A 115,343-nucleotide genomic window follows, 5' to 3' on the forward strand; every position below is an offset into this window, starting at 1 on the left:
GCTCACCCTCAAGCGCGGCGGCGCGACGGTGGAGGTGAAGGCGTCGCTACCCGAATGACCCGATCCGCCCGCGCGTTCCCTCCTCCGGCACCGGATCGCTATAACCCCTATGCCAACTCAGGAGGGTCGCAGATGAAGTTCCGCAACGTGTCCCTGGCGATCGCGCTGGCCGGGGGCTTAAGCGCCCCGCTCGCGCGCGGGGACGACTGGCCGCAGTGGATGGGGCCGAAGCGCGACAACGTGTGGCGCGAGACCGGCGTCCTGGAGAAGTTCCCGGCCGGCGGGCCGAAGGTGGTTTGGCGCGCGCCGGTGGCCGCTGGGTACAGCGGGCCGGCGATCGCCGACGGCAAGGTGTACGTGACCGACCGCGTGCTCGCGAAGGGGGCCGCGAACCCGGACGACCCGTTCGACACCAAGAACAAGGTCGCCAGCACCGAACGGGTGCTCTGCCTCGACCAGAAGACCGGCCAGGAGCTGTGGAAAAAAGAGTACCCGTGCGCGTACCAGATCAGCTACCCGGCCGGGCCGCGCTGCACGCCGCTGGTGAGCGACGGGAAGGTGTACACGCTCGGCGCGATGGGCGACCTGTATTGTTTCGAGGCCGGTTCCGGTAAGGTCGTCTGGAACCTCGACTTTAAGGAGACGTACAAGGCCAAGCCCGCGATCTGGGGCTACGCCGCGCACCCGATCATTGACGGGAAGAAGCTCATCACCCTGGTGGGTGGCGATGGGGCGCACGTCGTCGCGTTCGACAAGGACACCGGCAAAGAATTGTGGAAGGCCGGGGACGATAAGGAGATCGGGTACGCCCCGCCGCTGTTCACCGAGGCCGGCGGGGTGCGGCAGATGATCGTCGCAGCCCCCAAGTCGGTGTACGCGGTTGACCCCGACACCGGGAAGCGGCTCTGGACCACGCCGTACAACGCGGACAACACGTCCATCATCATGACCCCGGTGCGGAGCGGGGATTATCTGTTCGTCGGGGGCTACCGGACCAAGAACCTGATGCTCAAGCTGACCGCCGACAAGCCCGGGGTCGAGGTCGTGTTCAAGGACAAGAAGGGCGCGGGGCTGTCGCCGGTGAACGTGCAACCGTTCGTGCAGGACGGCGTGATCTACGGGCACGACGAGGGCGGGGCGCTGATGGCCGTCGCGGTGCCCAGCGGGAAGCGGCTGTGGGACTCGCCCGGCCCGCTGACCGGCGACCCGCGGGGATCGGACACGTCGTTCATCGTGAAAAACGGGGACCGGTTCTTCTTCTTCGCCGAGAGCGGCGAGCTGGTGATCGGAAAGCTCACCGAGAAAGGGTACGAAGAGGTGGACCGCGCGAAGGTGATCGAGCAAACGGGGGCGGCGTTCGGTCGCAAGGTCGTGTGGTGCGCCCCGGCGTTTGCGGACAAGAAAATGTACGTCCGCAACGACAAGGAACTCATCTGCATCGATTTGGCGAAGTAGTCGAAAGTCGTTCTTCGGATCGTAACGTCAGACGGTCCGAAAGTCGTCAAGTCGAAGGCCTTCACTTGCTGGGCCTTCGACTTGACGACTTTCGGACCTTACGACTTTATGACTTATGACCCGGCCTCACGAGAACCGCCGCTGCCGCTGAACCAAGTACTCGATCAGCGCCTTATCGAACCCAACGGACGTATCGACCCCGAGGTAATCGACGTTCGCCGCGGTACACTCCGTGCGGATGTAGTTGCGGAACTCCTCCACGAACGCGACGTAGTCGTCGCGGATGCCCTGTGCGTCGAGTTCTTGGTGCTCCTCAGATTCCACGTCCGCAAAATCGACCAGCCCCGCAAGCGGGAACTTCGCCTCCAACACATCCAGCACGTGGAACACGATCACCTCGTGGCCCGCGTACCGCAGCCGGTACAGACTGCGGACCAGCGCGTCCGCCTCGCTCTTCCAGTCGTCCGTCGTGGGGAGCAGGTCGCTGAAGAGCATGATCAGGCTCTTGCCCCTGATCATCGACGTGAGCTGGAACAGGCTCTCCGGGATGTTGGTCTCGCCGGTGGCTTTGAGGTTCGCGAGAACCGAGAGGATGGTTCCGAGCTGCGTGCGTTTGGACTTCGGCGGCACGACGGTGCGCAGCTTGGTGTCGAACGCGACCAGCCCGACCGGGTCCTGCTGGTAGATCATCAGGTACCCGAGCGCGGCAGCGAGGCACACGGCGTAATCGAACTTGGTGAGCGTCTCGTCGGCCGCGCCCAGCGCGCTCCAGTCGAGCTTCACGCCCGCCCGACGCGCCTCGACGGGGCCGTTCCAGTCCATCGATTTCGACAGGTCCATGACGAGGTAACCCGTCATGTTGGTTTCGGCCTGGTACTTCTTGACGAAGTACTTGCCGGTCTTGGCGTACACGCCCCAGTCGAGGGACTTGAGGTCGTCGCCGGGGTTGTACTTGCGGTGCTCGGAGAACTCCACGGAGAACCCGTGGAACGGGCTGCGGTGCAGGCCCGTCAGGAACCCCTGAACGATGAACTTCGCCCGCAGGTCGAGCCGCGCCACCTGGCGGATCACTTCGGGCCGCAGATACTTTTCGGCGCTCATGGGCGTATTCTACCGACGAACCGTCCAGTTACCCTTGCGGAGATTGTCCGTGAACCGGAAGTGGCGGCTCGTTACGTGCGTTGTTCTGTCGGTGTGCGCCGGCGTCGGGGCAAGCGTGTGGCTCATGTATCTCCGCAGCGGAGCACCATATAATCCGACTCGCCGGACGATCACTAACTACCAGCAGATCGTCCGCGCCGAGTACGCGTTCCACGCCGATCACGGCTACTTCCCGGCGGGCGTTGCGACCGCAAACCGGCGCACCGGCCTGAGCTGGCGGGTCGCAGTACTGCCGTACCTCGGCGAGCAGGAACGAGAGCTGTATCAGCTGTTCAAGCTCGACGAGCCTTGGGACAGTCCGGTAAACGCTCAGCTTATTGAGCGAATGCCGCCCGTGTTCGCGCCACCGAAAATCCCGGCCCCGTCGGGGCACACATTCGTTCGCAGTACTCAGGGCTACGGTGGCTTTATGCGCCTCCCGGAATCACCGCTCGAGCCGCACAACACCCCCGGACAGTTGCTGTTCGCTCAATCGGTTGCTGCGGGTTCGTCGTTCGGGCGGAGTCGGAACACGATTGCGAATGGAACAGTGAACACCATTCTCTTCCTCGAAGCTGGTGAGCCGGTACCGTGGACCAAGCCGGACGAACTGACCGTGTCCACTCAGCCCGATGTCGTTCCGAAGATGCCATCGCTCGGCGGGGTGTTCCCGGACGGTTTCTATGCGGCGTTTGCGGACGGAACGATTCGGTTTTTCAACCGCGACTTTCCGTCGGACTTGCTTTTGACGTATTTCGATCCATCAGGGAACGCGAGGGATCAATACAAGGGGGCACAAACCGCGTTGCCGAAAGACGCGGTGCACACGGAGGGGTTGCCGGAGTTGGGAAAGTAGCGAAGGTTTGCAACTGTATTAGGGCTCTTGTAGTAACCGTTCTCCCGTGGAGCTGTACCACCCGCGGCCGTCGATCTGGTACACGCCACCCGTTGCGGTTGCCAGGAACCGTAAGGCCTCGTCCAGCATACGCTCCGTAACCGCGTCGGTCGCACCATCGGCTGCGCTGCGGAGCGTGATGAGCTGCTGCGTCTGAATCACGCGCTCCATGAGGGGCGTCGCGTGGGGGTTACCCTCGACCGTTTCCAGTTCGGCGGCGTGGGCATTGAGGTCGTCACGCAAATCGTCCTCTTTCGTGAGGTAGCGCGACAGTTGCACCACCGCGCCGCCGGGCAGGCGCAACTCACCTTCGGTCCAGCCGAGGTCGTCGCCCCGGAAGTGCGGCTCGACCGCCAAGCCGTGTGCGTGGAGGTGCTCCGCCAGAGCCGCAGGCGCCGGCTCGGTTTGAGACGAGCCGAATACGCGATACCACATGTGTTGAACCCGGGTCGTGAAGTCCGAAGTCGTTACCACGATCACGTCGGCATTACGCCTTTCGCCCTTTCTCTTTCTCGACGTACTTCTTGGGTTCGGGCTCGCTGACGATTTTCAGCAGTTCCGTGACGATGTCGTCGCTGTTGCGCCCCTCGGCCTGCGCCTGGAAGTTCGCGCTGACGCGGTGCCGGAGTACGGGGATCGCGGCCTTCTTGATGTCGTTAATCGCGACACTCGGGCGGCCGTCCATCGCGGCGAAGGCCTGACCCGCTTGAGCGAGGAAGATGCCCGCGCGGGGGCCGGCCCCCCAGTCCACCAGGCGCTTGATGAGGTCCGGTGCGCCGGGCTCCTTCGGGCGCGTCGCGCGGACCAGTTTCACGATGAAGTCGTGGACGAAGTTCGGAACTTCGACCTTCTTCACCAGCTTTTGCCACGCCAGGATGCGCTCGGCCGAGAGCACCTTCGTGAGTTCCGGCTTCTCGGGGCGGGTGCTCATCTCCACGATGAGCCGCTCGTCTTCCAGAGTGGGGTAGCCGACCTTCACGTTGAACATGAACCGGTCGAGTTGCGCTTCGGGAAGGGGGTAGGTGCCTTCCTGCTCGATCGGGTTCTGGGTGGCGATCACGAAGAACGGTTCCGGCAGCTTCATCGATTCCTGACCGGCCGTCACCTGACGCTCCTGCATCGCTTCCAGCAGCGAGGCTTGCGTTTTCGGCGGGGTCCGGTTGATTTCGTCGGCCAGAACGATGTTCGCAAAGATGGGACCGCGGACGAACCGGAACTCGCGCTTCCCCTCGGCCGTTTCGTCGAGGATCGTGGTGCCGGTGATGTCCGAGGGCATCAGGTCGGGGGTGAACTGCACCCGTTTGAACTGGATGTTCAGAATCTGGGCGATCGAGCTGACCATCAGGGTTTTGGCGAGGCCCGGGACGCCGACGAGGAGGCAGTGCCCGCGGGTGAAGATGGCGGCCAGAACCTGTTCGATGACTTCGCCCTGCCCGACGACGACGGTGCGGAGCTGGTCGAGCATGGCCGCGCGGTCGGCCGCGAACTGGTTGAGGTACTCTGTGAAGCGGTCCTGTGCCACCGGTGCGGCTCCTGAAGGCGGTTGAAGCACGAGACCGACATTTTACCAACTCGCGCAAACCGTTGACACGCGGCTGCCATCGGTTGGGTAGTGATTGGTGATCTTCGCCGGCGGGGCCAGCCGTACCACCCGAAGGGGGAACCGATGCGCAACGTGCTGCTGGTCCTGGGCGCGGTTATGCCGGTCGTGACTGTATGCGGGCGGCATCTGCTGGGCGTGGACCCGCGAAACCGCACCGCCAGTCACGTGGTCCGCCGACATGCAGACCGTTGCGGACGGCAGCAATGAGTTCGGGCTCGACCTCTCCGCGAAGTTGCGCGAGACGGAACCAGGGAACGTGATCTTCTCGCCGTACAGCGCTGCGGCCGTATCACCGGGTACGCGTATGAGTGCCCAGAAGAAGCGTTTCGGGAACGAGTGTAACGGGGGGGGGGTACACCTTTGGCCTGAAAGTGGACTGATGGGGCACGGACGGGCGATTCGCTGGTGTGAGGACTACCGATTCGCTACCGGATGGCTGGCCTGCCGCTACCACCGAATTACGCCGGCAAAACCCGGATAACTCCTCGGATGAATGAAGACCGAGGCGGGCGCGATCCAAAGAACACGGCGCAACTTGTTACTGTAACAGGTCTTACTGATGAACTGTCTCAGGAGGGAAATCCGATGCTCCTGACTCGGCCGAGGGCAACCCGAGCTTTCAATACTGCCGCACGCATGGAAATGGGTGCGGAAATGATCGGAGTGCCGACAGTGGTAGCATTTGGCAACGGAGCGCCGGGGCCTCGCGCCGAACGCTCGTCCTCGTGTGCGTCCCGGCGATCGCTACGCCGCCTCGGGCCGTGCGAGCTGAATCGGCGGGAACAGGAAGCCGGCGGGGGTCGGCAGTCCGCCGGGGCCGTGCGGGCCGGCCGGGGTGCCCTCCCACGGGTGAACCCGCAGCGCGTCGAGTACGCGTTCGGCGAGTTCCAGCGCGTTGCGCCCATCGACCCCGGTCACCCGCGGGGTCGTGTTGGTGCGCACGCAGTCGATGAAGTGGCGCAGCTCGGCCGTGAGCTGGTCCTGCTTGCGGTCGCCGTCGAGGTTGAGCACCTGCAAGTAGCGCCCGAACACCTCGTCCTTCAGACGCGCCCGCGACAGCGGGTCGAGCGATTCGACGCGGAGGCCGTGCTTGCGCACCTCTTCGCTCTGCTGCACCAGCGCGAGCTTGCGGGTCACGAAGTCGATGCCGGCGTAGCCCTCCGGCGCCCAGATGCGGAGCCGGCGCTTCGGGTGGCGGGTGATGCGGCTCGCGGTCACGTGCGCGATGCACCCGTTGTCGAACTCCAACCGGGCGTTCACCATGTCCTCGTGGCCACCGAACACCACCGCGCCGACCGCGGACACCCGCACCACTTTCCCGCCGACGAGGGCGAGGAGCAGGTCGAGGTCGTGGATCATCAGGTCGAGGACGGCGCCGATGTCCACCGAGCGCCCGGTGAACGGCCCGTGCCGTTCGGCTTCAACGAACTTGGCGCGGATCGGCCGCTTGACGAGCTCCTCGAACGCCGGGTTGAACCGCTCGATGTGGCCCACCTGGAGAGGCACGCCGGCCTTGTCCGCCAGGTCGATCAGCTCGTCGGCTTCCGCCACGGTCCGGCAGATCGGCTTTTCCACCAGGACCGGCACTCCGGCCTTCAGGAACGTGGACGCGACCGCGTGGTGGTGGATCGTGGGCGTCACCACGCTCACCGCATCGACCTTCCCCACGAGCGGGCGGAAGTCGCCGAACGGGGCGGTGCCGAGTTTGGTGGCGATCGTGCGGGCCTGCTCGAAGTTCGCGTCAACCACGCCGACCAGATCGACATCCGCCATGTTCGCGAGGATGCGGGCGTGGTGCTGGCCCAGATGTCCGACGCCGATCACCGCCATCCGCAAACGATCCATGTCGCACCCGTCAAAGTCGTAGAGTCGAAGGTCGTAAGGTCGGGGCCGGCCGCGTCACGCGGCGCGCTGTGCCGGCTTGCTCACTTTGCGCCCGGTGGCGCTGCGTGCTTCGGCGCCGGCGGCCGCGCACGCCAGCGCGCGGGCCAGTTCCACGTTCAGCGAGTGCCCGGACCGGTACGCCACCACGTGCCCGGCGAGGTCGAACCCGCACAGGGCGAGGTCGCCGATCAGGTCCAGGATCTTGTGGCGGGCCGGTTCGTCGGCGTACCGCACGGTGTTGTCGATCGGGCCGCGCGGGCCGAACACCAACAGGTCCGCGCCCGTGAGGTGCTTTCCGACCCCTTGGGCGCGCAGCCCACCGGCCTCGGCTTCGGTGAGGAAGGTGCGGCAGCGGCTGATTTCGCCGACGAAATTGTCCGGCGTGACCGAGAGCGTGTGCGTTTGCGGCAGGATCGGCGCGCCCGGGCCGTAGTCCAGCCGGTAACTGATCCGCAAACCGGTGCCCGGCGCGGGGTGCAACCCGAGCGTCGCGCCCGGGGCACGCACAATGATCGGCTGGGTCGGGCCGTAGATCGGCCGGCGGGCGTACTGGGTGCCGGCGCCGGCGCCCGCGAGCGCCGAGACGAACCCGGCGGCGGAGCCGTCCAGCCCCGGCGGTTCGGGGCCGTCGAGTTCGACCACGCAGTTGTCGATGCGGAGCCCGGACAGCGCGGCCAGTGCGTGTTCGACGAGCGTGATCGTTGCGTTCTGCTGGCCGAGCGTGGTCCGGCGCTGGGTGCCGCTCACCCCGGCGGCCCGGGCGAGGACGGTCGGCGCGCCGGGCAGGTCGGTGCGGCGGAACGCGACTCCGGTGTCCGGCGCGGCCGGCAGGAACCGCAACCGCACGCGCGAGCCGGTGATGAACCCGACGCCCTCGACGGTCGCCGGCGCGTTGATAGTTCGTTGGTGGCGATAGCCGATGACGCGCACGATGTCCGCCTTCCCTGGCGTAACCGTTCCGAATCGGGTGAGAGCCGCGCTGCGGTTCGGGACGGTCACGGTACCCTCTTATCGGCACCGTGGCTGCCACTCAATGAGCCGCAAGTTGCGGGTTCCGGGCCTCCGACCCGGAACCCGCAACCGTTCGGGCCATTACGGTTTCGGCGCGCCGGCCGCCGGCGCGCTGCCGGGCAGCCCGTTGCTGCCCGGGGCCGGGGCCGGGATGTCCAGCTTGCTCACGTCGATCACGTTGCCCTGCGCGTCCTTCGGCTGGTACCACGTGTTGAGCGTTTTGACCACGATGCCGGTGATGTCCGCGTGCCCGGCCACGTAGAACGGCTGGGCCGCCGGCGGCTTCAGCTTCAGTTCCTTGATGTACGGGCTCTTCAGCTCTTCGGCGGTCACCGCGTCGGGGTAGGCGAACACGATGTGGTAGCCGTTCATTTCGGCGGTCTTGTCCACGACCATCTTGATCTTGTCGTAGAGGTCCGAAATGATCGCGCTGGCGTCGTCGTTGAGCTGCTTGTTGATCTTGCGGTCCTCGTCCTCGATGGCGCGGCTCAGGGCGAGCATCCGCTGGACCTTTTGCTCCTTATCCGGCGGGTTCGGGTTCTTCTGGAGGTCCTGCTGGATCTGGATGTACTCGCCGCGCCAGCCGAGCAACTGCTTGGACATCTCGTTCTTGCGCGTGTTGAGCAGGTGAACTTGGTACTTCGCCTGCCCGAAGTCGCGCATGACTCCGGCCATGTTGAACACCGCGACCGTCGGCCGGGTGGCCGGAGCGCCAGCAGGGGCGCCGGCCGGCGGCGCGGCGGCGCCGGGGGCCGGGGCTTGGGCGCGAGCGAGACCGACCGTGCCCACCACCCCGAGCAGCCCCGACAGGAGCATCCACGTCCTCTTCACTGTTCACTCCTCCTTGAATCCGCTCCGGGCGCCGCAGGGGTTCCGGTCCCCGCGGCCGCTCCGCTTCGGCTCGCTGCACAGGCCATACGGGCGTTACCGCCGGGCGAATCATCGCTTCCGGCCGTGCCGTCCGCATTTCCCTCAGGTGCCGTGGCGAGCGTAGATACCCAATCATTTCGGGGGCGTCAATGCTAAGGGCTGGTGCCGCCGTGCGCGGGAAGTCGGCGTGAAATCAGCGCGTCGGGGGTGCGAGGCCGTGACACCTTAAACCGGCGCGGGCGGTTCGGTCGATGTCAATTTGGGCAGGAACCGGCCGTTGGCGGGACTTGAACCTTATGAAGCTGACTGTCTACGTCTTCTTTTTAACCCTCGCGCTCGTCGGCGGGTGTGGTTCGCCAGAGCCGGAGGTGAGCCCCGCGACCGTCCGGGGCCGGGTTGTACTGAACGGGCAGCCCGTGGCGGGCGGGTTGGTCGTGTTCGCGCCGCACCCGGACCGTGGCGGTACCGGAAAAGTCGCATATGCAGAAACAGGATCCGACGGAGGGTACGCGTTGCGGCTCGAACAGGCGACGGCGATTCCGCCGGGCTGGTACCGGGTTGCGCTGGCCCCGGCTCCGACTGTGACACCCGGACCCGGACCGCTGTTTCCGGCGAAACTGGCGCGCCCGGACATGTCCGGGATCGAGCGCGAAGTGAAACCCGGGCAGCAGCATGTCTTCGAGTTCGTGGTCGAGGTGCCGAAAGACTGAGGCCAAATCTGATTAAACGGTGGTTGCTCGACAGGGCCTCGGTTGTCTCCGGCGCGCCTCTCCGCTCGAGGGGGTGCTATTCGTATCCGTAACGCCTGATTACGTCCCCCCAGCGGTCCGCGATCAGGGCCTGTTGAGCGTCCGTCAGGAGGAACTTGTTTCGCTCGTAGTTCGCGTTCTGGCGCTGGTACTCTTCGATCTTGGGCCGCACCGTTTCGTACCCGTCGATCTCTAACGTCGTGTAGACCTGCTCCAGAGCAGTAACGGGTTCGCGAACGAGCTCTTCATACCGCAGTTCGGCGAACTGGCCCGGCTTGAAGAGGGGGCGTGCCTCTTCGAGACGGTCGTAAATTACGCGGAACTCGCGCAGCACCTTCTCTTCGAGACCGGGGAACCTCGGGCGCTGGAGCCCGTGGCCGCGTGCGAGCGTTTTCCAGAGGTTCACGGTCGAGGGGAACACCGCCCGCGGGTCTCGGACGATGTGAACGAATTTCGCGTCCGGGAACACGTCGAGCAGGACGGGGATGCGGGCCGTGTGCGGCGGCGACTTCAGCACGAGCCGCTTTCCGCCGATCCGCACGGTCACCTCTTGAAGGAACCGCACGAACACCCGCTTCCAGTGCGTCAGTTGCTTCGGCGTGAGCCCCGACAGGTCCAGCGCGCCGCGGTCCTTCGGCTCGCGGTCCGGGAACGCGAAATCCGTGTAGGTGGACGGCAGCCCCAGCAGGGCGAGGGCGAACTCGTCTTCCTGCGGGCGCTCCCAGCCGAACGGCATGTTGTCCATCGGCCGCTTGTCCGGCAGCAGCCAGCTCGCGTACCGCTTGAACAACTGGTTGGTGAGCAGTGCGTGTTGGGGGTTGAAGCAGTCCTGCATGTCCGGGAACCCGAACCGGGTGTCCCGGATCAGGAGCTCGTGCAGGAGCGTCGTACCGGTGCGCCAGTGCCCGATCACAAAGATCGGCGCTTCGAGTTTCGTTTCCCGTACTCGCGCGCCGTGCGCCGCGTTAAGGCACCATCGCAAAACGGTGTTGGTCACCGAGTTGGCCGACACGATGGCCGCGATGTACCAGTAGGGCGGCTGTACGGCGTAGCCGTTATCCTTGAGCAGCCGCAACCAAGTGAAGAGGTCGCACCCTTCCCAGAGCCGTGGCGCCCATTCGCGCTTGCGCACTTTTTTCGGCGGAGGGGCGGCAGCGTCCGTGGCCGCGGTTGTCGGCATCAGGTTCCTCCTTGCGCGGTTCGGATGTACTCAAGTGAACGGATTCGCGCGAGCGCGGCAAGCCCCGGTGTGAGGTCGTTGCGGTGCCTCCGCGATTGTTCGATCCCGCTGTTCCGGGTACAGTCGAGGGGGAGCCCCAGACAGGATATGGTAATGGTTAAGTCGAAGCCGACAGAACACGCCCCCGCCGACGCGCCCGCGTATACCGTGGTCGCGCGCCGGTATCGGCCGCAACAGTTCTCAGAATTGATCGGGCAGGAACACGTCGCCGGCGCCCTTGTAAACGCGCTGAAGTCAGGCCGGGTCGCTCACGCGTACCTTTTCACCGGGGCGCGCGGCGTCGGCAAGACTAGCGCCGCGCGGATTCTGGCCAAAGCCCTCAACTGCTTGAAGACCGATAAGGCCACTCCGACCCCCTGCGACGAGTGTGACAGTTGCCGCGCCGTCATGACCGGCGACGACGTGGACGTGCTCGAGATCGACGGCGCCAGCAATAACAAGGTTGAAGAGGTCCGCGACCTGCGCCAGAACGTCGGCTTCCGGCCCGCCCGGGGGCGGTACAAGATTTACATCATCGACGAAGTCCACATGCTCTCCACGTCGGCGTTCAACGCGCTGCTCAAAACGCTGGAGGAGCCGCCCGAACACGTCAAGTTCATCCTCGCGACCACCGAGGTGCAGAAGATCCCGATCACGATCCTGTCGCGGTGCCAGCGGTTCGATTTTGCACACGTCGGCCCCGGCAAGATCTTCGAGCAGCTCAAGCGAATCGTGGAGCGGGAAGGGCACCAGGCCGACGACGACGCGCTGCGGCTCGTCGCGCGCCGGGCCGCCGGCTCGATGCGCGACTCGCAGTCGCTGCTCGATCAGCTCCTCGCCTCGTCGAGCGGACCGCTGACCGCGGAGCAGGTGACCGCGGTGCTCGGCACCGCCGGCGACGATCGCGTGATCGAACTGGCCAAGGCGATCCTGGCCAATGACCCGAAAACGGCGCTCGACCGCATCGCAGAATGGGTCGAACGCGGCTTGCAGATCGGGGAACTGATCGACCAGGTGGTGGAATACTGGCGGGCGCTGATGCTGGTGAGCTGCGGCGGCCCCGACGTGCGCGAGCTGCCCGTCTCACCCAACCAGCACGAGGCGATTCGGACTCAAGCGAAGGCGGTTTCGCTCGATACTGTCCTTGCGGGTCTGGAAATCCTGACGGCGACAAAAGCTCGAATGCGAGGCACCCCGCACGTCCAGGTGCTGCTCGAAATGGCGGTGGTGCGGCTGTGTCGTCTCCCCGATTTGCGCTCGCTCTCGCAACTGGTGCAAGCCGTTTCGCAACCGGGGGTACAGTTTGTTGCAAGTGCCGCTTCCAACGGCACTCCTCTGCCGGCACGCCCGCAGCCCACACCCGCCGCGCCACTGGCGAGCGAGGCGGCAAAAAAAAACGGGACACCGGCGACGGCGGGGCGCCCGAGTGAAAACGGCCCTCCTCCTGCCTCGGCCGAGGTGGCCGCGACACCGCTGAGCGATGCGACCGTTCAGATCGTTTGGGATCGTTTCTTCCGCTACGCAACCGAGAAGTATCCTATCCTGTCTCAGCACTTGAGATATGCAAGTTCATATGCAATTTTTGGGCCAAATGCCCTGGCGGTCCGTTTTCCGACAAGCTATGCTAATGCCAAGAAGGAATGCGAGGGCGAAGCGAGCCTCGCGCGGTTTCAGGACGCTCTGAAACGGGTCACCGGGCAACCGGTCTCGATCCGGTTCGAACTCGATCGCAGCCCGAACGCTCAGCCGCTCGCCGGACCGCAGTCGGCCGCCGTTGCGGCGCCAACAGAACGGAAACGCTCGCTCGGATCGCTCCCGATGTTCAAGAAGGCGCACGAAGTGTTCGGCGCCCAGATCTGGCACGTGGACGACGACTTCAACCCGGCGGCGGTCCACAAGCCCGCCGCCCCGAAGATCGACGACGACGAAGAAGAAGAGACCGCCACCGAAGAGGTCTGACCATGTTTAAGGGACTCGGCGCGATGATGAGCCTCCTGGGCAACCAGGGGAAGATTCAGGAAGAGGTTCATAAGTTCCAAACCCAGGTGGGCCAGATCACCGCGGAAGCGTCGTCGGGCGCCGGGTACGTCACCGTGAAGGTGAACGGCAAGATGGAAGTGCTGAGCGTCCGCATCTCCGAAGAAGCGATGAAGCTCAACGACCGCGAGATGCTCGAGGACTTGATCTCTGCCGCGACCAACCAAGCGCTCACGAAGGTGCGCCAGCAGTTGGCCGAGGAGAGCGCGAAGATGGCGGCCAACATCGGTCTGCCGCCCGGGATGCTCGGCGGCGGGTTTCCCGGACTCGGTGGGTGAGTTCGGTTCCGCCAAATGTCACGGCCGGATGGACGAGCGAGGGTGTGTCCGTGCCTGAGCCTGTCGGGGTCATAGCCGGGTTACTGGAGGAGCTGACCAAGCTCCCCGGTGTCGGTCCGAAGAGTGCCGAGCGGATCGCGCATTTCCTGCTCGCGGGCGACCGCCGACACGCGGTCGAACTCGCCGATGCCCTTCGGGCTGTTGCGGACCGGGTTCGACCGTGCAAAGAGTGCTTTAATCTGACCGACGGAGAACTGTGCCCGATTTGTAGCGACCCGAAGCGCGACGGCGGGTTATTGTGTGTGGTGGAGACACCACGCGATGTCAACTCGTTCGAGCGAGCGGGCAACTTTCGCGGGTTGTATCACGTGCTCGGTGGGCGGCTCGCCCCACTCGACGGGATGGGACCGGACCGGCTCACGTTCACCGCACTGGTGGAGAGGGTCCGCCGGGGCGGGGTCCGCGAGGTGATCCTCGCAACCAGTCCGACACTCGAAGGGGACGGCACCGCACTACTCGCGTCCACTGTACTTGCTCAGACTGGTGTTCAGGTGACGCGATTGGCGCGCGGTTTGCCTAGTGGTAGCTCTCTGGAACTCGCGAACGCGCAGATGCTCGCAGAGGCGCTCGACGGGCGACGCAACTTCTGAGTGCGAAGCCGTCGGGACTGTCAGATTTGATTGCGATCGGTTGAAGTTACGGCACGCCGATTGGTGCCTCAGCGTGCGACCCGCACGCTCAAGACGAGAGGGAGCCGATGAGCGGTATTCGACTTGGAATAAACTTGGTCCCGCGCCAGGACTTGCGCCAGGTACTGGCTCCGCGCATGATCCAGTCGATGGAAATCCTTCAACTGTCGATTACGGATTTACAAGCCAAGATCGACGACGCCCTCCAAGAGAACCCGTTTCTGGAGCTGAAGGAGAAGCTGGGCGAAACGGACGAGCCTCCGACCGACTTCAACCCCGACGCACCCCTCAAACACGACGAGACCGGCGACCTCGAGTTCAACCGGCTCGAAGAGCTGAACCGTGACTGGGATGACCACTTCAACGAGGAGCACCGCGGTAGCCGCGCGTCCCTTGAAGAAGAGGGGGACCGTAAGCTCGAAGCGATGGCCAACATGCCGGACCGGCCGCCGTCGCTTCAGGACTACCTCGCGGACCAGATCGGCGAACTCGACATTGAAGAGGACGACCGCCGGCTCGCGCGACACATTTGCAGCTTCGTAGACCGCACGGGCTACTTGGGTGCCCGCGAGCGGGCGAACGAGAACGACGACAAGGACACGTTCCGCACCGTGACTCTCGACGAGATTGCGGCGCTGTACGACCGGCTCGTGACGCCCGAAGACGTGGAAGACGTACTGGTCCACGTGGTTCAGAGACTGGAGCCCGCAGGCGTTGCGGCCCGCGACCTCAAAGAGTGTCTGCTGCTCCAGGTGCCGCACGACGCGCCACACGCCGACGCGCTGCGCACCCTCATTCGCGACCACCTGGAAGATGTCGCGTACAACCGCATTCCTGTGATTCAAAAGGCGACCCGGCTCGAGATCGCGGCCATTCAGGAGGCGATCGAGGAGATCCACCACCTCGACCCGAAGCCGGGCCTGAAGTTCTCGGACTCGGGCACGCAGTACGTCATGCCGGACGTGGTGGTGGAGCGCGCGGACGACAACGATTACACGGTCCGGCTGACGGACGAGTGGGTGCCGCGCATCCGTGTTAGCAAGCGCGTCGTGGACATGTGCAAGCGCCAGGACCTCGACGATAAGGTGAAAGACAAGCTCCGCCAGAAGCTCCAGCAGGCCGACTGGCTGGTGAAGGCTGTTGAGCAGCGGCGTAACACGCTGATGAAGGTGACAAAGGCGATCATCGACCACCAGCGGGCGTTTTTGGACTTCGGGCCGGAGCACATTCAGCCGCTCAAAATGCAACAGATCGCCGACCAAGTGAAGGTTCACGTGACAACCGTGAGCCGGGCGGTGGACGACAAGTGGGTGCAGACCCCGCGCGGCGTGTTCCCGTTGAAACGGTTCTTCGGGGGCGGGAAAGCGAAGGACGAGAACGATGTCAACAGCGAAGTCGTCGCCTACGAGGTGATGAAGCAGAAGCTGCTGGAACTCGTTTCCAATGAGGACAAGGCGAACCCGCTGTCGGACGAGGAACTGGTCGCGCGCCTCAAAGCCGGTGGGTGTCCGGTTGCCCGGCGGACGGTGACCAAGTATCGCAAGATGCTGAAAATCCCGAGCAGCCGGCAACGAAAGGACTGGTCACTCTCGGGAACTCCGTAAATCAGTCCTCGCCGACGTGCGGCTTTTGCGACTCGTTTTGAGAGGAAGAACGACTCTGGGCACCGGTCGCCCCGCGTGCGAGTTTCAGTTGATCCTTTGCAGCGACCCGACTACAGTTCCTCGCGGTCACGCCGCGAGGGCTTTCGTTTGAAGGCATCTGTGGAAATACTGCCTCCGATTGAGCAGCTTTGGGCTGGTCGTCGGGCCTGTGTGCTTGGTGGTAATGGGTTCCTAGGTCGTCACATCGTGGCGGCGTTGCTCGCGCGTGGGGCGCGGGTCCGTACGCTGTCACTTCCGGGGCCGCCGGACGATTCCCATCCCGAACTCGAAACGCGTACTGGTGATGTCACCGACCCCGCCGCCGTTCGCGACGCAGTGACGGGGGCAAGTGTGGTGTTCCTGGCCGCCGGGCCGGTCGGCGGTGGGCGACACGCGGCTGGTGTAATGAATGCGCATACTGCGGCGCTCGGCTGCGTTCTCGGCGAACTGCCCATCGGCGCCCGGTTGGTACTCACCTCAAGTGTTGTCGCAGTTGGTGCCGGACACGGTGCCGTGCTGACCGAAGACAGTGCGTTTCCCAATAGTAATTTGAAGGTTGGTTACGTCCGAGCGAAGCGCGCGGCCGAGGAGCAGGCGTTGGCCGCGGCGCGTCGGCGAGACATCGTGGTGGTCAACCCCGGCTACCTGTTCGGTCCCAACGACCCCGGGCCGTCGGTCATGGGGCGACTGTGCGTGCGGTTCTGGCGCGGCAACTTGCTGCTCCCGCCCCCCGGCGGGATCAATGTTGTGGACGTGCGCGACGTTGCTGTCGGGCACTTGCTCGCCGCCGAGCAGGGGGCTGCCGGCCGGCGGTACACTTTGGGCGGTGCGAACGTGACGTTCGCCGAGTTGTTCGCCGGACTGGCACGCGCCGCTGGGTTACGACGCGCGGTCCTATCGGACTTCCGTCCGGCGTTGCCCGGGCCGGCGCTGTGGCTCCTCGGCGCGCTGGGAGAGGTGGGCGCGCGGGTCACCGGGAAGCCCTCGGACGTGTCGCTCGAACTGGCCCGGCTCTTTCGCCTCAAGTGGTTCGCGAGTTCCGCGCGCGCGGAGGCGGAACTGGGGTTCTGCGCCCGTCCGCTGGCGGACACGCTGGCTGATGCGTTCGCGTGGCACGCGGGTCGCACCCGCGTCGCGCCCCGCGGGCTGAACCGGCTGTGGCTCCGCACAGACCGGTCGGCGGTATCCCGCGGACCGGGTGTTGCGGTATAATTCGGTCACCATGACACGCGCTGAACTCGCCTCCGACGAAGCCGCGATCCGCCTCGGCGGCGGCGCCAAAGCTATCGACCGGCAGCACGAGAAAGGGCGCCTGACCGCCCGCGAGCGAATCGCGAAGCTGCTCGATCCGGGGACCGAACTCTTCGAGCTGGGCCTCTGGGCCGGGTGGGGCCTGTACGCCGAGTACGGAGGTGCGCCGGCCGCCGGAGTGGTTACGGGTCTCGGCACCGTGGCGGGGCGCCGGGTCATGGTGATCGCGAACGACGCCACGGTGAAGGCCGGCGCGTTCTTCCCCATGACGTGCAAAAAGGTGCTCCGCGCCCAGCGCATCGCCACCGAGAACAGGCTCCCGCTTGTATACTTGGTGGACTCCGCGGGCGTGTTCTTGCCCCTCCAGGACGAGGTGTTTCCCGACGAGGACGACTTCGGACGCATCTTCCGTAACAACGCCGTTATCTCCAGCGCGGGCATCCCGCAGTTCGCCGCGATCATGGGTAATTGCGTCGCCGGCGGCGGCTACCTGCCGGTCCTGTGCGACGTGCTGCTCATGACCGAGGGGAGCGGCCTGTACCTCGCCGGGCCGGCGCTTGTTAAAGCCGCGATCGGCCAGGTCGTCGATTCAGAAGCGCTCGGCGGCGCGAAGATGCATGCCGCCATCAGTGGTACGGTCGATTACCGCGAACCCAACGACGCCGCCTGTCTCGAGCGGCTGCGCCGGCTGATCGGCGCGCTTCCACCCGACAAGGTCACTCATTCCTTGAACGCGGCACCCGGCGGCGAAGAACCGTGGGAGGTTTTTACGAAGCCCGAGTACGATGTGCGCGGGCTGATCACTTTGCTCCTCGATGAAGCGACACCGTTTGATGAATATAAGGCTGAATACGGTCAGACGGTTGTGTGCGGCTGGGGCAAACTCGGCGGCCAAACGGTTGGCGTCGTCGCGAACCAAAAGACGCGGGTGAAGGTGGCGTCCGGCCCGGTACAGTTCGGTGGGGTGCTCTACGTCGATTCGGCGGAAAAGGCGGCGCGGTTCGTGATGGACTGCAACCAGCTCCGCGTTCCGATCGTGTTCGTCCAGAACGTCAACGGGTTCATGGTGGGCCGTGAGTCCGAGGAGAGCGGGATCATCAAGGCCGGGGCGAAGCTGGTGAACGCGATCTCCAACAGCGTGATGCCCAAACTCACGCTGATCACCGGCGGCAGCTACGGGGCCGGGAACTACGCGCTGTGCGGCAAGGCGTTCGACCCGCGGTTCATCTTCGCGTGGCCGAACGCACAGTACGCGGTGATGGGCGGGAACCAGGCCGCGAGCACACTGCTCGACGTTCAGGTTCAGGCGCTGAAGCGCGCCGGGAAAGAGCCCGACGCCGCGGAACTGGCCGCCCTGCGCGACCGCGTGAAGGCCGACTACGACAAGCAAACCGATATCCGGTACGCCGCCGCACGGCTTTGGGTGGACGCAATTGTGCGTCCCGAGGGCACCCGGGACGCGCTGCTGACGGCGTTAGCCGTCGTGACGCGTTTCGACGACGGGCGGCCGTTCCAGACGGGTGTGTTTCAGGTGTGACCGCCACGAATGCGGAGCCAGAACAGATACCGGACGCCTGTTCTGGTTCCGCGCTCCCAACAGTCCTTCACTCGTCGTACTTGAGCAGGAACTTCGGGTTGATCGCCTTGAAGCTGAGACGCCCGAGGTAGTCGTCCTGGACTTCGCTCAGCGGTCGCAACACGATCCCCTCGCGCTGCACCTTCGGGTTCAGGGTGCTCGTGCCCTCAGAAAGCGCGACCAGCTCGTCGACCCCGTGGTCGAGTACAAGCGTGCCGAGCGCCGGGACCGGTTCCAGCCCCAACTCCGCCACCGCCGTGAGCATGTCCGAGCGGTCGAGGTAACGGTACGCGCTCACGTCGAACACGTTAAACACCTTCATCGCCAGTTCCTTCAGCCCGTACTTGTTCTGCTGGACCCCCGGACCGATGACCTCGCCTTGCACCGCCACGTCGTGCCCGCGGGCGGCGACGAACGTGCGGAGCCGCTCTTCGAGCCCCAAGGCTTTCGCCACCCGGACGAGCGTGGCGGTGTCGTCGGTGGTGTCGAGCAGCAGGTTCCGGCTGCACACCCCAAATTCCCCCGCCCGGACGAACGCCGTGAACGACGTGCCGTCCAGCTTCTCAGTGAGGTAGAACTCCACCCCCTGGTAACGCGCGAGGGTCTTTTCGAGCACCTGCGCGCGGGTCTCGTCGGTCTTCGGCAGGAACCCCGGGAAGTTGCCCTTACTGCGACCCGCGGAGCCGGTTTGCGGCGGCTCCCACTTGCGCACCCCCAGCGCCTCGGTGACATCCGCACCCTCGCCGTTCGGTGTGCCGGTGGGCAGTATGATCAATGGAAAGCAGATTCCCTGCGACACCTGCCCGCGGAGCCGGACCGTCTTGATGCGGAACCCGGCGTGCTGGAGAACCGTTCCGGTGCCGTCGACGATCGCGGGCTTGTAGCTGCTCGGGCGCAGGAACTCGAAGTCCGGAACCTCCGGCAAGAGGGAGTCGATTTCGCAGTACACGACGCGGTCGCCGGGCCGGAATTCGCCTTTTTTGACGACCACCCACCAGCCCAAGACGCGGATCTTCTCGATCGCGTCGGCTCCGGGAATGGGTTCCGCGGTGGTGACGGTTTGAACAGTAGCGAGTGTGCGCACGTGGGCTCCTTCGGCTGGCCGGGGCTACCGGTACGGACGTGCGGGGAACACGCCGGGTTCACCACGTTGTGAACGGGACGTGATGCGCTTGAACCGGCCCGGAGGCCGTCTGCGGAGGGCCTCCGGGGAGCGACAGTCGGGTGCTATCATGGCACGCGTTCAACCGGGAGTTGCTATGCGTTTCCGTTTTCTCGCGTCCGTCGCCCTCGCGCTGGCCGCATCCTCTTGGGGCCGGGCGGCGGTGGTCGTGATCGGGAACTACACCGACAGCGAAATCACGTTCCGGCTGGCGGAACCGGGTGGGAAAGCGAAGCCACACAAGCTGCACTCGAACCACGTGGTGCCGCTGTTCGTCACCGGCCCAGTCGATCTCAGCTACACCGCAAACGGCAAGGAAACGAAGCTGCGGCTCGACACGTACAACGCTTACGTGTTTCTTCCGGACGACGCCACCGGTTTCAGGTTCGAGGGTCTGGAACTGCCCGGGGACCCGCTCGAACGCGACACCCGCATCGATCCGAACCCGGTGCCACGCGACCCGCCCGTCAAGGTTCCGGTGACGCTGCTCGTGGACGACGCCGAGCAGCGTACCGAAAAAGTCTGGCAAGCCGAGCTGCGCAAGCGGTTCGACGAAGCCGCCGGCGTGCTGGAGAAGGGCGCCGGGGTGAAGTTCGTGCTGGACGGCTTCGACACCTGGAAGTCCGACCCCGACGCCAAAGACACAGCGGAACTGCTCGCAGGGCTGGAAAAGGTCGTTAAACCGAAGGGCGGCGGATTGGTTGTCGGGTATACGAGTCGGAGGATCGACCCGATGACGGACCCCTCGTTCGGGGCCGGTCGCGGGCTGTCGGGGCGCCACATTCTCGTTCGCGAGTGGGCGCCGAAGAGTGACGATGAGCGCACCGAGGTGCTGATTCACTTTCTGGCCAAGGCTCTCGGGGGTGTCGGGTCGCCGGACCCGGGCTCGGCACTGCGCCCGCAACTCGGCGACGGGTACGCCTTGCGCCAGGGTGCGGTGCTCCGGCTCGATCCGCTCAACGCGCTCCTGCTGAACTTGTGGGGCGAGGAGCGCCGGCGCGCGGCTGGGGTTACATTGGAAACGCTCTCGCCCGCGAACCGCGCCCGGTTAATGCGGGTGTATCAGGGACTGCTGAAGGCCGCTCCCGGTGATCCGCTCGTGATTGAGTACATCGAGACGCTCGAACGCCCGCGCAAGAACGAAGGCGGCGTCAGCGACCGCCCGCGTCCGGCGGTGGATGCCGGCGCCCGCGCCGGTGTCGCGCGGGCCGTGATCCGGGCGGTTCGCGAGCGGGCGCGGAGGAACACCGGTTCCGATGCACTCAGAGGGGATGCACTCACCGCCGAGTATGTGCGGGTTGCGGTCGAAGCCGCGCTCCGCTCGCCCGGGCCGGAGGTGGTGCCCGGCGTTCTCCTCGGGTTAGGAATCGCTCTCGATGATGTCGGCGTGCTGCTCTACGACGCGGTTACATCTGCCGCCGTTCGCGGCCTCGAGACCGACGCGGAGCGTAAAGCGCGGGCGGCCGCGCTCGGGAACCCGACGCTGGCCGGTCGGCGCGATCTGTGCCGACAGTTCTTCCTGGGCTGCGCAGTGAACGCGCTGGTTCCGGGGGGCGCGGAGGGTGTTGCGGTCGGGCGAGCGGTGCGTGAGTTGCACAGCCCGGCGAATCTATGCTTGCCTGCGCTCGCTGCCGAACTCGCGGGCGGCGCATTCGCACAAGCGGCCTTCGCCGACGCGGACCTGCTGCACCGCGTCGCAAAATCGTTCACCGCTGCCGACTACTTGCCGCTTACGGCCGGGCTGCGCGACGGCCTTTCTGCCGCGAAGTTCGAGGAACTGTACGGCGGCACGTCCGACTGGCGGTTTCTCGCGGTCCTGGCCGATATTCGTGCGCGTGTGCGCGAGCTGAAACTGGACCGGTGAGCCACAGGGAGGTTTTCCCGTAGGCTCTTGTGGGGCCACCTCTGTTGACCCGCGCCGCTCCCGGCAACACTACGGCTCCGCCTCCTCCCTCCGGTCAACCGAGTTCGTTATCATGCCGGTGTCGCGCCAGTTGTGTTTCTGGCGCTATGTTATGCTCTTTACACCGCCGGACATGGTTTGCGGGGCCAACCCCCGGCCGCGCCGAACGGGGAGCCGAATCGCACGAAGTACGATTTCCCAGCGCACAGCGGTGAGTTCACGGCCGTGCTACTGAACGCCGCAAATGGCCAACTGATCACGGCCGGAGCGATAAACTGATTTGCGTGCGGGATGTGACGAAACCCGAAAAACCCGTGTATGAAATCGGTCCGCTTGCCGCGCCCGCCGTCACGCTGCTGCTGTCGCGCGACAGCCAGATGCTTGCGACCGGGATCGGTAAGGAAGTGCGGATTATCACACTAACAGACGACAAGGAGGCTGACAAGTTCACGCAACCGGCGGATGTGCTGGGCCTTAGTTCCACGCTGTATGACGCAGTGGCGGAGAGCATGGTGCGAGTTCAAGTCCGCGCCCGATGCATTGCCGGATGCCAGAAGTACGAGGGGCCGGTCGGGCACTGCGAACAGTTGTTTTGGATCGCCCTCTCGAACGACAGGAAGTGGCTGGCATCGGCATCGAGTGACAAGAGCGTGAAGCTGTGGGATGTGGCGGCTGCGAAGGCGGTTCGTGATTTCCCGAACCCCGATCTCAAGCCGATGTTCGAGGGGGAGGCGGCTCCGTCGCGCCCCGGTGGGGACACGCGGCTGCGCTTCAACCCCGGCGGGAACCATTCTGGTGATATAAGAGCGGCCGCTTGCGGGAAAGCGTACTTGGCGGTTCGGAACGTGGCCGACGGAACACGCGTTTTCGGTTCGCCGCGCGATCTGGGGCCAATTCACGCGATGACGGTGATGCCCGACGGCACGAGAATAGTAATCGGGTACGTGGGCGCCCCGCGGATCAAGTTTGCTCCCGGCGCCTTGATCCTCAAGTTCCCTGCAAAGTAATGACAGAGAGGTTTGACAGTACTGAATGGGTGAATGGGATTGCAAAGAAAACGGAGTGCTGTCTTCCAAAAATTTTCACCGTGTCAGTACTGTTAAAGCTCTTTGCACACAGCACATCACGGTGACGCATGCCGATTAAGACGGTGATTTTCGACTTCGGGAACGTGGTGGCGTTCTTCGACCACAGCCGCGCCGTGGCCCGGCTCGCGGGATACACCGAGTTCCCGCCGGTCGAAATCGCGCTGAAGTTGTACGGTAGCCAGATCGAGGACGCCTACGAGCGCGGTGCCATCGACACCGCCGAGTACGTGCGCGAGGCCAAGCTGGACGCCCGGCTGACTTGCACTGACGAGCAGTTCCTCGCGGCGTTCGTCGCGATCTTCTGGCGCAACCTGGAGGTGTGCGACCTGATCCCGCGGCTGAAGCCGAAGTACCGGATCGTGCTTGCCAGCAACACGACCCGGGCGCACTTCGACGCGTACTCAAAGCAGTTCGCGGACGTGCTCGCCCACTTCGACCACCTCGGAACGTCCTTCAAGGCCCGCGCCCGCAAGCCGGAGCCCGCGTTCTGCGCGCACATTCAGCAGCACGCGTACTGCGAGCCACACGAGTGCGTGTTCGTCGATGACCTGCCCACCAACGTCGAGGCCGCGGAGCGGTTCGGTTGGACCGGCATCGTGTACCGCGCGGACGGCACACTGGCCGACAAACTGCGGGCGGCTGGGGTCGAGTTCGGTACAACGTGAGGGAGTGTTTGGCGTTTGGTGTTTGGTGTTTGGCGGGTCGCGGGTGCCCACCCGGCGGCGCGCGCACGAAGCACCGGGCACGAAACACCGAACATCGGAGCTGAAATGGACATCTTGCAATCCGCCGACCAGGACGTGTTCGCCGCCATCGCGAGCGAGCGGACCCGTCAGCAGGTCGGGCTGGAGATGATCGCGAGCGAGAACTACACCAGCCCCGCGGTGATGGCCGCGCAGGGGTCGTGCCTCACCAACAAGTACGCCGAGGGCTACCCCGGTAAGCGGTACTACGGCGGCTGCGAGTTCGTGGACGTGGTTGAGCGGCTGGCGATCGACCGCGCCAAGCAGTTGTTCGGGGGCGACCACGCCAACGTGCAGCCGCACTCCGGCGCGCAGGCCAACATGGCGGTGTTCCTCGCCGCGCTCCAGCCCGGCGACACGATCATGGGGCTGGACCTCGCGCACGGCGGGCACCTCACCCACGGGATGCGGCTCAACTTCTCGGGCAAGTACTTCAAGGTCGTGAGCTACGGGGTCCGCAAAGAGGACCACCGCGTCGACTTCGACGACCTGGCCGCGAAGGCCCGGGAGCACAAGCCGAAGCTCATCATCGCCGGGGCGAGCGCCTACCCGCGGACCCTGGACTTCGCGAAGTTCGGCGAGATCGCCAACGAGGTCGGCGCGCCGCTGATGGTGGACATGGCGCACATCTCCGGCATCGTGGCGGCGAAGCTGCACCCGGACCCCGTGCCGCACGCCGCGTTCGTGACCTCCACCACCCACAAGACCCTGCGCGGGCCGCGCAGCGGGTTCGTGCTGTGCAAGCAGGAGTGGGCGGACAAGATCAACTCCGCGGTGTTCCCGGGCATCCAGGGCGGGCCGCTGATGCACGTCGTGGCGGCGAAGGCGGTCGCGTTCGGCGAGGCCCTCAAGCCGGAGTTCAAGCGGTACATGGAGCAGGTGCTGCTCAACGCGAAGGTGCTCGCGGAGGAGCTGCTCGCGGCCGGGTTCCCGGTCGTGTCGGGCGGGACCGACACGCACCTGATGCTCATCGACGTGACCGCCAAGGGCTCCACCGGGAAGCTCGCGGAACACGCGCTCGACGCCGCGGGCATCACGGTGAACAAAAACATGATCCCGTTCGACCCACGCAAGCCGCTCGACCCGTCCGGGGTCCGGCTGGGCACCCCGGCGCTGACCACCCGCGGCATGAAGCAGGCGGAGATGAAGCGGATCGCCGGCTGGATCACCGAAGTGCTGACCTCGGGCGGCGACGCCGCGGTCACCGCACGCGTGAAGGCCGGCGTCCTCGAACTGAGCACGCAGTTCCCGGCCCCGGCCGAAGCCGGCGTGTGACGGCCAGCAATCAGGTTGGGTGTGTCAGTGTTGGCACTCTGCCAAAACACACCCAGCCCGATTGTTAATAAGAACATGACTGCTGCTGGGCACGCCGGACCTTGCGAAGACGTGTTACGCTGGCCGTTCAGAACAGCCCTCCCACTGACTCGACGACCGAGGATCACGCGCACCGTGGCGCAACCGCTGCTGATATTGCTCGGGTGCTGCACCTGCGTGGTGCTGCTGATCCCGGTGCTGATGTTCCTGCTGACGTTCATCTACCGGTGGTCGTGCGTGCTGTGCGGGCTGCCGAAGCCGGGGGTGACGGTTGCGGCGGGGATCATGTTCGTGTCGTGGGTCGCGTTCGTGCTGGCGGTCAGTCTTTTGCGGGCCGCCGTTCACGCGGCGTGTGACGCGGCGCGGCTACCACCCTGGGAAGCCAGCATCATCACGTTCCTGCTCGCACTGCCCATCGACCTCCTGATTTCCGCCGGGGTCGAAGCCGGATTGATGGGGGTGCGGTTCGGCAAGGGCGTGGAGGTGTGGTACACCCAGCGCCTCATCCACCTCGCAATCGTCGTCGCAATCGTGCTGGCCGCGAGCGTCGTTTACCTGATTCAGCAGTTCGTGTAATGACCCGCTACTTTGCTACCTGTGCCCGCGGCCTCGAACCAGTGCTGGCGAGTGAACTCGACTCGCTCGGGGCGCGGGCCGTCGAGCCGGGGCGCGGCGGCGTTACGTTCCAGGGGCCGCCGGCGCTGCTCTACCGCGCGTGCCTGTGGCTCCGGACGGCCGTGCGTGTGCTGCGTCCCGTTCACGAGTTCGACGTTCACAACTCGGACGAACTCTACGACGCCGTTCGCTCGATCAACTGGGCGGACTGGATGACGCCCGACCAGACGCTTGCGGTCGATTGCAACGTGCGCGACTCGGCGCTCACGCACTCGCAGTACGCAGCCCGGCGGGTTAAGGACGCGATCTGCGACCAGTTCCGCGAGCGCGTCGGGCGCCGGCCGAGCGTTGACCCGGACCAGCCCATGATCGGGCTGAACCTGCACGTCTCCAAGAACCATGCGGTTCTGAGCCTCGACAGCTCGTGGTCGTCGTTGCACAAGCGCGGCTACCGACCCATCCAGACAATCGCGCCGCTCAACGAGGCGCTGGCTGCCGGCCTTTTGCTACGCGCGAAGTGGGACAAAAACACACCGCTCGTGGACCCAATGTGCGGGTCCGGGACGTTTTGCGTCGAGGGCGCGTGGATCGCCCTGAACCGCCCGCCGGGACTAACGCGGAAGTGGTTCGCGTTCCAAGGCTGGCCCGACTTCGACCGGACGCTGTGGAACGCGATCCGCGACGACGCCCGCGCGGCGGTGTTGAAGGAGCTGCCCGCCCCCATCTGCGGGTCCGATGTGCGCTCGGACGCTATTAGCCTAGCCCAGATGAACGCACGCGCGGCGGGCGTAGGGCACCTGCTAAACCTCCAGAAACTCGAGCTACGCGACGCCCGCCCACCGTCGGGCGGCCTCGGGACGCTGATCTGTAACCCGCCCTACGGCGAGCGGATCGGCGAAGAGGAAGAGTTGATCCCGTTGTACGCACGCATCGGGGCGGCAGCGAAGGAGTTCTGGCCCGGCTGGCGGTTGCTCGTGTTCACCAGTAACACGATGCTGGCAAAGAAGATCCGGCTTAAAGTGGTTCACAAGGAGCCGTTCTTCAACGGCTCGCTCGAGTGCTTCCTGTGGGAGTTCCTGACATCCTGATCGGGCAGAACTGTGCGATTGTTGTTGCATCTGGCTCGGCCGGATCTCTCACCGGTTCTTTTTTAAGACCGGTGTGTGAGGGAAGCAACGACTCACCCAGGCCCGTCGGTTCGTTCAGACAACCTGAACCGATCGGCGCGCTCCGATCGTGAGAGAAGGCCGCGGGTCGGAGAAGTGCTCCGACCCGCGGCGTGTGTTCACTTCTCCTTCGCGGCGTCCACCGCCTTGTTGGCGGCGTCCAACACCTTGAACACCGACAGGTCCGCTGGGTGCACGTCTTTGGCCTCGATCCCGCGCCGCTTGGCCTCCTGGAACGCCTTTCGCGCTTCCTCGGGCTGCTGAGGGGTCTGGTTCATCCGCAGCACGGCGACGTGGAACCACCGAAGCGCGGTCGGCTGGTGGCTGATGGCTTCTGCCAAGTCATGGTGTGCCGCCGTGTACTGCTTGAGGGTGATCTGAACGCGGGCGCGCGTGTCAAGGAGTTCGCCCGTTAGCCCGCCCTCGCGGGTCGCCTGTGCGACCAACTTGAGCGCCTCGTCGGCGGTCGCGGGGTCGGCCGCGAGGAGCCAAGCGAGGTTGTTCAGCGCGATCACGTTCTTCGGCTCCTTCTTGATTACCTCCTTGAACCCATTGGTCGCACCGGTGGTGTCGCGGCGTAGCGCCAGGAACTCGGCCCGGTTGAGCAGCAGGGGGATCGAGTCGGGTTCTTCCGCGAGGCAGTCGTCGAGCCACTTGCGGGCGAGTTCGGCTTGTCGTTCGGTGACCTCGCCGCGGCCCCGCACGATGGCCAAGCCGGCGCTGGCACGCAACCGCGTCGGGATGTACCGGTTGAGCCGCTCGATGCGGTCGAACGCGTCCGCGGTCCGGCCGTCGGCGGCCAGCACCCCCGCCGCGCCGACGATGGCCTCGGGCCGGTTCGGAACGATCGCGGTGTACCGCTCGACCGCGGCGTCGGCCATCCGCCGGGCCACCGGGGTGCCGCGCACGTTGGGCAGCCGGCTCAGCTCGTCCAGCAGCTCCGCGACCCGGGCGGAGCGCACGAGGTAGTCGCCGGACCCGCCGTCCGCGACGCGGGCGTAGTCCTCGGCGATCGCCAGCCCGCGCTCCGGGCGCCCGGCCTTGCACTCGAAACGCGCCACACTCGCGAGCGCGTTGAAGTCGCCGGCCGCTTTCGCCGTTAGCCGGCCCGCGAACGTGGCCGCGGCTTCGAAATAGTTGTCCTCGACCAGCTCGTCGAGCGCGGCCCGCAGGTAGAACGCGTAAGACGGGTCCTTCTCGTCGTTGAGCAGGGTCTGGAGGCACTCGCGGCTCTTGCGCCGCTCGCCGAGGGCGCGGTACAGTTGCGACATCGCGAACAGGTAGCTCGGCGCGCTGGTGGTCTTGTACGCCGCCGCCAGCGACGTGATCGCGCCGTTGAGCACCGCGCGGCGGTCCGGCCCTTCGAGGTACCGGCCGAGGGTGGTCAGCACGCTGGCGGTGGCCCGCAGCTCTTCAGGGCTCAGCGCTTCGGTCGAGACGACCGTGCGGATCAGGTTCATCGCCCGCACGCGGTCCTCGGGGGTCCCGCCGACGGCGTAGATCATCGCGAGGTTGCGTCGCGCCCAGTCCGCGTCCGCGGCCGGCACGTCCTTGCCCGCGAGGAACGCTTCCAGCACCTTTCCGCCGTCGGCGGCTTGGGACCGCGACAGTTTCACCGACAGCCGCGCCTGGGCCAGCGCCCGCCGCTCCGCCGGGTCCGCCACTTCAGGCGTGAATGTGCTGCCCGCGGCCGTGTCGCAGTACACCGCGACGAGCTGGAAGTACGTTGCGACCGGCAGCGCCGCGCGGGCGGCGGCCAGCACCTCCGGCCCGGCGGCCGGGTTGTCGCGGGACGCGAACAGGGCCTTCCGGAGCCAGTCGTCGGAGGTGGCTCCGGGGCGCCGCGTGGCCTCGTCGACGAGGTTCGCGGCTTCCGGCAGTCGCAGCAGCACGCCGCTCTCGGCCATCCACGGCAGCCCGTTCGGGTCGCGCTCGACCAGTTTGCGGCACTGGGCCAGCAGGTTCGCCGCGACCGGGGCCGGCAGGACGGGCAGGACGTGGCCGACCATGCGGCGGAACGGTTCGCCGGCCCACCGCGGGTCGTTCGCCAGTCGTGCGAGCAGTTGCGCCGTCCGGTCCGTGGCGCCGGCCTTCGCGTGCTGCGCCACCAGGGCTTCGGCGCACTCGTAGCGTGTCGGCTCCAACTTGAACGCGCGCTCGGTGAGCTCAGCGGCGGCTGTCGTGTCGCCGGTAAGGGTCTTCAGGCGGGCGAGGGCGAGGCACACGTCGGCGCGGGTCGGGTCGGCTCCGAACGCATGCAGCACGCGCGGGAGTACGGACGGGGCGGTCTCCGCGGTAGCGGTCCGGGCGTCACACAGGACCACCGACGGGGCGGACTCGGTTTCCAATTTCGCGATCGCGGCACGGGCCGCGCTCGCGGCCGGACCCGTGCCAGCGCGCTCGTGCAGCTTGAGCCACACGCCCACGTTCGACGGCTGCCGTGCGACGATCCGGCGGAGCAACTGGACCACGCGCTCGGCGTCGCCGAGCCGGTCGTACACCTCCACCAGCCCCGACAAGAGGCGGAGTTGTTCGTTCTCGGGCCAGCTCTCGGTGTGCTCGGCCAGCGCCTCGATCGGCCGGACCCGACCGGGTTCGCGGCTGTAAAGGGCGGCCCGTGCGAGCCGGACATCGGCGCAGTCGCCCGCGGACGCTTGAGCCTCGTCGAGTACGACCAGCCCCGCCGCGCACCCGCTGAAGTCGGCGGTCGTCAGTGCGAGTGCCGCCCACAGGTGGCCATCGGCCGGGCGTCGCGTGGTCTCTTGGCGGAGCAACTTCACCGCTTCCATGAGCTTGCCCTGCGCGGCGAGCACCTCTCCGCGGAGTAGAAGGGGCTCTACCGACCCGCGGCCGAACCGCGGGGCCGCGGCGCCGACCGCGGCCTCGAGCCGGGTCCAGTTCGCTTGCGGGTCGCTCTGGAGCAGCCGGGCCTTCAGCTTGACCCACTGGGAGACGACCGTCCCCGTCGCGTAGGGCGATTGCAAAGCGGACTCGAACTCGCGCGCGGCGTCGTCGAACCGGCCCTGGTTCAAATACAGGTTTCCCAGGCCGACGCGAGCGGTGACGTTCTTCGGGTCGGCTGTCGTGACCCGCTGGTACGCTTTCTCCTCGGCCGGCTGGTCGCCCAACTTGCTGTAACAGGCCGCCGACAGGAGGTTCAGTTGCAGCTGCAGCCCGGTCAGCTTCACCACGTCAGGGTCGCGGCGGAGCGCGTCGATCAGGTTCACCGCTTTGTCCCACTTCTCTTCGCGCATCACCATCCGCGCGCGCAGGTACTTGACCTGAGTGGGCGGGGCCTTGCGCGCTTCCAGTCGCTTGAGGATCTCGGCGGTGCGGACGGTGTCGTTCTGCTGGATCAGCAGGTCCGCGAGCGGCACCATCAGGTCGAACCCGTCCGGCGTGGCCTTGAGCCCGTCCTCAAGAACGGTGATCGACGCGGCCACGTTCCCGCGGATCAGTTCGAGCCACGACAGGCCGCGGACGATCTTCAGGTCTTTCGGATACAGCGCGACCGCGTCGCGGAGCAGCGCGTGCGCGGCCGGGATGTTCCGGTTCCGCTGCATCAGTTCCGCGAGCAGCAGCGCGGCCTCGGCGTGTTCCGGATCGAGTTCGATCACGCGGTGCAGGTCCGCGATGGGGCGGGCGAACTGCCGCGCGACCGCTTCCTCGTCCGCGAGCAACGTATCGAACCGGGCGCGGGTCAGGAACGCGTTCGGGTTCTGCGGCAGCGCCTGCACCATCCGGTCCAGAACGACGCGGGCGCCGGCCTTATCGTCCAAATTCTTCCACACCAACTGGGCGAGGTGTTGGTAGTGAGTGATCTCGTCCGGAGCGCATCGCACCGCCTCCTCGTAAGACTTCCGCGCGGCCGCGTGCTGGCTCAGCCCCGTTTGCGCCGCGGCGAGCCGGTCCCACAGAGCCGCGTCGGTCGGAAAGTCCTGAAGCAGAGCCTGCCCGTGCGTCACGGCGTCGGTGAACTTCCCGGCCCGCAGCGCGGTCTCGAACGCTTGGCGGCGAATGTCATGGCGACGAGGGTCGAAGCGCGCCTGGTCGAGCCGGAGGATCTTGTCGTACAGGAACAGCAGGTCGGTCATCCCGCGCTGCGTCGGCGGACGCTGGGCGAGCAGTTCGGCGAGCTTGATCTGGGATTCGATCTCCTCGGGTTTGAACTCCAGGTACTGCCGCAAGTAGTGGATTGCCACATCGGTTTTGCCGGCCTCTGCGGCGCGGTCCGATTGCGTTTTGAGTGCTGCCGGGATGCGGCTGGCCTGCACCGCATGGGCCGCCACCAGCGCACCGCTGAACGCGAACAGCGCCAGCAGCATTTTGAGGAGGAATCGCTTGTTGATCGTCGGCATATGCGCGTCCGTGCGACCGCCGCAGTTGCGTCAGGTTGCCCGAACCCGAGGCGCGTGCGCGGCAGGGGGAGCATGGTACGCGGTCACAAAAATGGGATTCAACCCCAAACCGACTCGGCGGCCAAAGTGAAACGCCCGGGGCGGGCGCTGGCCGGTTGCCAGCGCCCGCCCCGGGCTTCAAACTGTTACAGTGGCAAACCCGTGCGCTGAACGAACGCGCGCTACTTGCTCTTGGGTGCGTGTGGCGCCGGCGCTTCGGGCAGTTTTTTGGTGCTCACCACCGCGAACTTGCCCGCTTTCAGATCGGGCAGCAGCGGGCGGATCACTTCGCTGGGCAAGATCCACGTTTCCACCCGGCCCGCGCGGGCGATGTTGATGCCCAGCACGTTACCCTCCAGGTCCACAACCGGCCCGCCGCAGTCTTTCGCGTCCACCACGAGGTCCGTTTGCAGCACCTGCGGGAACCCGGTGCGGCGGTTCGAAAGGGTGCTGCCCATCGAGTTCTGAATGTCGCCGCGGTCCGGTTCGGGGCGGCCCAGGGTCAACTTGAAGCTCTTCACCTCGTCGTTGCGCTTGGCCTTCACCGTCACCACGTCGCCGCCGCGCAGGGATTCCAGGTGCTCGCGCATGGTCGCCTGGGTGGCGACCGGCTTGCCGTTCAGTTCGACGACGATGTCACCGACCTTGAGGCCGGCCTTGGCGGCCGCGCCGCCTGGTTCGATCCGGTCCAGCCTCGCGCCGATCGCCTTACCGTCGTCGTCCGTCGCGTCCACGGGGTACACGCCCATGACGCCGCGGTTGGGGTTCCGGACCGCGGCGATGGTGTCGAGCCCGGTCAGCTTGCGGGTCATGACGCTGACGATCCCCACCGAAATGGGGTCGCTGTTTGGGCCGGCCGCGGCCAGCCAGTTGCCGCGCGGCACCTTTTCCGTGTCGGTGAAGGTCACCGGCCGCAACCCCTTCACGTCGACTTTCAAGAGGGCGAGGTCGGTGTCGTTGTGTGCAGCGACTTTGGCGGCCTCGTACTCGCTTCCGTCCGGCAGGCGCACCCAGATCGTGCCCTTTAACTCGCTGGCTTTGGTCAGGATGTACCCGGCCTCGTCCACGATCGTGCCGAGGATCGTGTCCTTGTCGTCGCACTTAATGCGAACCGTGGACTCGCTGGCGCGGGCCACGATCGGTTTGAACGGGCCGAGCAGCTTAGTGTCTTTGCCGATTTGAGCCTGAACCGGCGCGCCGAGCACCACCAGCGCGAGGGTTGTCGCAGTCAATCGCGTGTACATCGATCTCAGCTCCGGCGTGAGGTGAAAGCGTGTGGTTGAACTAGCCGCGGCGCGAGCGCCACGGGGCAGGGAGAGGGGTGGCGTGTGGGCGGAGCCGTACCGTCGCGGTCAGACTCGTTTGGCCAGCGTAACGGGCAGGGTCATCACCGTCGCGCCGCGGCGCACCGTAATCTGAACCGTATCCCCGGCCTTGACGGATTCCATCTGCTTGCGGAACGCCTTGACCGTTTTGATGGCGGTGGCGTTGAATTTGGTGATCGTGTCACCGGGCTTCAGACCCCCTTTGCCAGCCGGCCCGTCCTCCTCCACTTCCTTCAGCCACGCGTCTTCTTCCTCGTCGTCGGGAAACACCACGCCCAGGTACGCGGTGGTGGTCTTGAGGCTGGCGGGCTTATCGACCCACTCGCCGGCGACCAACTGGTCCCACTCGTTCTTGAACTGGTCGGCCTGGACGTGGATGTTTTGCGAGATCGGCAGCCCGATGCGGCTGTGGATACCGATCACGTTCCCGTTGAGGTCGAACAATGGGCCACCGGAATCGCCGCCCACGAGCGTGCAGTCGGTGCGGAGCACGTTTTTGGTGCTTCCTTGGAGCCGACCGAGCCGGGCCACCGGTGAGCGACCGTCCTTGGGTCCGTTCGGATGCCCCAGCGACACGACCCACAGTCCCTTTTGAAGACCGCCCGACTTCGCGATCGGCAGGAACGGCCATTTGCCGTTGTTCGGTCCCTTGTCAGTGATTTGCACCATGCCGCTGTCCAGACCCTCGTTAATGCCGAGAGTTTTGGCGTTCACCCGCTTGCCGTCCGCCAGCATCACTTTGATGGACTTCCCCGCCGTGAACGGCAGCGCGCGGCCTTCCATCTGCCCCTTCCCGCCCGCCGCGTACTCGCGGATCACGTGAGCCGCGGTGAGCACCAACCCGTCCTCACTGACGATTACGCCGCTGCCGGCACTCGAACCGGACAGCACCGCGACAGTCGCCGGGGTGCATTTATCGACCACCTTCTTGACGGTCGCCTGGAGCGCCTTCAATTCGGCGATGTCTTCCGGCTGGGTGGTGCGCGTGGTGTCCCACTGCGGCACCTCGTTCGCGGCAGGCGCCGCGGCCGCGAGGCCGGCAACGAAGAGCAAGCCGAGGCAGACGGCCAAACGGGCCGACCGTGGCGTGGTCATGGTGCGTGACTCCGACTATCGGGCGGAAACGTGAGGTTCCAAAGAAGAGTATCGTGGGTACGCGGGGGATTCATCACCGTTACCCGATTTCTCCACTTTCCCTCATCTTTGTGCCGTGTGCAAGTGGCTGGTCGTATTGTTCGCAATCAACGTGGCCATTTGAAACGGTGGCGAAAAAATACCGGTGGGGAAAGATTGCGCACCGGTGGGCGTTCGCTGACACTAATTGAAGTATGCGGGCGATTTAACCTGCGTACCAGGCGCTACTCTTCCCGCGCACTCTTCTGCGTCCAGTGCGAACAGCGGCGAGATTTCGACCAACACGCCTTCTGAAACGGTCGCGCCGGAACGCCAGAGCCAAGAGGCGTGGAGGGCGCTCATCGCCCGGTGAACCGTCTCGGGCGAATCGGCTCCGGTGGCGTTCTTGAGCGGAGCGAACTCTTCCTCGCGGCTCGTTTCCATTGCGACCCAGTGGTCGGCCATTGGCAGCGCGTCGAAGATGAACAGCTCGAACTTGAGCGCGTTCTCCTTCGCGGGTGTGACGAATTCGCCGGTTGTCGGATCGAGGTGCGGGACCTTCTTCCGAGCGACGTGGTACGTCAGCCCGCCGGTCCCGGTCACTCGCTCCAAGAACCTCAGATCGAAAAGGTGGATCGCTGGGTTCCCCGCCCGGAAGCGGAGCGTACCATCTTCGGCTCGCTCGGCGGCCATTTCGGCCGGCAGGTCAGAGTATTCGACGATCGCACACCGCCCGTTCACCACCGCCAGGATGCCGACCTTTTCGCCCGGTTGCTCCTTGTACACGACCTTTGAAGAGGCTTCGGATTTTGCCTGGATGTGGTTCCCGAGGAAGTCCGGGTCGCACACCTTGACCAGTGGGTTATCCACTTGAAAGTAGAACACGTGCTTGATACCGCGTCCCTGCATTTGCGCAAGGGTGCCGGTTTCGCGCAGCGCCGTGAGCGTGCCCCCGTGGCCGTTGGGACTCAGGAACAGCTTGCCGGGGGCTTCCAGCAGAATCTTTCCGGTGGTAATGTCGACCGCGGGCATGGTTCCCTGTCGGAAAAATACGACATCTTTCGGCGCCAGACCGAAGAAGTTGTTGGCCCGGAAAAACGCTTCGGTTTCGGTGTGCGTGGCTTGGCTGGTCATCACCAGGAACGGGACCGGTTGGCCGTACCGTCGCGACACTGCCAGCACCTTTTCGGCGTGGACTTGGAACAGAGTGGCGTTGCTGACCGGGCCGACGGGGTACATCCCTTTCGGCTGATCGAACCCGAGCCGGCTGCCTTGGCCGCCGGCCACCAGCAGGACCGCGACCTCTCCGCGCCGGAGCGCCTCTTCGCCGACCGCGCGGGCCTCTGGCGTCGCAGTTCGGGGAAGCACAGGCAGCGGACCGATGGCGCTGCGGGGGGGCAGTGCCGTCGGCGCCGAATCATGCATCGCATACAGGTCGCGAAGTGCCCCGAAATTAATGCCGGCGATCTGTTCGCTCAGCGCCGTGCGCTCGGAGTCCGAGAGCCGATCCCAATCATGCAGGAGGTGCTCCTGACCGTGGGCGGTGAGGCGCTGGGCGAGTTCAGCGGGCGCTGAGGGCATCGTGTGGTTCCCGTGAGTCGGTAGGTCCGTTCTGAGAGCGCGTCAGTGCTATCTGGCGCGCCAGAGCACGTTTTTTCAAGTTGGCGCACAAAAACTTCTTCGTTGGGAGCAGCGGGCGTGCCGAAATCGTCCGCCTAACTTCCGCTCAATAGGTATCCTGGCTAAGTCCCCCATCACAGGACGAACTCTGATGCGGCAACTCACCGTTTTGCTCTTCCTGCTAGCACCCTTGTCGGTGGCTCGGGCGGACCCACCGGCGCAACCAAATGTTGTATTCCTCCTCGCCGACGACCTCGGGCGCGAGGACTGCGGGTTCATGGGCGGGAAGGAGATCAAAACGCCGAACATCGATAAAATCGCCGCTGCCGGTGCAACCCTCGACGCGTTCTACGTGCAACCGGTATGCAGCCCGACTCGGGCCGCGCTGATGACCGGCAGGTACCCCATGCGCCACGGGTTACAAGTCGGAGTCGTGCGCCCGTGGGCACAATACGGGCTGCCGCTCGACGAACGCACCGTCGCGGAAGGGCTGAAGGACGCCGGCTACACGACCGCTGTAATCGGCAAATGGCACCTCGGTCATTTCGCGCCCGAGTACCTGCCCACGAAACGCGGGTTCGATCACCAGTACGGCCACTACAACGGCGCTCTCGACTACTTCACGCACGTCCGTGACGGCGGCTTCGATTGGCACCGTGACGATAAGGTGAACCGCGACGAGGGGTACAGCACGCACCTCATTGCGAAGGGTGCGGTGCAGTTCGTGCAGCAACACGCCGGTAAGAAGCCCTTTTTTCTGTACGTGCCGTTCAACGCCGTTCACGCCCCGCACCAAGTTCCGGACGAGTATTTGAAGCCCTATGCGCACCTGAAGGGCGAGCGGCAGAAGTACGCCGGGATGCTTGCGGCGATGGACGAGGCGGTCGGGCAGATCGTGGCCGCCGTTGAGCAGGCCGGGGTGCGGAAGAACACGCTCTTCGTGTTTCTGAGTGATAACGGCGGACCACAGCCTGGGGTGGTGACGAGTAACGGGAAGTTCCGTGCGGGGAAAGGGACCCTGTACGAAGGCGGTGTCCGCGTTGCGGCGTGTGCAGCCTTCGACGGCCATATCAAGCCGGGGACGACGATCACCGAGCCGCTTCACGTGGTCGACTGGTACCCGACGCTGCTGAAACTCGCCGGCACGAAGGGGAAACCGCAGCTACCCATCGACGGCCTCGACATCTGGCCGGTGCTGACGGGCGGCAAACCGAGCCCGCACGGTGCCATCCTGCTCAACACGACGCCAAACACCGGCGCCGTTCGCGCCGGCGACTGGAAACTGGTGGTGAAGAATGGTACCGACGATCCCGACGGTGCGGTTACAAAGAGCCCGAGCAAAGCAAGTGTTGAGCTGTTCAACCTGAAGGACGACCCGTTCGAGAAGACAAATCTCGCCGAGAAGCACGCCGACAAGGTGAGCGAACTGCGTGAGGTGCTGGCCGGGTTCGCAAAGCAGGCGGTTCCGCCGAAGGCGGCACCCAAACCGAAGGGGTTCGTATCTCCGAAGGTGTGGGGCGAGAAGGATTGAACACGTTGCGCGTCCGGCCGGTTCCCGGCGTTGCCCGGGACCGACTGCGAGTGCCGTCGTTCGGGCCGGCGCTGGCGTTCCGGTTCCGCGCGAACCGTTGTGCCGCGATGAACCTCTAATTCTGAAAGGCGCTGCCGGCGTGAGCACGAACGGGTTATTCACCCCGTTTTTCCGGCTGCCCGACCGAAATTCACACGCCGCACTCAGTTCGGCGCTAAGATTCCATATACTAAGAGATTACCTTTGACGGAACTGTACTCAGAGAAGGTCCAAATGGTTGAAACGATGGCGACGGAAACCGAGTCGGGGTTCGCTAAGCTGGGTCTCGACAGTCGCCTCGTGGAAAGGCTTACGGGACTGGGATACGAGGAGCCGACGCCCATTCAGCGGGAAGCAATTCCGCCGCTGATCGAGGGGCACGACTTGATTGGCCGGGCCGCCACCGGCACCGGCAAGACCGCCGCGTTCTCGCTGCCCATTCTGCACAGCCTCGCACGAAGCACCGCACGCACCAAACCGACGTCCCTGATTCTCGTGCCGACGCGCGAACTCGCCATGCAGGTGGCCGAATCGGTGGCCAAATACGGGCAGCCCCTCGGGGTGCGGGTCCTGCCGATTTACGGCGGCGCGCCGATGGACCAGCAGATCCGCGCGCTGGACCGCGGGATCGACGTGGTCGTCGCCACGCCGGGCCGCGCCCTCGACCACATGCGCCGCACGACGCTGAAACTCGACGCCGTCACCGTCGTGGTGCTCGACGAAGCGGACGAGATGCTGGACATGGGGTTCGCCGAGGACATTGAGGCGATCCTCTCCGCGACGCCCACGGAGCGGCAGACGGCCCTGTTCTCCGCCACCATGGCGCCGCGGATCAAGGCGATCGCGGTCAAGCACCTGAAGAACGCGACCGAAATCCACGTCACGCGGGACCCGGTGCCCGCGGGCGAGCTGCCGAAGGTGCGCCAGACCGCATACGTCGTGCAGCGGCAGTACAAACTCGCGGCGCTCGGCCGGGTGCTCGACGCGGAAGCTCCGGCGGCGGCGCTGATCTTTTGTAAGACCCGTTCGGAAGTGGACGAACTGACGGAAGCGCTCGCGGGTCGAGGGTACCGGCCCGAAGCGCTGCACGGCGGTATGGCGCAGGACGCACGCGACCGGGTGATGCGTCTGTTCCGCGCCGGACAGGCGAACCTGTTGGTGGCCACTGATGTCGCGGCCCGCGGGCTCGACGTGGAGCACCTCACGCACGTGGTGAACTTCTCGCTCCCGCTGGGTATCGAGAACTACGTCCACCGGATCGGCCGCGTCGGTCGTGCGGGCCGGGAGGGCGTGGCGATCACCGTCGCGGAGCCGAGGGAGCAAGGCGCCCTCCGTGCGATCGAGCGGCACACCGGACAGCGGATCGAGTACGGCCAGGTGCCCACGGCCGCGACCCTCCGCGAGAAGCGGTTGGAACGCACGAAGGTCGCGATCCGTGAAACGGTGGCCGCCGGGGAACTGGATGCGTTCCGGGCGATGTTCGGGTCGCTCGTGGGCGAACTCGACCCGACCGATGTGGCTCTCGCGGCGCTCAAACTGGCACACCGAGCCCGAGGCGGAGACATCGACGACGGTCCGGACATCCCGGTGGTGACCGCGCCGCCGCGCGGCGAGCGCTCGCCGCGCGACTTACCGCCCCCGCGGCGGGGGGCGTTCCGGGGTCCGGGACCGCGGCTCGCGCGGATTTTCATCAGCGCCGGCCGTGAGGCCGGGATTATGCCGCGGGACCTCGTGGGCGCGATCGCCAACGAGGCCGGGTTGCCCGGGCGTGAGATCCACAGCATCGAGATCACGGAGCGGTTCTCGCTGGTGGATGTGCCCGAGGACGCCGCGGAACACGTAATCGAGTCGCTGAACGGCGTGCGCCTTCGAGGCCGGCGGGTGAGTGCCCGGCGGGACCGCCAGGGGTAATTCGTGTCGGTCACACGAGGGACGCCTTGTGTTGTCGCGGTGCCGAGCCGTTTCCGGGAACACCACCATGCTCATTGCAATGGCCGGTTTGCCCGGAAGCGGGAAAAGCACACTCGCCGTCCGCATCGCCGTCGCGTCCGGTGGGGTCGTACTCAGTAAAGATGTCGTTCGGGCCGCGCTGTTCGCCGCTGCCGTTCTCGATTACTCATCTGAGCAAGACGAAATCGCAATGACGGCGGTCTACCAAGCCGCCGCGTACCTTCTCAAAACTCGTCCCGCCATCCCGGTCTTCCTCGACGGCCGCACGTTCAGCAAAGCCGGTCAACTTGATTCAGCCGCTTCAATCGCCGCTGAGGCCAGGCAACCGTTTCGCGTAATAGAGTGTGTGTGCGCGCCGGACGTTGCCCGTGCCCGGGTCGCCGCGGACCATGCCGCTGCGGCGCACCTCGCGGGAAACCGCACCCCTGACCTTTACGACCGCGTTCGGGCCAACGCTGTTCCGCTGACCGTACCGCGACTCACGATCGACACCGGCGCGTTAACTCTGAACGAGTGCGTGGCGCAGGCCCTCGCGTATCTTGGTGGATAGGTTCGTCGCCCGCTTCAACACCGGATCTCCGGAGTTCAACCCGATGCACCGCCTCGCTGCCGTGGCGCTCGCACTGACGTTCGCGCCGTTCGCCCGGGCGCAAAGCCCGAAGGACGCAGAATCCAACTGGCACCACTGGCGCGGACCCAACGCTGACGGCTCCGCGCCGAGCGCCCGCCCGCCGATCAAATGGGATGCAAAGACCAACATCGCCTGGAAGGTCGAACTGCCTGGCCGCGGTAGTGCCACACCGATCATGTGGGGCGACCGCATCTTCATCCTCACCGCCATTAAAACGGATCGCAGGGCCAAGCCCGAGGAGATGCCGAAGGTCGAAGCCAAACTCGCGGTGAAAACCGAACCGCCGACGAACTTCTACCAGTTCGTTGTTCTCTGCTTCGACCGGCGCAACGGTAGCAAGCTGTGGGAGAAGCAGGTGGCCGAAATGGTGCCGCATGAGGGGCACCACGTCACGCACTCCTACGCCGCAGGCTCGCCCACGACCGACGGCAAGTTGCTGTACGCATCGTTCGGCTCGTTCGGCACCTACGCGCTCGATTTCGACGGCAACGTGAAGTGGACGCGCACCGATCTCGGCAGGTTACACACGCGACTCGGCTGGGGCGAGGCCGTAACCCCGGTTGTTCGCGGCCAGTACCTGCTGCTGAACTACGATCAAGAGATTGATTCCCGGCTCATCTGTTTGGAGGCTGCGACCGGGAAAACGCGGTGGGAGGCGAAGCGCGACGAGAAGACGACGTGGTCGACTCCGCTGGTTGTTGACTTCGGGGGTAAGACGCAGGCGGTCACCAACGGTACTGCCCGTATCCGCAGTTACGACCTTGCGACCGGGGCGGTGCTGTGGCAGTGCGGCGGCATGACCGTGAACCCGATCCCGTCTCCGGTGCGGTTCGGAGATTCCGTCGTTTGTATGAGCGGCTACCAACGCGCCGCGGCTGTGTCGATCCCACTCGGATCGAGTGGCGACCTCGGTGACAAAGGCAAAGTCGACTGGCGATATTCGTTTGGCACGCCGTACGTTCCGTCGCCCGCGCTCAGTGGGGAGCTATTGTACTTCAACTCCACCAATGAGCCGATGGTCACGATCCTTAACGCGAAGACGGGCAAGGCATTGATCGAGAAGGAGCGGTTGTCGCAGGCGAAGAACTTTTACGCCTCACCCCTCGCGGCCGGCGGACACATCTTCTTTGTGGACCGTGCTGGAACCACGGTCGTTGTTAAAGCTGGCGAGTCGCTGGACGTGGTATCGGTGAACAAGCTCGACGACCCGATCGACGCCTCACCGATTGCGGTCGGCAATCAACTGTTCTTGCGCGGCGAGAAGTACCTGTACTGCATTGAGGCGAAATGACCCGAACGGGGTCAGCGGCAGATACGCGACCTAACATTATACTGATGGTCGCACTGGCAACAGGCACGCCGGGCGGAACCCGACCCACTGGTTCCGCCGCGCCACGGAGAGGCGCCGACGGTGCGTCGATTTCATCGCGTTCGCGGACCCGCGCATGAAGCACGCCCCGCGCACGACCGTTTCCACCGGGGCCGCCACGGTCGGGTAAGGGATCACCTGTTCTATCGGCGGGAAGTCTCCCGGCGCAGCGTCTTCGCCCGCAGGCTGGCACCACTCGGACACGTTGCCGACCAACTCCTCACATCCGTATGGCGAGCGGACGTGCGAGAACTTTCCGACCGCGCACGTCGAACGCGCTTCGACGTGGGCAAGGTTACAGTTTCCCTTCGTGCCAGCGTTCGTGCCCCACGGGTACATGCGCCCGTCGGCACCGCGGGCCGCCTTTTCCCACATCCACTCGGTCGGGAGTGTGAGCCCCGCCCACGCGCAGTACGCGAGCGCGTCGAACAGCGACACCCAGGTGACCGGGTGCTTCTCCCGGCTTTTCGGGATCTTTCCGCCGGTGCAGTGTGCGAGCAGATCGCCGGTAACGGGGTTCTGCGCATCCTGCGGCCAGTAGCCCGTTTCTGTTGCGAAGCGGACGTACTGCTCGTTGGTGACCGGCCAGCGGGCGAGCGAGAACCCCGCGCACTCGCCGAACTCACCCTGCGTGCCGACCGGGAACTTGCCCGCGGGTATCCAGATCATCTCCGACCCGTCGATCGGGTTCGTCCACTTCAGGTTCGCGATGGTGGTGTCGGTGTGTTCGCAGGGTAGCACGAGTTCGTGCTCGCGCGCGAAGTCGATGGCGGCGTGCCCGTCCGGGTTGCGCGACGCGGCAGTAACGAGCTTCCACGCGGCGAGTCCGCGTTCCGGCCCAGGAGGCCGCTTGGTGAGTGCTTCCAGCTCGACCAGCGCGCGGGCGGACGGGAACCGGCTCGCCTCATCCGGCCCGGTGTCGTCGTCGTCGCTCATGCGTCACCCGCTTTGCTCTGGTCCTGAGGTGGCGTGTCATCTTCGATCGGACCGCCGAGCAGTTCGTTGACCCGGCGGAGCAGGGCGGCCCCGTGTTCCGGTTGCACCATATTGAGGTACGCCGCGATCCCTCGGAGGTACTGCGAGAACGCCGGCACGTTGCCCTGGAACCGCGGGTGCCGCTTCGCCTGCGACTCGATGTCCCTGCTCTCGCAGTTATGGAGGATGGCCCTGATCTCGCGGCGCAGCTCGCGGGGCGCGCGAACCGCGTCGTTCACCACGATTCCGGTCACCACTTGCCGCTGCGAGTTGCGGATCACCCGGAACTTCTCCTGGTTCACCACGAACCCTTCCTGCTGACAGACCTGATCGACCCACCAGCGGAACCGGCCCAGGTTCATTCCTTCCGCTTTGGGGAACGAGAACGTTAAGTCGTCGGCGTATCGCGTATAGGTGCCGTGGTTGGCTTCGGCCAGACCCTGGAGCCGGGCGTCGAGTCGGCGGCACACGAGGTTCGAGATCGCTGGCGAGGTCGGCGCGCCTTGCGGCAGCGCCGCGCTGCCCCACTGCTTCGGGTTCGGAGTGTAACAGCACAGCCGGGCGAGCACCGGCGCAATCTGGTTGGCGCCGTCGTCGGTGCCGAACATGCAGTTGCCGACCGGGTAACCCAGGCTCGCAAACAGACCCATCACGCGGAAGTAATGGACCGTCGGGAAGAAGTCCTTGAGGTCGAACTTCACCACCAGCTCCGCACCGACGTGCGGGGTGGCGTTGCTCACCGTGGAGCGGCCGTTGACGAACCCGTGCGCCGCCGGGTGGGGCGGGACCTTGCTGAGGATGTGCTTCAGGATCTGCTTCTGCACCCACTTCAGTTGCTTCTTGGGCGCACAGATCTGGCGGTCGCTGCCGTCGCGTTTCGGGATGGTGTGTGTGGTGTACGGCCCGCCCTTGTGGTCACTGGCGAGCAGGAAGAAGCCGAGCTGATTGGTCGATTTGATACCAAGTAGCTTCCGCAGCTCTGCGAGTTTCGTGAGGGCCGGTACCCCGCTGCGCTCCTGCGCGCGTTTGCCGGTTTTGTGGCGCGTGACCTTTGAAACCTCATCCGGCAAAAGCCAGCCGGACGTGTCCCATTCGCCGTCCTTCTTGGCCGGGATGGCGACCTCTTGAATCTTCGCCTTACGGACCGCCTTCACCACGGTGCGGCGGACGTTCATGTCGGCGTCCTTCGCGAGCCGTCGCAGGACGCGCGCGCAGCCTCGCTCGGGCATGTGCTCGCGGGCGTAGCGGATCAGGGCGATGCGGGCCGCTCCTTCAGGGGCGGTGAGTAGCGCTTCGAGTTTCTCCCATACGAGCGTATTGGAGCGGTTCACGGCCGGTTCGTAGCTCGCCAGCGCCCGCACCCTGTCGAGCGCGTCGTGGAGCTTCTTGAATCCTTCTGGTAGGGATGTCGCGTGCTGCTCGATGATGGCGATGAGAGTGGGGTCGGCGTCCGCGTTGGCCGGGAGTGGCAGCAGCAGCCACGCCGGAGCGGACTGGAAAGCGGACATTGCGTGGCCCTCTCCGACCGTCGATGATGTGCGTAGAACTTAGCGGACGTCACCCCTTCGCACAAGCACCGATGCGCGTTCCCAACGACCACCCTCTGGCCCGCTCCTACGCCCTGCTCGACCCCAACACGGCGGCCTCAGTTGCGTTAGCATTTCGCGGGACAGTTGAACGCGCGGAAATTGAAGGTCTGGTCGAGTTGGTGTTGAACCGCGAGGCCAGGGCGACTGACGCCGCGGCTGCCCTCCGCAGTCTGGAGCACGACACGTCGGAACTTGTCGCGGATACGATCGTTCGTGCGACCGGCAGCCCGCACCCGAGTGTGCGTATCGCCGCTGTCGGCGAAGTTGCACGCCGCAAACTGTTCGGTCTAGCGAAGCGGTCGCTGGTGCGGCTCCTGACAGCGGATGCGTTCTGGCAGGTCCGGCGGGCGGCCCTGAACGCCCTCGCGGAAGCCGGCCGCCGTGAGGTGTTGGCGCCGGCCTCAAATGACCCCCATTGGCGGGTGCGGTATGCCTTCGCTCAGTGGCTGGGAGCCTGGGGCCGCGATCCGGCGACGCGCGCCGCCGTTCTTGGCCTCCTCGTGCTACCGAACCCACATGCCGAGCGCCTTCGCGCGTACCTGCACTATCGCTGGACCGGTGAGGCACCGGCCGAACGTGTGCCGGACGATCCGTCGGCGTGGTGCCCGTTTTGGGACTGGGACCCGGCGGTTATCGCGCGCAACTTAGAGTTGCTCGGACGGTCCGGCCGGCGCGACGCACTGCCGGTGCTCGCGCGACTCGTGAACCACCCGGACGAACGGGTGCGGAGTTGGGTCGTTCTCGCCCTACGTGAAGACGGGTCGGTTGCTCAGTGGGCGCACGCGCTGAGCTACCTGGGCGATCCGCGCGAAGACACGGCCCCCGTTCTTGACTCCCTCACGCGCGGGGTGGAACTGGACCGGATCGAGGCCGTCGCGAAGCACATCCTCGCGATGGAGTCGCCCCCGCTTGCGGCACTGAAGTGGGCCGCGGCACAGGCTGGTGAGGTATTTCCGGCTGAAGAAGCGGCCACCGATCTCGTCCGGTTGCGCCCCCAACTCGTCGCAGTGAGCGAGCCGACCGAGGAACCGTTTCCTGACACGCACCCGTATTCGCGTGCCGCCGCACTGACGCCGGCCCGCGCAAACGAACTCATCGAACACCCGACTCAGGAAACGTCGTGGTTCGTGCTCGCTCGGGCGGCCAAGCTGTGCCGCGTACCGATCTGGCACCTCGCCCCTCAAGCGCCGTGGAAGGCGCCTGCCGTGCCGCGAGAGCCTGTCGAGCCGCTCTCACTGCCAGCGATCAATCTTGTGAGACCGCGCCAGATCGGTCCCGGCGGTCCGGTCGTGTCGCCGCTCGGCGTGTCGGGGCACTACGGGCTGCCGGTTGAAGGATACGTGCGCGCGGCCGAGCAGGGTGTGAACCTGTTCTTCTGGGAGCCGAACTACGTAACCCTCACGCGGTTCATGACGCGCCTCTCACCCGCCGATCGGCGCGGGGTTCACGTTCTCGTCGGCACCTTTGAAGCCGACCCCGTCAAAATTCGCAAGGATGTCGAGCGCGCGCTGCGCAACATGAAGCTGGAACGCATCAGCATCTTCCTGATCTTCTGGACGCAGTCCTGGCAGCGCATCACCCCTGATGTGCGCGCGGAATTGGACCGGCTGAAGGCCGACGGGTTGGTTCAGGTGTACGGCCTATCGACGCACAACCGCGGCATCGCTCGCGACGCCATCATTGAGGGCTGGAACCCGGTGATGGTGCGGCATAGCGCCGCGCACCGCAAAGCCGAAACGGAGGTGCTCCCCTTCGCGCGCGAGCGGGGCATCTCTGTCCTGACGTTCAACAACACCTGTTACGGCCGGCTGCTCGATCCGTCGTTCCGGCCGAGCGACTGCTTTCGCTACACGTTGAACACGCCGGGCGTGTCGGCGTGCTTCACCGCGCCGTCGAACCTGGAGTACCTGGAAGAGAACTTAGACGCTCTGCGCAACCCCGAACTGGCGGACGAGGTGCGCGAGAAGTTGTTGAAGCGCGGCGCGTGGATGTATCGGGAGGATACCGTGTTCCGTAAAACCGTCCGAGCCGAGGTGTAGTGGTTCCCGCTTACCGGCGCAGATAGGGGTGGATTCAGCACGCAGCACTTCCGCCCGGCCTCGTGCCGGGCGGCTGTCGGACGTTGCTCGCCGCGCTCAATCCGTGTTCACGTTACCGTCGATCGGGTTGCACCAGTACCCCCACATGTCGAGCGACACCGATGAACTGAAGCTCCGAACGCTGCCGTCGCCCATTGATGCCTGAATGCCGCTGGACGAAAGGCCCTGCGGGCAGTCGTACATCGCCTGAGAGGTTTGCGGACGCACCTGGAACGGGACGAGTGCCGACGCCGGCCCACAACTCGCCGGCCGGCTCGTGACCGTCTGGTTGTAGAAGTAGTTGTAGATGACCTTGGGATTCGTTGCGGTGTAACTGTTGTCCGGCCGGTAAAAGTACGGCTGGAAGTTCCACCCCGGGCGCTTTGTGACCGTCTGTCCGGAGGTAGTCACGATGGTCATGGTCGCGGCCGCATACGCTTCAGTCCAGAACACGACGTTCGACAACCCGTCCAGCATCTGGCCGAACTTCACCTGACCGCCCGAACTGGAGAACACCCGGTCGCTGCTGCTGCCGTAGCCGTTCGCCACGTAGCTGCACGGTCCTTTGTTCTCGGGGTCGGTGTCCAGCGTCGGGTCGAGGCGGGAGACGAGGCAGGGGACCCGGCCCGCCGGGGCGAGCCAGTTCGCCTGCCACGGCCCGCCGGTCGGGCTCTCGTACCCGCCCGGGTAGTTCAAGAGCTTCGGCAGCGGCGTGACCGACGCGAGCTGAGCGGTTTGTTCGATGTACGGCATGATGTGGAACACGGCCGGGCCGTACGGGCCGCTCCCGGAGTTACTACCGCCCCCGCTCGCGTAGCCGAACAGTGGGGGCATGCACCGGCGGGCGTCGTGGTAGTTGTGCGTGGCGAGCGCGAGCTGCTTGAGGTTGTTCTGGCTTTCGGTACGGGCGGCGGCCTCGCGCACCTTTTGAACGGCGGGCAGCAGCAGCCCGATCAGAACGGCAATAATCGCGATGACCACCAGCAACTCGATCAGTGTGAACCCGCAGCGGGCGCGGGCCGTTGGAACGGGTGTCATGTGTTCGGACCTGGGATGATGACGCATGAGGATAAATAACGTGGGCGATCACTTGGACGTTGTGAGGGCCACGTCGAACGTTTGTGCGCCGCGGACCACGGTGTAACTGAGCCCGGCTTTGGACGGGCCGTATCGGGCTTCGGCCGCGAGCGCCTTTCGGAGCGCGTCTGCGGATGGCGGCGGCTGATCGACCCAGTCACCGGACGGGCCGGGGTCCGGGCTGCCGAGTTGCAACTGGAGCTGGCGCTCGGTGAGCGGCCGGCTGGAGTACACCACCTTGACCGGTCCTTCCGGCACCAGCCCGGCCTGATATCGGCCGCTGCCGTTGACCACTCCCTGACCGGCGAGCCCGTTCGGGCCGACAAAGAAAACCGCGCCGGTGGTCAGCGGATGACCGTCGCACGTTACGGTGCCGCTGATGAGCGTGTCCGGGGCGCCGGTGCCGAACCCTCCGCCCGGCAGGGCCGTGGTCTGAACTGACACCGTCGGGCGCCGGCTCACCGCCGCTACCACCCCGACCACCACTAATGTCCCGAGTACAGCCGTTACGAGTGTTGTGTACTTGCGTTTCATGCCGATCCTCCGAGTCGCGCAGACGGGGCACGCGGCGCACGAACCGCGCGTTCGGCCTGCGTGGGTGTGGAGTTTCTTGTTCCGCCGCGTGGGAGGTGGCGCGGCGGTGGGGCGGACTTTGCGGTACCTGTTAGTAGTCGTTGCCGGGCACGTCCCCTTTGGCCGGGGTGACGAGCGCGTTCCACGTGGCGAGGCCGACCGACGAGCTGATGCCCATTACGCTCCCGTCCGCTTTGGCGACCTGGAGCACGCTTGACCGCGGCCGGGACTGGGGCGCGATCGCGTTCGTGCCGGCGGTCATGGCCGGCACCTCGAACGTGACGGCCGGCAGCTCGATCGGCACCGGCGGGGAGTCGTTCGTCTGCGGGTTCGCCCCGAACGTCGGCCCGACGTTAAACGTGCCGCGGTAGTACCCCGACGCGTTGTACGTGTTCCCCACCCCCTCCGCTCCGAGGGTGAGCGAGGTGCTGCGGTTGATCGAGTACGTGCTCCCGCCGGAGGTGAGCGTTTGGTACACGCTGGACGCGCCCTGCGCCAGGAGCAGCGTGTTAGACGTACCGTCGGTGATGTGGATGATCGACCGGTTGCCGTCGAACACCTGGTAGTTGCACACGTAGCTAACGAGTAACCCGTCGGCGTCGTTCGGGTCGGTGTACACTTTCACGGACATGTTGCTGGGCAGTTTGCTGCCGCGGAAGGCGTTGAACTGGTACCCAGGCGGGTAGGTGATGGTGATGTTCGGCGGCCGCCCGCTGTAGACCGGCGATCCGACCCCGTAGGACAACTGAAACGCCGGATCCTGCTCGACGAACGGGAGCAGGGCAAAGAACGCCGAGCCGTTGGTGCCGCCCTCTCCCGGGGTGCTCGGGGTCCAACCGCAGTAGATCGGCAGCACCTTCTTCGTGGCGTCGAAGTTGTGCGCGGCGAGCGCGATCTGCTTGAGGTTGTTCTGGTTCTGTGCGCGGTAGGCCGCTTCTCGCACCTTCTGGACGGCGGGCAGCAACAGCCCAATCAGAATGGCAATAATTGCGATCACGACGAGCAGTTCGATCAGAGTATAGCCCGGCCTGCGGCCGGCCACACGCGGGGGCATGACCACTCCTCCAGAGAGACGATAACGGTACGAATAAACAGCCAGCGGGAGAGTGAGAGACCTAACCGGCTGGGAGAGTACGCCGGCACGAACTACCGACCCGAGGAGCCCTCGGGCATGCGAGTGAGTGCGGCTTCGATTTCCAATTTAAGCTCGGGGCCGGCCCGGCCGGCGGCGTCTTCGAGTGCCTTTCGCGCGGCCGGCGTGCCGGCACGTTCCAGCACCGCAACGGCTCGGCCGGCGGCCGTTCGTGCGGGCGGCCCGAGCGACTCCAGGCGGCTCAGTAGGCGCTCGACCTGGGACCGCACGCCGACAGGCGGGTCGGCTGCCAGCCGCTCGCGCAGGGCGGGTTCCGCAACCTCGCCGGCGCGTTCGAGTGCCGTTTCCGCGCGCTCGCGCACCTCGACGTTTTCGCTGCCGAGTTCATCGACCCAGCGGCTCACCCTGGCAGCGTCCGGCTCGGGCTCCGGGACAAGGTCCGGCGTGAGCAGCCGCACGGCTTCTTCCGGGCGATCAGCGAGCGCGAGCGAAGCTCGGTGGGACGCTGCGATGTCGGCTCCGAGAACGGCGTCCCGGAGCGCGCGGCCCGTTTGCAGCGGGACACCTGTGGCTCGCACGTTGGTCGTGTCCCAGATTAATGCGGTCCCGTCGGAGCTTCCGGAGCCGAGCCGGTACCCGTCCGGTGCGAACGAGAGCGTGTTGACCTCTCCACGGTGGCCTGAGAAGCGGCGGACCACGCGCCCGGCCGCCAGATCCCAGAGTGACACCGTTCCGTTGGTACTTCCGGCCGCGAGCTGCCGCCCGTCGGGAGAGAATGCCAACGTCTGAGGGCGCCCGCTGGTCTCGAACTGCTGACCCGTGCGTCCGGTACGCACCTCGGTCAGCGTGATCGTCCGGTCCCAAGTGACAGCGGCCATCCACCGCCCGTCTGAAGAGAGCGCGGGGAGCGATCGGAACAGGTCCCAGGTTTCGTGTGACGCCGGCGCCGGATGCAGGCGCCCGGTCGTGACATCCCACACCTCGACAGACACCCGCGGCGGCTGTGGCCCGCTTCCCGGCGGCCGTGGGTTCCAGAAGTGGGTGACTGCCGCGAGGGTCCGGCCGTCGGCGGAGAGAACCAGCCCAGCGACTGCCGCACGCGCGGTCATGCGGCGGACGCTCTTGCCGCCCGGCTCGAGAACGTCAATTGTCGTCCCCGACGCGACCGCGACCCGAAGACCGGACGGCGTGACCGCGAACGGACCCACACGGCCTGTCGGCCCCGGGACCCACTGCTGACCGTCGGGCAGGGGGAGTTGCTGGACCGCCGCGCCCGTGTGTGGGTCCGATCGCAACAACCCACCCGGTGCCGGTGGCAGCGGCGGTCGGACGAGAGAAAGGGGACACGTGTCCGGTCCCCAGCCGACTCCGGCGAACACATCTCCCGCCGACGGCGACATCGCTTGCCCGGGCGTGCCCGTCACCGCGTCCCAGACGCGCACTTCGGCCGCACGGTCGGCAAACGTCAGCATCGCGCGCCCATCGGGCGAGAAGGTGAGCGCGCGGATGGCGCCTTGCACCTGCCCATCCGGTCCGGCGGGCCGACCGCTCGCCACGTCCCAGATTGTCACCTCACCGTAGGTCCCCGTTGCCAAGTGCTTCCCGTCGGGGGACAACTGCTTGGACACGTCGAGGTTGAGGTTCATCGTGTACAGCACGAGAGCCGGGACGCTCACGTCCGGCCGCGACTCCGTTCCGGTAACTGGATTACGGAACCGGAACTGCCCCTGCGTCACCTCAATCACTTCGCTTCCGTCGGCCAAGAACGCGAGCCCGCGCCGCGCGCCGCTCTGGGTGCTCCATCGCCCCAACTCTTTGCCCGTTGTGATCTCGATCACCCGCACCTCGCCCGTGGCGGTGCGCAGAGCCGCGTGCCCGGCACGGGATTGGGCCACGTCAACGAACAACTCGCCCGCGGGTGCCGCGACCACACGCGCAGTTCGGCCGCGAGTTGCGTCCCAAAAGGTCACACGGTCGCCCCAAGCGGCCGGATGGCTGCCGCCGATGACCGCCAAATAGGACCCGCCGGCGGCCGTCAGCGCCAGCGGTTGCCCGGTCAGACTGGCGACCTCGCCGCCCGTATCAGAGCGGAGCAGCCGGGTGCGTTTCCCCTCTCGGTCACCGACCGCAACGACGCTTCCATCCGGTGAGAATGCGAGCGCTGTGATGGAGGCTTGCGGCGGTGTGTGTGCGGCCGTCCACTTCCACAAGAATCGAGGCGATCCCGCGCCGAGCTCCCACACCCAAACCTCGGCCGCTCCAGCCACGGCGAGTCGGCGCCCGGATGGGTCCGCTGACACCCAGCGGGCACCGGCGGGACCGTCGAAAGTGGCCGTCGATTTGCCAGTGACGCTGTCCCACAGCGTCACTGCGGATTCACCGTGGACGGATGCCAGAGTGTTTCCATTTGTGACGAATGTGACATCGCCGGTGCCGGAACTCCGAACCACCCGAAAGCGGTGCGTTCCGATCCGCGCAACGGCCCCGACCGGGAGTTCGTCCCCCAACCGGTCAAGGCGCGAGGGCTCGGCGAGAAGAGCCAGTTCGGCCGGCGGGCTTTTCGGTGGAGCTGTTTGCAACGGACGGTCCGCAAGAACAACGGCTCCGCCGACCGCGCCAAGCCCGCAAACGGCGAGCACCAACCCGTACAACTTGAGCCGGGGGTATTCGCCCGCGCCAGTTAGTCCGGCCGCGAGTTGAGCGGCCGGACCCGTTGCCGGCTGACCATCTGCCGCCGCGAGAGCGGTGGCGGTGGCGGTGGCGGTGAGCCACGTGGGAACGGCAGCCTCGGCCGCGCCCGTAGCCAGCCAGCCGAGCGCGGCGACCAGCGACGCGACCGAAACGATGGCCCCGCGCTGAGCGAGTCGCTCCCGAAGCGCGTCCAGCCCGCGCCGGATGCGTGCGGCCACGGCCCGGTCGGTCAGACCGAGGATTCGCCCAACTTCAGCCTGTGTTTTACCTTCAAGATAATACAGCGAAAGGGCCACCCGGATGCGCTCCGGGAGTTCTGCGACTTCTTGTCGAAGGATCGCGTGCAACTCATCGTCGGGCGGACCGGACGCCTGTGCTGGGGCCGCCCGATCGCACAACCGTTGGTGCGCGTTCGTGCGGCGGCGTGCGGCGACCCGCACGTTGGTGCTCGCCCGCGCGGCCACCGTGCGAAGCCAGCCCTCGATCGTTCCGGCGTTCACCTTTCGGGCGTCGCGAGCGAGCGCGATGAACACGGCCTGAAACGCGTCCTCGGCATCCGCGTCGTTGCCCAGTGCGTGACGGCAGGTGTCCCAAACCGCTTGGCGGTATCGTAAGACCAGGGCCGCGAACGCGCCCTCGTCACGGTTCAGTGCGAAGGCGCACAGAAGCTCCGCGTCCGTTTGCGATTCGCTCCGCAGCGGAAGTGCAAGTTCGCGAATGCGGTGAATGATCCCTTCAGGAACTGATGCCGCCATCTCGGCACCTCCGAACGGTCGGAACTCCATTCTTTGTTAAGTCAACGCTCGGCGGCCGGACCGAAATGAAATTGGTAACAATTTTTGGTGAGCTCCCGCATGATGCCAGCGGAGAGTGAACTGAATGAGCTATAAACCTCTTCGGAGTTATATTTTGCGGCGAATTCCCTTGTTGTTCGCGAGACTGGCATTTCGGAGCTGTTGATAAAGGGCGGGGTGAGGTGACCGATTGCATTACTCAATTAACCCCGATTGGTGGGGCGGCCTTACATCGTTCGACACGGATTGGATCGAAGGCTGAGGTTTTGCGAGAGTTGCCGGGACAGATGGTGTGAGGAAAAGCGGCCTCGGCGGCCGTGTTTGAGCCCGGCGCCGACTACCATTCTCAACTCGCTACGGCGCAGGGCATCGCCTCGGAACTACCGGTCGGGGACCACCCCGTATCAAACGTGTGCGATGAGAGTTGCGGTGATTGGTGCCTGTTGTGTCCGTTTCTTGTTTCTGGCTAACCGAGAACGGCAGACTCAAGAATCAGACGCAACAGGCAGTGCCTCCCGACAGCCAGATCAACTGTTTCGTTCTCAGGACTAAGTCCTTAAGGTCAGAGCGAAACTGGTGGTAGCGGTGTCGCGCCTGGCCGGTTTGCGGCGTCCGCGATCGTGTTCGCGAGCGCGAGGTAAGCCTTAGCGACGGGCGAGTCGGGATACTTGCGCACGATCGGCTCGCCGTTGTCACCGCACCACGCTACCCGTGGGTCGATGGGCAACTCGCCCAGGAACGGCACCTTGCTCTCGTCCGCGAGCTTTTGTCCGCCGCCAACCCCGAAGATCGGCGTTTTGTTGCCGCTCGCGTCTTCGAGGTAGCTCATATTCTCCACGATGCCGAGGATCGGTACGCGGACCTCTCCAAACATCTTCACGCCTTTGCGGGCGTCGATCAGGCTCACCTCACCCGGGGTAGTTACGATGACTGCGCCGGTCAGCGGCGCGCTCTGGCTCAGCGTGAGCTGCGCGTCTCCGGTCCCGGGCGGCAGGTCAATAATGAGGTAATCGAGCTGCCCCCAGTCGATTTGGGCGAGAAACGATTGAACGGCTTGTGCCACCTTCGGCCCGCGCCAGATCACGGCCTGCTCGGGGCTCACGAGGAACCCCATGCTCATCAGCCGGATGCCGTACTTCTCGACGGGAAAAGGGGTGGTCTGGGGGTTCACCGCTCCCAGCCCGAACATGAGCGGCACGGACGGGCCGTAGATGTCCGCATCCATGAGGCCCACGGAGCGGCCGGTCATGTGCAGGGCCATCGCGAGGTTCGCGGCGACCGTGGACTTGCCCACGCCGCCCTTTCCGCTGGCGACCGCAACGAGCTGCTTCACCCCAGGCAGCGCGAGTTTGGGGGGCATTTGCGGATTCATCGGTGTTCCTTATTTTTGTTCACCCAGCTCGCGCAGAAGCGCGAGCGGGTAGATGCCGGTGTCGTGCCCGTCGTTCCACTTGATCTGGTAGGCGTAGTAGCCGACCGGAGTCATGGCGAGGGGGGTGGGAGCGCCGGCCGCCACCTCTTGCGGCGTCAAGATGCGGAACGGATCGACCGGCTTGCCGCGTTCCTCGTTGCAGGTCGCGCACGGGCACTTCGTGCGGAGCACCTGAAACGCGGTGTACGTGGTGATCCCGTCGCTCCACTCGATCTTCAGCCCGTCGCCCTCGCGCTTGAGGGACAAGGGGCGGAGGTTTTCGGCCATGCACACAACTCCGCGGTCGCACTAAGCGGTGTTGATTGTAGCAACCGAAACGCACCGGCCCAACCGCCCAAGTTGAGCGGTCGGGCCGGTGCGTTTCGGTTCGGCCGCGTCGGGACTACTGACCCGACACCCACGTCACGACAAGCATATCGCCCTCGATTTTGGCGTTGTAGGTGATGCTCCAGTTCGGTCCCTTCTGGGTTCCGGACCACGGGAAGGTGAGTGGCTGACCTGCTTGCGGCACTTGCATCACGGTTGTGGATTTGCCGCTACCGGTGGTACGGATCTCGAGAGCGTACTCCCGCTTTCCACCGGTAAGCCCGGTAGGAGCGGTTGGGAGCGGCAGGTCCGCGCGGATCGCCCCGTTGGCGTTCGCGAACATGCCCGTCACCGTCGTGACGCTCGGCTGTTGCGGGGTCGAACGTTCCTGGGTGAACTTGACGCGAATGATGGCGTCCGAACCGCCGGCAGCCCTATTCGTGGCTTTCAGATCGCTGGCCCAGGTGCCCGACAGTTTCGCACTGCGCTTGTCCGCGGCCACTTCAATTTTGATGTTCTTCGCGCTCGGCGGCGCGTCTCCGATTGTTGCATCCGCGATGGCGAACCCGGGCCGGGCGTGGACGACCTTGGCGAATGTGGTTTGTGTTTTGTCGCTCGGCACGGGCACGGCGACGGACTCGTTCGTCGTGAGGCGGTCGATCTTGCTGCCGGTGTCGGTCACCTTCAGAACGGCCATTGTGCTGCCGTCCCGCGGGGCCTCGACCTTCGCAGACGCCGACTGCTTGGCCCCTTGATTCCCGTTGTGCGCCACGAGCGAGATCGGGAACGTGCCGGGTTCCTTAAAGGTCACGAGCCGTTCGACCTTGCCGCCCCCGGTCACCTCGACGCGGCCGTCGCCGAGATCCCACACGCAACACGCGGCGTTGAGCACATCCGCGGTGAGTTTGAAGGTCGCGGGGGCAACGGCCGCCGAGACCGGTTGGACCGTGAATGAGCCGATGCTCGGCGGCGGCCCGGATTGTGTTGCGGCGGCGACCTCCACAGGCACCGTGCGCTCGTTTTCATCACCGAGGTAGTTGCGGACGGTCAGCTTGACGGCGTAGTTTCCCGGTTTGGTGTAGGTGTGCGTGATCGGCTGCTCCTTGACGAAGGGCTCAAGGGGTGTGCCGTCGCCGAAGTCCCACCAACCGCTTTCACCGGTCGCTTGGTTCTGGCAGGTGAGCGCGAACCCGTCGGCGCTCACCGCGAAATTCGCGACCGGTTTGGTCGGCTTCACCACTTGGTCGACGATTGCGGTGGCGTAGGTGCCCGCCGCGCCGCCACCAAGCCCGAGGCAGCCGAGGATCGCGGCTTTGAGCCATCCGCCGGATTTTGCGGGAGTGCTGACCGAAGTGGGGGTTGGGGCGGACATCGAGCGATCCTCCGTGATCAGAACGTGTGCATTTGCTGCGGAGGATACGTCGAAACTGAAGAGAGGAGCAAGGCGAACCGGTTACCTCATTCGTGGCACACGACGAAACCACACTCGATCGCCACCGCTGCCGCATGAGCGGAACGTAGCCTCGTCAAGTAACTTGCGAGTCCGGAGGTACACCTCACTCAGGAACGCCGGCGTCATAGGTGCAAGCCGATGAGGTCGTTATTTGCCGGCGGCTCGCTTGGAAACTCGCCGCAAAAATGGATCGGCACCGCACCGTCGATCAAAGCCGCCCAGAAAAGAGACGAACCGAGTGCGGCTTGGACCGGTCACATACGCCGTTCATTCAGGCGGTGGAATCAGTGGTCGTGGTCACTTCTCCAAGCCCAGAAACCGCTGGTTTTTGTCGAATCGGCCGGCGAAAGCCTTGTCTTTTAAGTAGTTCGCGCGGGTGTGTCGCGCGACACCGGTGCCGGTGATCGCTACCAACATTTCATCCGGGTGCAGTTCCGAGGCGAGTTGAGCGTCTTCTCCCAGAATGACCCGCCAACTGTTCCGCGAGGCGTGCCCCGGCACCCCGAACGCCTGGAGCACCGCGGCGTTGTTCACCAGCGCCTCCCAGTTGTTCGGGTACAACTTCATCATCTGGCTCAGGTCCTGCCAGAACGTCCAGAGCTGCAACCCGTACCCACGCAGCAGGGACACGGCTTGCGGGAGCAGGTCGAGCGAGCCCAGTTGTGCCGCCTCGTCCAGCAAGAACAGCGTTCGCCGCTTCGGCAGGCGCGTGCGCCGCATCACCACCGTGAGCAGCGTCACGACCCACAGCCGCAGGAGCGCGCGGTGGCTGTGTAACTTCTCAGGCGGCAGCACCAAGTAAATAGTCATCGGCTTGTTGTGAAGCAGGTCGTTCAGCTCGAACGTCGACCGCTCCAGGCACCGCGACACGGCGGTGCTGCCGAGGCACTTTACGAAAGTGGTTGCGGTGGTGCGGATGCACGGGCGCGTCTTGTCCGACGGGGCGGCCAAGTACGCGATGAACTCGTCCCGCGCGAGGGGGGACATCGTCTTCTTGCGCGTCTCGAGCGCCACGGCGAGCGTGTAATCGAGGTCGTCGTTGTAGAGCAACTCGCGAAGGGTGCAGAGGTTTCGCTTGTCCGGCGGCGAACTGGTCGCGATATCGGCCACGAGACCGGACACCAGCCCACGCCCGGTGTCTTCCCAGTAGCGGTCGGTGCTGAACTCGTGCCCCACCGCGAGTTGCGCGGCCAACATCTCGGCGTCGGACTCGGGATCGGATCCCGGAACGCCGAACAGATCAAAAGGGTTAAGTTTGTCCCCCTTGTCTTTCGCCGTGACGAGCCCGAACGGGTCGAGGACCACCACCTGCTGACCCAACTCACGCCGGTACCGCGCCGTGACCTGATAGTTCTCGCCCTTGATGTCGGTAACGATGATCGACCCAGGGTACGTCAGCAGTGCGGGGATGATCGCCCCGACCCCTTTCCCGGCACCCGTGGGGGCGATGGTGAGCAGGTGTCCGTCGCCGGCGTAAGTCAGTGCCTTCTCGACCTGTCCCGAACCGGTCCCGGATTTGAACCCGAGGGTGGGCTTGAAGTTGGTCCCGTCCCATCCGAGAAACACGGCGGACCCGTCGTCCGGGAGCGGGGAGACCGTGCGGCGCCTTTTCCGCGCCGGCCGCACGGCCGATGTGGGACCGTCGGTCGGTTCGGTGGGGTCGAACATGGGCTGCTCCTGCTTGAGCGGCACGGCGGCTCTCCGGGTCCGGGTGACGTTAGCTGCGCGGCTCATCCATCATACGCCCGCGGGGCTCTCGATTTGACCTCATTCCGTAGCGCCGTTCGGTTCGAGTGTCGGCATCATCGGCATCCGGGCTCGTACCGGTGTCGATGATGCCGTACCAATGCCACTGTCGTGGTGGTAAAAGGGGCACGGTCCGGCGCGTCGGAACCCGCCGGGCCGTGTCGCAGCGGCTGCTTGGTTATTACGGCTTGTGCTTGCTGTGGCACCCGCCGCACGACATAACCATGGAACCAATGGCCGCGTTAGTGGCCTTGGCGTCTTTGTCTTCGGTCCCCTTCAGGATCTTCTGGGTCGTATCGGCATACTTGTCGGTCAGGGCCTTCCACGACTTGTCGTCGCCCTTCGGCGGCTTGTTCTTGCCGATCGCGGTACCCAAGATGCTCATGTCCTTGGCGTACTTCTGGGCGTCTTCCCACTTGCCGCCCTTGACCGCTTCCTTGACCTTGGTGATGTAACCGTCCGTCTTGGCGTGCCCCTTCTTCATAATCTCCGCGATTTCCGGCAGCTTGTCATCGGCCGGGGCCGCGGTGACGCTCCCGAACGCGAACAGGACCGCTGCCGCGCCGAGGGCGGCGAACAGGCTCGCCCGAATCAGCTTCTGCATTGAAACACTCCTGACAGACACGGCCGCCGACCGGTTCGGGCGACCGTCACCCGGACCGATCGGCGGAGTGTATTGGCTCCCGTGGGCGCACCCCAACGGGGCAAACGCTCTCGGTTCGGACCCCGCTCGGGGGCCGTGCGAGATGCGGACAAAATTCATTTTCAGGGTAGCCAGTGGCTCGCGGCAGGGATCGAACCTGCCGCCGACTGGACCGCCGTCGCGGCGCCCGGTCGGATCGTTTCCAATCACCGAGAGTGTGGGGTTCCTCTCACAGAATCACCTCTCGCGATCCGTTCGCAACGTCGGTGGCCGTGAACATCGGCCTCTCGCCGGTTGAGACGCGAGCCGTGCGTGTGGTATTCACGGGAACCCGCGCGAACAGCGAGAGCGCTCCGTGCGGGAGCGGCGTCACCGGTTCGGCGGGAGTGCCGGGCACCGCGGGGGAGGGAAGGGCGGTGCGTGGAGAACGGCGGTGGGTGTGGCGGACCACCGCGCCGCTTGCACAACGGGTGCGAGCGTGAGTACCACGATCACGCCGCTCGGTGGCGGTGCGGTTGGCTCGCTCGTGGCGGCTTTCACTGGCTTCTCACAACGGCAGTTGTTGCCGGGGGCGATCCGGAGCGGTTCAAGTGCGGCTGCTTTGACGGTGGAACTGGGTGTGTCGTCCTCTTCGGATGCGCAACACGAGGACTTCTTGACCTTCGGTGCCGCCTCGTTGCAGCGATTGGCCGCTGGCGGGAGTGGTTTGGAACAGCAGCACCCTGAAAGGGCTTTCTCGATGGCACCGCAGGCACACGACCCGGCCGCGCATCCGCCAACGGCCCGCGGCCGCGCCGCCACCGCGCACGCGACCAACGGCGCCACCTGACCCAAAAGGGCCAGGGCCGTCAGTACGAAACGCAGGATGTGGGAGCGCAGGAGCACAAGGGTTCCCGTCGGGAAAGTCGGGACGAGTCTAGGGCCGCGGCGCAGCAGAGTCAAGCACCAATTCGCGTTGCGCCGGCCCCACCCCTACCACCACCGCGCGGGGCGCGATATGGTGACACCGTTCGACATTCCCACCGGTCCCGCGGGCCGCCCCGACCTTCCGGGCGCGCGAGCGCGGGAGTGACCGTCATCAGGTGGCCCCGCGCCGACCTTCCGGCGACCCGGCGGGACCACACCCCATCTGCTCCGGGTGAAACCGATCATGACCCCTTGGCACCGCAACGAGTACGTCCTCAAGGGCCTGTTCTTCGGTCTCTGGATCTTCTTCGCGCTCCAAGTGCCTACCAGTCCTGCCGAAGCTTGGCGGGACATTGCGTGGGTACTCGGGTGGGTCGGCACCGGCCTCGCCGTGGGGCTCGCGCTGGGCACCGCCCGGTTGATGCGGCGGGCCGTAAAGCCGTGGGACAACTGGAAGGCGTTTCCGCTCCTGGTGCTGCTCGAGAGCCCGGTTTTTATCTACTCGGGCATCATGATCGGGCTGACCGCGGGCGTCCTGTCGGGGCGCGACTTCGCCCAGCCGTGGGCGCAGCCGCTCGCGGAACTGTTCGGTCTGAGCTGGGCCGAGATCAAGCACAACCCGCCCGTCGGCGATTGGCTCGGGTTCTGTGCGGTCGGCGGCGCGCTCCTCGGGTTGGGCTTGTACCGGATGCGCCAGATCGAAGACGGGATGTGGCGCCTGGCGGCCGGGGCCGGTGTGGCGGCGCTGCTGGTGTACCTCGCCTCGACGTACCTGCTGGACATCAAGGTGTCGGCCAACGACCCCGCCGATCCAGACAAGGTGGTCTCGTTCTTCGCCAGCCCCGAGGCGCGCCAGAACCTCGGCATCTACTTGCTGCTCGGGTTGCCCTTCTTCTACCTGCTCACGTTCAGCGGCGAGGCGGAAGAGTCCGAAGTGGAGATCATGACCATCTGCGCGGGCCTGGGCGTGGCGCTCCACCTGCTCGGTTTCGCCACGGGGCTGCCGGGGGTGAGCGGTGCGGCCCCGTTCCTGCTGCCGGTCACCCTGTACGGCGTGTACGCGATCCGCATTCTCCCGGGACTGCGTGTGTTCAAGCACGTCCTCCGCGGGTTCAGCTACATGCACCACGGGCAACTCGGGCTGGCGCTCAAGTTCTTCCGGCGCGCGCTCGAGTTGAACCCGAACAGCGAACTGGCGAGTGAAGGGATGCGCCAGCTCCACAACGGCATCACCCTCGCCACGCTCGAACGGTACCCCGACCTCATCGCCGATCTCGACTTCAAACTCTGCCTGGACCGGGCGACCGCCCTGCTGATGACCCCGCCCACCCCCGCCGGGCGCGAGGAGGCGGCGCGGTTCCTCGAACTCGTCGAGCAGAAGAAGCCGGTGTACCTCGCGCGGGTCGAGTACCTGCGGGCGATCGCGCTGATCCACGCGAAGCAGTACGACTCCGCGGCGGAAACACTGGCCCGGCTGCTCAGCCCCGAAACACCCGGCTACCATCCGGCCGTGCGCGGCCCGCTGCTGTTCGACGCCTGGTCCCTCGCGATCGACGGCCCGAAGGGCCTCTCGGACCGGTTGGGGTGGCCCGAGCTCAACAAACCCGGTCGGCGGATGGAGGCGCTCGGCGCCGTCGAGCGCAAGCTCAAGGCCGAATCCGGTAACGATAAAGCGAAGGAGTACCGCACCGTCCTGTACGCGGAACTCCAGGAGGGCGAGTTCGTGGCGGCCGTGGCGACCGCCGGGCCGCCGACCGACTTCAGCTACGAGTACGTCGAGCAACTCGGCTACCAGCTCGCCGACGACAACGACCCGGAGCGCCGGGAGCGCGGGCTCGGGTACCTCCGGATGGCGGGCCGCGGCCTCCCGGACCGCGCGCCGGGCATCTTCAAGAAGCTGTCCGAGGTGGCCGAGAAGTACGGCGACGCCACGAGCGCCAGGGGTTGCCTCGAACAGATCAAGATCAGCGCACGGGCGTTCGGTCCGCGAAACCTCGCGAAAGAGCAGCGGGAGATATACCTCAACGCCTTGCGCCGGCTCGCCTCAACCGCGGAAGCCGAGGGCGACGCGATCAAGGGCCAAGCCGACGCGGCCGAAGCCGCGGGCGACCGCGCCGGCCGCGACACGAAGGACGCCGAGGCGCGCCCGTTTTACGAATCGGCCGTCGCCGACCTGCAACTCTACCGCGACGACGGCGGCGGGGCCGTTCTCGAAGCGTACCGCAAGATCGCGGAGCTGTACGGCAAGATGCGCGGCGCGCCGAACCACACGCTCAACGCCGTGCTGAACGTCGAAGCGGCCCTTGCGTACAGCAGCCTCGACGCCGACCTGCTGCGCAAGAAGGACTCGTACTACTACTCGGTCACGGTGGAGCAACTGACCGCGGCCCGCGAACGGGTGGGGAAGTGGTTCGATGTCGCATATTGCGTGAAGAAGGCAATGTCCGTGCTGAACCGGGCCGAGGCCGACGCCGACCTGCTCGACTGGGCCACGCACTTGACCCGGCTCGCGAAGGTGATCGAGCCGGCCAGCAACCGGGTGCGACTGGTCGAGGCACGCTGCCTACTCCGCGTGGGCAACCGCGACGGCGGCTTGCAGCTCCTGGAAGACGTGCGGGAGAGTGAGAAAGGGTCGGGGGACGAGGAAGAGGCGTGGTACAACGCCACCCGCTTGCTCGGCCAGTTGTACTTGGAGGAACTGGGCCGACCGGACCTCGCTCTGAAGGCGTACTCGGACTACAAGGAGTACCACAAGAGCGGGGCCGACACGCTGTTCAACATCGCGAGGTGCTACGAAGCGCTGGGAGATTCGACCAACGCGGCGAAGTTCTACAACGCCGTCACCGCGTTCGAGGAACACCCGAAGTACTGGGAGGCGAAGGACGCGCTGACGCGCCTGAAAGGTTGAACACGGATGCGGGGCGCGAGCCCCGCGCTGATTTGCGGAACCTGTCTTGAAGACCACCGAGCACGGCCGGACCGGATCACCTGGGCGCCACGAATAGGCACCGTCGGTCGTCCCGTTACTCGGATGCGGTAATTCCGCCCGGCTGCTTTTTGATCTCGCTCGACCGGGCCGCGCCGTTGTTCCCCTCCTCCGGTGACGTGGCGGTTGTGCGATCCGGATCGCCGACCGCACCTCGCTCGATGGCTGCGAGCCGCGCCCGCTCGGTGGCCGGGTCGTCGATCTTCAGCTCCACCGCCGGCCCCGAGCCCATCAGATGGCCCCAGCCCTGCCACCCGACCACCTGCGTGCAGACCGCCTTCAACGCGGCCATCAGCGGCATCGCCAAGAACAGCCCCGCGATCCCCCACACCTGGTGCCAGTAAAGGCAGGCGAGCAGCACTGTCGTCGCGTTGAGGTCCATGCTCCGGCCCATCACCCACGGGACGATGATGTACCCTTCGAACGTCACCACGCAGGTGTAGAAGATGGCGATCCCGAACGCGGCCAGCGGGTCCACGAACAACAGCGCGTCCAGGAACGGCGGGATGCCGGCCGCGATGGTGCCGATGTACGGCACGTAGCTGAGGACCGCCACCAGCAGCGCCCATAGGTACCAGTGCTGCAACCCCACCTGCTGGTAAACCGCGCCGAGCACAAGAGCGAGGCCCAGGTTAACGACCGTGCGCCATACCAAGTATGTTCGGATCGCCTCCCCCATCTCCGCGAACGCCAGCGTGACCCGTCCGCGGGTTTCCATCGACGTGCCGAAGATCGCCTTCACTTTGTCCGCCAGCATCTGCCCCTCGAAGATCAGGAACAGCGTGATGAACAGCACCAGAATGGCCTGCCAGAGGTGATCCAGACCCGCCAGCGAGAGCCGGGCGAGGGCCGAGGACATGGAGTCCTCGGTCAACTGCTTCCGGAGCAGCGCCACCGCCTTCGGGTGCCGCTCGGGGTGCTGCTGGTCGGCCCGTCCGAACACCTCGTCGTTGTCGTGGATGGGGAAGAGGGTGCTCAGGTTCGACTGGACCTTGTTGTACTGGCCGATCCACTGCTCCTCACTCTGTGGGAGGCCTTTGAGGGTTTGTGGGATGGCCCAGGCGAACGCCCCGATCACGACCAAGTGCAGCGCGACCAGCGCGAATATTGACAGGAGGCAGGCGAAGAACCACGGCACGAGCAGCCGCTCGTGCGTGAACTGCGCGAACGGGTACAGGATCGAGGCCAGCAGGATCGAGAACACGACCGGGATGAAGATGCTGCTGCCGAGGTACAGGGCGACCGAGATGCCAAACACGGCACACAGGTTCAGCCCGACGCGGGTGGCGAGTGTGAGGCTCAGGTTCATCTTGAGTTCGTACCCGTAAGGAACCCGGCGCGCCGCGACGGAGCCGCGGGCGCGTTAGCCGTCGATCTGTTGTGCCGCGGCGAGCGTGTTGTGGAGCAGCATGGTGATCGTCATCGGCCCGACCCCGCCGGGCACCGGCGACACCCACCCGGCCACGTCCCACACGCCCGGGTGAACGTCACCGCACCAGCGCCCGTTCACGTTATTCGTGCCGACATCGACCACGACGGCGCCGGGGCGCACCATGTCGGCAGTGAGAAACTCTGGTACGCCCGCCGCGGCGACGAGAACGTCGGCACCACGGCACACGGCGGCGAGATCGGAGGTGCGGGTGTGGGCGACGGTCACCGTCGCGTCCGCGGCGGCGGGGTTCGCGGCCGTCGGCTTCTGCATGAGCATCAGCGCGAGCGGCTTGCCGACGATGTTACTGCGCCCGACGACGACAACCGATTTTCCCGCGAGGGAAACGCCGTTGCGGGTCAGCAACTGAATCACGCCGTGCGGCGTGCAGGGGTAGAACCGCGGGTGCCCGGCGGCCAACAGCCCGACGTTTTCCGGGTGGAAGCAATCGACATCCTTGGCGGGCGCAACGGCCCGAATGACTGCCTCGCCATCGATCTGTTTGGGCAGCGGGAGCTGAACCAGAATGCCGTGAACGGCCGGGTCCGCGTTGAGCTGCGCGACCAGCGCGAGTAGCTCGGCCTGCGAGGTGGTCGCGGGCAACCGGTGCACCGTCGTGGTGAACCCGACATCATGGCAGGCCTTGTGCTTGTTCTTGACGTACTGCTGGCTGGCCGGGTCTTCGCCGACCAGCACGGCCGCGAGCCCGGGGGCTCGCTTCCCGGCCGCGGCACGCGCCTGGACCTGGGTCGCGATCTCGCCCCGCATCGTTGCGGCGAGGGCCTTTCCGTCGAGCTTTTGAGCCGGCATTGCGCTGTCTGTGTTCGTGGGTGTGGGTTCAGGATGTCGTTGTAGGCGGGACGGGGCTGCTCGTTTTCCGAAAACAGCGGGTGCGGGAGGCCGAGCGGCCTCCCCGCCTTTGAAGTGCCCTCTACCCGAGCCGTTGAAGCAGCTTCGGGAGCACCTCGCCGGAGGGGCCGTAAAGCCCGATGTCGGCGTACGCGCTGGCCTCGGTGCGGGTGATGTTCACTTCGATCACCGTTGCACCTTTGCGCCGCGCGATCGGAACGAGCGACGCGGCCGGGTGAACCACCGCCGATGTGCCGACCACCAGCAGCGTGTCGCACTCGCTCGCGCTCACCATCGCCTCCATCCAGATGTCGTCGGGCAGCCCCTCACCGAACCAGACGATGTGCGGACGCAGCCGTCCGTGGCACTGCGGGCACTGCGGCGCGTCTCCGAGCGGTTCCAACCCGCGGTTCGCGACAGCCTCACAAACGGTGCAGCGCGTTTGGCGCAAGCTGCCGTGAATCTCAAGAACCCGACGGCTGCCGGCTTGGAGGTGAAGGCCGTCGACGTTCTGTGTCACCAGCTTGAAGTTGTCGCCGAAGCGGTCTTCGAGCGCAACAAGAGCGAAGTGCCCCGGGTTGGGCTTCACGGTTGCGACGTTCGCGCGGCGGGCGTTATAGAACTGCCACACGAGCGCCGGGTTGCGGTCCCAGCCGTCCGGGCTGGCCACGTCCTCAATGCGGTGCCCTTCCCACAGCCCGTCCGAAGCGCGGAACGTGGGCACCCCGCTCTCGGCCGAAATGCCCGCTCCTGTGAGCACGCAGACGTTCTTGGCGGCCCGCAACCAGCGGGCGGCCCGATCAAGGGCGTCGTTGAGTTCGTCGTCGGTCATTCGCGATTCCCAGTTGGCCGACCGGGGGACCGTTTGAGAATAACCGCTGCGCCCGCCGCTGGCAACGCAGGGGTTCACCCGGTGACGACCGAGCCGGCTTCCCGGCACAGTTGCGCGGTCCGTTCCGGATCGGGCGTTTCGGCGATCACCCGCACCACCGGCTCGGTGTTGCTGCCGCGCACATGCAGCCACCAATCGGGACCGTCCAGCCGCAACCCGTCGTCGCGGTTGATCGTCGCCTCCGGCCACCGCGCTTCGAGAGCCGCGATCGCGTCCGGGAGCCGCTCGCGCGAGACGGTAAACTTGGTTTTGAGCATCGCGTACCGGGGCAGTTCGGCGACGAGTTGCGAGAAGGGCTTGCGCTCCTCCGCCATCAGCGACAGGATGAACGCCATCCCCACGAACGGGTCGCGCACCCACCCGATGCGCGGGTCGATGACGCCGCCGTTGCCTTCGCCCCCGAGTACCGCGCCGGTCTCGCGCATGAGGGCGACCACGTTCGCCTCGCCGACCGCCGAGCGGACGCACGGGCACCCCGCGGCCGCCGCCACGTCCTGGTTCATCCGCGACGTGGACATGTTGATCGCGATCGTGCCGGGCTGCTGCCGGAGCCGGTACTTCACGGCGAGCGCGAGCGTGGCCTCCTCGCTCACGCAGTCCCCGTTCTCGTCGATCAGCGCCAGGCGATCGGAGTCGGGGTCGAGCACGAACCCGATCGCGCACTCGTGCTGCTTCACCCAGGGGGCCACGTCAACAAGGTGAGCCGGGATCGGCTCGGGCTCGTGCGCGAACACGCCGGTCGCCTCGCACCCGTGCGCGATCACCTCGCAACCGAAGTCGGTCAGCATCTTCACCCCGAGCGGGCCGCCGGCACCGCCGTTGGCGTCGAGGAACACCCGGAACCGCTGCCCCGCGACCGCCGCGACGCTGACCGTGTCGAGTACGGCCTGAATGTGGTCCGCGCCGACGTCCGGCGGAACGCCGACGGTGCCGATTCCGTTCCACGCCGCGCGGGCGAAGTCGCCGGATTCGTAGAGCCCGCGGATGACGGCACCGGCGGCGGCCGGGAGCACCGCACCGTCGGAACCGAACATCTTGAGCCCATTCCACGGTGCCGGGTTGTGGCTCGCGGTGATCTGGATCGCGCCCGCGGCGTTCAACTGCCGCACCGCGAACCCGCACGTGGGCGTCGGGGCGATGCCGAGATCTTCGACCTTGCAGCCTGCGCCGAGTAGGCCCGCCGTGACCGCGTGGCGGAGCATTTCGCCGCTGGGGCGCCCGTCGTTGGAGACGATGACCCGTTTGCCGGCCACGGTCGAACCGTAGGCGGCCGCGAACCGGGTGGCGGCTTCGGCGGTGAGGCCCGCGCCGACGATTCCGCGAATGCCCGACACGGACACGATGAGATCGGACGGAACCGCCATCGGCGAACCCTTGGTGCGAAACGGGCGACGAAGGGTGTTGTACGGACGGCTCTCGTACCCTCAACGCGCCGGGCGCGTGTGTGCCGCGGGCCACGTGATGCGATCGAAGAGCGCCCACAACTTCCGCCCGCGCACCGGGTTCACCCCCGCAACGTATGCCACCCGGCCGGCGAGGTGCGAGCGAAAGTCCGGGTGCCCGCTTCGGTTCTGATCGGCGGGGCCGTGCCGCACGCAGTTGGTCAGGATTGCTTTCAGCCGGTCGAACTCGGCGCGCGGCACGTTGGGCCGCTGGTTCACCACAACCCCCGTCACGGTCTGCCGTCCGCCGCACCCCATCACACAGGTTTTCCCACGGTTGAGTGCGAACCCTTCTTCTGCGGTCGCGAGCGTGACGGATCGAACGAACCGTGCGGCGTTCCGGCGTAAGAGTTCACCGCCGGAGAATGTGAGATCATCGGCGTAGCGGGTGTACGTCGCACCGCACGCGGCGGCGAGCCCGGCCAGTCGCCGATCCAGGCGAAACGCGACGAGGTTTGCCAGCGCCGGAGAGGTGGGCGCACCTTGGGGGAGGTGTCGCGATGTGAGCCGGGCACGGGCGGCGTGCTCGGAACCGTCGTTCAGCGGGTTCGGGCGCTCGTTCCAGTCGTTGGAAGCCAGGCGCGTCATGCACAGGCCCGACAACAGCCGCGCGACCGATTCGCGGTAGCCGAGCGCGAGGAACAGCGCGAGAACGCGCCCGACGGGCACCGACGCGAAGAAGTCGGCGAGGTCGAAGCGGATCACGATCGCGTGGCCACAGTGCGGGGTTGCGTTGGTGACGGCCGAGCGGCCCGGTCGGAACCCGTGAACCGCTGGGTGCGGTGGAACGTGGTTCAACAGGTCCGCCAGCAGCTTTCGCTGAACCCGCTTGAGCGGCGCAACGGGGATTTCGAGCAGTCGGGCGCGCCCCTTGGGTTTCGGCACCCAGCGCACCCGGTACGACCGCACGCCTTTGGTGTTGGCGTTGCGCCCTGCCGGGTCCGCGAGCCAGAGCAACTGCCCGACCGCAACGCCGAGCCATTCGGCGAGCGCCGGCTCGTTGGGTAATGGAGGGAGACCGCTGGCCCAGTCGGGGCGCGGGTGTGGCGGCGGTTCCGGCGGCGCGAAAATGTGCCACACGGGGAACCGGTCCGCCGGATACCGTGCCGTCGCCAGTGCGGCCAGCGCACGCACGAACCCCGGATCACGACCAAGAAACACGAGCAGTTCGTTGAACGTTGGTGGGGCGGGGTGTGCGGTGTGAACCCGCTTTGCGAAGCGCGGCGTCCAGCCGAACCGCTTACCCGTTGCCCGGTAGACGGAGGTGCGCAGCCCCGCAACGTTCCATTCGCCCGCCAGCAGCGCCGCCGCGAGGTTGCGCACGAATCGGTTCGCGGTCATCGCGTCCGTGGTCAGAGGGCCGCGAGCGGGCCGACGAATCCCGTCCTGCGCGACAAGACGGGCGTGGAAGCGCCCCCACTGTCGCGCGCTCAATCCTCAGGCATCGAACGCCCCGGGGTAACCCCGGAGCAACGGCTCGCGCTCGTCGAGAGCGTTTCACCGTTGTGCTCGGCCCGCTCGCGGTGTTTGGGATGTTGCCGTCCGGGCAAGGCAACTGCAACCTCGGTTACTCCTTATTCTCTTTTTCCGCTTCCTTCTTCACGTATTCTTTGAACGCGGCCATGTTGTAGCTGACGAACAAGAACGTGTGGTGCAGCGCCAGGAACGTCTCGTCTTCGGGATCGTCGGCGTAATCCTTACGCAGCGCATAAAGCTTCGCGAGCAACTGGTCGGCGTTCATCATCGTACCGGTTCCGGTCGGGTCGGTTCAACTCAGGGGGCGTTACAGCCGATGGGGATTCTACCCATCTTGACGTGCCCCGGCGCCGGTGTTACCGTTCCACGCCGCACGCCCAGGGACGGGCGCGCAGACCGAACGGCGAAGGCGCATTGATGGTTCGTCGAGTCAGTCAGTCGCTGGTCGCGTGGTTCCTGCTCTGGGACCTCACCCTCACCGCCGTCGGGTGGCTGGCCGCGTACTACGTGCGGTTCCACACCGGGCTGTTCTCCGTTCATCGCGGCGTACCCGATTTCGCCCTGTACCTGCGCGCGCTCCCGTTGATCCTGTTCGCCGGGGCGATCACCTATCGGTTCGCCGGGATGTACGAAATTCACCGGTTGCGCCGGTTCCGCGAAGAACTCGCCGCGGTCGGAAAGGGCGTCGGGCTGATGGCGCTGGTGGTGATGGCGATCAGCTTCGCCCGTCACGCGCAGCACGAGTCGCGCGGCGCGATGGTGATGTTTACCGTCGTCACCTTGCTGTCCCTTCTGGTCGTGCGGCGGATTAGTTGGCTCGGGATCAGGCAACTCCGTGCCCGGGGAGTGAACCAGAGTCACGCGCTGGTCGTCGGCACCGGGCGGCTCGCCCGGCGCACCGTGCGCACCCTGCACTCCGTGTCGTGGTCGGGCATCCAGCCCGTCGGCTACGTCGAGGACGACGCGCACCGCGGGGCCGGCGCCGACCTGCCGGTGCTCGGGAGCCTCGCGGAGCTGCCGGAACTGGTCGAGCGGCACCACATCGAGCATGTCTTCGTCGCGCTGCCGCTGAACCGCTATGCGGACGCCCGGCGGGTGTTCGCCGCGCTCTCACAGACCGTTGTGGACGTGCAACTCATCGCCGACCTGCCCGCGATGGCCGGGATGACGTTCACCACCACGCAGATCCACGGGATGACGGTGATCGGGCTGCGCGAGAACCCGCACCACGGGCTCAACATGGTCGTGAAGCGCGTCATGGACGTGATCCTGGCGTGCGTGGCGATCGTGCTGCTGGCCCCGCTGATGGGGTTGATCGCGCTACTGGTGAAACTGACTAGCCCGGGGCCTCTGCTGTACCGCCAGGAGCGGTGCGGCCTGAACGGCCGCTCGTTCATGATGCTCAAGTTCCGCAGCATGCGGGTCGACGCCGAGGCCGCCGGCCCGCAGATGACGGGCGCCAACGACCCGCGGCGCACCCGGCTCGGAACGGTCATGCGGGCCACCAACCTCGACGAGCTGCCGCAGTTCTTTAACGTGCTGTGGGGCGACATGAGCATCGTAGGGCCGCGGCCCGAACGCCCAGTGTTCGTGAGCAAGTTCGCCAAAACGATTCCGAACTACAACGCCCGCCACGCCGTTAAGGCCGGCATCACCGGCTGGGCTCAGGTGAACGGCTGGCGCGGCAACTCGTCGCTGCGCAAGCGGGTGCAGTTCGACCTGTACTACATCAGCCACTGGAACCCGCTGTTCGACCTCCGCATCATTTTCCTCACGGTGTGGCGGATGCTGTTCTCGAAGCAGAGACACGCCTACTGAGTGAAACGTCTGTTCCGGAGTGGCGTCGTAATCGCGCCGCACGAGTGATGGTACCGGCGCCCAGTTCGCGGTATCATCTCCGTGCGGCGGTGGTCACGTCTTGCCTCCGGAGCGGTCCGAAATGCGCACACCTCTGTCCCTGGTCGCACCCCTAATATTCCTGCTTGCCAGCTCTACAGTCAGTAGCGCGCAACCGGCACCGGCCCTCGGCGCGGTCCCGACGGATTCGTTCGGGTTCCTGACGGTGAACGTCGCCAAGATGTGGGAGAACCCCGATTTCAAGCCACTGCGGGCGTGGTTCGAGGGGCAGAAATCCGGTCCTACCGACGAACTGTTCGGCCTGCCCGTCGGGGACATCGAGCGCATCACGCTGTTCCTGCCGTCGGCCGATCGGCGCCCGCTCGCGGGTGCACTCATCACCACCAAGAAGCCGTTTAACGAGGCCAAAGTCATCAAATCCGTTGGATCGGACGGCGGTCCCCCGCGCCGGTCCGGGAACGCGGTGCGGTTCCAATCCGGCCGGTTCGACACGCTCATTTTCGGTGACGAGCGCACGCTCCTGTTCCTGAAAACGGACGGCGAATTGGGGGTGGCGGGTCTGCTCGGTCAGGTGCTGGCAAAGCGGACCGACGGGCCGCTCGCGGACGCGCTGGCCGACGCCGCGAAGCACGACTTCGCGTTCGCCCTCGACGGACGCCCGCTCGCCGGGTTCCTTCAGGCCGATCGCGAAACGGAACTGGCCCCATACTTGGCACTCTTCAGCGCCACGTCGATCACCTTCGCGGCCGACTTCGACAAGACCGCCCGCGGCACGTTCAAGATGACCTTCGCGAACGACGCGAGCGCGAAGCGAGCGGCGCCGGTTCTGAAGGAAGGCATCGCGGATGTCACCCGCGTGTTCGAGAAAGCGATTCTGGGTAAGGGCCAGTTCGAACCCGCCGAGCGCGCGTACTTTGAGAACGTGGTCGCCGTGCTCAAGGCCGCCAAGGTGGAGTCGTCCGGTCCAAGCGTCGTTGCAACTGTCGATTTGCCGCACCTGGACGCGGTCGCGAAACTGGCGGCCGTGCTACCGAAATCGTATGCCGGGGCGGTCGATAGCCGCCGCGGGCAGAACAACCTCAAGCAACTCGCGCTCGCGTTTCACAACTACGAAAGCGCCTACGGAGTTTTCCCCGGCGACGTGACACCCGCTGGCGGGCCGAAGCCCGTACCGATGAGCTGGCGGGTGCAAGTGCTGCCGTACATCGAGCAGGACAACCTGCTCAGGCAACTCGACTCGACGAAGGCGTGGAACGACCCGGTGAACTTGAAGAAGCTCGAAGCGATGGAGATGCCGAAGGTGTTCGAGATCCCCGGGCGACCGGCCCCGAAGGCGCACACGTACTTCCGCGTGTTCAGTCTGCCGAAAAGCGGCAAGGAGGCCGATCGACCGTTCTTCGCTGAGGGGCAAAAAGGGCCGACGATCCCCGCTATCACCGACGGACTCAGCAACACCCTTATGATCGTGGAGGCCGGTGAAGCGGTTCCGTGGTACAAGCCGGACCTGCTCGCCTACGACGCTAAGGCGCCGCTGCCACAACTGGGCGATAAGGCCGCGGACCGGTTCATCGCGGCGATGGCCGACGGGAGCGTGCGCGTCCTCCGCCCGAGCAAGGTCGGCGAACACGCGCTTCGCGCGATCATCACGGCTCAGGGCGGTGAGGTGATTTCGATACCGTAACGCGATCGGGCCGGGCGGCGGTCATTTTTCTCCAAGGGGCCTTCATGTTCCGGACACGACTTCGGGCTACGCTTGCCTTTGTGGCCGGTTTGATTGTGTGCGCGCCCGCGCCCGCACAACCGGCGGAACGTCCGGGGCCGCCCGCCGCATTGCCGATCGTACCGCCGACGGCGCCGGCGTTCGTCACGCTGAAGGTCGCGGATCTCGTCAAGCACCCGGACCTTAAACCGGTGCTGGCGCAACTCGCGAAGCAACCCGACGCCCTGGTCGGCGCCTCCGAACTGCTCGGGGTTTCGCCGCTGGAGCTGGATCGCGTCACGATGTTCTGGCCGCGACTCGGTCGCGACGGCTCCGATCCCATTCTCGTAGTTACAACGGTCGAACCGTTCAACGAGGCCCGGGTACTCAAAGCGTTGCAGGCCCGGCCGGTGTTCGGTGCGGACGAACGGGTTCCTGCGGCCGGTCCGGGAGGGCGTGAGGCGTTGGAGCCGTTGTTCCACCGCCTCGATCGTGGGCCGTTCGCGACCCTGTTGTTGACCGACGAACGAACCCTCGTGTTCCTACCGGGGCGCGGGGCGGCCGACGTGACCGTTCTTACCTTTCTGAGTGCGCATCTCAAGAAGGGTGCCAAAGGGCCGCTCACCGACGCACTGGCAGCCGCGGGCACGCACACCTTCGCGGCGTGCGTGTACCTGCCTCCGCTGTTCCGTGAGTTCGACGGCCGGATCGAACCCGAACTGGCCCCGTACACCGCGCTGCTTGGCACGCGCACCGCGGTTCTCGCCGGTAATCTCAGTCAGGGAGCGAAACTGAGTCTGGCGCTAACGTTCGATGATGCAACCGCCGCGAAACGCGCCGCTCCGGTGTTGGAAGAAGGGCTCGCGAGCCTAGCCGTGGGTGCGGAGAAGATGGCGGGTACGATGCGCGACAGCCGGCGCCCGCTGGACAAGGCGGCCGCACCGCTCCTGAGCGCGCTCGCCGCAGGGATGAAGGCGGCCACCGTGAAGGCCGACGGGGCTACCGCTGTTGCCGTTGCGAAAGTGGATTTTGGTTCGGCAACTTCCAAGGCGCTCGGCGACTTGCTTCAAGCCGTGCAGAGTCGCCGCGCGGCCGAACAGCGGATGCACAACCTGAAGCTAATCGGCTTGGCACTTCACAACTACCACGGCTCCAACCTCCGGTTGCCAACCAATGTGTACGGACCGAAGGGCGAGTTGCTTTTGAGTTGGCGGGTGCAACTGCTCCCGTACCTGGAGCAGGACGCGCTGTACCGACAGTTCAAACTGGACGAACCGTGGGACAGTGAGAACAACAAGAAGCTCATCGAGAAGATGCCGAAGGTGTTCCAGGCACCGGACCGCGAACACGCGCACGGCGAGACGTTTTACCAAGGTTTTGTGCAGCGCGAGAACGCGGCTCCCTTGAAGGGGATTGCCGGGCGGCCGTGGCTCAGAGACGGCGAGAAACAAGGGTGGTCGCTCGCCGCTATCCCGGACGGGACGTCGAATACGCTCGCGGTGGTCGAGGCTGGTAAGGGGGTGGTGTGGACGAAGCCGGACGACCTCCCGTTCGGGGGAACGGTTCCGGCGCTGGGAGAGAAGGGCTGGGAACGCACCCCGGCGCTGCTGTTCGATGGGAGCGTGCTTCTGCTTCCGACGACGCTCAAGCCGGAAATGTTCTGGCCGCGTGTCACCATCGACGGAGGCGAGGTGTTACCGGACCTTGATGACGAGCGCGGGACGCTTTTTGGTCAGCGACCGGCCCCAAGCGTAAAGCTGCCAGTGAAGATGCCGGCAGAGCCGCCGAAGGCCATGCCGACAAAGGAACTCGAACCGCTCCCACTGCCGAAGAAAGTGGGGGAACGGGGGACTCGCGAGAGCTTGGCTGTAAAGGTGGCGGCCCTCCAGGCGCAGGAGCGCGCGGCTGCGCTGCTGAAGGAGGCCACAGCACGGCTCCGGGAGCGGCTCGAAAAGAGCGGTGCGGGTCAAGTCGAAATCGAGCGGGTGGAGGCGGTGTACGTCGAGGCGCTCGCTCGCCTGGAAGCCGTCCAGCGCGAACTCACTGCCGCCGTCGAGGCCCTGAAGGCCGCGCAGGAGAAGGCGCCCCAGAAGTGACCAACGCTCGTGCCTTCGGTGCATACCGGACCGAAAGCACGTGCAGACGTTGACGGGTTTCCTACTCCTCGCCCTTGAACTGCTCTTTATCGATCTTGTATTGCGCGATCTTGTCCGTGATGCTGCGGCGCGACAGCCCAGTGATCTTGGCGCACTTGCCGACGTGCCCCCGGGAGCGCTTCAGTGCGCGGCGAATGTACCGCTCCTCGAACGCGGCCGTGAGTTCCGAGAGCTGATCCGGTAGTTTGCGGTTCAGGTCCACATGGAACGGGTGCTTGCCGGCGGCGCTGCTTTCGGGCCGGCGCCCCACTTCGGGCGGTAAATCCTTCGTGCGAATCACCCCGTCGCGCGCCGTCACGCACGCGCGCTCGATCGCGTTCTCGAGCTGCCGCACGTTACCTGGCCATGGGCACTTGGTGAGCAGGTCCAGTGCCTCGGGGCTGATCGTCGGCGGCTTCTGGCCGACGCGGACGAACTTCTGGCAGAAGTGCGACACCAGAACCGGGATGTCCTCGGTGCGCTCGCGCAGCGGCGGGATGTCGATCCGCACCACGTTCAGCCGGTAATACAGGTCTTCGCGGAACTTCCCGTCCTTGACCAGCTTTTCCATGTCCTGGTGGGTGGCGGCCACCACCCGAACATCGATCTCGATCGGCTCGGCCCCGCCGACCCGCTCGAACCGCCGCTCCTGGAGCACCCGCAACAGCTTGACCTGCATTGACATCGGCACGTCGCCGATCTCGTCGAGGAACAACGTGCCCTTGTGGGCCAGCTCGAACCGGCCGATGCGTTTGCGGTCCGCACCGGTGTACGAGCCCTTCTCGTGTCCGAACAGTTCGCTCTCCAGCAGGTTCTCGTTCAGCGCGCCGCAGTTGACCGCGACGAACTCGCCGGTCCGGTAGTTTGCCGACGCCTGGTGGATGGCGCGGGCGATCTGCTCCTTGCCGGTCCCGGTTTCGCCGCGGATGAGGACCGTTGAAGCGGTGCCCGCGACGTGGCCGATCAGCTCGAACAAATCGACCATCTTCGGGCTGCGACTGAGTACGTTCTGGAACGCGTGCCGCTCGCCCAGCTCGCGCCGCAGAGCCGCAACCTCGTCCTGAAGCGCGCGGTCCCGGAGGGCACGCTGCACGATGATCTGAAGGTGCTGCGGGTCCGGCGGCTTGGTGAGGAAGTCGTAGACCCCCATCCGCATCGCTTCGACGGCGTCCTTGATGTTGCCGTTGCCGGTGGTGACGATCACCGTGACCGGGATCTTCTCCGCCTGAATGGTTTCAATCAGCTTCATCCCACCGACCCGGGGCATGCGCAGGTCGGTGATCACTAAACTGTACGGCTTGGCGCGTAGCATGGCGAGGCCGGCGGCGCCGTCCTCGGCGGTATCAACCTCCAGCTTGAGGCTCATCTGGAGCAGCTCCTGGAGGGACGTGCGGGTGTCCTCCAGGTCTTCGACGACGAGAACCCGTTGGACCGGGGCGGGCGCTGGCACGGAAGGTGCAGGTTCTGGCTCGTTAACCATGCGCTGAGTTCCTACGGTATTGGCTCAGGGTCTATTGTATCCCGAGCGGGTTGTTGTGTGGCACGCGAATCGTTCCTCCCCACCAGGCCCAGTTCATGCTGGACGTTCTGACCAGTCTCTTCGATCCGACCGGGTTCACGCCCCGCGCCCACTGCGGGACCGCATGGAACGACGAACTGATCTTTTTGCACGCGACCAGCGACCTCTTCATCTGGCTCGCATACGTTTCGATCCCACTGGTGCTGCTGTACTTTACCCGGCGCCGCGACCTGCCGTTCCCGCGGCTGTTCCTGCTGTTCGCGCTGTTCATCCTGGCGTGCGGCACCACCCACCTGATCGACGCCCTCATCTTTCAGTTCCCGATCTACCGGTTTTCGGGGCTGATGAAGGGCGTCACGGCGGTTGTGTCGTGGGCGACTGTGGTCGCGCTCATTCGGGTCATCCCGCGGGTGATGCCGGCCGTTGCCGAGGCGAGCAAGGCTGTCCGGACCGGGACCGATACGAAGACGCACCTGCCGATCACCGGCGAGGCCCGCGGGACCTCCGGGCGGGCGTACATCGTCGCGCTGCTAGTGGCGGTGCTGGCGGTCCTGGTTCGCGCGGCCGGGGACGCCGTCCTCAAACAGGAGCACGCGCTCGTGGTGCCGCTCCTGGGCGTGGTGTACGTGAGCTGGCGGTACGGGTTCCAGCCGGCGCTCGTAACGCTCCTGGTCTCGCTGGTCGGGTTCTCGTTCTTCTTCGTCGAGCCGCGGAACCGCCTCTACGTGACGGGGCTGGGGAACCAGATGGCCCTGGCGCTGTTCTTTTTCTGCGGGGTGGCGTGCGCGGCGCTGGGCGAGTCGCACAGGGTCGCCCAGCGCCGCGCGCGGGCCGCGCTGGGGGTCGCGCTCGGGCGCCAAGAGGAGCTCGAGTCGGAGGTGGCCCGGCGCCGCGTGGTCGAGGCGGCGCTGCGGCAGCGCGAGTCCGACCTCGTGGCGGCTCAGGCCCGCGCCGACGAGGCGCTGGCCCGGCTCGACGCGTTCATCGAGAACGCGAACGTCGGGATCGTGTTTTTGGACCCCGAACTGCGGTACGAGCGGGTCAACAGCTTCATCGCCCGCGCCAACGGCAAGCCGTTGAGCGAGCACCTCGGCCGCACCGTCATGGAGGTAGTTCCCCAGATCCCGGCCGAACGGGTCGAACGGTACCGGGCGGTCGCGACGGGCGCCGCGGAGTCGTACTCCGACACCGTCGACGTTCGCCACCCGATCACCGGCGCGTATCAGGCGTTCCACGTAACGGCGTTCCCGGTGCGGTTGCCCGGCGGTCCCGCCCTCGGGGCCGGTGTTGTGGTACACGAGATCACCGAGCGGCGGCGGGCCGAGCAGGAACTGCGGCGCAGCGAGCGGAACCTCACCGACTTCTTCGAGAACGCGAACGTCGGGCTCCACTGGGTGGACGGAGCCGGGGCGATCGTCCGCGCCAACCGGGCCGAACTGGAGATGCTCGGGTACGACCGCACCGAGTTCGTGGGGCACAAAGCCGAGGCGTTTTACGAGGACCCCGGCGCGGGGCGCGAGCTGCACGCCCGGCTGCTCCGCGGGGAGCGGCTCACGAACCACCCGGCGCGGCTGCGGTGCAAGGACGGCACGGTTCGTGACGTGCTGATTTCCGCAACGGCGCTGGTGGAGAACGGCGCGTTCGTTCACGCCCGGTGCTTCACCCGCGACGTCACCGAGCAGAAGCGGGCCGCGGACGATTTGGCGGAACGCGCCCGCGCGATCGCGCTGCGGGCGGAGGTGGCCGCCGGGCTGGCGGGCGCTGGGGAGACCCGCTCCGCGCTCCAGGGGTGCGCGGAGACCCTGGCGCGGACCCTCGGGGCCGCGCTCGCCCGCGTTTGGACCCTCGACGAGTCCGGGCGGTGGCTCGACCTCCAGGCCAGCGCCGGCGCCTTCGCCCCGGAGCAGGGGCCGCACGACCGGGTGCGGGTCGGCGAGACGAAGATCGGTCGCATCGCCGCGAGCGGCCGCCCGTACCTGACCGACGACGTGCCCCACGACCCGCTCACCAGCGATCCGGAATGGGCCGCGCGCGAGGGCGTCCGGTCGTTCGCCGGGCACCCGCTCGTGGTCGAGGGGCGCGTGTTCGGGGTGCTCGGGGTCTACTCCCGCACCAAACTGTCCGAAGGGCTGGTGACCGACCTCGGGCCGATCGCCGCGAACCTCGCCCAGTTCATCGACCGCCGCAAGGCGGTCGAGGCGGTGCGGGACAGCGAAGCCCGGTTCCGGACCCTGGCCCAGGCGGTTCCGCACATCATCTGGGTGACCCGCCCGGACGGGTACCACGAGTACTACAACCAGCGCTGGTACGATTACACCGGGCTGACCGAGGAGCAGAGCCTTGGGGGCGGCTGGTCCGGGCCGCTGCACCCCGACGACCGGGCGCGCGCGGCCGCCCGCTGGGAGCAGTCCACCGACACCGGTTCGGAGTACGAGATCGAGTACCGGTTCCGCGGCGCCGACGGCGGGTACCGCTGGTTCCTGGGCCGCGCGCTGCCCCAGCGGGACGCCGACGGCCGCATCGTCCGGTGGTACGGCACATGCACCGATATACACGATGAGCGGATCGCCACCGAGGCGTTGCGGCGCAACGAGGAACGGTACCGGACGCTGACCGAGGCGGTCCCGCACATCGTGTGGAACGCGGACGCCAGCGGCGCGATGACCTACTTTAACCGCCGCTGGAGCGAGTACGCCGCACTGCCGGAGGAGCCGGGAGGCGTGAGCGACTGGACCGACGCGCTGCACCCCGACGACCGCGATCGAGTGTATACGGCCTGGCGCGACACGGTCGTCCAGGTCGCGCCGGGCGGGTCCGATCGCTTTTTCCAGGAGTTCCGGCTCCGCCACGCCGCGACCGGCGTGTACCGGTGGTTCCAGAGCGTCGCCGTCCCGCTCCGCCACCCGGACGGGACCGTGGACCAGTGGATCGGTTCGATGGCCGACATCGACGACCAGAAGACCGCCGTCGAGCGGGTGCGCCAGAGCGAGGCGTTCCGCCGCAGCGTGTTCGAGAACAGCCCCGACTGCCTGAAGGTGTTCGACCTGGACGGGCGCGTGCTGGAGATGAACGAAGCCGGGTGCCAGTTGATGGAACTCGACGACTTCGAGTCGCTCCGCGGCAACCCCTGGGCGGAGATGTGGCCGGTGGCCAACCGGGAGGTCATCGGCGCGGCCGTGGCCGCCGCGCGTGACGGGCAGGTGGGGCGGTTCCAGGGGTTCTGCCCGACCGCGAAAGGGACGCCCAAGTACTGGGACGTGTCGGTGGCCCCGCTGCCGGGCGCGGACGGCAAGCCCGACCGCCTGCTCGGGGTGTCACGAGACATTACCGAGCAGCGCCGGGCCGAAGAGCGGACCCGCGAGAGCGAGGAGCTGTTCCGCCAGATGGCCGAGTCGATCCCGCAGCTCGCGTGGATGACCGACGCGGAGGGGCACATCTTCTGGTACAACCAGCGCTGGTACGATTACACCGGCACGACCCTCGAGGAAATGAAGGGCTGGGGCTGGCAGGCGGTCCAGCACCCGGACGAGTTGCCGCGCGTTCTGGAGCGGTGGAGGGCCGCGCTGGCCGCCGGCGAGCAGTGGGAGGACACGTTCCCGCTCCGCGGGCGCGACGGCACGTTCCGCTGGTTCCTGAGCCGCGCGCGGCCGATCCGCGACCAAGTCGGGAACATCACCCGCTGGTTCGGCACCAACACCGACGTGTCCGCTCAGCGCGAGCTGGAGCAAACCCTCCGCGCGAGCGAGGAGCGGTTCCGGACGCTCACCGAGACGGTCCCGCAGATCGTGTGGACCGCCGAGCCGAAGGGCGAGGTCACGTTCTTCAACCGCCGGTGGACGGATTACACCGGGGTGGAACTGGAAGCGGGACGGGAGTCCGGATGGGGCGGGAACCTCCTTCACCCCGAGGACGCGGACCGGGTGCGCGTCGGGTGGCAACTTGCGGTGGCCCGGGGGGCAGGGGGGTATTCGTCGGAGTTCCGGCTCCGCCGCGCCGACGACGGCGCGTACCGCTGGTTCCTCTCGAACGCTCTGCCGCTGCGCGATCAGCACGGCAGCGTCAAGGAGTGGGTGGGCACGCTCACCGACATCGACGACCAAAAGCGCCAGACCGAGACCCTTGAAGCGATGGTGCGCGAGCGCACCCTGGCCCTCGAGCTGGCCAACGTCGCCTTGACCGAAGAGATTGAGGTGCGGCAGGCGGCCGAGGACCATGCGCGGGCCGTGGCGGTGGAGCTGGAGCGCAGCAACGGCGAACTGGAGAAGTTCGCCTACGTCGCGTCGCACGACCTTCAGGAGCCCCTGCGGAAGATTCAGGCGTTCGGCGACCGGCTCGTGACCAAGTGCCGTGCCGAGCTTAGTGACAAGGGGAAGGAATACCTCGACCGGATCCAGGTGGCCGCGGCGCGGATGCGGCGCCTGATCGACGACTTGCTCCAGTTCTCGCGGGTCACGACTCAGCAGCGGCCGTTCCGGCGGCTGGACCTGCGGCAGTTGGTGGCCGAAGTCATTTCCGATCTCGACGTGCGGATCGGTCATGCGAACGGGACGGTTCAGGTGGGTCCGTTACCCGCTGTGGACGCCGACCCGACGCAAATGCGGCAGTTGTTCCAAAACCTTATTGCCAACGCGGTAAAATTCCAGCGACCGGGTGTCCCACCGGTGGTGCAAATCGCCGGCGAACTCGCGACCCAAGTCCCGCCGGAAGGCGAAGGCGCCGAGCCGGTGTCTGTGTGCCGCATCACCGTGCGGGACAACGGGATCGGGTTCGACGACAAGTACCGGGACCGGATCTTCGGGGTGTTCCAGCGGCTCCACGGCCGTGACGAGTACGAGGGCACCGGGGTCGGCCTCGCCATCTGCCGCAAGATCGTCGAGCGGCACGGCGGGGCCATTGAGGCGCACGGCTTACCGGGCGAAGGGGCCACGTTCGTGGTGACCCTCCCCGCGACCCACGCTAACTCGCTTGAGGCAAACGATAAACATGTCCAATCGGACGAAACCGATTACGATTCTCATGGCCGATGACGATCCGGACGATCGCCAGTTGACACAGGAGGCGTTTGAAGAGAACCATTTGGCCAACGATTTGCGGTTTGTGGAGGACGGCGAGGAGCTTCTCGACTATCTGAACCAGCGCGGCAAGTACGCCGGCGCGGGCGCCGCCCCGCTCCCGGGGCTGATCCTGCTCGACCTGAACATGCCGCGCAAGGACGGGCGCGAGGCCCTTCAGGAGATCAAGGCCGACCCGCGCCTGCGGACCATCCGCGTGGTCGTCATGACCACCTCCAAGGCCGAAGAGGACGTGCTCCGGAGTTACGACCTGTCGGCCGCGTCGTACATCACCAAACCGGTCACCTTCGAGCGACTGGTGGAGGTGGTGCGAACACTCGGAAAGTACTGGCTGGAAATTGTGGAGCTGCCACCCGATGGGCACGGAACGCAAACTTGATCTCTCGTCCGGTCCGATCCGGGTGTTGCTGATCGACGACGACGAGGACGACCGGTTCCTCACGGAAGAGCGGCTCGGGGACGTGCCCGGGCGGCCGTACGCGCTCGACTGGACGCCGCATTACGCCGAGGGGTTGGAGGCGATCTGCACCGGCACGCACGACGCGTACCTGCTGGACTTCCGTCTCGGTGCCCGTACCGGCATCGAGCTGTTACGCGAGTCCCGGGCGCGGGGGCGCGCGGCACCGGTCATTCTCCTCACCGGGCAGGCCCATTCTCAGACGGATTTCGAGGCCCTCGATGCCGGGGCAGATGACTACCTCGAAAAGGCGGGCCTGACCTCCGCTCTGCTCGACCGGGCCATTCGGTACGCGCTGGTGCAGTCGCGAGCTGCGGCGGAACTGGAACGAAAGGTGCGCGAGCGCACCGATGAACTGGCCCGGGTGAACGAGGCGCTCCGCGAAGCGGACCGGCGTAAGGACGAGTTCCTGGCGCTTCTGGCCCACGAACTCAGGAACCCGCTCACGCCCATTCTTAACGCACTGGAAATCCTCCGGCTCGCGAACGATTCCGGAGACACAGTCCGGCGCCAGCGCGAGCGCATGGAGCGCCAGGTCGCGCAACTCAAGCGCCTCGTTGAGGACCTGCTCGACGTGTCCCGCATTACGACCGGGAAGTTGCGGCTGGCGCCCGAACGTCTCACCATTCAGGAGCTCATTGAGTCGGCTGTGGACATGAGCCGTTCCCAACTCGAAGCCGCGAACCTGGAACTGGTGCTGAGCGTGCCCGCAGAACCAGTGGTGCTCACCGGGGACCGTGTGCGATTAACCCAGGTGCTCTGCAACGTGCTGAACAACGCGACGAAGTTCACCGAACCTGGCGGCCGGGTGTACGTATCGGTTGCTCCGCACCCGGGGCGCGTTACGATCACGATCCGGGATACCGGCGTCGGCATTGCCGCGTCGGTGCTACCTCAACTCTTCGGGCTTTTCACGCAAGTAGATCGCACGCTGAGCCGTTCGCAGTCGGGCCTGGGGATCGGCTTGGCGCTCGTGCGCCGCTTGGTGGAAATGCACGGCGGCACGGTGACTGCACAGAGCGACGGGCCGGGCACAGGGGCGACCTTCACCATACACCTGCCTGTGACTCGAACGGCGTAAAAGGCTGCGAATTCAGCCTCTGAACCCCACAACGACGCGGCCGAAGCTTGTGTCATCGAACTCGGCAACGGCCGATTGACGTTACCAGCGCATTTCTTTTCTCGACAAGCGGCAACAGTTTGCTGCGCTCCGCGGCATCGCGGTTGCGTGACGGGTGAGCGTGTCTACCCGTTATGTCTGTAGGAGCTCCGCTCATGGCTGCTTCGGATTGGCAGCGCGCGCTGGTGGCGCTGGCCGCGACCGTGGTCGGCGCGGCCCTGGTGGCCGTACTGTTCTGGGCGCGATCGATCTTCATCCCGGTCACGCTCGCCGTCTTCTTTGCATTCGTGCTGTCGCCTGTGGTGAATCGTCTTCAGCGCCGCGGGGTCGGGCGGCCCGCGGCGGTGATCCTGACGGTCGGGCTGCTCGGCCTCACCGGGTTAGGTATCGGTACCATCATCGCGCAACAGATAACTCGGGTAGCCGAGACATCGGCCGAGAAGCGCGAATCGATCACGCAAAAATTGACCTCAGTTAAGCAGTGGATCGCGGGCAGCGGCGAGAGCAAGTTCGGGAAGCTCGTTGACGATGTCGAAGACGTGTTCGCATCGGCGAAACCGGTCTCGAGCACGAATGCCGTGGTAGTGGAGCAAGCGTCGCCGTCGATGGCGGCTCAGTGGAGCGGGATGCTCAGCCCGGCCGCCGAGATACTCGGCCAAGCGGCATTCACGTTTATACTCACCGTGTTCATGCTGCTCAAACGTGAGGACCTGCGGAACCGGATGATCCGGCTCCTTGGCGCGGGGAAGATCACCACCACCACGAAGGCTGTAGACGACGCTTCGCAGCGCATCAGCAAGTATCTGCTCAGTCAGCTGATGGTGAACACCGCGTTCGGCGCCATCATCACGATTTCTCTGTTCGCGCTGGGTGTGAAGTACTCGATCCTGTGGGGCTTCATCGCGACCCTCATGCGCTACGTGCCGTACATCGGTACGTGGGTCGGGCTCATCCCGCCGCTACTGTTCTCCGTCGCGACCGCGCCGGAGTGGGGCGGCGGTTGGGGGCAACCGGTCGCGGTACTGGTGCTGTTCCTGGGCCTCGAGGCGTTCTGCAACAACCTCATCGAGCCGAAACTGTACGGCCAGAGCATGGGACTGTCTGAGGTGGCGCAGCTCGTTTCGGCCGCGTTCTGGGCGTTTATGTGGGGGCCGATCGGTCTGATCCTGTCCGGGCCGTTGACGGTGTGCCTGCTGGTGCTCGGGCGACACGTGAAGCAGTTCGAGTTCTTTGAAGTGCTGTTGGGCGACCAGCCGGCGCTAGAACCACGGGTAGCGTTCTACCAGCGGCTCACCGCTCACGACCAGGACGAGGCGGCAGACGTGGCGCTCGAAGCCGCTGAAGGACATGGAGCCGAGTTCGCGCTCGATTCGGTCGTGGTGCCGGCGCTCTGTTTGGCCCGCCGCGACCACCACGAGGGCGACCTGGATAAGTCCGATCTGCACTACGTCGCCACGGCGGCTCGTGAGATCGCCGAAGAAGTGGCCGAACTCCGGCCGGTTACAGAACACCCGGCGGAATCGCGTGTGCGACTGCTAATCGCTCCCGCTCGGGACGAAGCCGAGCACGTGGCCGCGGAGGTGTTCGCGCTGACCCTCGACCCCTCGCGATGGGAAGTGAAAATCGTGGGCGACGAAACGCTCGCTTCCGAACTGATTACGCAGGTTGACGAGTTCCGCCCGGCAGTTGTGTTGATCGCTACACTGCCCCCGGGCGGGGTCACGCACGCCCGGTACGTACTCACCCGACTGCGGCAGCGGTTCCCGGAGGTGAAGCTGTTGCTCGGTCGCTGGGGTGCAGACACGGCGGAACAGGATAACCGTAGCGAGGCGATTAAGAACATCGACGGAATCGACCGCACGCTGGCGGACAGCCGCAAGCGGCTCGCGGACTTGTCCCCGACGCTTGAAACGGCCGGCGCCAATGAACACCGTCCCCTGGTCCGGCGGGATCTGGTTGGCACGGCAGGTGCATAGCATTCAGGCGTCATCGGGAGGAGTTGGTTCCGCCCGGACTTAAGAACCCCTCAGAGGCACGATAATGGCGGATCTCAAAGATCGCGTGAAGACTGGCATCGATAACGCGGCCGACGCGGCGAAGAACGCCACTGACAAAGCGGCCAACGCAGCGCAGAACACGAAGAACGAAGGCGGCAACATCGCCGATCGCGTTAAGGACAACGCTCAACATCTGGTAGACCGTGCCGGCGAGTTCGCGGGCCAAGCCCGCGACAAGGTTCAAGAGTGGGCGGGCGACGCTCGGGGCGCTCTTGAGACGGCTGGCGATCGGGCACGTCACTACGCCAGCGATGCGCGTAACGCCGTCGAGAACGCGTACGATACGGCGAGTGATTCCGTGGGTGATTTCGGACGCGAAGTGACATCCCTCGTCCGCAAGCACCCGTTACCCGCTCTGCTCATTGGCTTCGGTGTCGGACTGCTCATCGGCCGCACGGCTCGGGTTCTCTAATTGTGCCGAACTGTGGCCGACGGGAAAATCATCGCACACGCCCCTGTTCGACAGCACAGTCAGATCGTTGGAGCCGGCCCCGGGAACTCAGGTTCCCGGGGCCGGCTCCGTTTCGGTAAGTGATTTCCGGCACATGCTTTGCGAAAAATGGGACGCCCAGAACCGGAGGCCCGATCCGATGAAAACGCAGCCCACCGTCCGTCGTTCTAAGTATGCCCCGTCGGTCGTCACGAAGAACGATCTGCTCGAACTGCTCAACGCGGACTTTACGCGGGAATGTCGCGCGATTTATGCCCACGCCGTTTACGCCGAGCGGATGAGGCCACATAACGAGGGCGCCGCGTTGCGGATCGCACGCTACGGTCAAGAAACGGTGCTCGCCGCGCTGGCTCTGTGCGAACTGATCTACGACTATGGCGGAACTGTTATTAACCGTCTCGATGAACTCAACGCGGTGTTGAACGCAGATCGCGTTGCAGACCCGAGTTGGGCGCCGGAAACTGCTCGGCGTTTGCACGAGCGAGCCGGCCAACTGCGATCGGCAGGTGAACCAGGCCTATCAAAGCGCATTCGCCGAATCATCTCTGCGAAGAGGAGTGCCGTGCCACTTGCCACGCTGGTATCCGATCCGCAGCCGGCGTTAAGCCGCTAATTGCAGAGCGGCCCACTTGGGATTTCTCCCAACCGGTCGCCCCAGACGACCGGTATTTGAGATGTGATCGAAGTTGCTCTGACTATTTTGACGGTTCTTGCCGATCGATTTTGTTCTTCAATGCGGATGGGGCTCGTGAGCAGTTGATACACGTCAAATCCCGGGAACCAGTTCCCAGTCTCCAGCAGCGGTTCTGTTCGGTTGACCCTGTGCTTCGATTGGGCACGCAGGTGAGTGCGGAAAGGGTTATTACACCTCGCGACGGTAGGGAATCATCAGTCTAAAAGGCGAATCGCTTGCGCAAAAGTGTGCCTGAGATGGAGTGGAGCCGCACTTTCCACAGTCTCCTTAGCTCGGAACGTGCTACTTTCCAAGGCTTTTCGTGACTCAATGGTTGGTTATCGGCAGGGTTCTGCTTCACCCCATAACAGGCGGGGTATGCGTTTCGGTCTTCATTAGCATCGGGATTTTGAGGTTCGCTTGGCCGAAGTTGCGGAAAGCACAGGGCGTAAAAAAACGCTCCCAAAAGTTGGGAGCGGTCCGGAGAGTGGGATTGTGGCGGTGTTTTAGCGGACCTGGGCGACTGGCGTTGGCGCAACCGGAGCAACTGGCATCGCTTGCGCGGGAAGCGGGCTTGGCTGAACAGCAGCCGGCATCGCCGGGGCATGTGCTGCGGCAGTTTGTTGGATAGCCGCTTCCGCACTTAGGGCTCCGGGCGGTGGAAGTTCTGCTTGTCGCGCTGCGCGTCCGAGTGGCCCCAAGATCAGACCCAGGAAGATGAACGTGCTGCCGGTCAGGAATAATCCTGCAAGCCAGAACCAGTCAGTATGATCGAGCGGACGGTCTTGTCCACGGGTGAAGTACCACACGACTGTCCAAACGCACAAAAGTGCGCCACCGGTGACGTACCCGAGTGCCGTTTTCGGCCCAAACGCGGGGTGCGAGAGAATGGGCATTGCCGTAACTCCGAAATGTTTCGTCTTGAAGCCGAGGCAGTACGCCTCTTCGAGAACAATTCACCACTAAGCAATACCCATGCCGTAGTGTGGACTGGTCTGGCACAGCGGTTGCGTAGTAGAGACGTAACCCGACACTGCCGTCGGGTGGAGCGATCGAATCTGAAAGGAACGTAATGCGGATCACTTACCTCGCAACCGCAGCTCTGGTGGCTTTCGCGTTCGGTTGTAACAAGAGCCCCGAGGGCGGGACGCCGAACACGAACGCGAGTTTCAAGTTGTCGCTTCCCACCGCTAAAGACGTGAAGCAGGGCAACACTGAAAGCTACGACGCCAGCATCGAACGTGGGTCCGATTTCAAGAAAGACGTGAAGCTGTCCGTGGAAGGCAAGCCGGAGAAGCTGACGGTCAAACTGAGCAAGGACGCCATCAAGGCGGGCGACGGGGACACCAAGTTTACCATTACCGTGACGCCGGACAAGGACGCTCCGATTGGCAAGCACGACATCAAGATTGTCGGGACACCGGACGGCGGCGGGACGCCCACCAGCCAATCGTTTTCCGTGACCGTGACCGAGAACAAGTAAGTGCAGATGGCCGTTCGCCCGCCCGCAGGCTTCAACCGTCTGCGGGTGTTTTTGCCAAAGGAGTTACACCATGCTGAACGCCGAAACCCACGAAGCGCTGGCGAGTGGCACCGAGGTGATGAACGCGCTGCTCCGGCACGAACTGTCGGCGGTCGAGACGTACACGCACGCGATCGGCCTGATCGAGGACCCGACGGCAATCATTGAACTCCAGAAGATCCGTGACGGGCACCGGCGTGCCGAGCGCGAACTGCGCGAGTGCGTGGTCCTCATGAGTGCTGTGCCGTCCCAGAGCCCAGGGCTGTGGCCTGCTTTTAGCGCGACGGCCGCGCCGGGCGCGAAAGCCGTGGGATGTGCGTCGGTGCTGGCGGCACTGCGTCAGTGCGAGGAATACGCCATTGCAGTGTACGAAGACGCCGTGAACCACGAGGACATCCCACCGGACGGGTACCGGCTCATCAACGGAGAACTGTTGCCCGAGGTGAGAAAACACGTGGACGAGTTGAATCGGCTGCTCGGTGGCGCGTGCTGATCGGCGTTCACTGGCCGCCGGCGCCTTGGTGCCGGCGGCCTTTTTATTGGAATCCCCGCGCCCGAAAGGACTTCCATCATGGCTGCTCTCACGGGGCGAGTACGCTTTCAAGAACCGAACGTCACGCCAGGGTTGATGGGAGTGGCGGTCATTGTGACGGCCACAACGTTAGTCGCCGCAGTCGGCGGTGCGATTACCGCACCGAACGTTGGCCCTTGGTATGAGCACCTCCCAAAGCCCGACTGGACCCCGCCGAACTGGGTATTCGGTCCCGTTTGGACGGTAATGTACGCGCTGATGGCTGTTGCGGCGTCAATCGTGTGGGTGTCTCGGGCGTCTGATGATATTTGCTGCCCGCTTGGTGCCTTCGGGGCTCAACTGGCGTTGAACTTGGCTTGGAGCGTTTGCTTCTTCGGACTGCACAGCCCGCTGCTCGGATTCCTCGACGTGTGCTTGCTCTGGGTTCTCGTCGGTGTGACGGTGGCAGAGTTCTTTCTCGTATCTCGCGTCGCCGGCCTGCTACTGATACCGTACTGGCTTTGGGTGACATTCGCGGCGATACTGAACGCGGCGATCGTGATGAAGGGCAGTTGAACAGTGATGGTGTTTACCCAGTGCGACGGCCCGCTCGGAACTTCGAGCGGGCCGCCGCGTTTTTATTACCGCAACATCACGAACCGCGTTGCGTCAGTTCTTGTTCGGCTCGGAGCCAGAACTCGCCCCCGTCACCCGCTGGGCGACCCGCTCGCTCCCACAAGGAGTAGGCCAGCGCACGAACTTTCTCATCGTCCACCGCTGACGGCTCCGTAGATGGTTGAGCCGGTTGAAGAGAAACGGCGTCAGAAGCTTCAGCCGGATTTGAACGCTGTGAGGGCGGTGTTTTGTTCGCGTTACGCCCTTGAGTGGGGACCGCATTTCTTGCCACTGTAACGTTCTCCAGAGGTACGCGTTGGCTCGGGCGCCGCCAGGGTGAGACCGAAACAAGTCAGTAGAGAGCACAAGGCGTTCCGCAGCGTCACTGTGGTTCGAGTTGGGGCCAAAGAGCATCGCTCCAGGGCGGTACTGCGTAAGTAAGCACGCTTCCGATTGGTGAATGGGAACTTGGCTGCGCTCCATCGCAGGTTGCAGATTGATCGGTTTCGCAACGACGTGCGGCGGACGTGCTCAAGAGGCTTAAAACCGTTACGGACGGTTCAATATGACCAGCGGCATCGATCCACGCGTTCCGATTGCGAATTGGCACGCTCTCTGCTTTCCTACCACTCACCGCGGCAACGCGGATCGGACCAAACAACTGCCGGAGTAAAACTTCGGCAAAAAAGGCTGCCTCAGCCTGATGCTCGTGTCAACCTGCCGCACCGTGAACCGAGCGGCGGATCACCATAACGATTCCAACGATTCTCTTTCGGAGGGTGTGCCATGCTCCGCTGGGCGCTCATGTTCCTGGTTATCGCGTTGATCTCCGCTCTGTTCGGCTTCACCGACGTGGCCGGAACCTCGATGGTTGCCGCCAAGATTCTGTTCTTCGTCTTCCTGGTGATGTTCGTCGTGTCCCTAATCATGGGGACTCGGTCCACTCGAGATGTCGTTTGACGGCATAACTAGTCCCGTCTCCAGCGACCCACCCGATTCACGGGTGGGTCGCTGTATTTTGTGTGCCGACTTTCGGCACGTGTCTTGCTTTGTGCGACGTAACCACGAGGCGATGGCAATGAAAATGAAGCCGCACGACGTATGGGCGTTGTTGAAAGATTCCGCAACGAAGTTCATCGACGACAAGGCCATGCGACTCAGCGCTGCACTCGCGTATTACACCACACTGTCACTGTCGCCGCTGTTGCTAGCTGTCGTCGCCATTGCCGGGCTCGCCTACGGTCCAGAGGCGGCGCGAGGCGAGATTGTTGCGCAATTTCGTGACACGATTGGCGTCGAGGCTGCGAGTTTCGTCGAACAGTTGATTGTTAAAAGCTCGTCAAAGTCGGATGGCATCGTGGCCGCGATTGTTGCTGGCGGCGTACTCCTCTTCGGGGCTTCAGGTGTGTTTTCGGACATGCAGAGCGCGCTCAACACGATCTGGAAGGTTCCCGGACACGAGGTGGAGGGCGGCATTCTGAGTATCGTGAAGGACCGACTGCTCTCCTTCTCGCTCGTATGTGGCGCAGCGTTTCTGCTGCTCACCTCGTTGGTAGTGACCGCCATCCTGGCCGGCATTAACAGCCGTGTATCCGGATGGCTACCCGGAATGGATGCACTCGCCCAGGTCGTCAACTTCGTGTTTAACTTCGTTCTCACGGCAGCGCTGTTCGCCATGATTTTCAAGTGGCTCCCGGAGACGACGCTGTCCTGGCACGACGTGGGAATCGGGGCCGCGGTCACTGCACTTTTGTTCTCCGTCGGTCGGTATCTAATCGGGTTGTACCTGGGACAAGCCGCGGTCGGCTCGACCTACGGCGCGGCAGGGGCGTTCGTAGTGCTGCTGGTGTGGGTTTACTACTCCACCATGATTCTCCTGTTTGGGGCCGAGTTAACGTTCGTGTACGCGCAGCGGTTCGGGTCCGGCGTTCGTACCCCCGACGGCGCGCTGGTCGAGCCGCGTGCGGCGAGTGCGCCAGGGCTTCCGTCCCTGGCGAGCCAATGAGCGTCTGTGAAAAGTTCGGTTTAACGCGGCGAGCACCGATGGGGCTCGCCGATTTCATCAAGGAGTTCCGTCTGATGCCTGCTATGAAGCCCACGAAGCCCGTTTCCCGCGTTCGCCCGTACCCCGCGGCAGAAATCAAACACGGTCGACACTCGGCCTCGGCCCCCGCAATCCACGCGGGCATGGGTGCGATTCCGCACGCGAACGGGGTCGCGTTCCGGGTGTGGGCACCACACGCCGAGAGCGTCGCCGTGATCGGCACATTTAACGACTGGGATAAGTCCAAGAACCCGATGACCCGCGAGAACGCGGAGGGTTACTGGTACTGCGACGTGCCGGGGGCGAAGATCGGCGCGGAGTACCGATACTCTTTACAGACGCCCGCGGGCGAGCTGTCTAAGATCGATCCCTACGCCCGCGAGGTGACCAACTCCGTTGGCAATGCCGTCGTTCACGACCCTAACTTCGACTGGGGCGAGGAGTTCCACAAGACGCCGGCCTGGAACGAGTGGGTCATTTACGAACTGCACGTCGGCACGTTCAACGACCCGAACCCCGACGACCCGCGGCCCGCGACGTTTGAGACCGTGGTCCACCGCTTCGACCACCTCAAAAAGCTCGGCGTAAACTGCATCCAGGTGATGCCGGTGGCGGAGTTCGCGGGCGACCGGTCGTGGGGCTACAACCCGGCCCACATGTTCGCGGTGGAAGGCGCTTACGGCGGGCCAAAGAAGTTTAAAGAGTTCGTCCGGGAAGCGCACCGGAACGGCTTCGCCGTCATTCTCGATGTGGTGTACAACCACTTCGGCCCGTCCGACCTCGACTTGTGGCAGTTCGACGGGTGGAGCGAGAACGGCGGCGGCGGCATCTACTTCTACCAGGACTGGCGGAGGGAGACGCCGTGGGGGGACACCCGACCCGACTACGGGCGCCCCGAAGTGCGGCAGTTCATCCGGGACAACGCGATGATGTGGGTTGAGGACTACCACATCGATGGGCTGCGCATGGACATGACGCTCTACATTCGGAGCGTCCGCGCCGACGGCGAGCCGAACCTGCCGGACGGCTGGAGCCTGCTCCAATGGATTAACGGTGAGATTCGTGAGAAGCACCCCAACACCCTGACCATCGCCGAGGACCTCCAGCACAGCGAGTGGATGACGAAGCCGGTGGGGGAGGGCGGCGCGGGTTACGGCGCGCAGTGGGACGATCAGTTCGTTCACCCGATACGCGAGGCCGTTATCGCGGCCGAGGACGATCACCGGTCAATGGGCGCGATCGCCCATGCGTTGGCGCACCGTTACAACGGTGACGCGTTTCAGCGAGTCATCTACAGCGAGAGTCACGACGAGGTCGCGAACGGGAAGGCGCGAGTGGTCCACGAGATCGCTCCGGGCGATCCGAAGAACTGGTTCGCACAAAAACGATCCACGCTCGCGGCGGCACTCGTGTTCACAGCCCCTGGCATTCCGATGCTGTTCCAAGGGCAGGAGTTTCTGGAGGGCGAGTGGTTCCGGGACACCGTTCCGCTGGATTGGGACAAGTCGTCCGAGTTTCGCGGGATCGTGCGATTGTACCGCGACCTCGTTCGTCTCCGGCTTAACCGCGGCGGGCAAACCAAGGGGCTCACGGGACAACACATCCAGGTGATTCGGGCGGATGAGACGGCAAAAGTGATTGCTTTTCACCGCTGGATGGACGGAGGGCAAGATGATTCGGTGGTTGTAGTTGCGAACTTCCACCGCGACGCGCGGGAGAACTTCCGGATCGGATTCCCAGAATCTGGGGCATGGAAGTTGCTGATTAACTCAGACTGGGCGGGGTACAGCGAGACATTCGGGAACTACCCTTCGTCCGATGTGACCGCCGAACCGGGTGAGTGTGACGGGCTGCCGGATCACGGAGCCGTCAACATCGGCCCGTACAGCGTGCTGGTGTTCGCCCGCACGAGCTCATAACTTCTGGGGACGCACCATGAACATCCTCAACGGCACCCGCAAACTGTGCGCGAACCAAGTGAATTTGGAACAGCGCCTGGCGTGCCTGGCGGATGCGGGTCCGCAGGCGATTACCGACCGCATTGCCCAGCTCGACCGGGAGTGGAGTGCCGGGCGTGCGACCAAGGTTCTTATCGGTTTGATGATCGTGACCGGGTTTGCCCTGACCGCTTTACTCAATCCCTGGTGGTTGATTCTGCCGGCCCTGGGCGGGGTGTTTTTACTCCAGTACCTGTTCGGCCGGTCGTCCTGGCTCGGCGCAACGTTCCGCGAAATGGGATTCCGGTCGGGGCAGGACATCGATCAGGAGCGGTTCGCTTTGCGGGCACTGCGGGGCGATTTCAAGAACCTCCCAACGGTTCATGAGATCGAGAGCAAGGACGATATTTCGCGGCTCGAAGGGGAGGGCGGGATCGCTCTTGATCCAGAAGAGTCCAAAACGGACGCCCGAGACGCGGTGAAGGTTGTGATGCAGGCGGCGAAGAGCTGATTCAAGTGAGTCCGACTCGCAGGGCCGACCGGGAGGATTCCGGTCGGCCCTTTCGCGTTGTGGGTTGCTGTGATCTTGTGGTTAGTGGTCCAGTGCTCTCTGTTAATGCCGACCGGTGAGAAGAGGGTTGCGCGGCCTGAAAATTGCAATTTCCGGCTTGCTTCAATTAACCCGCTCATCTTCCGCATCTTGTGCGTTGCAAAGAGACCTCGATGGGGCTTCGTGCCCTGGCACGCAACGTGCTCAGGACAGGATGCAGATCCCGTTTCAGGAGTCACCCCGATGGCAACCGCTGAAGCCGCTCCGCCGCTCTCCTCTTACGACGCGACGAACACCCCACCCGGTCCCGCTCCACAGACGGTAACTGGGCTCGTGTCGGGCATCATTAACGACGCTCAAACGCTTCTTCGGCAGCAGGCCGACATGCTGAAGTCGGAAGTCCGCGAGGACTTCAAGCGGTCGAAGCGGGCCGCCGAGTTCGGCGCGATCGCAGTCGTGTGCATGACCGTGGGCACGCTCGGCGTGATTACCGCTTTAGCGTACCTGCTGCACGAACAGTTCGGGTTCAAGATGTGGGCCTCATGGGGCCTCGTGAGCCTGGCGTTCCTTCTCGTGGGCGGGGCTCTGGGATGGATCAGCTACAACCTCCTCGAACGGTTCAACCCGCTGCCGGATAAGACCTTCAACGCGCTCAAGGAGAATGTCACGTGGCAGACCAAGTGAACCAGCCGGAGAAAACTCCGGAAGAGATCGAACGCGAGATGCTTCAGACTCGTGAAGCACTGACCGAGAAAGTTGCTGCCCTGGAGAACCAAGTGGTCGGTACGGTACAGACAGCTGCAGACACGCTTACCGGCACCGTTGAAGCGGTTAAGTCGCTGGTGAATCATGCACCGGAGAAGGTAACTGAAACCGTTCGGCAGGCGTCTGCCGCTATGAGTGACGCACTCAAGGGCACGTTCGACATCTCCAGCCACGTGCGCGAGCACCCGTGGGTCGCGGTTGGCCTTTCCGCGCTGGTGGGTGGCATTGTCGGTGCGATGATCGCTCCGCGCCGTGGTGCGGGCGGGTCGTTCAGTCCGTTCGCCGAGGCGAGTGGGCCGATTCCGGCCGCCGCGCATCCCGCATCAACTTCGTCGCAACCGGTCGCCGCCGTTGGAAGGGCCGCACAACCGGGCATCTTTGACGAAGTGCGTAACGCGCTCGGCGCGAAGGTGCGTGAGCTAGCGGACACGGCTCTGAACGCTCTTTCGACCTCGCTGAAATCGACCCTGGAAACGACCGTCCCGAAGCTGGTCGATCAGGCCGCTTCGCATTTGACCGAGACCGAGAGTAATGACGCTCCGGAAACTCTTGCCGCTCGGTTCGACGCCCGTCGCACTCAGGGCTCGTAAGAGGCGGTGTGTTCCGACTGTGCTGCTCGATTCGCGGAACACACCTCGGTTATCGGCAGGAATAGTGTTGGGGGGCAGATCGTGCGCATCGTAGGCATCATCCTCGTCATTGTGGGCGCGCTCGGGCTCGGATGGCAGGGTCTGGCTTCTGGGGCAACCGAGCGGCCCGACACGGCTGAACCGAGCCGCGAAGTGCAGCAGACAATCTGGGTGCCGCCGACAGTGAGCGGGATTGCGGTGGTGAGTGGGCTGCTTTTGTTGGCGAGTTCAGGCCGACGTGAAGAACTGTGACTGCGAATTGCTGACTGATCAAATATGGATGACACGGCCCTCGGATCGGTCCGAGGGCCGTGTCGTTTATCGAATGGCTACCGCCAGCGGAAAATCCGAAGTGCGAGCGCGAAACTAAGTACCCCCCACACGCCGAGTACGAGGAGCGGGTACGGGAGCGCTTCCCAACCGGCGCCGTCGTTCATCACCGCTCGCAGCGCATCATTCAGAGCGGTGAGCGGTAGCAACTGGACGAACCACTGCATCCCTTCTGGAAAGCGCGCGGACGAGAAAAACACCCCCGACAGAACGTACATGGGAAGCATCACGGCGTTCACGAGGCCGGCAATCGTTTCCATCGTGCGGGCGCGTGAGCCGAGTAGCAGCCCGATCCCCGCGAAGCTGGCCCCGCCGAGAGCGATCAGCCCCACGAACACCAGCGGGTTGCCGCGGACCTTCACGCCGAAGGCGAGGTACGCGAACCCCAGTAGCAGCCCGATGTCGATGAGTGTGAACACGAGCCGACTGATCATCAGGCTGAGCATGAAATCGGAACGGCGCATCGGGGTCGCCTGGAACCGCTTGAGCAACTTCCGGACGCGCAGGTCGCCGACCGCGAAGCCCACTCCGAACAGCCCGCCGCCGAGCAGGTTCATGCCGAGCAGCCCGGGAATGAGGAAGTCGATGTACCGGCCGCCGGGCTCAGTCGTTGCGGTTTCGACCGGGGGATTCGGTGTCGGGTGGGCCGCACGAAGCAGCGCACGGTCGGCCGCGTTTCGGGCCAGGACACTCTCGGAACGGGTGGCGTCGAAAAGGTATTCGTACCCCGACGCCGTTTCGGGCCGCGGTATCACGACCGCGTCGGTTTTCGACGTGCGAAGGCGCTTGCGGGCAACCGGGTCGTCGAGCACTTCGACTTTCACGCCTGGATCGGAGCTGAGGCCGATCCGCAACTTCTCGGTTACTTCAGGGTGACGCGGATCGGCGACAACGTCCACGTTCGCCGCGGGCACCGGCTTCTCGCTGAACGCGAGCCCGAGCACGAACGCCAGGATCAGTGGGAAGCCGTATACCCAGAACAGCGCCGCCGGCTCGCGGTAGAACTCGCGGAACCGGGCCAGCGTCAGTTGCCAGAGAGGACTCATAATCCCGTCCCAAGTCCGAAGGTTGTGGCGTTACGACGTTCGACCTTCGGACGTTAAGACCCGTCTCGCAAGTGCCGGCCGGTGAGCGTGACGAACACGTCTTCCAGCGTTGCGGTCCGGGTGGTGAGCCCGGCGAGTTTCGCTCCCCGCGCGCGCAGAAGGTCCAGTAGCGCGGGGAGCGCCCGGTGCGGCTCTCCGGCGGTCAGGGTGATTCGGTCCCCTTCTTCACGGACGGCGTTGACCGTCGGGAGCCCGCTCAGCTCGCCGTGGCTCGGGCGGGTGGGCGTCGTCGGGTCGAGGTCCAGGTCGATGACGTGCTCGCCGCCGACGCGGGCGATCAGCTCGGCCGGCGTTCCGAGGGCGATCACCTGCCCGTGATCGACCACCGCGACGCGGTCACAGAGCCGCTCCGCCTCGTCCATGTAGTGCGTCGTGAGGACGACCGTGCGCCCGCGGCCCTTGATCGCGCGGATCACGTCCCACAGTTGTCGCCGCGACTGCGGATCGAGGCCGGTTGTGGGCTCGTCGAGGAACAGCAACTCGGGGTCGCCGACCAGCGCGGTCGCGACCGCCAGCCGCTGGCGCTGCCCGCCCGAGAGCTTGTCCACGTAGGCGTGCTGCTTCTCTTCGAGCGACACCCGCCCGATGGCTTCGTTGGGGGTGATACCGGCCGCGTAGAATGACCGGAACAGCGTGACCGTTTCGCGCACCGTGAGCTTGTCGGAAAGTCGCGTCTCTTGGAGCGAGATGCCGATCTTGTTCCGCAACTCGGTGTCGTTCTGGCCCCATTTCAGCCCGAGGACTTCGACCTCGCCGGCGGTGGGATCGAGTAGCCCTTCAATAATCTCAAGTGTGGTCGTTTTGCCGGCGCCGTTCGGCCCCAGCAGGCCGAAACACTCGCCCGAGTGGATGTCGAGATCGAGCCCGCGGACCGCCTGGACGGGCGGCCGGGCGGGGTACGTCTTCACGAGGCCGCGCACGCGAATCGCTTGGGTCATGCGTACACTATACGGGGTTGTGCGGTAACGGGCATCCGGGGCGGTCAGATCAGGCCGCGGCGCGCCAGACACGCGAGGTCCATGCCCCACGCGACCGCGATGTGAAGGCTCGCACCGAGCCACACCGACCGGGTCGCCAAGCTCATGTAGCCGAGCACCACGCCGGCCACGATCGACGCGCACGTTTCGGGCCACGGTTTGCCGAAGTGGATCATCACATACGGGAACGTCATCACGAACACCGAGTAAACACCGAACCGGTGTTTGGTGCCGTGGACCACGAACCCGCGAAAGAAGAATTCCAGCGCCACGAACTGGGCCGCGTAGGAAAGCTCCCACTTCCACAGCTCGGCGCGCACCTCGGCGGGCGACTGGAACCGCATGAACGGGTACGTCTGCTGGAACCGCTCTTCTCCGGAACAGAACCAGACGAGCGGCACCATGACGAGCACGAACACCGCGTACAGCGGCCACGCGTTAAAGACGCCGCTGAGCTTCAGGCCGTAATCTTTCAGCCGCGCGCGGAACCCGAGTTTGAGCACGAGCACGGGGATCAGAGCGTAAGTTGCGACCGACGCCCAGGCCCACCACACGCGGGTCGAAAGCGGGTCGGCGCTCCACCGGCGCAAGGTCGCCTCCGCTGCCGCCGCCGCTTCGGGGCCGCTGAGGACACGGGCGATAAGGGTTACTACCTCGATGAGCGCCGCCGGGCCGCCGGTGTAGTTCTGAACCGTGAGGCACGCGGCGGCGGTGAGGAGTACGATCGGCGTGCGCCAGTCGATCCGGCGACCTTGATCGGAGAGCCGGTACGCGAGTGCGTCCGCTTCCACTTTGCGGATCGGTTCGGCGAGCCACGTGTCCCAGAGGCGCAGCAGCCCAGACATTGCTGGTTTCACCGCAGGACGGAAGGGATGCGTTCGCGGCAGTGTACGAGGTCGGCCTGCTGCCAGCTACGGCTTTCGCGTCTCTAGGGAGCGTGCCGGCCCGGGTGCAACTCGGACCTTCACGGTTGCGAACCGGTTGCCGCGGGCTCGTCGGTCATGTCGCGGGTGCCTTGCGCTTGGCCGCCGGTTTGGTGGCCGGGGGATCGGTGGGCATTCCGTCGATGAACCGGGCGGCGTCGGGCAGGGCATCCAGAAACACGCGACCGTAGGGTTTGGTGATGACGCGCGGGTCGAACAGCACCACGATGCCGGTGTCCGTGGCCGTCCGGATGAGCCGGCCGAAGCCCTGCTTGAGTTTGATGGCCGCTTGCGGCACTTGGTACTCCATGAACGGGTTGCCGCCGCCGGCCTGGATCGCCTCCAGCCGCGCCTCGGTGAGCGGGCGGTCCGGCACCGAGAAGGGGAGCTTCGTGATGATGACGTTCGACAGCGCCTCGCCGCGCACATCGACCCCCTGCCAGAAGCTGTCCACCCCGAACAGCACGGCCTTCTTCGCCTCGCGGAACTGGTCCAGCAGCTTCGCCGCCGGGAGGCCGGTCCCCTGCGCGAGCAGCGTATACCCGTGCTGCACGAACCACGGCATGAGCTGCTGGGCCGCCCGGTTCAGGAACCCGTAACTGGTGAACAGCACGAACGCGCGGCCGTTCGTGCGGGCCACGTACTCGGGGATCTTCTTGAGCACCTCGTCTTCGTAGCGCGCGCTCTGTGTCGATGGGTCCGGCATGGAGCGGAACAGGTGCAGCTCGACCTGCTTCTGGTAGTCGAACGGGCTGCCCAGTTGGGCCGTTTTTGCGGTGTCGAGGCCGAGCCGTTTCTGGAACAGCTTGAACCCGGTTTCGCCGCCCGCGGACAGCGTCGCGCTCGCGAGAACGACGCTCGGCACCTTGTCGTAAAGCTGCTCCTTCAGGGCCGGTCCGACCTCGATCGGGGCGCTGGCGAGCGCCACCCGCGGGATCCGACCCGGTTTGGTTTCGACCCAGTAGACCTGGCCAGGGAGCTCTTGACCGAGCCACTCCTTGACGCTCTTGGCCATCGCGTACAAGCGGTCCCCGCGGCTGACCAGTTCGAGCTTCTCCTCTTCTGCGTCGCGCCCCTTCGCCAGTTCGTGGAGGGTGTCGCCGAGCCGGCCCAGTTCGGTGCTCAGCGTGTCTTCGACGATCCACCGCTCGCGCACCCGCCCGGTGCCGCCGGCGGCGTTCGGCCCGGTGCCTTTGGGCTGGTTCAGTTGCCACTGGTGGACGGACAGGAAGAACTTCTCCGCGGCCTGCCGGGTGGCGTCGAGCTGCGCGACCGCGTCGCCGTCGCCGAGGGTCGCGAGGATGCCCTTTTGCGTGCGCGGCGCGAGGAGCTGGCTCATGAGGTACTCGACCCCGCCCTGCGAGAGGCCGATGCCGAGGTGGTCGGCCGCGACATCTTCGAGCGTGTGGGCCTCGTCGAAGATGACGGCGTGGTACTCCGGGAGGATGCCGCCGCCGGTGCGGCGCAGCGCGAGGTCGGCGAAGAACAGGGCGTGGTTCACGACCAGGATGTTGGACCCGAACACGGTCTTCCGCGCGCGGAAGTAGAAGCAGTCCGCCTGATGGGGGCATTTCCGCCCCAGGCAGTTGCTGCTGTCGCTGTGGACCAAGTCCCACACGGGTTCGTAGGGTTGGACGGGCAGGTCGGACTTGCTCCCGTCCTGCGTTTTGCGCGACCAGCGGCCGATCTGGATCATCTGGTCCACGGCGCCGGGCGTATCGAGGAGCGAGCTGGCTTTCGATTGCGCCACGCGGAGCCGGCGGAGGCTCAGATAGTTGCCACGACCCTTGACGAGTACGGGCCGGTAGTCCCCGGGCAGAACGGATTGCAGGAAGGGGAGGTCTTTGCGGATCAGTTGCTCTTGAAGCCCGATCGTGTGCGTCGAGATGACGACGCGGAAATCCTTCTTCGCGCTGACGGCCAGGATCGCGGGGACAAGGTACGCGAACGACTTGCCGACCCCGGTTCCGGCTTCGACCAAGAGCTGACGCTTCCGGCCCAACGCCTCACCGACGGCCTCGGCCATGTCGAGCTGTTGCGGGCGCGACTCGAACCCGGGGAACTTCTTGGAGATGAGCCCGTCCGGGCCGAGAACTTTGCGTGCGTCCATACCCGGAATTGTCGTCACTGCCGGAAAGGGTGTAAAGGCCGGTTGGCCGCGGCGGTTCGAGCGCGGGCGAAGCGAGTCACGCCGGGTTCCTTCAACTCAGTGAGTTGGGGGGAACCCGGCGTGGCTCGCTTCACATTAACCGCGGGTGGCTCACCAGAACTTCACGCGCCAGTAGTCGTGCGGCGCGGACTTGCGACCGAGGTACCAGTGCCCGTCGTCCCATTCCAGGGTCACTTTGCGCCAGCCGAGCGGCACCTTCGGGAACGGGTAGTACGGCCCGATGAACGGGAACGCGTTGTAGGGGTAGGATTCCGGGTACGCGACGCGGCTGAGGTTGTTGTAAGGGGCGTAGGTCGGCCACGCGTACGGCGGCAGGTTCGGGGCCTGCATGTCCGGGGCGGCCTGACCCGGAACGCCCAGCGGAGCGGGTTCCACGATCGGGTTGAACCCGACGGGGCCGGGGGCCGGGGCCAGCGGGGCGCCGGTGAGGCCGAGCGGGGTGGGCGCGACCGGGGCCAGCCCGATCGGCGGGTCCTGCACCTGCACCACGCCGGTCGCGATCGACCGCATGTTGTCACGGACCACAACGACGCCGGTGACCGACTTGGCGTCCGCCACGAGCTTCGCCTTCTGGGCGGCGTCTTTGGCGAGACCGCTGAGGGTCACGATGCCGTCTTGTGCCACGATGGCCACATCGGCGCCCGTGGCGTTGCCGCCCGAGCGGATGCGGGTGGCGACATCGTCGGCGAGCGTTTGGTTCGGGTTGACGGCTGCCACGGCGGGCAGAGCGGCCGGGGGAGTCGCGAGCGTCTGACCGGCGAAGCCGGCCGCGACGGCGAGAGAGAACAGGGCACGCACCTTCACGGGGAACCTCCTTGTTCGGATGCAGACCTAGCGGTATTCATCCTGAGCGAAGGTATCATTGCCCCGGGTCCGGGGTCGGTCAAATTCGTGGGCCGGCGGTTTCGTCTCTTCGTGCGGCACGGGGACGGCGCGTCTGGCAGAATTGCGGGAACAATGCGAACCGGCACAACCTTCAAACTCGGGTGGCCCGCGTTGAGGTCGTGGATCGAAATTGTTCAAGGCGGGAAACGTTGACGCTGGGCGGGACGGGCCATATGATTTGCTTCGGCGAGCACCCATAGCTCAACTGGATAGAGCATCGGTCTACGGAACCGAAGGTTAGAGGTTCGACTCCTCTTGGGTGTACTCAGGGCCGCATGATGTAAGTCATGCGGCCTTTTTCGTTTCTCCCCACCTGTACCCCTGATAACAGGTTACAGGTATCAATGCTCTCTTCGGAACGTTGCGAGACACCGAGTTCCTGGTTACGTCTCAAATCACGGTCCTCCCCAGTCGGCGGGCACGAGCAGTGGGTCTCTCAGCCGACACAGAGCCTCGTAGGCGGCGTCGGCCAGCCCATCATTACCGCTCTCGACGAAGCCGTGGACGGCGGCTGCATCTTCCTCGTTGCCGAAATGACCCATGAGGCGAACCACGACCGCCCGCAACTCGTCGGTTTCGGCGGCGGTGAGAGCTTCTCGCAGGCGGGTGGCGACCACGTCGCGGGGCAGCTTTACAAGATCTCGTGCCGCCCACGCCCGCCGCTCGTCCAGGCTGATCGCCTCTGTGACGAAGTGTTCGACCGCGGCCGCGTCTTCACGATTCATGAGGTCGCGGGACGCCAGCCAGGATGCCCTCAACCCGTCGTCCCCCCGGACCACGTCGTCCTCAGGCGTCCCGCGCCGGTTAGCCACCTTCCTGAGCAGGCGACGCACGTTCTCAGAGTCGATCGGCTCGATGGCGTGGAGTAGGGTCCACTTTGCCGGACCCTTGAACTCGTGTTCCTGCTCCTCCAGGTAGGCGATCAAGTCCCTATCCTGGACATGCGTGTGGAAGCGACCGACGGTCCACCCCCACCACCTGAAGGCCTGCCTTAGCCGCTCCGCCAACCAGTTCGGCCCCCGGCCGTCCTTTCGGGCCTCTGCCACCAAGCGGGCCACGGCGGTGGGACTGCCGTGAACGAACAGCCCGCTCACAAGCCAGTCGGCTTCTTTCCCGGAGTCGAGGAGTTCAACGAGAACCCGTTCCGACGCTTCCGTGCCGATGGCGCCAAGTGCAGTTGTAATGATGCTCAGTTGATCCCCGGAGGTGTCCTGAGCCATCTGGGCAAGCACGCCCACCGCCGCCGGGTCGGCCAGCAGACTGATAGCTCGAATCACCTCCAGGGCGTCCCACCCACGCAGCCCTTCTTCGAGGAGCCGGCGGAGCGGTGCGGCCGCGTGTTGACTGCCCATCTGTCCGAGTTGTGCCGCCGCCGCGGAACGGAACTGGGGGTTGTCCAGGCACTCGATCAGGATCCGCTCCGTCTCCGCACTCGGCACCGGGCTCATGGCCGTCAGGAGCATGCTGCGGATCGCGTCCGACTCCGCCGCGTTCCACCACGACACCCAGGTCGGCGGATCGACGGTATCGGCCACCCGGTCCGTCGAGAGAGAGTGAAGCCCCCGCCGCCCCGCCCTAACGACCAGGGATCGGTGCAGCAAGCGGGGAGACTTGTTGGTGTCTGCCAGGTCGGCGGCGAGTCCCGCCACCTCCTCGTCGGCGTCGCCGATCAGGGCCTCAAGTGCGGCCTCGAACGGCGGGGTGATGAGGTAGCGGAGGTCGGCCGACTTGGGCGACACGCTGTAGTGGACGTGCATGCGAGCCATCCCGCCGTCCTCGTAGCCGAGTTGCGAGAGGGAGGTGGCCGCACCCCTGAGCGAGGACGTGAAGACGGCGGCCGCCGGCTCGGTCCCGACGGCGATCAGGGCGTGGTTCTCGTACCCCTGGAGGGCCCCGTTGGTCGCCAGCCGGTCTTTGAGGTGTTCTACAAGTCGGGCATTCCCCAGGTGGGCCAGCACCGTCACCGCCCGGACGTGCTCTGATGTTCCGCTGGCAGCCGCGAGCCGCACGGCAGCGTAGTCGCCCAGGGCCGACCTGAACGCGGGGCTGGCGGCCCGCGTCCGCTGGATGTCCTCGCTGAAGTAGTAGGGATCGTCGCCCTGGCCGAACCACGGGTAGGCGTAGACGAATGCCACCCCATCCACACACCCCAGCCGGGTGAACGCACGGGCCCCCGACACGCGAAGGTGGAACGGGCACTTCTCGGCCGGCAGACCTTCGAGCAGTGCGTTCCTGGCCTCTTGGCAGTCGAGGTGGCCCAGCAGGTTCGCCGTGAAAGCGGCCCTCACGCGGTGTCGGCTGCCGAGTCGCTCCCTGAGCTCCGCCACGACTTTCTTCCGCACGGCCGGCTCATAGGCGCCCGGATCGGCCTGCATCACGACTGCGGCCCGGACCGGGTCGAGGTCGGCGAGGGCGTCAAGGAACTCGTTTCGCACGGGCGAGCCGGTGAGGCCCCGGCCCAACCGTTCGAGGCGGATGTAGACCCCACTGAAACTGCCGTCCGCTAGCGCCAGGGCCACCGTTTGCGGGTCACCAGCGACAGCCGCCACGTCGTTTTCCGCAAGGAAGAAATCCTGCACCGCCTCGAACACGAAGCGGATGCGGTCGGCGTGCCCAGGCAGGGGTTCCAGGATGCCCGCGTGGAGGAGTCGCTCAACGGGCTTCCCCGGCGGTCGCGAGGCATCGAATCGCGGCACCCCGCCCAGTTGGTCGACGGCGACCCAGCCTGCGTTCCCGGCAGCTATCCGCTTTGCGACCTCGGCAAGGGCTACCCGGTATACGTCGGCGGTGATCCGGTTTGCCGCGTCTTCTTCCGCCCGCAGGCGGACATCGAGCCAGGCTGACATGATGTCGGTGCGGCTCCGGGCCACTACAGGACCGCCCCCGGCGGACAGTTCGAGGAAGGCCCGGAGGGTGAACGGGTGACGGAGTTCCTCCCGCACCTCTCCCGGCAGGGTGTACATGTCCGCTGGCAGGCGACCGCCAGCCACCCAGGCCCGCTCTAACTCCATTGGCGAGAACAGTCCGGGTAGGCAGACGCCGGCGGACGGCTCGGAACCGGTGAGCGCGGTCCGCTCTCCCGGCGTGACGGCCTCCCGGTCGTCGGCCATCAGCCCCGCCATCCACCGCCCCCAAGACCGCTCGTAGGCGAGACGCCAGAACTCCCGGCGGGACGACAGGACCAGAACGCTCCGACAACCGAGTCGGGAGTCTAGCCAGTAGCGGACGGCCCGCCGCACGGCGACGGCATTCCCATCTTCGTCCAGACCGTCAAGGACGACCGTGAGCCGGTCCTGCCGCAGGTGGTACACGACCTCGACTTCCTCCCCGCGGGCGAGTTCCGGGGCGAGGACGCCCTGGAGTGCCTGGACGACCGCTCGCACCAGGGCGTCCTCACCGGCGAACGAGAGGTGGCGGGCCTGAAGGAACATGACCGGCTGACACGCAGAGAGTGAGGCCGCGAAGGAGCAGAGCAGGCTCGTCTTCCCGAAGCCGGAGTCGTTGACGAGAGCAATCAGACGGACTGACTCCTCGCGATCGGCCCCTGAACTCGTTCCGCGCGCGGCACGCTGCCATAGACGGAACAATTCCCGGTCCGCGTCGCGGTAGAGGTAGCGGCCGGGGTCGTACCGCCCGTATGCCTGGAGGTCGGCGAGGGCGGCGGCGGTTGCATGGCGGCACGCCGCGAGGATCGCCTGGTGAGTGAGGCGGGAGTACGGGATTCCGAGGTGGGCGTGGCGGAGGTCTTGGTGGTCGGTGTCGAGGAGGCGGGCGATCTCCGGCCCGTGTAGGGTAGATAACCTGGCCTTCCCGGCGGCAACCTTCGCCTTCTCCAGCCAGTCGAGATTTTCTCCCTTGGTCGGACCGTCGCGGTCAACATCCCACGGCAACGCGGCGACGATCTCCTCGACGTTCGGTGACGCAGCGACAGCCTTCTGCACGTCCTCCAAGAGCTTGGTCCACCAACTCTTCTCCTGCACCGTGTAACAGACGGCGATGCGGCAGGTCGTGGCCGAGTCACCGACGTAGGAGTCGGGCTGCCCGACGATGCTCTCGCCGGCTGCGTTTAGACCGTGCGTGCGGAGCCGGGCGTACCTTGGGTGCAACCGCCGGATGAGGTCGTCGCAGAGGCGGTGAAAATATCCGTCGGGCAAATTTTGAATTTTTTCAAGTGTGGGCATGGTGAAATCAAGAATACCACCACTCATCTATCCCCGGCCAGCTTTGAGGGGCTGCTCCGACAGGGGGCTTGGAACGGGCAAGTTACTGCCGGTGGTAGTGCGGCAGATGGTGCCAGAACCTCTGACAACAAGCTGCCGCGGAGAGATTGTGCTTACTATCGGTTCGCGTGGCCCGATGAAATGCGCGTGTCAAGTCTCGGTGGGTCTCGTATATGGTAGCCGTTCAGCCTTCATCACGGGTCTACTGTAATATCCTCAACCAGGACTCACCTCGTCGAGCAGCGCACTCTTCCTCCGTCAGCCGCGTCCGGATCTGTGTCGTTTTCCGCCTATCCGAGTGGCGTTCGTTCCGAACGTCGTGGCGTGCCTGCGGTGCCATCAGTTTAATGTGGGATCGCTTTAGATCGGCCCGCGCTGGTGCGGTGAGGTGTCCGAGCGACCGGGGTCCAAAACCGGTTTCGTTTGTGGCGGGCATGACGGGGTGTTTCTGTTGCTCCTGGTTGCACTCACAAACGGCTCGAAGTTCGGCGGTAACTCCGACGCCCACGAGTGTCGCGCGGCTGTAACGGGGGTTACAGACCGATCCCTTGCAGGGGAGAGCCGACGGGGCGAGGACTGGACAGCCGCTGCCGCCCAACTGGCAATTCGCTGCTACTTTGCTGGGGCATCGCTACCCATGAATCACGTGCCGCGAAAGCGGTGTGCAGTCCTTGGGCGAAGGCAAAATCGGTCCCAACGGTGTTCGATCGCCGTGCGGTAATGTGCGATGGTGGTGGAACTTGTATCAAATTCGGCTCGCACGTGCGGTTCGCCCCTGCGAACAGAAACCGGCGCCGAAAACGTTGTTGGGTAGCGGTTGCGATTCCCAGAAGTGCCCGGATGACGGAAATGGTGCGAAACAATACCTCTGGCGCCGACGGTTCGGCACGGTAGCAGTCCGCGAACGGGACGGGACGCCCCCGCCCGGGGCTGACTCGGGCGTCTCCCCTTGACCTTAAACGAAGTCCGACCTGTGCAGTCCGAAAAAGCGCTTGCGATCGTCACCCGTGGTACCGACTGGAGCGAGACCAGTCGTATCACCACGCTGTTTACCCGCGAGTTCGGTAAGGTCCGCGCGCTCGCGAAAGGCGGGCGCCGGCTCAAATCCAATTTCGATGTCGCGTTCGACCTCCTGACCGTGTGCGAGGTGGTGTTCATCCGGAAGGCGAGCGGCCTGGAACTGCTCACGGAGGCGCGGATGAACGAGCAGTTTCCCGCGCTCCGCAAGAACTTGCCGGCCCTGTATGCCGGCTATTACGTCGCAGAACTGCTCGCCGAGGGGCTGCAGGACTACGACCCGCACCCGGCGCTGTTCGACGCCGCGCTCCACATCCTCCGTGCCCTCGGGCGGACGGCGGTTTCCTCTCCAACGGGAGAGAAGGGCACCGAGACTGAGATCTGCTACACGGGGGAGAATGATGGGGCAACCGCGGACACAGTGGCCGGAGGGGAGGTGCCGGTTGGAACGGGTGCGGAAGTCAGCGGAATACGAAGCGTGGAGGCGATCTCTCCTCTGGGAAAAGAGGCGGGCCTGGGGAACGGCTCGCTGCTCGCAACCGTGTCGGCATTTGAACTTGTTTGGCTTCAGGAGCTGGGATATAGCCCGCGACTCGATGCGTGTGCCACCTGTGGACGTGAGCGGCTCAGCCCGACCGCGCGGGCCTTTTTCAGCCCGCTCGCGGGGGGCGTGCTGTGCCCGGAATGTGGCCCCACGGTGGCCGACCGCCGCATGGTGTCTGGGGACGCGCTGCTCTGCATTCGTGACCTCACCGAGCGCGGCGCCGAAGCGGCCCTGCCCGGAGGGGCGCGAGCGGAAGTGCGGCAGGTGCTCGGGTACGCGGTGAGTTGTGTGCTCGGCCGACGGCCGCGAATGCTGACCTACGTGGACGCACGATGAGACCGGGGTTCGGGGGTTGTGGGGAGAACGCACGGATGCGGAAGCCAGCCGACAGGACGTTCCGACCCGGCCGCACCGCGGCCCTGCTCGCCGCGCTGGCGCTGCTCGCCCCTGGGTGCACCACGGCCCGGAACTTTAAGGAACGGGTCAGCAACGCCGCCAAGCCCATCCTGAGTTCGAGCTACAACGACCCGCTGGCGGATCAGAAGCTCGCCGCCGCCGAGCAACTGTATCAGAACGGCAACTACAAACAGGCCCTCGGGGAGTTCCGCACCCTGGCCGACAACCAGAGTAACCCCAAGGACCTCGCGGAACGCGCCCGGTTCATGCAGGGCGAGTGCCGCTACCAACTCGGCCAGTACCCGGAGGCCGCGGACACCTACCACAAGGTGCTCCTCGACTTCCCGACCGGGGCCTACCGACGCGACTGCTGTGCGCGGATGTTCCAGATCTGCGACTACTGGCTCGACGACTTCCGTGCGGAACTGGAACAGCGTGCCGACGAAAAGGGCGTCATGCGCTGGCGGCCGAGCTGGCCGCACCTGCTCGACCGGTCCCGGCCGCAGGTTGACCAGGAGGGGTACACGCTCGAAGCGCTCCAGCGGGTCCACACGCACGACATCACCGGGCCGACCGCCGACAAGGCGCTGTTCTGGTGCGGGTACGTGAACTTCATCCGCGGCAACTTCAGCGAGGCGGACCAGTACTTCAGCCAGTTCTGCGAACTGCACAAGGACAGCACGCTGCTGCCGCAGGCGATGGCGTTCGCGATCCAGGCGAAGAACAACGCGACCGGCGGGGCGAGCTACGACGGGCGCAAATGTGCCGAGGCCCTCCACCTCGTGTCGGTCGCCGAAAGTTCGGTGCCGGAACTGGCCAACGACCCGGCGATGGCGGAGAAGCTGACGCGGGCCAAGTTCGCGATCCGCTCGCAGCAGGCCGAGAAGGACTTCCGGATGGCCGAGTACTACGAGCGCACCGGTCACCCCGGGTCCGCGGTGTTCTACTACGAGCTGGTGCGGCGCCGCTACGCCGGCACCAAGTACGCCGAAGCCGCGACCGAGAGCAAGGAGCGCCTAGTGCGGCTCATGCAGGAAGGGCGACCGGAGCCCGGTAACGACCCGTTCGCGATCGCGCAGGCGAAGTTCAACGAGCTGTTCGGCCGCAACAAATCGTTGGACGAAAAGGACCGCGCCCGCATCGATCCGAATCTGGTCCCCGCGGGCGGACCGCCGGCGCCACAGCCCCAACCGATCGGCGGGGGTGTCCCGCAGCAGTAAGCGGGCGGAGTCAGGGTGCCCGCGGCGCGTTCGGAGCCGCGGGACGTTTGCGACCGCGGGGACGTGTCGGGCGTCCGTCACCCGCGGGCGCGGCCGGAACGCCCGACCTGTCGCTGAGAGGTTCGCATGGCGAACGCGGGTCGTCGGCTCCTGGTGCAACTCGTGTCGGGTGTTGTGGTGGTCGTGCTCCTGGCGGTCGTGGCCGGGGTTTCGCGTTGCGGTGTTGTGACGCGCCATTCGGGATCGAATATGTCAAAAAGCGAACACGGACCCACGCCTGGACCCACAGGGCCGGTTGCCCCGAGCCGGCGTCAGTTCCTCGCGGTGGTGGGTGGGTCCGCCGCGTCGATCACCAGCGGGTGTCAGAGCGGGTTTCGGATTTTCGGGTACGATGTCGGCGCCGGCGCGCTGTACGACCAGAACATCCGCACGGTTTACGTGCCGCTGTTCAACAACCGCGAGTTCCAGACCACCCCGTACCGCGGGTTCGAGGTCGATGTTACCCAGGCCGTGATCCGCGAGATCGGCAAGACCACCGCGTTCCGAGTGACATCCGACCCGTCGAAGGCGGACACCGAACTGCTGGGGAACGTCGTGATGATTCAGAAGATGATTCAGAACTTGAACCAGCAGAACCAGATCCGTGAGGCGGAGATTCAGGTCGCGGTGGATGTCGTTTGGCGCGACCTTCGAGACGGAACCATCCTGTCCAACCCGCGGAAGCCAACACGCCCGGGACTGAACCCGCAGCTCGACGGTCCACCCGTGCCGTTCGATCCGAACGTGCCGGTGCCGCCGGACCGGACGCCGCTCGAGCGGCCGGAACTGGGCAAGGGTGTGGCGCGCATCCTGGCCACGGGGCGCCTCATTCCGGAACTGGGTGAGACCAACGCATCCGCCTCGAAACGTATTCAGGATCAGATCGCCGTTCAAATCGTGTCCATGATGGAGAAGCAGTGGTGATTCGAGGGATCGGAAGCCGTAGCAGTCTGCGGCTTCCGATCCCTCGACTTCCGTCTACTGAAGGGAGATCCGCCGGTAGGTGTCGTCCACGACCCAGTGGAATGCGGTCAGGTGGATCGACTCGACGATGCCCATGTCGTCCAGCGGCACGTGGAGCCCGTGGTGCGCCAGCCCGCGGAGCTTGCCGCCGGTGAACCCGGTGCAGCCGTAGGTCGTCAGGCCGTTGTTGTTGGCCCACTCGACCGCCCGCAGGATGTTCGGGCTGTTGCCGCTCCCGCTGATCGCGACCAACAGGTCACCCGGGGAGGCGAGGTTCTTGAGTTGCTCAACGAACACGCGGTCGAACCCCTCGTCGTTACCCCATGCGAGGATGTAAGGGGTGTTGTCGGTCAGGCTCAGGACTTTCAGCCGCTTTTTGGAGTCGTCGTCAAAAAACTTGCGCGCCAGTGTACCCTTGCCCATGTCCTCGCAGAAGTGGGAGGCGTTCGAGCCGCTCCCGCCGTTGCCGATCACGAATACGAATCGCCCCGCGAGGTACCGCTCGTGGACGAGATCGGAAAGCCTCTGAATCTCGTTAGGATCGATCCGCCCGAGCTCTTCTGCCACGCGGGCCAGGAACTGTTGGGGGTTGAGCGTCGTGCCGAGCATTCGATGGTCCTTGGTCAAGGGTGCCCGCGTGCCGTGGGCAAGGTTGGGCGCGGCGAATACGGGTGCGGTTCATGTGTTCTATCGCTCCCGCAGTCTGGGCGGCACCCCGTGAGCATGAGACTTGTGGTCCGAGAGTGCGCACTTGCCGGGCAATAAGCGGCGCGGGTGAATAAAATGTGCGGGTACACGATTGGGCTTGGAGAGTGCATGTATGCCGAGCGAGGAACAGTTGCGACTCGCGGACCTGCGCAAGGAGTACTCGACCGGAGGGCTGACGGAGACCGACGCGGGCTCCGATCCGTTTGTGCTGTTTCATCGCTGGTTCGCGGACGCGCTTGCGGCTGACCTCACCGATCCGAACGCGATGATTCTGGCCACGGTCGGCGGGAGCGGACATCCGTCGGCCCGTGCCGTACTTCTGAAGGCGCTCGACGACCGCGGGTTCACGTTTTTCACCAACTATGACAGCCGTAAGGGACGCGAGCTCGAAAAGAACCCGAGCGCCGCACTCGTCTTTCTCTGGCACCCCCTGGAGCGCCAAGTTCGCGTTGAAGGCACTGTCGAGATGGTGTCCGCGGCCGAGTCGGACGAGTACTACAAGAAGCGCCCGCTCGGGAGCAGGTTAGGCGCGTGGGCTTCGCCTCAAAGTGCCGTCATTGCAGGTCGCGAGGTGCTGGAACGGGCGCACGCAGAGCTGACGGCCAAGTACCCGGACGGCGACCCACCGCGTCCACAGAACTGGGGCGGTTATCGTGTGGTCCCCGCGGTTATCGAGTTCTGGCAGGGGCGGCGAAGCCGGCTTCATGACCGGATCGTTTTCACTCGTACTGGAACGAGTTGGACGCGCGAGCGGCTTGCCCCTTGAAGCGACTTACCGACTCGATTCACGTGGGAACTTCGTCACCACCGCTTCCACGATCAGCATGAGCTGAACCCGGCGCTCGACGTGGAAATCGGCTTCCACGAGCGCGTCGAGTAGTTCCATCAACCCGACGGCCCCGATCCGGTCTGCGAACGCCCTTAGCAGGGGAGCTTCGGCGGCGTCAAGTTCGGGCACCGCAGTACCGAGAGACAGCTTCAGTGCGTTCTGAACCGCTTCGATTAGAAACTGAAGCACCAGTGACGTTCGGAGCCGCTGCGGGGCGGTTTCTTTTCCGGCTTCTTCGTTGAATCGTGCCCATGTTTCTGCCAGCTGCTGAAACGGCGGGCGCGGCGACATCAGCCCTTCGAGTAGCTTTTGCCGCACTTGCCAGATGGAATCGTCGTCGAGCGCCAACGCGCGAGTGACGCTACCGGCGCCGAGCTTGGCGAGCCGGTCGAGCTTTGTTGGGTCACCTATGCCCTGTTCCGCGAGAACCTCTTTCAGGTCCGCCGGACTCAGTGGCGAGAACCGCACGATCTGGCACCGGGACAGGATCGTCGATAACTGCCGGTCGGTGCTAGTACCGATGAGTAACAAGAGAGCGCCCTGCGGCGGCTCCTCGAGCGTTTTCAGAAACGAGTTGGCCGAAGATGCGTTGAAATCATCGGCGTCCTCGACGATGCCGATCTTGCGCGGCCCGCGAGTCGGTTTCAGCGCGATTTGCGCGCAGAACGCTCGCATCTCATCCACCGGTAGCTCGTGCTTGTCCTCGGGCGTGCGCAAAAAGAGGAGATCAGGGTGGGTGCCGACATTCACCTGCGCGCACGCCGGGCAGCGGTCGCACGCGGTCAACTTCGCCGGAGGATGCTCGCACAGGAACGCCTTCGCGAGTTCACGCGCGAACTGTCGCTTACCCACGCCGTCCGGGCCGACGAGCAGATAGGAGTGCGCGAGCCGGCCTGCTTCGAGGGCAGCGGCGAACGTGTTTCGGGGTGCGTCCTGCCCACGGATGCGGTCCCAAGGCATGCCGGTTCTTACTCCTTCACGTTCCACCCCCGGTCGCCGAGCACCCCGATGACCTCACGGCGGACCGTCTGCTGAACGCCATCCACGTTGGCGGTCGCGTCGACGAGGCGCAACCGTTCGGTCCGGCGTGCGACCTCGGACCGGAAGCCGGCGCGCACACGCTCGGCGTAATCAGCTCCACGGGCTTCCATGCGATCAGCTTCGCGGTTGCGCCTCACTGCCGCAATCTCGGGTGGCAGATCGAGGACGAGCGTGAGGTCCGGTTCGAGGCGCTCGGCACCGCCGGTGGCGAACGTCCCGACCTGCCACAACTCCTCAGGGCTCAATCCGCCGGCGTGCCCCTGGTAAACGACGTTCGCGAGCAGGAACCGGTCAGATACGACCACTTCGCCCCGCCCCAGTGCGGGCCGAATCACCTCTTCCACGAGTTGCGCCCGGGACGCCATGAAGAGCAGCGCTTCGGTTCGCGTGCCGATGCGGTGATCGCGGCCGAACAGGAGCAGCTTGCGGAGTTCTTGACCGAGCGGCGTGCCACCCGGGTCGGCGCAAGCGGTGACCGGAACGCCCTGCGCGGCGAGCCACTCGACCAGAAGGCGACACTGGGTCGATTTGCCGGTGCCGTCGAGGCCGTCGAGCGACAGGAACACGGGGCGCGGCATGGTGGTGGCTCGTTACTCTTCGACAACGGTTCCCAGGGCAGCGCCCGGTGTGAGCGGGGCGTTCGGCAGTGCGAACGTCTCGACGAGTCTGCCGGTGGCCGGGGCCGGCACATCGAACGTTGCGCCGGGGATCAGCACCTCGGCGATTCGATCTCCCTCGGTCACACGGTCGCCGACACGGACGTGCCACAGGCTAAAGACGACCCGAGCGGAACCGAGTTCGGGTAGCGTTATGGTCGTGCGGTCCGGTTGCGTCACAGGCGCACCCCTTCACCTAGTGCGGCACCATATCGTCCGCGTGGTAACTGGACCGCACGTACGGTCCCGCGACGACCTGCTTAAACCCGATCAGCCGGGCCAGTGACGCGATCTCGTCGAACTCCGCGGGCGGTACGAACCGCGCGACCGGCATGTGCTTCGCTGTCGGGGCGAGGTACTGGCCCAGTGTCAGCACGTCGCAGTTGATCGACCGCAGATCGGCGAACACGTCGAACAATTCGTCGCGGGTCTCGCCGATCCCGAGCATGAGCCCGGCTTTCGTAACGACCTGCGGTGCGCGCTGTTTGACCCGCTCCAACAGGCCCAAGCTCCGGGCGTACAAGGCCCGGCCCCGGACGATCCGGTGGAGCCGCGGTACGGTTTCGAGGTTGTGGTTGAACACCTCGGGGCGCGCGTCCGTGACCGCATCAATAGCGGTGGGGTCGCCCATGAAGTCGGGCGTGAGCACCTCGACCGCGGCGGCGGGTAACCGGTCGCGCACGGCCCGGATGCACCGCACGAAATGGTCCGCGCCGCCGTCCGGTAGGTCGTCGCGCGTCACAGACGTGATGACGACGTGCTTCAGGCCCAGCCGCGCGGCCGCCTCGGCGAGTCGGGCCGGTTCGTCGGCTTCGAGGGACTCCGGGGAGCCTTTTGGCACTGAGCAAAAGCTGCACGTCCGGGTGCAGTAGTTGCCCATGATCATGAAGGTCGCGGTGCGGCGCGACCAGCACTCCGGGCGGTTCGGGCACCGCGCGCTCTCGCACACCGTCTCCAAGCGCAGGTCCTCAATGAGGTGCGCGGTGAAGTTGTTCCCGTTCCCGGACGGGAGCGGGCGCTTGAGCCATTCCGGCAACCGGTGACCGGTGCGGGGCGGCGGTGCGGGCTTGTCAAGAAGCGTGAGGGAGCGCATGTCGGGTGGTTCGCGGGAGTGCCGCGGGGTGGTGGTGGAACACTGAAACGCGCGCGAACCCGAACCGGGCCGCGATCAGATCGAGCAACTTCTGTCGCACGCCGGAAACGCGAACCCGCAGCGGGCTCTCGCGCTGGAGTGAGGTCATCGGTACCGGGTCACCGTCGCACTTCACCTCGCGGAAGGGTGCCAAGTCTGGGTTCACGTTCAGCACGATTCCGTAAGAGCTGACCCAATCGCGGACGGCGATCCCGATGTGGGCGAGCAGCCGGCCGTTGGCACGCACCCCAGGACGCTCGGGGGGGAGGGTCCCTGTGATGCCGTAATCACGACAAAGGTCGAGGCAGACCGCTTGTAGTTCAGCGAGGTAACGGGCCGGTGACAGGTTGAGTGCGTCGAGCGGGAGCACCGGAAAGCACGCCACCTGTCCAACTTGGTGCAGAACGGCGCCACCACCGCGCCCGACCCACCGCACCGGCCAGCGCCGAGCCGCCAGCGATTCCGCGCTGGGGCGAATGTGAGCCGCGCTCCCTTCGCGCCCGACCGTGATTCCTGGTTCGATTTCACACAGAATGACTGCGCCGGAGTCGCGATCGCCGCTAACGTCGTAGCGGAGCCGGCGCTGAAGCGCGCTCAACTCGTCGAAGCCGAGGACGCCGAGCAGGTACGCAGCCAGCGCCCGGGGGGGAGCGGTGTCGTCTTGTCGAAGGCGTTCATGCACCGCGAGAGTCCCTACGTGGCGGCCAGTGTCTTCTGGCGGTATTTTACCACCCGCGGACAACTTCACCCAGCCGAAGTGGCTCGAAGAACCTGAACCGGGGTAGTGATTGAACGCTGAGCGACTTTCCGCGTCCGCCCCTCTCACCGGGCGACGCCTGCCATTTGTGCTGGCCGCGCTGGTCACCCTCGCGAATGTTGCGAAACCTGTGACGGTGGACGACACCGCGTACCTCCTGTTCGCCAGACACATCAGCTCTCACCCGACCGACCCTTATGGCTTCACCCTGTTCTGGTGGGACCGACCGGAACCTGCGATGGAGGTGCTGTGCCCGCCCGTAGTGCCGTACTGGCTGGCTGCCGGGATGACGCTGTTCGGTGAACACGTCGGGCTCCTGAAGTTGTGGCACTTTCCGTTCGTGCTGCTCCTGTCATGGGCTTTGAACGCGCTTCTGGTCCGCTTCGCAAGAGGCGTGGAGGGCGTTGCCCTCCCGGTGCTGATGCTCTCGCCCGCCGTTCTGCCCGCGCTGAACCTCATGCTCGATGTGCCAGCACTGGCGCTCGCCCTGGCGTCGGTTGAACTGTTCATCCGTGCCGCGGAGCGTGGTCTGGGGCTCGCGGCACTCGCGGGCTGTGTCGCCGGACTGGCGATGCAGACGAAGTACAGCGCGTTTGTGGCTCCGGCGGTGATCGCGTGGTACGGGATGACACACCGGCGCGTACTTCCCGCCGTGTGCGCGGTGTTCGCTGCTGTTGCATTATTTGCGGGCTGGGAATTGCTGCTCGTCGCAAAGTACGGCCGATCACACTTCGCGTTCCACGCCAGCTCGTCGGGCGGCGGCGGGCTGAGTGCGTTCGTCGAGTCCAAGTTCGCTCTCCTCGCACCACTGGGCGGTTACCTGGGTTGTCTCGCCGTTGGTAGCGGCCTGCTTGCTCTCTCCGCACTGCGTATTTCACGGCTCTGGATCACCGGAGCGGCTGCGGTGTGGTGCCTCGGCTTCGGTTTGCTCGCCACACTGCCGCGCCGGTGTACCGTTGTCCCCAATCTCAATCTCGTGTCGGCGTACTGGCAGTTGAGTGGGCTCATCTGGCTGATGGCAGGAGCGGGATGTTTGGGCGTGCTGCTGTTCCGGGTCCGAACGGGGTTGGGCGTTCGTGTTAACCGCGGGGCACTGTTTCTTGCCGGTTGGCTGCTCATCGAACTGGCGGCGGCAATTGGCTTAACGCCGTTCCCGGCGGCCCGGCGTGTCATCGGGGTCAGCATTGTGTTGGGTCTGGTTGCGGCACACGCTTTAAGCCGCGTTTGCCGGCTCCACCCGGACCGCTTGCCTTCTCGGTGGGTCGTCGGGGCGGGGGCGGGGGCGGGCCTCCTGGTGGCTGCGATCGACACCCTCGACGCGTACCCGGAGAAGCTGTGCGCCAAAGAAGCCGCGCTACGGGTTGCACGGGCACGAGCGGAGGAGCCTTTGTCGGCGGGTCAGGTGTGGTACGTCGGACACTGGGGCTTTCAGTACTACTGCGAGCGAGCCGGGATGCGGCCGCTCATCGCTCAGCAGACGGAGGCGCGTGCCGGGGACTACCTCGTTGTGCCCGAATACCCGCCCGATGATCCGTTCCCGCGGCCGTACGCAGGGTTCGATGTGCGGCATCCTCCGGAATGGGTTGCGGACGATCTCGGCGGCATTACGGTAGACGATCTGCTCTCGGCGAAGACCGTACCGAATTACTACGGCGGCGCCGGTCCCGTAACGGGGCGAGACCATCCCCGGCTGCAAGTGCGCGTGTACCGGCTGCGCACCGATTGGGTGATGCCGTAAGCGCTATCCGGTAATGGTCGCTGCGGTCAGTTCGAGCTTGAACATGGAGGTCATTTCGAGCCACTGCTGGCGCCAAGCCGCGAACGCCTCGCGCCCCGCCGGGATCTTGGCTCGCAGCTCAGAAGCCAGCTCGTTCAACCCGGGCTTCACGCGCGCCATCTGTGTGGGGAGCGCTGCGCCGAGGCGCCCCCGGATGTCGGACAGCCGGTCAAGGCCGACCGCGGCGTCCTGGACCTCGCCGAGCACTTCTTGCACCCGCTCGACCGCCGGGTAGACCGTGTCCTTCAGGAACGGGGGGAAGCACGCCGCGAAGATTTCGATCGCGTACCGGAGTCGCTTCGCGGTGATCCGCAGGGCGTGCAGGTCGACCGGTTCGGTCGGGTTCGCTTCGGCCTCGTCGGTCAACTCGCGCATCAACTCGCCGAGTTGCTCGATCGCCAGCGGACCGATGGTTGCCGGGGCGTCGGCGCCTTCGGTGTGGTGGGCGCGGGTCAGCAGCGCCTCGGCCGCGGCGCGGAACTCTGCACCGTGCCTTGCTTCGGCGTCGGCGAGGTGGGCTTGCGCCACGGTTCGCTCGCCGAAGGCGTATCCCAGCAGGAAGTCGCGTGCGGGCTCTGCGTCCGGACCCCGAAACGCCGTCGAACCGGGCAGGGCGGCGAGGAACACGTCCCAGTCGCGCGCGCCGCCAGCCGCCCGGCGCAGCGCGCGGAGGGCTTCCTTTGTGGCTTTGAGGTGCTTCCGCGGGAACGCAGAAGCGAACACGCGAAGCGCGGCGCCGGCGCGGCGGGTGCCGACCCGTAACTGGTGAACAAATTCGGCGTCTTCCCAGGCCCGGCCCGCCGCGAGCGGGAGGTACTGCCGTACTAGTCTAAAGCGCTCGGCGAGAACCCGACCGGCCGCCTCGGCAACCGGCACTTCGGGCGTGAGGCCCGTGATCCATTTCCCTTCAGCCATGAGATGTCACTTTCCGTACAGCTCGCCCACGTGTGCGGCCTGTTGGCGCTCGGTGAGCCAGTTCTCAACTTCTTTCGTTTCGGCCACAAGCCCGTCTACCTGTTTGCGCTCTTCGCGGATGGCGCCGGCCACCTCGCCCGGGATCGCGAGGTACGCGCGCCCCAGCTCCGTTGCCATTCGGTCGCCCAACTGCCGGCGGAACTCGGCCCGGATCGTCGGCCAGCGGATCGGCAAGAGCAGCAGAATGAGCAGGTGGACCGCCACGATTACCACGAGCGGGATCAGCACCACCAGCAACATCTGGAACATGTCCGGGGTGATGCTCGGCGTGGGGACGAAAAAGTTCCACAACAGCGTGCCGACGGTCGCCACGAGGGCGATCTCCGGGAGCGTGTTCGCCGCGACGGTGAGCGTGCCGCGCAAGGCCCG

The 115,343-nt window shown here is 65.5% G+C and carries 92 protein-coding genes and 1 tRNA gene (1 of these 93 running past the window's edge); 48 read left to right on the top strand and 45 right to left on the bottom strand.

The annotated features are described in order from the left end of the window. Positions 1-132 precede the first annotated feature (132 nt). On the top strand, positions 133-1,455 hold the full coding sequence (locus R5W23_RS26705) for a PQQ-binding-like beta-propeller repeat protein (protein ID WP_320689002.1): 1,323 nt from the start codon (positions 133-135) through the stop codon (positions 1,453-1,455). Positions 1,456-1,581: 126 nt separating this feature from the next. Here R5W23_RS26705 and R5W23_RS26710 read toward each other — a convergent pair whose 3' ends face one another. Further along, the gene (locus tag R5W23_RS26710; protein WP_261187584.1) at positions 1,582-2,556 is read right to left on the bottom strand and encodes a DUF58 domain-containing protein; all 975 of its coding nucleotides are present in this window, start codon (positions 2,554-2,556) and stop codon (positions 1,582-1,584) included. Positions 2,557-2,605: 49 nt separating this feature from the next. Between R5W23_RS26710 and R5W23_RS26715 the strand changes: the two genes are divergently transcribed. Further along, a complete protein-coding gene (locus R5W23_RS26715) occupies positions 2,606-3,451 on the top strand; it encodes a DUF1559 domain-containing protein (protein WP_261187585.1) in 846 nt (281 codons plus the stop codon). Positions 3,452-3,469: 18 nt separating this feature from the next. Here the strand turns inward: R5W23_RS26715 and R5W23_RS26720 are convergent, their stop codons facing one another. From R5W23_RS26720 to R5W23_RS26740, 5 genes are all read right to left on the bottom strand, one after another. Continuing rightward, complete coding sequence (locus R5W23_RS26720) at positions 3,470-3,925, bottom strand: hypothetical protein (protein WP_261187586.1); 456 nt, start codon at positions 3,923-3,925, stop codon at positions 3,470-3,472. Positions 3,926-3,977: 52 nt separating this feature from the next. Then, a complete protein-coding gene (locus R5W23_RS26725; protein WP_261187587.1) occupies positions 3,978-5,012 on the bottom strand; it encodes an AAA family ATPase in 1,035 nt (344 codons plus the stop codon). Positions 5,013-5,837: 825 nt separating this feature from the next. Next, positions 5,838-6,938: a Gfo/Idh/MocA family oxidoreductase gene (locus R5W23_RS26730; protein WP_261187589.1), complete on the bottom strand. Its 1,101-nt coding sequence runs from the start codon at positions 6,936-6,938 to the stop codon at positions 5,838-5,840. A gap of 54 nt (positions 6,939-6,992) precedes the next feature. Further along, positions 6,993-7,976, bottom strand: a complete 984-nt coding sequence (locus tag R5W23_RS26735; RefSeq protein ID WP_320689003.1) for a UDP-3-O-acyl-N-acetylglucosamine deacetylase — start codon at positions 7,974-7,976, stop codon at positions 6,993-6,995. Between the two features lie 93 nt (positions 7,977-8,069). Further along, a complete protein-coding gene (locus tag R5W23_RS26740; protein ID WP_261187591.1) occupies positions 8,070-8,819 on the bottom strand; it encodes an OmpH family outer membrane protein in 750 nt (249 codons plus the stop codon). A gap of 335 nt (positions 8,820-9,154) precedes the next feature. Here R5W23_RS26740 and R5W23_RS26745 point away from each other — a divergent pair, with 335 nt between their 5' ends. Next, positions 9,155-9,568, top strand: coding sequence for a DUF4198 domain-containing protein (locus tag R5W23_RS26745; RefSeq protein ID WP_261187592.1), 414 nt, complete (start codon positions 9,155-9,157; stop codon positions 9,566-9,568). Between the two features lie 76 nt (positions 9,569-9,644). On the opposite strand, the gene R5W23_RS26750 is transcribed toward R5W23_RS26745, so the two are convergent. Then, on the bottom strand, positions 9,645-10,787 hold the full coding sequence (locus R5W23_RS26750; RefSeq protein WP_320689004.1) for a sulfotransferase family protein: 1,143 nt from the start codon (positions 10,785-10,787) through the stop codon (positions 9,645-9,647). Positions 10,788-10,940: 153 nt separating this feature from the next. Here R5W23_RS26750 and dnaX point away from each other — a divergent pair, with 153 nt between their 5' ends. The 6 genes from dnaX (at position 10,941) to R5W23_RS26780 (ending at position 18,261) form a co-directional block, all read left to right on the top strand. Further along, entirely contained in the window at positions 10,941-12,785 is a 1,845-nt protein-coding gene (gene dnaX / locus R5W23_RS26755) for a DNA polymerase III subunit gamma/tau (protein ID WP_320689005.1), read from the top strand. 2 nt (positions 12,786-12,787) lie between these two features. Then, positions 12,788-13,141, top strand: coding sequence for a YbaB/EbfC family nucleoid-associated protein (locus R5W23_RS26760; RefSeq protein ID WP_261187595.1), 354 nt, complete (start codon positions 12,788-12,790; stop codon positions 13,139-13,141). 44 nt (positions 13,142-13,185) lie between these two features. Continuing rightward, entirely contained in the window at positions 13,186-13,791 is a 606-nt protein-coding gene (gene recR, locus R5W23_RS26765; RefSeq protein WP_407936165.1) for a recombination mediator RecR, read from the top strand. A 107-nt stretch (positions 13,792-13,898) separates the two neighbouring features. Next, positions 13,899-15,434: an RNA polymerase factor sigma-54 gene (gene rpoN, locus R5W23_RS26770; protein ID WP_261187596.1), complete on the top strand. Its 1,536-nt coding sequence runs from the start codon at positions 13,899-13,901 to the stop codon at positions 15,432-15,434. 210 nt (positions 15,435-15,644) lie between these two features. After that, complete coding sequence (locus R5W23_RS26775; RefSeq protein ID WP_320689006.1) at positions 15,645-16,685, top strand: NAD-dependent epimerase/dehydratase family protein; 1,041 nt, start codon at positions 15,645-15,647, stop codon at positions 16,683-16,685. A gap of 10 nt (positions 16,686-16,695) precedes the next feature. Then, positions 16,696-18,261, top strand: coding sequence for an acyl-CoA carboxylase subunit beta (locus tag R5W23_RS26780; protein ID WP_320689007.1), 1,566 nt, complete (start codon positions 16,696-16,698; stop codon positions 18,259-18,261). 67 nt (positions 18,262-18,328) lie between these two features. Here the strand turns inward: R5W23_RS26780 and R5W23_RS26785 are convergent, their stop codons facing one another. Then, complete coding sequence (locus tag R5W23_RS26785) at positions 18,329-19,384, bottom strand: RNA ligase (ATP) (protein ID WP_320689008.1); 1,056 nt, start codon at positions 19,382-19,384, stop codon at positions 18,329-18,331. A gap of 175 nt (positions 19,385-19,559) precedes the next feature. Here R5W23_RS26785 and R5W23_RS26790 point away from each other — a divergent pair, with 175 nt between their 5' ends. From R5W23_RS26790 to R5W23_RS26815, 6 genes are all read left to right on the top strand, one after another. Then, complete coding sequence (locus R5W23_RS26790) at positions 19,560-21,326, top strand: hypothetical protein (protein ID WP_320689009.1); 1,767 nt, start codon at positions 19,560-19,562, stop codon at positions 21,324-21,326. Positions 21,327-21,679: 353 nt separating this feature from the next. Then, entirely contained in the window at positions 21,680-22,372 is a 693-nt protein-coding gene (locus R5W23_RS26795) for a WD40 repeat domain-containing protein (RefSeq protein WP_320689010.1), read from the top strand. Between the two features lie 128 nt (positions 22,373-22,500). Then, positions 22,501-23,118, top strand: a complete 618-nt coding sequence (locus R5W23_RS26800) for an HAD family hydrolase (protein ID WP_320689011.1) — start codon at positions 22,501-22,503, stop codon at positions 23,116-23,118. A gap of 105 nt (positions 23,119-23,223) precedes the next feature. After that, on the top strand, positions 23,224-24,471 hold the full coding sequence (locus R5W23_RS26805; RefSeq protein WP_320689012.1) for a serine hydroxymethyltransferase: 1,248 nt from the start codon (positions 23,224-23,226) through the stop codon (positions 24,469-24,471). A gap of 174 nt (positions 24,472-24,645) precedes the next feature. Then, the gene (locus R5W23_RS26810; RefSeq protein WP_320689013.1) at positions 24,646-25,086 is read left to right on the top strand and encodes a hypothetical protein; all 441 of its coding nucleotides are present in this window, start codon (positions 24,646-24,648) and stop codon (positions 25,084-25,086) included. Continuing rightward, positions 25,086-26,213 (top strand): THUMP domain-containing class I SAM-dependent RNA methyltransferase, encoded by a 1,128-nt coding sequence (locus R5W23_RS26815; protein ID WP_320689014.1) that lies wholly within the window; start codon positions 25,086-25,088, stop codon positions 26,211-26,213. The genes R5W23_RS26810 and R5W23_RS26815 overlap by 1 nt, the downstream gene beginning before the upstream one ends. A 197-nt stretch (positions 26,214-26,410) precedes the next feature. Here R5W23_RS26815 and R5W23_RS26820 read toward each other — a convergent pair whose 3' ends face one another. From R5W23_RS26820 to R5W23_RS26835, 4 genes are all read right to left on the bottom strand, one after another. Next, complete coding sequence (locus R5W23_RS26820) at positions 26,411-30,649, bottom strand: tetratricopeptide repeat protein (RefSeq protein ID WP_320689015.1); 4,239 nt, start codon at positions 30,647-30,649, stop codon at positions 26,411-26,413. 221 nt (positions 30,650-30,870) lie between these two features. Then, entirely contained in the window at positions 30,871-31,932 is a 1,062-nt protein-coding gene (locus R5W23_RS26825) for a S1C family serine protease (RefSeq protein WP_261187864.1), read from the bottom strand. Positions 31,933-32,040: 108 nt separating this feature from the next. Then, positions 32,041-33,108: a S1C family serine protease gene (locus tag R5W23_RS26830; protein ID WP_261187865.1), complete on the bottom strand. Its 1,068-nt coding sequence runs from the start codon at positions 33,106-33,108 to the stop codon at positions 32,041-32,043. Between the two features lie 222 nt (positions 33,109-33,330). Next, positions 33,331-34,494: a UDPGP type 1 family protein gene (locus R5W23_RS26835; protein WP_320689016.1), complete on the bottom strand. Its 1,164-nt coding sequence runs from the start codon at positions 34,492-34,494 to the stop codon at positions 33,331-33,333. Between the two features lie 51 nt (positions 34,495-34,545). Between R5W23_RS26835 and R5W23_RS26840 the strand changes: the two genes are divergently transcribed. The 5 genes from R5W23_RS26840 (at position 34,546) to R5W23_RS26860 (ending at position 40,188) form a co-directional block, all read left to right on the top strand. Continuing rightward, a complete protein-coding gene (locus R5W23_RS26840; protein ID WP_261187867.1) occupies positions 34,546-34,701 on the top strand; it encodes a hypothetical protein in 156 nt (51 codons plus the stop codon). Positions 34,702-34,897: 196 nt separating this feature from the next. Then, positions 34,898-36,277: an arylsulfatase B gene (locus tag R5W23_RS26845; RefSeq protein ID WP_320689017.1), complete on the top strand. Its 1,380-nt coding sequence runs from the start codon at positions 34,898-34,900 to the stop codon at positions 36,275-36,277. Between the two features lie 273 nt (positions 36,278-36,550). Continuing rightward, entirely contained in the window at positions 36,551-38,227 is a 1,677-nt protein-coding gene (locus R5W23_RS26850; protein ID WP_320689018.1) for a DEAD/DEAH box helicase, read from the top strand. 67 nt (positions 38,228-38,294) lie between these two features. Continuing rightward, positions 38,295-38,816 (top strand): AAA family ATPase, encoded by a 522-nt coding sequence (locus tag R5W23_RS26855; RefSeq protein ID WP_261187873.1) that lies wholly within the window; start codon positions 38,295-38,297, stop codon positions 38,814-38,816. 43 nt (positions 38,817-38,859) lie between these two features. Then, positions 38,860-40,188, top strand: coding sequence for an outer membrane protein assembly factor BamB family protein (locus R5W23_RS26860; protein WP_320689019.1), 1,329 nt, complete (start codon positions 38,860-38,862; stop codon positions 40,186-40,188). A gap of 36 nt (positions 40,189-40,224) precedes the next feature. On the opposite strand, the gene R5W23_RS26865 is transcribed toward R5W23_RS26860, so the two are convergent. Then, the gene (locus R5W23_RS26865; RefSeq protein ID WP_320689020.1) at positions 40,225-41,202 is read right to left on the bottom strand and encodes a formylglycine-generating enzyme family protein; all 978 of its coding nucleotides are present in this window, start codon (positions 41,200-41,202) and stop codon (positions 40,225-40,227) included. Next, positions 41,199-42,749 (bottom strand): reverse transcriptase domain-containing protein, encoded by a 1,551-nt coding sequence (locus R5W23_RS26870; protein ID WP_320689021.1) that lies wholly within the window; start codon positions 42,747-42,749, stop codon positions 41,199-41,201. The genes R5W23_RS26865 and R5W23_RS26870 overlap by 4 nt, the downstream gene beginning before the upstream one ends. A gap of 71 nt (positions 42,750-42,820) precedes the next feature. Here R5W23_RS26870 and R5W23_RS26875 point away from each other — a divergent pair, with 71 nt between their 5' ends. Continuing rightward, positions 42,821-44,869 carry an aldo/keto reductase gene (locus R5W23_RS26875; RefSeq protein ID WP_320689022.1) on the top strand — a complete coding sequence of 683 codons (2,049 nt, stop codon included), beginning with the start codon at positions 42,821-42,823 and terminating at the stop codon, positions 44,867-44,869. Positions 44,870-44,965: 96 nt separating this feature from the next. Here the strand turns inward: R5W23_RS26875 and R5W23_RS26880 are convergent, their stop codons facing one another. The 9 genes from R5W23_RS26880 to R5W23_RS26920 form a co-directional block, all read right to left on the bottom strand. Then, the gene (locus R5W23_RS26880; RefSeq protein WP_320689023.1) at positions 44,966-45,946 is read right to left on the bottom strand and encodes a DUF1559 family PulG-like putative transporter; all 981 of its coding nucleotides are present in this window, start codon (positions 45,944-45,946) and stop codon (positions 44,966-44,968) included. A 48-nt stretch (positions 45,947-45,994) separates the two neighbouring features. Next, on the bottom strand, positions 45,995-46,519 hold the full coding sequence (locus tag R5W23_RS26885) for a hypothetical protein (protein ID WP_261187886.1): 525 nt from the start codon (positions 46,517-46,519) through the stop codon (positions 45,995-45,997). A 130-nt stretch (positions 46,520-46,649) separates the two neighbouring features. Beyond that, positions 46,650-47,612: a DUF1559 family PulG-like putative transporter gene (locus tag R5W23_RS26890; RefSeq protein ID WP_320689024.1), complete on the bottom strand. Its 963-nt coding sequence runs from the start codon at positions 47,610-47,612 to the stop codon at positions 46,650-46,652. A 92-nt stretch (positions 47,613-47,704) separates the two neighbouring features. Next, entirely contained in the window at positions 47,705-51,097 is a 3,393-nt protein-coding gene (locus R5W23_RS26895; RefSeq protein WP_320689025.1) for a sigma-70 family RNA polymerase sigma factor, read from the bottom strand. 601 nt (positions 51,098-51,698) lie between these two features. Beyond that, positions 51,699-52,496: an Mrp/NBP35 family ATP-binding protein gene (locus R5W23_RS26900; RefSeq protein WP_320689026.1), complete on the bottom strand. Its 798-nt coding sequence runs from the start codon at positions 52,494-52,496 to the stop codon at positions 51,699-51,701. A gap of 21 nt (positions 52,497-52,517) precedes the next feature. After that, positions 52,518-52,835 carry a DUF971 domain-containing protein gene (locus R5W23_RS26905; RefSeq protein WP_261187901.1) on the bottom strand — a complete coding sequence of 106 codons (318 nt, stop codon included), beginning with the start codon at positions 52,833-52,835 and terminating at the stop codon, positions 52,518-52,520. Positions 52,836-52,950: 115 nt separating this feature from the next. Then, positions 52,951-54,246: a PKD domain-containing protein gene (locus R5W23_RS26910; protein WP_261187904.1), complete on the bottom strand. Its 1,296-nt coding sequence runs from the start codon at positions 54,244-54,246 to the stop codon at positions 52,951-52,953. A 378-nt stretch (positions 54,247-54,624) separates the two neighbouring features. After that, complete coding sequence (locus R5W23_RS26915; protein WP_261187905.1) at positions 54,625-56,019, bottom strand: type IV secretory system conjugative DNA transfer family protein; 1,395 nt, start codon at positions 56,017-56,019, stop codon at positions 54,625-54,627. 235 nt (positions 56,020-56,254) lie between these two features. Next, complete coding sequence (locus tag R5W23_RS26920) at positions 56,255-56,677, bottom strand: hypothetical protein (RefSeq protein WP_261187907.1); 423 nt, start codon at positions 56,675-56,677, stop codon at positions 56,255-56,257. Positions 56,678-57,194: 517 nt separating this feature from the next. Between R5W23_RS26920 and R5W23_RS26925 the strand changes: the two genes are divergently transcribed. Both R5W23_RS26925 and R5W23_RS26930 read left to right on the top strand, forming a co-directional pair. Continuing rightward, entirely contained in the window at positions 57,195-57,545 is a 351-nt protein-coding gene (locus tag R5W23_RS26925; RefSeq protein ID WP_261187908.1) for a hypothetical protein, read from the top strand. Between the two features lie 321 nt (positions 57,546-57,866). Continuing rightward, positions 57,867-60,530: a tetratricopeptide repeat protein gene (locus tag R5W23_RS26930; protein ID WP_320689027.1), complete on the top strand. Its 2,664-nt coding sequence runs from the start codon at positions 57,867-57,869 to the stop codon at positions 60,528-60,530. A gap of 115 nt (positions 60,531-60,645) precedes the next feature. Here the strand turns inward: R5W23_RS26930 and R5W23_RS26935 are convergent, their stop codons facing one another. The 6 genes from R5W23_RS26935 to R5W23_RS26960 all read right to left on the bottom strand — a co-directional run bounded on the left by R5W23_RS26935 (position 60,646) and on the right by R5W23_RS26960 (position 66,964). Beyond that, a complete protein-coding gene (locus R5W23_RS26935) occupies positions 60,646-61,917 on the bottom strand; it encodes an AI-2E family transporter (protein WP_320689028.1) in 1,272 nt (423 codons plus the stop codon). Positions 61,918-61,971: 54 nt separating this feature from the next. Next, a complete protein-coding gene (locus tag R5W23_RS26940; protein ID WP_320689029.1) occupies positions 61,972-62,847 on the bottom strand; it encodes a bifunctional 5,10-methylenetetrahydrofolate dehydrogenase/5,10-methenyltetrahydrofolate cyclohydrolase in 876 nt (291 codons plus the stop codon). Between the two features lie 121 nt (positions 62,848-62,968). Next, a complete protein-coding gene (locus R5W23_RS26945; RefSeq protein WP_320689031.1) occupies positions 62,969-63,718 on the bottom strand; it encodes an SIR2 family NAD-dependent protein deacylase in 750 nt (249 codons plus the stop codon). Between the two features lie 74 nt (positions 63,719-63,792). Next, the gene (gene glmM, locus R5W23_RS26950) at positions 63,793-65,142 is read right to left on the bottom strand and encodes a phosphoglucosamine mutase (protein WP_320689032.1); all 1,350 of its coding nucleotides are present in this window, start codon (positions 65,140-65,142) and stop codon (positions 63,793-63,795) included. Positions 65,143-65,202: 60 nt separating this feature from the next. Next, a complete protein-coding gene (locus R5W23_RS26955; RefSeq protein ID WP_320689033.1) occupies positions 65,203-66,561 on the bottom strand; it encodes a reverse transcriptase family protein in 1,359 nt (452 codons plus the stop codon). A gap of 226 nt (positions 66,562-66,787) precedes the next feature. Next, entirely contained in the window at positions 66,788-66,964 is a 177-nt protein-coding gene (locus tag R5W23_RS26960; protein ID WP_320689034.1) for a hypothetical protein, read from the bottom strand. Positions 66,965-67,113: 149 nt separating this feature from the next. Between R5W23_RS26960 and R5W23_RS26965 the strand changes: the two genes are divergently transcribed. The 3 genes from R5W23_RS26965 (at position 67,114) to R5W23_RS26975 (ending at position 72,348) form a co-directional block, all read left to right on the top strand. Then, entirely contained in the window at positions 67,114-68,514 is a 1,401-nt protein-coding gene (locus R5W23_RS26965) for an undecaprenyl-phosphate glucose phosphotransferase (protein WP_320689035.1), read from the top strand. 121 nt (positions 68,515-68,635) lie between these two features. Beyond that, positions 68,636-70,234, top strand: a complete 1,599-nt coding sequence (locus R5W23_RS26970) for a DUF1559 family PulG-like putative transporter (RefSeq protein ID WP_320689036.1) — start codon at positions 68,636-68,638, stop codon at positions 70,232-70,234. 149 nt (positions 70,235-70,383) lie between these two features. Continuing rightward, positions 70,384-72,348, top strand: a complete 1,965-nt coding sequence (locus R5W23_RS26975; RefSeq protein ID WP_320689037.1) for a DUF1559 family PulG-like putative transporter — start codon at positions 70,384-70,386, stop codon at positions 72,346-72,348. 61 nt (positions 72,349-72,409) lie between these two features. On the opposite strand, the gene R5W23_RS26980 is transcribed toward R5W23_RS26975, so the two are convergent. After that, on the bottom strand, positions 72,410-73,867 hold the full coding sequence (locus R5W23_RS26980; protein ID WP_261187935.1) for a sigma-54-dependent transcriptional regulator: 1,458 nt from the start codon (positions 73,865-73,867) through the stop codon (positions 72,410-72,412). 95 nt (positions 73,868-73,962) lie between these two features. Between R5W23_RS26980 and R5W23_RS26985 the strand changes: the two genes are divergently transcribed. The 9 genes from R5W23_RS26985 to R5W23_RS27025 all read left to right on the top strand — a co-directional run bounded on the left by R5W23_RS26985 (position 73,963) and on the right by R5W23_RS27025 (position 86,345). Continuing rightward, positions 73,963-78,933, top strand: a complete 4,971-nt coding sequence (locus R5W23_RS26985) for a PAS domain S-box protein (RefSeq protein WP_320689038.1) — start codon at positions 73,963-73,965, stop codon at positions 78,931-78,933. Continuing rightward, a complete protein-coding gene (locus R5W23_RS26990) occupies positions 78,890-79,357 on the top strand; it encodes a response regulator (protein WP_407936166.1) in 468 nt (155 codons plus the stop codon). The genes R5W23_RS26985 and R5W23_RS26990 overlap by 44 nt, the downstream gene beginning before the upstream one ends. Further along, positions 79,335-80,516: a hybrid sensor histidine kinase/response regulator gene (locus R5W23_RS26995; protein WP_320689039.1), complete on the top strand. Its 1,182-nt coding sequence runs from the start codon at positions 79,335-79,337 to the stop codon at positions 80,514-80,516. The genes R5W23_RS26990 and R5W23_RS26995 overlap by 23 nt, the downstream gene beginning before the upstream one ends. Positions 80,517-80,710: 194 nt before the next feature. Continuing rightward, positions 80,711-82,531: an AI-2E family transporter gene (locus tag R5W23_RS27000; protein WP_320689040.1), complete on the top strand. Its 1,821-nt coding sequence runs from the start codon at positions 80,711-80,713 to the stop codon at positions 82,529-82,531. Between the two features lie 64 nt (positions 82,532-82,595). Continuing rightward, the gene (locus tag R5W23_RS27005) at positions 82,596-83,024 is read left to right on the top strand and encodes a DUF883 family protein (protein ID WP_261187941.1); all 429 of its coding nucleotides are present in this window, start codon (positions 82,596-82,598) and stop codon (positions 83,022-83,024) included. 178 nt (positions 83,025-83,202) lie between these two features. Further along, the gene (locus R5W23_RS27010) at positions 83,203-83,676 is read left to right on the top strand and encodes a hypothetical protein (RefSeq protein ID WP_320689041.1); all 474 of its coding nucleotides are present in this window, start codon (positions 83,203-83,205) and stop codon (positions 83,674-83,676) included. A 1,132-nt stretch (positions 83,677-84,808) separates the two neighbouring features. Then, on the top strand, positions 84,809-85,219 hold the full coding sequence (locus R5W23_RS27015; RefSeq protein WP_320689042.1) for a COG1470 family protein: 411 nt from the start codon (positions 84,809-84,811) through the stop codon (positions 85,217-85,219). 70 nt (positions 85,220-85,289) lie between these two features. Beyond that, entirely contained in the window at positions 85,290-85,751 is a 462-nt protein-coding gene (locus tag R5W23_RS27020; protein ID WP_320689043.1) for a ferritin-like domain-containing protein, read from the top strand. Between the two features lie 78 nt (positions 85,752-85,829). Further along, positions 85,830-86,345, top strand: a complete 516-nt coding sequence (locus R5W23_RS27025; RefSeq protein ID WP_320689044.1) for a TspO/MBR family protein — start codon at positions 85,830-85,832, stop codon at positions 86,343-86,345. 76 nt (positions 86,346-86,421) lie between these two features. Here the strand turns inward: R5W23_RS27025 and R5W23_RS32810 are convergent, their stop codons facing one another. Beyond that, positions 86,422-86,676, bottom strand: a complete 255-nt coding sequence (locus R5W23_RS32810) for a DUF2934 domain-containing protein (RefSeq protein ID WP_407936167.1) — start codon at positions 86,674-86,676, stop codon at positions 86,422-86,424. A gap of 494 nt (positions 86,677-87,170) precedes the next feature. On the opposite strand from R5W23_RS32810, the gene R5W23_RS27030 reads away from it, so the two are divergent. The 7 genes from R5W23_RS27030 (at position 87,171) to R5W23_RS27060 (ending at position 92,561) form a co-directional block, all read left to right on the top strand. After that, complete coding sequence (locus R5W23_RS27030) at positions 87,171-87,344, top strand: DUF1328 domain-containing protein (protein WP_010053102.1); 174 nt, start codon at positions 87,171-87,173, stop codon at positions 87,342-87,344. A 118-nt stretch (positions 87,345-87,462) separates the two neighbouring features. Then, positions 87,463-88,389, top strand: coding sequence for a YihY/virulence factor BrkB family protein (locus tag R5W23_RS27035; protein WP_320689045.1), 927 nt, complete (start codon positions 87,463-87,465; stop codon positions 88,387-88,389). Between the two features lie 38 nt (positions 88,390-88,427). Next, the gene (locus tag R5W23_RS27040) at positions 88,428-90,347 is read left to right on the top strand and encodes an alpha-amylase family glycosyl hydrolase (protein ID WP_320689046.1); all 1,920 of its coding nucleotides are present in this window, start codon (positions 88,428-88,430) and stop codon (positions 90,345-90,347) included. A gap of 16 nt (positions 90,348-90,363) precedes the next feature. Next, positions 90,364-90,876: a YbaN family protein gene (locus R5W23_RS27045; RefSeq protein WP_261186395.1), complete on the top strand. Its 513-nt coding sequence runs from the start codon at positions 90,364-90,366 to the stop codon at positions 90,874-90,876. Positions 90,877-91,158: 282 nt separating this feature from the next. Further along, positions 91,159-91,599 carry a phage holin family protein gene (locus R5W23_RS27050; RefSeq protein WP_320689047.1) on the top strand — a complete coding sequence of 147 codons (441 nt, stop codon included), beginning with the start codon at positions 91,159-91,161 and terminating at the stop codon, positions 91,597-91,599. Then, the gene (locus R5W23_RS27055; protein WP_320689048.1) at positions 91,584-92,270 is read left to right on the top strand and encodes a DUF883 C-terminal domain-containing protein; all 687 of its coding nucleotides are present in this window, start codon (positions 91,584-91,586) and stop codon (positions 92,268-92,270) included. The genes R5W23_RS27050 and R5W23_RS27055 overlap by 16 nt, the downstream gene beginning before the upstream one ends. An 81-nt stretch (positions 92,271-92,351) precedes the next feature. Next, positions 92,352-92,561: a hypothetical protein gene (locus R5W23_RS27060; protein WP_261186398.1), complete on the top strand. Its 210-nt coding sequence runs from the start codon at positions 92,352-92,354 to the stop codon at positions 92,559-92,561. Positions 92,562-92,638: 77 nt separating this feature from the next. On the opposite strand, the gene R5W23_RS27065 is transcribed toward R5W23_RS27060, so the two are convergent. The 5 genes from R5W23_RS27065 to R5W23_RS27085 all read right to left on the bottom strand — a co-directional run bounded on the left by R5W23_RS27065 (position 92,639) and on the right by R5W23_RS27085 (position 98,619). Further along, positions 92,639-93,685 carry an ABC transporter permease gene (locus tag R5W23_RS27065; RefSeq protein WP_261186399.1) on the bottom strand — a complete coding sequence of 349 codons (1,047 nt, stop codon included), beginning with the start codon at positions 93,683-93,685 and terminating at the stop codon, positions 92,639-92,641. Between the two features lie 53 nt (positions 93,686-93,738). Then, positions 93,739-94,683: an ABC transporter ATP-binding protein gene (locus R5W23_RS27070; RefSeq protein ID WP_320689049.1), complete on the bottom strand. Its 945-nt coding sequence runs from the start codon at positions 94,681-94,683 to the stop codon at positions 93,739-93,741. A 44-nt stretch (positions 94,684-94,727) separates the two neighbouring features. Continuing rightward, positions 94,728-95,567: a CPBP family intramembrane glutamic endopeptidase gene (locus R5W23_RS27075; RefSeq protein ID WP_320689050.1), complete on the bottom strand. Its 840-nt coding sequence runs from the start codon at positions 95,565-95,567 to the stop codon at positions 94,728-94,730. Positions 95,568-95,721: 154 nt separating this feature from the next. After that, the gene (locus tag R5W23_RS27080) at positions 95,722-97,755 is read right to left on the bottom strand and encodes an ATP-dependent DNA helicase (protein ID WP_320689051.1); all 2,034 of its coding nucleotides are present in this window, start codon (positions 97,753-97,755) and stop codon (positions 95,722-95,724) included. Between the two features lie 150 nt (positions 97,756-97,905). Continuing rightward, positions 97,906-98,619, bottom strand: a complete 714-nt coding sequence (locus R5W23_RS27085) for a BON domain-containing protein (protein ID WP_010051541.1) — start codon at positions 98,617-98,619, stop codon at positions 97,906-97,908. 271 nt (positions 98,620-98,890) lie between these two features. Between R5W23_RS27085 and R5W23_RS27090 the strand changes: the two genes are divergently transcribed. Next, positions 98,891-98,964: transfer RNA gene (locus R5W23_RS27090), tRNA-Arg, on the top strand. Between the two features lie 131 nt (positions 98,965-99,095). On the opposite strand, the gene R5W23_RS27095 is transcribed toward R5W23_RS27090, so the two are convergent. Then, positions 99,096-102,881, bottom strand: a complete 3,786-nt coding sequence (locus tag R5W23_RS27095) for a hypothetical protein (protein ID WP_320689052.1) — start codon at positions 102,879-102,881, stop codon at positions 99,096-99,098. Positions 102,882-103,893: 1,012 nt separating this feature from the next. Between R5W23_RS27095 and recO the strand changes: the two genes are divergently transcribed. The 3 genes from recO (at position 103,894) to lptE (ending at position 107,060) form a co-directional block, all read left to right on the top strand. Next, positions 103,894-104,817: a DNA repair protein RecO gene (gene recO, locus R5W23_RS27100; protein WP_320689053.1), complete on the top strand. Its 924-nt coding sequence runs from the start codon at positions 103,894-103,896 to the stop codon at positions 104,815-104,817. Between the two features lie 35 nt (positions 104,818-104,852). Beyond that, the gene (locus R5W23_RS27105; protein WP_261186407.1) at positions 104,853-106,097 is read left to right on the top strand and encodes a tetratricopeptide repeat protein; all 1,245 of its coding nucleotides are present in this window, start codon (positions 104,853-104,855) and stop codon (positions 106,095-106,097) included. Positions 106,098-106,346: 249 nt separating this feature from the next. Further along, positions 106,347-107,060 carry an LPS assembly lipoprotein LptE gene (lptE, locus tag R5W23_RS27110; RefSeq protein ID WP_320689054.1) on the top strand — a complete coding sequence of 238 codons (714 nt, stop codon included), beginning with the start codon at positions 106,347-106,349 and terminating at the stop codon, positions 107,058-107,060. A gap of 54 nt (positions 107,061-107,114) precedes the next feature. Here lptE and R5W23_RS27115 read toward each other — a convergent pair whose 3' ends face one another. Further along, the gene (locus R5W23_RS27115) at positions 107,115-107,708 is read right to left on the bottom strand and encodes a D-sedoheptulose-7-phosphate isomerase (RefSeq protein WP_320689056.1); all 594 of its coding nucleotides are present in this window, start codon (positions 107,706-107,708) and stop codon (positions 107,115-107,117) included. A 211-nt stretch (positions 107,709-107,919) separates the two neighbouring features. On the opposite strand from R5W23_RS27115, the gene pdxH reads away from it, so the two are divergent. Further along, entirely contained in the window at positions 107,920-108,573 is a 654-nt protein-coding gene (gene pdxH, locus R5W23_RS27120) for a pyridoxamine 5'-phosphate oxidase (RefSeq protein ID WP_320689057.1), read from the top strand. A 6-nt stretch (positions 108,574-108,579) separates the two neighbouring features. Here the strand turns inward: pdxH and R5W23_RS27125 are convergent, their stop codons facing one another. Genes R5W23_RS27125 through R5W23_RS27145 form a run of 5 tightly spaced genes read right to left on the bottom strand, consistent with a single transcriptional unit; the run spans position 108,580 to position 112,147 of the window. After that, complete coding sequence (locus R5W23_RS27125; RefSeq protein WP_320689058.1) at positions 108,580-109,596, bottom strand: DNA polymerase III subunit; 1,017 nt, start codon at positions 109,594-109,596, stop codon at positions 108,580-108,582. A gap of 8 nt (positions 109,597-109,604) precedes the next feature. Then, entirely contained in the window at positions 109,605-110,255 is a 651-nt protein-coding gene (gene tmk, locus R5W23_RS27130; RefSeq protein WP_320689059.1) for a dTMP kinase, read from the bottom strand. Between the two features lie 12 nt (positions 110,256-110,267). Continuing rightward, complete coding sequence (locus R5W23_RS27135) at positions 110,268-110,513, bottom strand: lipoyl domain-containing protein (protein WP_320689060.1); 246 nt, start codon at positions 110,511-110,513, stop codon at positions 110,268-110,270. A 16-nt stretch (positions 110,514-110,529) separates the two neighbouring features. After that, entirely contained in the window at positions 110,530-111,426 is an 897-nt protein-coding gene (lipA, locus tag R5W23_RS27140) for a lipoyl synthase (protein ID WP_320689061.1), read from the bottom strand. Further along, positions 111,404-112,147, bottom strand: a complete 744-nt coding sequence (locus R5W23_RS27145; protein WP_320689062.1) for a lipoyl(octanoyl) transferase LipB — start codon at positions 112,145-112,147, stop codon at positions 111,404-111,406. Before R5W23_RS27145 ends, lipA begins: the two co-directional genes overlap by 23 nt. A 106-nt stretch (positions 112,148-112,253) precedes the next feature. Between R5W23_RS27145 and R5W23_RS27150 the strand changes: the two genes are divergently transcribed. Then, a complete protein-coding gene (locus R5W23_RS27150) occupies positions 112,254-113,960 on the top strand; it encodes a glycosyltransferase family protein (protein ID WP_320689063.1) in 1,707 nt (568 codons plus the stop codon). Between the two features lie 3 nt (positions 113,961-113,963). On the opposite strand, the gene R5W23_RS27155 is transcribed toward R5W23_RS27150, so the two are convergent. Then, positions 113,964-114,914, bottom strand: coding sequence for a CHAD domain-containing protein (locus tag R5W23_RS27155; protein ID WP_320689064.1), 951 nt, complete (start codon positions 114,912-114,914; stop codon positions 113,964-113,966). A 6-nt stretch (positions 114,915-114,920) separates the two neighbouring features. Beyond that, positions 114,921-115,343, bottom strand: the final stretch of a protein-coding gene (locus tag R5W23_RS27160; RefSeq protein ID WP_320689065.1) for a GTPase. The gene runs 1,488 nt beyond the window's last position; the window shows 423 of its 1,911 coding nt (coding positions 1,489-1,911); its start codon lies beyond the right edge, outside the window; its stop codon occupies positions 114,921-114,923.

This window comes from Gemmata algarum, from assembly GCF_034097035.1.
GTDB classification, from domain to species: Bacteria; Planctomycetota; Planctomycetia; order Gemmatales; family Gemmataceae; genus Gemmata; species Gemmata algarum.

What these genes read in the sequence shown, in the direction of transcription:
- R5W23_RS26945 (WP_320689031.1), bottom strand. Translation starts at nt 63,718, where the DNA reads ATGACCGACGACGAACTCAACGACGCCCTTGATCGGGCCGCCCGCTGG.
- R5W23_RS27035 (WP_320689045.1), top strand. Translation starts at nt 87,463, where the DNA reads ATGAAAATGAAGCCGCACGACGTATGGGCGTTGTTGAAAGATTCCGCA.
- R5W23_RS26905 (WP_261187901.1), bottom strand. Translation starts at nt 52,835, where the DNA reads ATGGCCGAAAACCTCCGCCCCTTGTCCCTCAAGCGCGAGGGCGACGGG.
- R5W23_RS26965 (WP_320689035.1), top strand. Translation starts at nt 67,114, where the DNA reads ATGGTTCGTCGAGTCAGTCAGTCGCTGGTCGCGTGGTTCCTGCTCTGG.
- pdxH (WP_320689057.1), top strand. Translation starts at nt 107,920, where the DNA reads ATGCCGAGCGAGGAACAGTTGCGACTCGCGGACCTGCGCAAGGAGTAC.
- R5W23_RS26840 (WP_261187867.1), top strand. Translation starts at nt 34,546, where the DNA reads ATGCATCGCATACAGGTCGCGAAGTGCCCCGAAATTAATGCCGGCGAT.
- R5W23_RS26980 (WP_261187935.1), bottom strand. Translation starts at nt 73,867, where the DNA reads ATGGTTAACGAGCCAGAACCTGCACCTTCCGTGCCAGCGCCCGCCCCG.
- R5W23_RS26880 (WP_320689023.1), bottom strand. Translation starts at nt 45,946, where the DNA reads ATGACACCCGTTCCAACGGCCCGCGCCCGCTGCGGGTTCACACTGATC.
- R5W23_RS27020 (WP_320689043.1), top strand. Translation starts at nt 85,290, where the DNA reads ATGCTGAACGCCGAAACCCACGAAGCGCTGGCGAGTGGCACCGAGGTG.
- R5W23_RS26985 (WP_320689038.1), top strand. Translation starts at nt 73,963, where the DNA reads ATGCTGGACGTTCTGACCAGTCTCTTCGATCCGACCGGGTTCACGCCC.
- R5W23_RS26990 (WP_407936166.1), top strand. Translation starts at nt 78,890, where the DNA reads ATGTCCAATCGGACGAAACCGATTACGATTCTCATGGCCGATGACGAT.
- R5W23_RS27065 (WP_261186399.1), bottom strand. Translation starts at nt 93,685, where the DNA reads ATGAGTCCTCTCTGGCAACTGACGCTGGCCCGGTTCCGCGAGTTCTAC.
- R5W23_RS26930 (WP_320689027.1), top strand. Translation starts at nt 57,867, where the DNA reads ATGACCCCTTGGCACCGCAACGAGTACGTCCTCAAGGGCCTGTTCTTC.
- R5W23_RS26705 (WP_320689002.1), top strand. Translation starts at nt 133, where the DNA reads ATGAAGTTCCGCAACGTGTCCCTGGCGATCGCGCTGGCCGGGGGCTTA.
- R5W23_RS27075 (WP_320689050.1), bottom strand. Translation starts at nt 95,567, where the DNA reads ATGTCTGGGCTGCTGCGCCTCTGGGACACGTGGCTCGCCGAACCGATC.
- R5W23_RS26900 (WP_320689026.1), bottom strand. Translation starts at nt 52,496, where the DNA reads ATGCCCCCCAAACTCGCGCTGCCTGGGGTGAAGCAGCTCGTTGCGGTC.
- R5W23_RS26760 (WP_261187595.1), top strand. Translation starts at nt 12,788, where the DNA reads ATGTTTAAGGGACTCGGCGCGATGATGAGCCTCCTGGGCAACCAGGGG.
- R5W23_RS26885 (WP_261187886.1), bottom strand. Translation starts at nt 46,519, where the DNA reads ATGAAACGCAAGTACACAACACTCGTAACGGCTGTACTCGGGACATTA.
- R5W23_RS27030 (WP_010053102.1), top strand. Translation starts at nt 87,171, where the DNA reads ATGCTCCGCTGGGCGCTCATGTTCCTGGTTATCGCGTTGATCTCCGCT.
- R5W23_RS26825 (WP_261187864.1), bottom strand. Translation starts at nt 31,932, where the DNA reads ATGTACACGCGATTGACTGCGACAACCCTCGCGCTGGTGGTGCTCGGC.
- R5W23_RS26955 (WP_320689033.1), bottom strand. Translation starts at nt 66,561, where the DNA reads ATGACCGCGAACCGATTCGTGCGCAACCTCGCGGCGGCGCTGCTGGCG.
- R5W23_RS26960 (WP_320689034.1), bottom strand. Translation starts at nt 66,964, where the DNA reads ATGATGAACGCCGACCAGTTGCTCGCGAAGCTTTATGCGCTGCGTAAG.
- R5W23_RS27080 (WP_320689051.1), bottom strand. Translation starts at nt 97,755, where the DNA reads ATGGACGCACGCAAAGTTCTCGGCCCGGACGGGCTCATCTCCAAGAAG.
- R5W23_RS26935 (WP_320689028.1), bottom strand. Translation starts at nt 61,917, where the DNA reads ATGAACCTGAGCCTCACACTCGCCACCCGCGTCGGGCTGAACCTGTGT.
- R5W23_RS27070 (WP_320689049.1), bottom strand. Translation starts at nt 94,683, where the DNA reads ATGACCCAAGCGATTCGCGTGCGCGGCCTCGTGAAGACGTACCCCGCC.
- R5W23_RS26860 (WP_320689019.1), top strand. Translation starts at nt 38,860, where the DNA reads ATGCACCGCCTCGCTGCCGTGGCGCTCGCACTGACGTTCGCGCCGTTC.
- R5W23_RS27010 (WP_320689041.1), top strand. Translation starts at nt 83,203, where the DNA reads ATGAAAACGCAGCCCACCGTCCGTCGTTCTAAGTATGCCCCGTCGGTC.
- R5W23_RS27115 (WP_320689056.1), bottom strand. Translation starts at nt 107,708, where the DNA reads ATGCTCGGCACGACGCTCAACCCCCAACAGTTCCTGGCCCGCGTGGCA.
- glmM (WP_320689032.1), bottom strand. Translation starts at nt 65,142, where the DNA reads ATGGCGGTTCCGTCCGATCTCATCGTGTCCGTGTCGGGCATTCGCGGA.
- R5W23_RS26720 (WP_261187586.1), bottom strand. Translation starts at nt 3,925, where the DNA reads ATGTGGTATCGCGTATTCGGCTCGTCTCAAACCGAGCCGGCGCCTGCG.
- lipA (WP_320689061.1), bottom strand. Translation starts at nt 111,426, where the DNA reads ATGCGCTCCCTCACGCTTCTTGACAAGCCCGCACCGCCGCCCCGCACC.
- R5W23_RS26890 (WP_320689024.1), bottom strand. Translation starts at nt 47,612, where the DNA reads ATGCCCCCGCGTGTGGCCGGCCGCAGGCCGGGCTATACTCTGATCGAA.
- R5W23_RS26710 (WP_261187584.1), bottom strand. Translation starts at nt 2,556, where the DNA reads ATGAGCGCCGAAAAGTATCTGCGGCCCGAAGTGATCCGCCAGGTGGCG.
- R5W23_RS26820 (WP_320689015.1), bottom strand. Translation starts at nt 30,649, where the DNA reads ATGCCGACGATCAACAAGCGATTCCTCCTCAAAATGCTGCTGGCGCTG.
- R5W23_RS26845 (WP_320689017.1), top strand. Translation starts at nt 34,898, where the DNA reads ATGCGGCAACTCACCGTTTTGCTCTTCCTGCTAGCACCCTTGTCGGTG.
- R5W23_RS26940 (WP_320689029.1), bottom strand. Translation starts at nt 62,847, where the DNA reads ATGCCGGCTCAAAAGCTCGACGGAAAGGCCCTCGCCGCAACGATGCGG.
- R5W23_RS26895 (WP_320689025.1), bottom strand. Translation starts at nt 51,097, where the DNA reads ATGGCGGCATCAGTTCCTGAAGGGATCATTCACCGCATTCGCGAACTT.
- R5W23_RS27050 (WP_320689047.1), top strand. Translation starts at nt 91,159, where the DNA reads ATGGCAACCGCTGAAGCCGCTCCGCCGCTCTCCTCTTACGACGCGACG.
- R5W23_RS26730 (WP_261187589.1), bottom strand. Translation starts at nt 6,938, where the DNA reads ATGGATCGTTTGCGGATGGCGGTGATCGGCGTCGGACATCTGGGCCAG.
- R5W23_RS26870 (WP_320689021.1), bottom strand. Translation starts at nt 42,749, where the DNA reads ATGTCCGCTTTCCAGTCCGCTCCGGCGTGGCTGCTGCTGCCACTCCCG.
- R5W23_RS26800 (WP_320689011.1), top strand. Translation starts at nt 22,501, where the DNA reads ATGCCGATTAAGACGGTGATTTTCGACTTCGGGAACGTGGTGGCGTTC.
- R5W23_RS26750 (WP_320689004.1), bottom strand. Translation starts at nt 10,787, where the DNA reads ATGCCGACAACCGCGGCCACGGACGCTGCCGCCCCTCCGCCGAAAAAA.
- R5W23_RS26920 (WP_261187907.1), bottom strand. Translation starts at nt 56,677, where the DNA reads ATGCAGAAGCTGATTCGGGCGAGCCTGTTCGCCGCCCTCGGCGCGGCA.
- R5W23_RS26855 (WP_261187873.1), top strand. Translation starts at nt 38,295, where the DNA reads ATGCTCATTGCAATGGCCGGTTTGCCCGGAAGCGGGAAAAGCACACTC.
- lptE (WP_320689054.1), top strand. Translation starts at nt 106,347, where the DNA reads ATGTCAAAAAGCGAACACGGACCCACGCCTGGACCCACAGGGCCGGTT.
- R5W23_RS27125 (WP_320689058.1), bottom strand. Translation starts at nt 109,596, where the DNA reads ATGCCTTGGGACCGCATCCGTGGGCAGGACGCACCCCGAAACACGTTC.
- dnaX (WP_320689005.1), top strand. Translation starts at nt 10,941, where the DNA reads ATGGTTAAGTCGAAGCCGACAGAACACGCCCCCGCCGACGCGCCCGCG.
- R5W23_RS26805 (WP_320689012.1), top strand. Translation starts at nt 23,224, where the DNA reads ATGGACATCTTGCAATCCGCCGACCAGGACGTGTTCGCCGCCATCGCG.
- R5W23_RS27025 (WP_320689044.1), top strand. Translation starts at nt 85,830, where the DNA reads ATGGCTGCTCTCACGGGGCGAGTACGCTTTCAAGAACCGAACGTCACG.
- R5W23_RS26970 (WP_320689036.1), top strand. Translation starts at nt 68,636, where the DNA reads ATGCGCACACCTCTGTCCCTGGTCGCACCCCTAATATTCCTGCTTGCC.
- R5W23_RS27015 (WP_320689042.1), top strand. Translation starts at nt 84,809, where the DNA reads ATGCGGATCACTTACCTCGCAACCGCAGCTCTGGTGGCTTTCGCGTTC.
- R5W23_RS26995 (WP_320689039.1), top strand. Translation starts at nt 79,335, where the DNA reads ATGGGCACGGAACGCAAACTTGATCTCTCGTCCGGTCCGATCCGGGTG.
- rpoN (WP_261187596.1), top strand. Translation starts at nt 13,899, where the DNA reads ATGAGCGGTATTCGACTTGGAATAAACTTGGTCCCGCGCCAGGACTTG.
- R5W23_RS26745 (WP_261187592.1), top strand. Translation starts at nt 9,155, where the DNA reads ATGAAGCTGACTGTCTACGTCTTCTTTTTAACCCTCGCGCTCGTCGGC.
- R5W23_RS26865 (WP_320689020.1), bottom strand. Translation starts at nt 41,202, where the DNA reads ATGAGCGACGACGACGACACCGGGCCGGATGAGGCGAGCCGGTTCCCG.
- R5W23_RS27095 (WP_320689052.1), bottom strand. Translation starts at nt 102,881, where the DNA reads ATGCCCACACTTGAAAAAATTCAAAATTTGCCCGACGGATATTTTCAC.
- R5W23_RS26850 (WP_320689018.1), top strand. Translation starts at nt 36,551, where the DNA reads ATGGTTGAAACGATGGCGACGGAAACCGAGTCGGGGTTCGCTAAGCTG.
- R5W23_RS26910 (WP_261187904.1), bottom strand. Translation starts at nt 54,246, where the DNA reads ATGTCCGCCCCAACCCCCACTTCGGTCAGCACTCCCGCAAAATCCGGC.
- R5W23_RS27105 (WP_261186407.1), top strand. Translation starts at nt 104,853, where the DNA reads ATGCGGAAGCCAGCCGACAGGACGTTCCGACCCGGCCGCACCGCGGCC.
- tmk (WP_320689059.1), bottom strand. Translation starts at nt 110,255, where the DNA reads ATGCCGCGCCCCGTGTTCCTGTCGCTCGACGGCCTCGACGGCACCGGC.
- R5W23_RS27005 (WP_261187941.1), top strand. Translation starts at nt 82,596, where the DNA reads ATGGCGGATCTCAAAGATCGCGTGAAGACTGGCATCGATAACGCGGCC.
- R5W23_RS26875 (WP_320689022.1), top strand. Translation starts at nt 42,821, where the DNA reads ATGCGCGTTCCCAACGACCACCCTCTGGCCCGCTCCTACGCCCTGCTC.
- R5W23_RS27045 (WP_261186395.1), top strand. Translation starts at nt 90,364, where the DNA reads ATGAACATCCTCAACGGCACCCGCAAACTGTGCGCGAACCAAGTGAAT.
- R5W23_RS26780 (WP_320689007.1), top strand. Translation starts at nt 16,696, where the DNA reads ATGACACGCGCTGAACTCGCCTCCGACGAAGCCGCGATCCGCCTCGGC.
- R5W23_RS26790 (WP_320689009.1), top strand. Translation starts at nt 19,560, where the DNA reads ATGCGTTTCCGTTTTCTCGCGTCCGTCGCCCTCGCGCTGGCCGCATCC.
- R5W23_RS27155 (WP_320689064.1), bottom strand. Translation starts at nt 114,914, where the DNA reads ATGGCTGAAGGGAAATGGATCACGGGCCTCACGCCCGAAGTGCCGGTT.
- R5W23_RS26815 (WP_320689014.1), top strand. Translation starts at nt 25,086, where the DNA reads ATGACCCGCTACTTTGCTACCTGTGCCCGCGGCCTCGAACCAGTGCTG.
- R5W23_RS27040 (WP_320689046.1), top strand. Translation starts at nt 88,428, where the DNA reads ATGGGGCTCGCCGATTTCATCAAGGAGTTCCGTCTGATGCCTGCTATG.
- R5W23_RS27000 (WP_320689040.1), top strand. Translation starts at nt 80,711, where the DNA reads ATGGCTGCTTCGGATTGGCAGCGCGCGCTGGTGGCGCTGGCCGCGACC.
- R5W23_RS26830 (WP_261187865.1), bottom strand. Translation starts at nt 33,108, where the DNA reads ATGACCACGCCACGGTCGGCCCGTTTGGCCGTCTGCCTCGGCTTGCTC.